Source organism: Streptomyces sp. AN091965 (genome assembly GCF_022698285.1).
In the GTDB taxonomy this organism is placed as follows: Bacteria; Actinomycetota; Actinomycetes; order Streptomycetales; family Streptomycetaceae; genus Streptomyces.
In genome coordinates this window covers 344,327-458,677 of sequence record NZ_JALDMY010000001.1, presented here as the reverse complement: position 1 = coordinate 458,677, position 114,351 = coordinate 344,327, and the positions used below count along the sequence as shown (strand labels likewise).

At 72.0% G+C, this 114,351-nt stretch carries 100 protein-coding genes and 5 pseudogenes (2 of these 105 only partly in view); 59 read left to right on the top strand and 46 right to left on the bottom strand.

What is annotated here, in order from left to right; translation table 11 throughout:
- Together MQV74_RS01815 and MQV74_RS01810 are read left to right on the top strand one after the other, a co-directional pair.
- Positions 1–613, top strand: partial view of a non-ribosomal peptide synthase/polyketide synthase gene (locus tag MQV74_RS01815; RefSeq protein ID WP_242714227.1) — the 3' portion only. It extends 18,908 nt beyond the left edge of the window; the window shows 613 of its 19,521 coding nt (coding positions 18,909–19,521); its start codon lies beyond the left edge, outside the window; it ends in the stop codon at positions 611–613.
- Positions 614–905: 292 nt separating this feature from the next.
- A pseudogene (locus tag MQV74_RS01810) lies at positions 906–1,670 on the top strand (hypothetical protein); the annotation flags it as partial.
- A gap of 265 nt (positions 1,671–1,935) precedes the next feature.
- On the opposite strand, the gene MQV74_RS01805 reads toward MQV74_RS01810, so the two are convergent.
- Together MQV74_RS01805 and MQV74_RS01800 are read right to left on the bottom strand one after the other, a co-directional pair.
- Positions 1,936–2,808, bottom strand: a complete 873-nt coding sequence (locus tag MQV74_RS01805; RefSeq protein WP_242714226.1) for an alpha/beta fold hydrolase — start codon at positions 2,806–2,808, stop codon at positions 1,936–1,938.
- A 198-nt stretch (positions 2,809–3,006) separates the two neighbouring features.
- On the bottom strand, positions 3,007–3,657 hold the full coding sequence (locus MQV74_RS01800; protein ID WP_242714225.1) for a type III effector protein: 651 nt from the start codon (positions 3,655–3,657) through the stop codon (positions 3,007–3,009).
- 127 nt (positions 3,658–3,784) lie between these two features.
- Between MQV74_RS01800 and MQV74_RS01795 the strand changes: the two genes are divergently transcribed.
- The 6 genes and pseudogenes from MQV74_RS01795 to MQV74_RS01775 all read left to right on the top strand — a co-directional run bounded on the left by MQV74_RS01795 (position 3,785) and on the right by MQV74_RS01775 (position 7,676).
- Positions 3,785–4,216 carry an Hsp20/alpha crystallin family protein gene (locus MQV74_RS01795; RefSeq protein WP_030687774.1) on the top strand — a complete coding sequence of 144 codons (432 nt, stop codon included), beginning with the start codon at positions 3,785–3,787 and terminating at the stop codon, positions 4,214–4,216.
- A gap of 282 nt (positions 4,217–4,498) precedes the next feature.
- A complete protein-coding gene (locus tag MQV74_RS01790; protein ID WP_242714224.1) occupies positions 4,499–4,942 on the top strand; it encodes a DUF2267 domain-containing protein in 444 nt (147 codons plus the stop codon).
- 252 nt (positions 4,943–5,194) lie between these two features.
- A complete protein-coding gene (locus MQV74_RS01785; protein WP_242714223.1) occupies positions 5,195–5,902 on the top strand; it encodes a class I SAM-dependent DNA methyltransferase in 708 nt (235 codons plus the stop codon).
- A 265-nt stretch (positions 5,903–6,167) separates the two neighbouring features.
- Complete coding sequence (locus MQV74_RS01780) at positions 6,168–6,404, top strand: DUF5988 family protein (protein ID WP_242714222.1); 237 nt, start codon at positions 6,168–6,170, stop codon at positions 6,402–6,404.
- A pseudogene (locus MQV74_RS41310) lies at positions 6,355–7,121 on the top strand (polyketide synthase); the annotation flags it as partial. The gene MQV74_RS01780 and the pseudogene MQV74_RS41310, both read left to right, overlap by 50 nt.
- A 30-nt stretch (positions 7,122–7,151) precedes the next feature.
- Entirely contained in the window at positions 7,152–7,676 is a 525-nt protein-coding gene (locus tag MQV74_RS01775; RefSeq protein ID WP_374120767.1) for a hypothetical protein, read from the top strand.
- A gap of 29 nt (positions 7,677–7,705) precedes the next feature.
- On the opposite strand, the gene MQV74_RS01770 is transcribed toward MQV74_RS01775, so the two are convergent.
- Positions 7,706–8,803 carry a MerR family transcriptional regulator gene (locus tag MQV74_RS01770; protein WP_242728476.1) on the bottom strand — a complete coding sequence of 366 codons (1,098 nt, stop codon included), beginning with the start codon at positions 8,801–8,803 and terminating at the stop codon, positions 7,706–7,708.
- Between the two features lie 185 nt (positions 8,804–8,988).
- Between MQV74_RS01770 and MQV74_RS01765 the strand changes: the two genes are divergently transcribed.
- Both MQV74_RS01765 and MQV74_RS01760 read left to right on the top strand, forming a co-directional pair.
- Positions 8,989–9,474 (top strand): hypothetical protein, encoded by a 486-nt coding sequence (locus tag MQV74_RS01765; RefSeq protein ID WP_242714220.1) that lies wholly within the window; start codon positions 8,989–8,991, stop codon positions 9,472–9,474.
- Between the two features lie 155 nt (positions 9,475–9,629).
- Positions 9,630–9,938 carry a hypothetical protein gene (locus tag MQV74_RS01760; RefSeq protein ID WP_242714219.1) on the top strand — a complete coding sequence of 103 codons (309 nt, stop codon included), beginning with the start codon at positions 9,630–9,632 and terminating at the stop codon, positions 9,936–9,938.
- A 14-nt stretch (positions 9,939–9,952) separates the two neighbouring features.
- Here the strand turns inward: MQV74_RS01760 and MQV74_RS01755 are convergent, their stop codons facing one another.
- From MQV74_RS01755 to MQV74_RS01725, 7 genes are all read right to left on the bottom strand, one after another.
- Positions 9,953–10,570: an HdeD family acid-resistance protein gene (locus tag MQV74_RS01755; protein ID WP_242714218.1), complete on the bottom strand. Its 618-nt coding sequence runs from the start codon at positions 10,568–10,570 to the stop codon at positions 9,953–9,955.
- A gap of 280 nt (positions 10,571–10,850) precedes the next feature.
- Positions 10,851–11,651: a GNAT family N-acetyltransferase gene (locus tag MQV74_RS01750; RefSeq protein WP_242714217.1), complete on the bottom strand. Its 801-nt coding sequence runs from the start codon at positions 11,649–11,651 to the stop codon at positions 10,851–10,853.
- 110 nt (positions 11,652–11,761) lie between these two features.
- Complete coding sequence (locus tag MQV74_RS01745) at positions 11,762–13,288, bottom strand: amino acid permease (protein ID WP_242714216.1); 1,527 nt, start codon at positions 13,286–13,288, stop codon at positions 11,762–11,764.
- A gap of 108 nt (positions 13,289–13,396) precedes the next feature.
- A complete protein-coding gene (locus MQV74_RS01740; RefSeq protein ID WP_242714215.1) occupies positions 13,397–14,413 on the bottom strand; it encodes a hypothetical protein in 1,017 nt (338 codons plus the stop codon).
- A 1,052-nt stretch (positions 14,414–15,465) separates the two neighbouring features.
- Entirely contained in the window at positions 15,466–15,840 is a 375-nt protein-coding gene (locus MQV74_RS01735; protein ID WP_242714214.1) for a fic family toxin-antitoxin system, toxin component, read from the bottom strand.
- Positions 15,840–16,079, bottom strand: coding sequence for a hypothetical protein (locus MQV74_RS01730; protein WP_242714213.1), 240 nt, complete (start codon positions 16,077–16,079; stop codon positions 15,840–15,842). The genes MQV74_RS01735 and MQV74_RS01730 overlap by 1 nt, the downstream gene beginning before the upstream one ends.
- 85 nt (positions 16,080–16,164) lie before the next feature.
- Positions 16,165–16,734: a TetR/AcrR family transcriptional regulator gene (locus MQV74_RS01725; RefSeq protein ID WP_242714212.1), complete on the bottom strand. Its 570-nt coding sequence runs from the start codon at positions 16,732–16,734 to the stop codon at positions 16,165–16,167.
- 71 nt (positions 16,735–16,805) lie between these two features.
- On the opposite strand from MQV74_RS01725, the gene MQV74_RS01720 reads away from it, so the two are divergent.
- The 3 genes from MQV74_RS01720 (at position 16,806) to MQV74_RS01710 (ending at position 19,976) form a co-directional block, all read left to right on the top strand.
- Complete coding sequence (locus MQV74_RS01720; protein WP_242714211.1) at positions 16,806–17,699, top strand: NADP-dependent oxidoreductase; 894 nt, start codon at positions 16,806–16,808, stop codon at positions 17,697–17,699.
- A 154-nt stretch (positions 17,700–17,853) separates the two neighbouring features.
- Entirely contained in the window at positions 17,854–18,978 is a 1,125-nt protein-coding gene (locus tag MQV74_RS01715; RefSeq protein ID WP_242714210.1) for an FAD-dependent oxidoreductase, read from the top strand.
- Between the two features lie 71 nt (positions 18,979–19,049).
- On the top strand, positions 19,050–19,976 hold the full coding sequence (locus MQV74_RS01710) for an NADP-dependent oxidoreductase (protein WP_242714209.1): 927 nt from the start codon (positions 19,050–19,052) through the stop codon (positions 19,974–19,976).
- A gap of 5 nt (positions 19,977–19,981) precedes the next feature.
- Here MQV74_RS01710 and MQV74_RS41075 read toward each other — a convergent pair whose 3' ends face one another.
- On the bottom strand, positions 19,982–21,451 hold the full coding sequence (locus tag MQV74_RS41075) for an FG-GAP repeat protein (protein WP_242714208.1): 1,470 nt from the start codon (positions 21,449–21,451) through the stop codon (positions 19,982–19,984).
- 507 nt (positions 21,452–21,958) lie between these two features.
- Here MQV74_RS41075 and MQV74_RS01700 point away from each other — a divergent pair.
- Complete coding sequence (locus MQV74_RS01700) at positions 21,959–22,513, top strand: hypothetical protein (RefSeq protein WP_242714207.1); 555 nt, start codon at positions 21,959–21,961, stop codon at positions 22,511–22,513.
- Between the two features lie 208 nt (positions 22,514–22,721).
- The gene (locus MQV74_RS01695) at positions 22,722–23,846 is read left to right on the top strand and encodes a hypothetical protein (RefSeq protein WP_242728475.1); all 1,125 of its coding nucleotides are present in this window, start codon (positions 22,722–22,724) and stop codon (positions 23,844–23,846) included.
- A 187-nt stretch (positions 23,847–24,033) separates the two neighbouring features.
- Here the strand turns inward: MQV74_RS01695 and MQV74_RS01690 are convergent, their stop codons facing one another.
- From MQV74_RS01690 to MQV74_RS01680, 3 genes are all read right to left on the bottom strand, one after another.
- Complete coding sequence (locus tag MQV74_RS01690) at positions 24,034–25,053, bottom strand: helix-turn-helix transcriptional regulator (RefSeq protein ID WP_242714206.1); 1,020 nt, start codon at positions 25,051–25,053, stop codon at positions 24,034–24,036.
- A 64-nt stretch (positions 25,054–25,117) separates the two neighbouring features.
- Positions 25,118–26,245, bottom strand: a complete 1,128-nt coding sequence (locus tag MQV74_RS01685; protein ID WP_242714205.1) for an FAD-dependent monooxygenase — start codon at positions 26,243–26,245, stop codon at positions 25,118–25,120.
- Positions 26,246–26,525: 280 nt separating this feature from the next.
- A complete protein-coding gene (locus tag MQV74_RS01680) occupies positions 26,526–27,032 on the bottom strand; it encodes a carboxymuconolactone decarboxylase family protein (protein WP_242714204.1) in 507 nt (168 codons plus the stop codon).
- Positions 27,033–27,543: 511 nt separating this feature from the next.
- Here MQV74_RS01680 and MQV74_RS41070 point away from each other — a divergent pair.
- Positions 27,544–27,765 (top strand): annotated as a pseudogene (locus MQV74_RS41070) (helix-turn-helix domain-containing protein); the annotation flags it as partial.
- 18 nt (positions 27,766–27,783) lie between these two features.
- Here the strand turns inward: MQV74_RS41070 and MQV74_RS41065 are convergent.
- Both MQV74_RS41065 and MQV74_RS01670 read right to left on the bottom strand, forming a co-directional pair.
- Positions 27,784–28,377 (bottom strand): hypothetical protein, encoded by a 594-nt coding sequence (locus tag MQV74_RS41065; RefSeq protein ID WP_308402220.1) that lies wholly within the window; start codon positions 28,375–28,377, stop codon positions 27,784–27,786.
- Between the two features lie 105 nt (positions 28,378–28,482).
- Positions 28,483–31,113, bottom strand: coding sequence for a DUF6185 family protein (locus MQV74_RS01670; protein ID WP_242714203.1), 2,631 nt, complete (start codon positions 31,111–31,113; stop codon positions 28,483–28,485).
- A gap of 414 nt (positions 31,114–31,527) precedes the next feature.
- On the opposite strand from MQV74_RS01670, the gene MQV74_RS01665 reads away from it, so the two are divergent.
- Positions 31,528–32,667 carry a serine hydrolase domain-containing protein gene (locus MQV74_RS01665; RefSeq protein WP_242714202.1) on the top strand — a complete coding sequence of 380 codons (1,140 nt, stop codon included), beginning with the start codon at positions 31,528–31,530 and terminating at the stop codon, positions 32,665–32,667.
- A 105-nt stretch (positions 32,668–32,772) separates the two neighbouring features.
- Here the strand turns inward: MQV74_RS01665 and MQV74_RS01660 are convergent, their stop codons facing one another.
- The 3 genes from MQV74_RS01660 to MQV74_RS01650 all read right to left on the bottom strand — a co-directional run bounded on the left by MQV74_RS01660 (position 32,773) and on the right by MQV74_RS01650 (position 41,230).
- Entirely contained in the window at positions 32,773–33,345 is a 573-nt protein-coding gene (locus tag MQV74_RS01660) for a hypothetical protein (protein WP_242714201.1), read from the bottom strand.
- Between the two features lie 334 nt (positions 33,346–33,679).
- Entirely contained in the window at positions 33,680–39,745 is a 6,066-nt protein-coding gene (locus MQV74_RS01655; protein WP_278194063.1) for a non-ribosomal peptide synthetase, read from the bottom strand.
- A 306-nt stretch (positions 39,746–40,051) separates the two neighbouring features.
- On the bottom strand, positions 40,052–41,230 hold the full coding sequence (locus MQV74_RS01650) for a serine hydrolase domain-containing protein (protein WP_242714199.1): 1,179 nt from the start codon (positions 41,228–41,230) through the stop codon (positions 40,052–40,054).
- A gap of 396 nt (positions 41,231–41,626) precedes the next feature.
- On the opposite strand from MQV74_RS01650, the gene MQV74_RS01645 reads away from it, so the two are divergent.
- Positions 41,627–42,190 carry a nucleotidyltransferase domain-containing protein gene (locus tag MQV74_RS01645; RefSeq protein WP_242714198.1) on the top strand — a complete coding sequence of 188 codons (564 nt, stop codon included), beginning with the start codon at positions 41,627–41,629 and terminating at the stop codon, positions 42,188–42,190.
- Here the strand turns inward: MQV74_RS01645 and MQV74_RS01640 are convergent.
- Complete coding sequence (locus MQV74_RS01640; RefSeq protein ID WP_242714197.1) at positions 42,187–42,861, bottom strand: TetR/AcrR family transcriptional regulator; 675 nt, start codon at positions 42,859–42,861, stop codon at positions 42,187–42,189. The genes MQV74_RS01645 and MQV74_RS01640 overlap by 4 nt on opposite strands.
- Positions 42,862–42,965: 104 nt before the next feature.
- Between MQV74_RS01640 and MQV74_RS01635 the strand changes: the two genes are divergently transcribed.
- The gene (locus MQV74_RS01635; RefSeq protein WP_242714196.1) at positions 42,966–43,679 is read left to right on the top strand and encodes an NAD(P)-dependent oxidoreductase; all 714 of its coding nucleotides are present in this window, start codon (positions 42,966–42,968) and stop codon (positions 43,677–43,679) included.
- Between the two features lie 14 nt (positions 43,680–43,693).
- Positions 43,694–44,325 (top strand): annotated as a pseudogene (locus MQV74_RS41500) (IS630 family transposase); the annotation flags it as partial.
- A 10-nt stretch (positions 44,326–44,335) separates the two neighbouring features.
- Here MQV74_RS41500 and MQV74_RS01625 read toward each other — a convergent pair.
- Positions 44,336–45,019: a TetR/AcrR family transcriptional regulator gene (locus MQV74_RS01625; RefSeq protein WP_242714194.1), complete on the bottom strand. Its 684-nt coding sequence runs from the start codon at positions 45,017–45,019 to the stop codon at positions 44,336–44,338.
- Positions 45,020–45,152: 133 nt separating this feature from the next.
- Between MQV74_RS01625 and MQV74_RS01620 the strand changes: the two genes are divergently transcribed.
- A complete protein-coding gene (locus MQV74_RS01620; protein ID WP_242714193.1) occupies positions 45,153–45,911 on the top strand; it encodes a glucose 1-dehydrogenase in 759 nt (252 codons plus the stop codon).
- 208 nt (positions 45,912–46,119) lie between these two features.
- On the opposite strand, the gene MQV74_RS01615 is transcribed toward MQV74_RS01620, so the two are convergent.
- Positions 46,120–47,100 carry an NAD(P)-dependent alcohol dehydrogenase gene (locus tag MQV74_RS01615; protein ID WP_242714192.1) on the bottom strand — a complete coding sequence of 327 codons (981 nt, stop codon included), beginning with the start codon at positions 47,098–47,100 and terminating at the stop codon, positions 46,120–46,122.
- Between the two features lie 265 nt (positions 47,101–47,365).
- Between MQV74_RS01615 and MQV74_RS01610 the strand changes: the two genes are divergently transcribed.
- Both MQV74_RS01610 and MQV74_RS01605 read left to right on the top strand, forming a co-directional pair.
- On the top strand, positions 47,366–50,326 hold the full coding sequence (locus tag MQV74_RS01610) for a M14 family metallopeptidase (protein ID WP_242714191.1): 2,961 nt from the start codon (positions 47,366–47,368) through the stop codon (positions 50,324–50,326).
- 286 nt (positions 50,327–50,612) lie between these two features.
- A complete protein-coding gene (locus MQV74_RS01605) occupies positions 50,613–51,512 on the top strand; it encodes a LysR family transcriptional regulator (RefSeq protein WP_172384202.1) in 900 nt (299 codons plus the stop codon).
- A gap of 19 nt (positions 51,513–51,531) precedes the next feature.
- Here MQV74_RS01605 and MQV74_RS01600 read toward each other — a convergent pair whose 3' ends face one another.
- Positions 51,532–52,152 (bottom strand): TetR/AcrR family transcriptional regulator, encoded by a 621-nt coding sequence (locus tag MQV74_RS01600; protein WP_242714190.1) that lies wholly within the window; start codon positions 52,150–52,152, stop codon positions 51,532–51,534.
- Between the two features lie 105 nt (positions 52,153–52,257).
- Between MQV74_RS01600 and MQV74_RS01595 the strand changes: the two genes are divergently transcribed.
- The 3 genes from MQV74_RS01595 to MQV74_RS01585 all read left to right on the top strand — a co-directional run bounded on the left by MQV74_RS01595 (position 52,258) and on the right by MQV74_RS01585 (position 54,961).
- The gene (locus tag MQV74_RS01595; protein ID WP_242714189.1) at positions 52,258–52,932 is read left to right on the top strand and encodes a DUF998 domain-containing protein; all 675 of its coding nucleotides are present in this window, start codon (positions 52,258–52,260) and stop codon (positions 52,930–52,932) included.
- 39 nt (positions 52,933–52,971) lie between these two features.
- A complete protein-coding gene (locus tag MQV74_RS01590; RefSeq protein ID WP_242714188.1) occupies positions 52,972–53,184 on the top strand; it encodes a DUF4287 domain-containing protein in 213 nt (70 codons plus the stop codon).
- A 199-nt stretch (positions 53,185–53,383) separates the two neighbouring features.
- A complete protein-coding gene (locus MQV74_RS01585; protein WP_242714187.1) occupies positions 53,384–54,961 on the top strand; it encodes an alpha/beta hydrolase in 1,578 nt (525 codons plus the stop codon).
- An 85-nt stretch (positions 54,962–55,046) separates the two neighbouring features.
- Here the strand turns inward: MQV74_RS01585 and MQV74_RS01580 are convergent, their stop codons facing one another.
- The gene (locus tag MQV74_RS01580) at positions 55,047–55,625 is read right to left on the bottom strand and encodes a putative immunity protein (protein WP_242714186.1); all 579 of its coding nucleotides are present in this window, start codon (positions 55,623–55,625) and stop codon (positions 55,047–55,049) included.
- 149 nt (positions 55,626–55,774) lie between these two features.
- Between MQV74_RS01580 and MQV74_RS01575 the strand changes: the two genes are divergently transcribed.
- Both MQV74_RS01575 and MQV74_RS01570 read left to right on the top strand, forming a co-directional pair.
- Positions 55,775–56,440, top strand: coding sequence for a DNA-binding protein (locus tag MQV74_RS01575; RefSeq protein ID WP_242714185.1), 666 nt, complete (start codon positions 55,775–55,777; stop codon positions 56,438–56,440).
- Positions 56,437–58,104, top strand: a complete 1,668-nt coding sequence (locus tag MQV74_RS01570; protein WP_242714184.1) for a helix-turn-helix domain-containing protein — start codon at positions 56,437–56,439, stop codon at positions 58,102–58,104. The genes MQV74_RS01575 and MQV74_RS01570 overlap by 4 nt, the downstream gene beginning before the upstream one ends.
- 120 nt (positions 58,105–58,224) lie before the next feature.
- Here MQV74_RS01570 and MQV74_RS01565 read toward each other — a convergent pair whose 3' ends face one another.
- Positions 58,225–58,389, bottom strand: a complete 165-nt coding sequence (locus tag MQV74_RS01565; RefSeq protein ID WP_242714183.1) for a hypothetical protein — start codon at positions 58,387–58,389, stop codon at positions 58,225–58,227.
- A gap of 156 nt (positions 58,390–58,545) precedes the next feature.
- Positions 58,546–58,890 (bottom strand): hypothetical protein, encoded by a 345-nt coding sequence (locus MQV74_RS01560; protein ID WP_242714182.1) that lies wholly within the window; start codon positions 58,888–58,890, stop codon positions 58,546–58,548.
- 205 nt (positions 58,891–59,095) lie between these two features.
- On the opposite strand from MQV74_RS01560, the gene MQV74_RS01555 reads away from it, so the two are divergent.
- The 9 genes and pseudogenes from MQV74_RS01555 to MQV74_RS01515 all read left to right on the top strand — a co-directional run bounded on the left by MQV74_RS01555 (position 59,096) and on the right by MQV74_RS01515 (position 68,373).
- Positions 59,096–59,836 (top strand): class I SAM-dependent methyltransferase, encoded by a 741-nt coding sequence (locus MQV74_RS01555; RefSeq protein WP_242714181.1) that lies wholly within the window; start codon positions 59,096–59,098, stop codon positions 59,834–59,836.
- Between the two features lie 95 nt (positions 59,837–59,931).
- Entirely contained in the window at positions 59,932–60,876 is a 945-nt protein-coding gene (locus MQV74_RS01550) for an NADP-dependent oxidoreductase (protein ID WP_242714180.1), read from the top strand.
- A gap of 268 nt (positions 60,877–61,144) precedes the next feature.
- Positions 61,145–61,834 (top strand): methyltransferase, encoded by a 690-nt coding sequence (locus tag MQV74_RS01545; RefSeq protein WP_242728474.1) that lies wholly within the window; start codon positions 61,145–61,147, stop codon positions 61,832–61,834.
- Positions 61,719–61,988: pseudogene (locus MQV74_RS40660) on the top strand (CDGSH iron-sulfur domain-containing protein); the annotation flags it as partial. The gene MQV74_RS01545 and the pseudogene MQV74_RS40660, both read left to right, overlap by 116 nt.
- Before the next feature lie 84 nt (positions 61,989–62,072).
- The gene (locus MQV74_RS01535) at positions 62,073–63,173 is read left to right on the top strand and encodes an iron-containing redox enzyme family protein (protein WP_374120766.1); all 1,101 of its coding nucleotides are present in this window, start codon (positions 62,073–62,075) and stop codon (positions 63,171–63,173) included.
- An 871-nt stretch (positions 63,174–64,044) separates the two neighbouring features.
- A complete protein-coding gene (locus MQV74_RS01530) occupies positions 64,045–64,380 on the top strand; it encodes a histone-like nucleoid-structuring protein Lsr2 (protein ID WP_242714179.1) in 336 nt (111 codons plus the stop codon).
- Between the two features lie 309 nt (positions 64,381–64,689).
- On the top strand, positions 64,690–65,739 hold the full coding sequence (locus tag MQV74_RS01525) for an aldo/keto reductase (protein ID WP_242714178.1): 1,050 nt from the start codon (positions 64,690–64,692) through the stop codon (positions 65,737–65,739).
- Positions 65,740–65,879: 140 nt separating this feature from the next.
- Positions 65,880–67,583, top strand: a complete 1,704-nt coding sequence (locus MQV74_RS01520) for an amidohydrolase (protein ID WP_242714177.1) — start codon at positions 65,880–65,882, stop codon at positions 67,581–67,583.
- A gap of 31 nt (positions 67,584–67,614) precedes the next feature.
- The gene (locus MQV74_RS01515; protein WP_242714176.1) at positions 67,615–68,373 is read left to right on the top strand and encodes a helix-turn-helix transcriptional regulator; all 759 of its coding nucleotides are present in this window, start codon (positions 67,615–67,617) and stop codon (positions 68,371–68,373) included.
- Positions 68,374–68,426: 53 nt separating this feature from the next.
- Here the strand turns inward: MQV74_RS01515 and MQV74_RS01510 are convergent, their stop codons facing one another.
- Together MQV74_RS01510 and MQV74_RS01505 are read right to left on the bottom strand one after the other, a co-directional pair.
- Positions 68,427–68,873: a PPOX class F420-dependent oxidoreductase gene (locus MQV74_RS01510; protein WP_242714175.1), complete on the bottom strand. Its 447-nt coding sequence runs from the start codon at positions 68,871–68,873 to the stop codon at positions 68,427–68,429.
- Positions 68,874–68,882: 9 nt separating this feature from the next.
- Positions 68,883–69,455, bottom strand: coding sequence for a GNAT family N-acetyltransferase (locus tag MQV74_RS01505; RefSeq protein WP_242714174.1), 573 nt, complete (start codon positions 69,453–69,455; stop codon positions 68,883–68,885).
- A 164-nt stretch (positions 69,456–69,619) separates the two neighbouring features.
- Here MQV74_RS01505 and MQV74_RS01500 point away from each other — a divergent pair, with 164 nt between their 5' ends.
- The 5 genes from MQV74_RS01500 (at position 69,620) to MQV74_RS01480 (ending at position 77,847) form a co-directional block, all read left to right on the top strand.
- Positions 69,620–70,138 carry a lytic polysaccharide monooxygenase auxiliary activity family 9 protein gene (locus MQV74_RS01500; RefSeq protein ID WP_242714173.1) on the top strand — a complete coding sequence of 173 codons (519 nt, stop codon included), beginning with the start codon at positions 69,620–69,622 and terminating at the stop codon, positions 70,136–70,138.
- A gap of 313 nt (positions 70,139–70,451) precedes the next feature.
- Entirely contained in the window at positions 70,452–71,795 is a 1,344-nt protein-coding gene (locus MQV74_RS01495) for a hypothetical protein (RefSeq protein WP_242714172.1), read from the top strand.
- A 215-nt stretch (positions 71,796–72,010) separates the two neighbouring features.
- A complete protein-coding gene (locus MQV74_RS01490; protein WP_242714171.1) occupies positions 72,011–72,991 on the top strand; it encodes an ABC transporter permease in 981 nt (326 codons plus the stop codon).
- Positions 72,988–76,077 carry a dipeptide ABC transporter ATP-binding protein gene (locus MQV74_RS01485; protein WP_242714170.1) on the top strand — a complete coding sequence of 1,030 codons (3,090 nt, stop codon included), beginning with the start codon at positions 72,988–72,990 and terminating at the stop codon, positions 76,075–76,077. Before MQV74_RS01490 ends, MQV74_RS01485 begins: the two co-directional genes overlap by 4 nt.
- A 90-nt stretch (positions 76,078–76,167) precedes the next feature.
- On the top strand, positions 76,168–77,847 hold the full coding sequence (locus MQV74_RS01480) for an ABC transporter family substrate-binding protein (protein WP_242714169.1): 1,680 nt from the start codon (positions 76,168–76,170) through the stop codon (positions 77,845–77,847).
- A gap of 9 nt (positions 77,848–77,856) precedes the next feature.
- Here MQV74_RS01480 and MQV74_RS01475 read toward each other — a convergent pair whose 3' ends face one another.
- The 3 genes from MQV74_RS01475 to MQV74_RS01465 form a co-directional block, all read right to left on the bottom strand.
- The gene (locus MQV74_RS01475; protein ID WP_242714168.1) at positions 77,857–79,746 is read right to left on the bottom strand and encodes an AMP-dependent synthetase/ligase; all 1,890 of its coding nucleotides are present in this window, start codon (positions 79,744–79,746) and stop codon (positions 77,857–77,859) included.
- Positions 79,743–80,285, bottom strand: a complete 543-nt coding sequence (locus tag MQV74_RS01470; protein ID WP_242714167.1) for a winged helix-turn-helix domain-containing protein — start codon at positions 80,283–80,285, stop codon at positions 79,743–79,745. Before MQV74_RS01470 ends, MQV74_RS01475 begins: the two co-directional genes overlap by 4 nt.
- A 229-nt stretch (positions 80,286–80,514) precedes the next feature.
- The gene (locus tag MQV74_RS01465; RefSeq protein ID WP_242714166.1) at positions 80,515–81,123 is read right to left on the bottom strand and encodes an ATP-binding protein; all 609 of its coding nucleotides are present in this window, start codon (positions 81,121–81,123) and stop codon (positions 80,515–80,517) included.
- Between the two features lie 361 nt (positions 81,124–81,484).
- Between MQV74_RS01465 and MQV74_RS01460 the strand changes: the two genes are divergently transcribed.
- Positions 81,485–84,370, top strand: coding sequence for an ATP-binding protein (locus MQV74_RS01460; RefSeq protein ID WP_242714165.1), 2,886 nt, complete (start codon positions 81,485–81,487; stop codon positions 84,368–84,370).
- A gap of 96 nt (positions 84,371–84,466) precedes the next feature.
- Here the strand turns inward: MQV74_RS01460 and MQV74_RS01455 are convergent, their stop codons facing one another.
- From MQV74_RS01455 to MQV74_RS01400, 12 genes are all read right to left on the bottom strand, one after another.
- Positions 84,467–84,817, bottom strand: coding sequence for a hypothetical protein (locus MQV74_RS01455; RefSeq protein WP_242714164.1), 351 nt, complete (start codon positions 84,815–84,817; stop codon positions 84,467–84,469).
- Positions 84,818–85,041: 224 nt separating this feature from the next.
- Positions 85,042–85,377 carry a hypothetical protein gene (locus MQV74_RS01450; protein WP_242714163.1) on the bottom strand — a complete coding sequence of 112 codons (336 nt, stop codon included), beginning with the start codon at positions 85,375–85,377 and terminating at the stop codon, positions 85,042–85,044.
- A gap of 80 nt (positions 85,378–85,457) precedes the next feature.
- A complete protein-coding gene (locus MQV74_RS01445; protein WP_242714162.1) occupies positions 85,458–87,065 on the bottom strand; it encodes an MFS transporter in 1,608 nt (535 codons plus the stop codon).
- Between the two features lie 46 nt (positions 87,066–87,111).
- The gene (locus MQV74_RS01440; RefSeq protein WP_242714161.1) at positions 87,112–87,861 is read right to left on the bottom strand and encodes an SDR family NAD(P)-dependent oxidoreductase; all 750 of its coding nucleotides are present in this window, start codon (positions 87,859–87,861) and stop codon (positions 87,112–87,114) included.
- Positions 87,858–88,247, bottom strand: a complete 390-nt coding sequence (locus MQV74_RS01435) for a hypothetical protein (protein WP_242714160.1) — start codon at positions 88,245–88,247, stop codon at positions 87,858–87,860. The genes MQV74_RS01440 and MQV74_RS01435 overlap by 4 nt, the downstream gene beginning before the upstream one ends.
- Positions 88,247–90,712 carry a beta-ketoacyl-[acyl-carrier-protein] synthase family protein gene (locus MQV74_RS01430; protein ID WP_242714159.1) on the bottom strand — a complete coding sequence of 822 codons (2,466 nt, stop codon included), beginning with the start codon at positions 90,710–90,712 and terminating at the stop codon, positions 88,247–88,249. Before MQV74_RS01430 ends, MQV74_RS01435 begins: the two co-directional genes overlap by 1 nt.
- A gap of 60 nt (positions 90,713–90,772) precedes the next feature.
- A complete protein-coding gene (locus MQV74_RS01425) occupies positions 90,773–91,795 on the bottom strand; it encodes a glycine cleavage T C-terminal barrel domain-containing protein (RefSeq protein WP_242714158.1) in 1,023 nt (340 codons plus the stop codon).
- An 86-nt stretch (positions 91,796–91,881) separates the two neighbouring features.
- Positions 91,882–92,376, bottom strand: coding sequence for a 3-hydroxyacyl-ACP dehydratase FabZ (fabZ, locus tag MQV74_RS01420; RefSeq protein ID WP_242714157.1), 495 nt, complete (start codon positions 92,374–92,376; stop codon positions 91,882–91,884).
- Complete coding sequence (locus tag MQV74_RS01415) at positions 92,373–92,660, bottom strand: acyl carrier protein (RefSeq protein WP_242714156.1); 288 nt, start codon at positions 92,658–92,660, stop codon at positions 92,373–92,375. The genes fabZ and MQV74_RS01415 overlap by 4 nt, the downstream gene beginning before the upstream one ends.
- A gap of 81 nt (positions 92,661–92,741) precedes the next feature.
- A complete protein-coding gene (locus MQV74_RS01410) occupies positions 92,742–93,488 on the bottom strand; it encodes an SDR family NAD(P)-dependent oxidoreductase (protein ID WP_242714155.1) in 747 nt (248 codons plus the stop codon).
- A 1-nt stretch (position 93,489) separates the two neighbouring features.
- On the bottom strand, positions 93,490–94,488 hold the full coding sequence (locus MQV74_RS01405; protein WP_242714154.1) for an ACP S-malonyltransferase: 999 nt from the start codon (positions 94,486–94,488) through the stop codon (positions 93,490–93,492).
- Entirely contained in the window at positions 94,485–94,934 is a 450-nt protein-coding gene (locus MQV74_RS01400) for a 4'-phosphopantetheinyl transferase family protein (protein WP_242714153.1), read from the bottom strand. The genes MQV74_RS01405 and MQV74_RS01400 overlap by 4 nt, the downstream gene beginning before the upstream one ends.
- A gap of 333 nt (positions 94,935–95,267) precedes the next feature.
- Between MQV74_RS01400 and MQV74_RS01395 the strand changes: the two genes are divergently transcribed.
- From MQV74_RS01395 to MQV74_RS01340, 12 genes are all read left to right on the top strand, one after another.
- A complete protein-coding gene (locus tag MQV74_RS01395; protein WP_242714152.1) occupies positions 95,268–95,807 on the top strand; it encodes an acyl-CoA thioesterase in 540 nt (179 codons plus the stop codon).
- Complete coding sequence (locus tag MQV74_RS01390) at positions 95,804–97,204, top strand: FAD-binding oxidoreductase (RefSeq protein ID WP_242714151.1); 1,401 nt, start codon at positions 95,804–95,806, stop codon at positions 97,202–97,204. The genes MQV74_RS01395 and MQV74_RS01390 overlap by 4 nt, the downstream gene beginning before the upstream one ends.
- The gene (locus tag MQV74_RS01385) at positions 97,201–98,700 is read left to right on the top strand and encodes a flavin-containing monooxygenase (protein ID WP_242714150.1); all 1,500 of its coding nucleotides are present in this window, start codon (positions 97,201–97,203) and stop codon (positions 98,698–98,700) included. The genes MQV74_RS01390 and MQV74_RS01385 overlap by 4 nt, the downstream gene beginning before the upstream one ends.
- 40 nt (positions 98,701–98,740) lie before the next feature.
- Complete coding sequence (locus MQV74_RS01380) at positions 98,741–99,706, top strand: alpha/beta hydrolase (protein ID WP_242714149.1); 966 nt, start codon at positions 98,741–98,743, stop codon at positions 99,704–99,706.
- Between the two features lie 10 nt (positions 99,707–99,716).
- Positions 99,717–101,135 carry an aldehyde dehydrogenase family protein gene (locus tag MQV74_RS01375; protein WP_242714148.1) on the top strand — a complete coding sequence of 473 codons (1,419 nt, stop codon included), beginning with the start codon at positions 99,717–99,719 and terminating at the stop codon, positions 101,133–101,135.
- A gap of 66 nt (positions 101,136–101,201) precedes the next feature.
- A complete protein-coding gene (gene panD, locus MQV74_RS01370; RefSeq protein ID WP_242714147.1) occupies positions 101,202–101,624 on the top strand; it encodes an aspartate 1-decarboxylase in 423 nt (140 codons plus the stop codon).
- A 67-nt stretch (positions 101,625–101,691) separates the two neighbouring features.
- Positions 101,692–103,536, top strand: a complete 1,845-nt coding sequence (asnB, locus tag MQV74_RS01365; RefSeq protein ID WP_242714146.1) for an asparagine synthase (glutamine-hydrolyzing) — start codon at positions 101,692–101,694, stop codon at positions 103,534–103,536.
- 476 nt (positions 103,537–104,012) lie between these two features.
- Positions 104,013–105,872: an ATP-binding protein gene (locus tag MQV74_RS01360; protein WP_242714145.1), complete on the top strand. Its 1,860-nt coding sequence runs from the start codon at positions 104,013–104,015 to the stop codon at positions 105,870–105,872.
- Positions 105,873–105,997: 125 nt separating this feature from the next.
- On the top strand, positions 105,998–106,417 hold the full coding sequence (locus MQV74_RS01355; RefSeq protein WP_138957469.1) for a roadblock/LC7 domain-containing protein: 420 nt from the start codon (positions 105,998–106,000) through the stop codon (positions 106,415–106,417).
- On the top strand, positions 106,414–106,770 hold the full coding sequence (locus tag MQV74_RS01350; RefSeq protein WP_242714144.1) for a DUF742 domain-containing protein: 357 nt from the start codon (positions 106,414–106,416) through the stop codon (positions 106,768–106,770). Before MQV74_RS01355 ends, MQV74_RS01350 begins: the two co-directional genes overlap by 4 nt.
- Positions 106,751–107,371 carry a GTP-binding protein gene (locus MQV74_RS01345; protein WP_242714143.1) on the top strand — a complete coding sequence of 207 codons (621 nt, stop codon included), beginning with the start codon at positions 106,751–106,753 and terminating at the stop codon, positions 107,369–107,371. The genes MQV74_RS01350 and MQV74_RS01345 overlap by 20 nt, the downstream gene beginning before the upstream one ends.
- Positions 107,368–108,633, top strand: coding sequence for a cytochrome P450 (locus MQV74_RS01340; RefSeq protein WP_138957466.1), 1,266 nt, complete (start codon positions 107,368–107,370; stop codon positions 108,631–108,633). The genes MQV74_RS01345 and MQV74_RS01340 overlap by 4 nt, the downstream gene beginning before the upstream one ends.
- 46 nt (positions 108,634–108,679) lie before the next feature.
- Here the strand turns inward: MQV74_RS01340 and MQV74_RS01335 are convergent, their stop codons facing one another.
- Both MQV74_RS01335 and MQV74_RS01330 read right to left on the bottom strand, forming a co-directional pair.
- Positions 108,680–109,906 carry a cytochrome P450 gene (locus tag MQV74_RS01335; protein ID WP_242714142.1) on the bottom strand — a complete coding sequence of 409 codons (1,227 nt, stop codon included), beginning with the start codon at positions 109,904–109,906 and terminating at the stop codon, positions 108,680–108,682.
- Positions 109,907–110,018: 112 nt separating this feature from the next.
- Positions 110,019–110,474, bottom strand: coding sequence for a winged helix-turn-helix transcriptional regulator (locus MQV74_RS01330; RefSeq protein WP_242714141.1), 456 nt, complete (start codon positions 110,472–110,474; stop codon positions 110,019–110,021).
- 125 nt (positions 110,475–110,599) lie between these two features.
- On the opposite strand from MQV74_RS01330, the gene MQV74_RS01325 reads away from it, so the two are divergent.
- From MQV74_RS01325 to MQV74_RS01315, 3 genes are all read left to right on the top strand, one after another.
- Positions 110,600–111,892, top strand: a complete 1,293-nt coding sequence (locus MQV74_RS01325) for an MFS transporter (protein ID WP_242714140.1) — start codon at positions 110,600–110,602, stop codon at positions 111,890–111,892.
- Positions 111,893–111,925: 33 nt separating this feature from the next.
- Positions 111,926–112,378, top strand: coding sequence for an NUDIX hydrolase (locus MQV74_RS01320; protein WP_242714139.1), 453 nt, complete (start codon positions 111,926–111,928; stop codon positions 112,376–112,378).
- Between the two features lie 187 nt (positions 112,379–112,565).
- Positions 112,566–112,838, top strand: a complete 273-nt coding sequence (locus tag MQV74_RS01315; protein WP_242714138.1) for a hypothetical protein — start codon at positions 112,566–112,568, stop codon at positions 112,836–112,838.
- Between the two features lie 60 nt (positions 112,839–112,898).
- On the opposite strand, the gene MQV74_RS01310 is transcribed toward MQV74_RS01315, so the two are convergent.
- A complete protein-coding gene (locus tag MQV74_RS01310) occupies positions 112,899–113,219 on the bottom strand; it encodes a hypothetical protein (protein WP_242714137.1) in 321 nt (106 codons plus the stop codon).
- Positions 113,220–113,580: 361 nt separating this feature from the next.
- Here MQV74_RS01310 and MQV74_RS41060 point away from each other — a divergent pair, with 361 nt between their 5' ends.
- Positions 113,581–114,351, top strand: partial view of an ArsR/SmtB family transcription factor gene (locus tag MQV74_RS41060; RefSeq protein ID WP_242714136.1) — the 5' portion only. Its footprint extends 246 nt past the window's final position; only the first 771 of its 1,017 coding nucleotides appear in the window; the start codon lies at positions 113,581–113,583; its stop codon lies off the right edge, out of view.

Below are 114,351 nucleotides of genomic sequence, written 5' to 3'. Positions count from 1 at the left end.
CATGGCCATGCAACTGGGCGACCGCCCGGCCTATGGCATCCAAGCCCGCGGCTTCGACGGCTCTCCGCTCCCGGAGACCTTCGAGGCGATGGTCCTGGACTACGTGGAACAGATCCTCTCCGTCCAGCCGGACGGCCCCTTCCACGTGATCGGGCACTCCCTGGGCGGCCCCCTCGCGCACGCGATCGCGGCCGAGCTGCAGCGGCTCGGGCACGAGGTGCCGCTGGTCGTGATCCTCGACGCCGTCCCGAGCAGCTGGTTCGCCCAGCACAAGGAAGCGGGCCTCCTGGACGAGGAGCAGGCGCGCGACTTCCTGGAGAACTACCTGCCGGGCGACAAGGACAGCGAGGACCGCCGGGCCATCATCGACAACGGTTCCGCCCTGATGGTCCGACACGTGCGGATGGTAGGGGAGTTCACCCAGCCCACCTACCGGGGCACGGCGCTGTTCTTCCGCGCGACGCAGAGCCCCGGAGCGGAGGCCTCCTTCTGGTCCCCGCACGTCCAGGGTGAGGTGCACGCCTACGACCTCGACGCCACGCACTACGGACTGACCGCACCCGAGCCCGCGGCTGAGATCTGCGCCATCGTCAACCGCCACCTTCACGACTGACCCGGCGAGTACTTCACGAAGGCCGCCCGGCGGTGAACCGGGCGGCCTTCGGTCTTTCGGGCTCACGAGGCGCGGTTACTGCCGCGAGCAGGTGGCCGGCGCGTTTCGAAGGGCGGCCTCCATGGCCGGTGGCGTACGGGTTCACCAGCGACCCAACCGGCCCGGCCACGCTCTTGGCCAGGGACGGAACAAGCCCCGCCACGCGGTGGCCAGTTCCGGCCTCACGCCGCCACTCCTGTGGCCGCTACATTCGCCCCCGACCGGGCATGTACGCGACCAGGGGGAATGCACGAGCGTGGGCCTGAACGTCAAGGTCGACTACTCCTCCACCAGCAGCGAGTCGAATTCGGTCGCGTGGAACTTCAACCAGGCCGGCTACTACGGCGTTACAAGGGCACCAAGAAGGTCACCGGTACGTACGGAAGCCTCAACTGCAACCGTGTCCAAGGAGGCGACGGCAGTTGGGCGTTGAAGTGGATCGAGGGGTGCGGGTGCGGTGGTGCCGACGGAGAAGCAGAAGCGGGACCGCCTCGTGCAGCGCCGGGCCCACACCAGCGGCACGTCCGCCGCACAGCCCAAGGCCACCGGGCACGGCGCGCGGGCCGCTCTCGAATGCCAGGCGGAGGTCTACAAGATCGCCGTACCCGGCAAGCCCCTGTCCTGGGGCGCGCCGATCCTGGCGGCCGACGGTGTCCGTCTGCGGCCCTCGAGCATCTTCAGCGCGCACCTGGACAACTGGCGCCTGTGCAACGTGACGGAGAACAACGGGGTCATCGAGGCTTCCCTGTGGAACTGGGGCATCGGCGGGTGCGCGACCATCGCCGGGCAGCATCCGGCCGCCGAACGGGCGGCCGTGACGACGGCCTCCTGCACGGAGGACGACCTCCAGCGGTTCTACATCTACCGCGACGTACCCGGCAGCTCGAAGATCGGTGTGCAGAACAAGTACACCGGCTCCATGACGGGCTACGACCGTTACGCGGACGGGGAGTTCATTCGCCAGTACTCCAGCGGCAGGCAGGACGGTACGGGTACGTACGCCCTGACCCGAGTCTGACGGACCGCACCTCGTGAGGGGCCCCGCACGTGAACCCCCGGCCTTCCGGTTCCGTGCGGGGCCTCCCGTGTCCCTACTCCGAGCTCGGGCCCGGGTGTGTCGTGGGCGCGGAGCCGTTACCAACTGGATGCCAGGACCGGCGACGGGAGCCCCTCGATGTCACAACGGCCACCGCTGCCACCCGACTTCTTCGACGAGCTGTGCCCGTCCTCGCTGCTGCCTTTCCGCTCCGATGGCTGGGCCCGGCCGGTGCGGCGCTCGGTGTTCACTTGGCGAGGAACGCGAGGATCCGTCGGTTGACCTCCTGCGGGGCTTCGACCATCGGGAAGTGGCCCACGCCGGGGAGCAGGGCGCCGTCCGATCCCTCGGGCAGGGCGGCGACGATGTCGGCGAGGATCTCCTCGTCCACGACGGGGTCCTCGGCGCCGTGCAGGTAGAGGGTCGGCTGCGTGGGCAGCTCGGCCAGCAGGCGGCCCATGTCCCACGCCGGGGTGCCGAACTCCGCGGCGGGGAAGTTCTGGCGGTAAAGGCCCAGAGCCGCACGGAGGTTGGCGGGCTCGCGCAGGGCGTCCTTGCCCGCCTGCCGGTCCTGAGCGGAGTCGAATCCGGGTACGTTGCCGCTCCAGTGCTCCCACAGCCAGTCGAGGTAGGCGAAGTCGTTCACCGGCACCAGCTGGTCGGCGACGGACATCTGGAAGAAGTAGAAGTGGCTGTTCTTGTGGATCTGCTCGGGAACCGCGGCCCTGCGTTCGTAGAACCGCACCGGCGGGACGTCTGCCACGATCACCTTCGACCAGCGCTCCGGGGCGAGGGCCGCGGCGCCCCAGGTGGTGAAGCCGCCCCAGTCGTGCCCGACGATGACGGCGTCGCCGTCGCCGCCCAGCGCCTCGTGCAGCGCGTTGGCGTCCGCGATCAGATCCTTCATCAGCATGCTGCCGTCAGGCGGCACTTGACTGGGCGCGAAGCCTCTCATGTACGGGGCGACGACGCGGTACCCGGCGTTCACCAGCTCGGGCATCAAGTGCCGGAACATGTCCGGGGTCTCCGGGAATCCGTGCAGGAGCAGGGCCAGCGGGCCCTCGCCCTGTTCGACGTAGGCCAGGTCGAGACCGTTGACGGTGATGTGCTTGATGTCCATGGGGCATCCCAACGTGACAGGCGTTCCACGACGCGGAGCGGTATGGAACGGCGACTAAAACGAACGTTCTAACTAGAACGTAGCACCATTAGAACGATCGCTCTAGTGGGGATGGTGAGAGGCCTGGCCGAGGTCCTTGGCTGCTCCGGTTGGCGAGGGGGCTTGAGCGGGCCGGACCGCCCCCTCTTTGCCTGGGGGTCAGTCGTCGTCGGTGGCTGTCGTCGTGCGTCGGTCGTCGAGGGCGTCGAGGCGTTCGAGGAGGTGGGCGTGGCGGGCGTCGAGGTAGGGGCGCATGCCGTCCAGAGGGGTGATGAGCTCGGCGGCGTCGGTGGCGCCGAGGGCGGCGTGCAGGGCGGCCTGGGCCGCGCGCGCCTGGGGTGCGAGGTGGTCGAGCGCGGTGATCTGTCCGGCGAGGCGGCGCAGGTCGGCGGCGTTGGCGCGGGCCCAGGTGGCGGTGGCCCGGTCGGCGGCCCTGGCTCGACGGGTGGCTGTCACGCGCTGCTCGCCGGTGGTGCCGACGGCGCCGGGGCGGCCGCGCAGGTAGCGGCGTTCGGCGGCCTGGCGGCTGGCGACGCCCAGGGGGCCGGCGAGGTCGGCCCAGCTGGCGCCCGCGTCGCGGGCGGTTTCGATCAGGCCGGTCTCCCAGCCTGCGAGCTGTTCGCGCACCTGCCGCAGCAGCATCAGGGAGGCCAGCGCCTGGTCGGGCCCGGGGTCGGCTGCGTCGGATGGTTCGTGCTGGGCCTCGCGCAGGGCGTCGTCTATGGCGGCGAGGGCCGCCGCGGCGGCGAGAAAGGAGGCCGGGCTGTGGGCGTCGGTACTGGTCGTGGGCGGCTGGTCGGCTGCGGTCACGGGCGCCTCCCTCGGGCTGTCATCGGGTTGACGACATCGTGATTGTCATCCATTGGATGACATGTTACAACGGTGTCAGTGCAGCGCATTGGCAGCAACTGCCCGAACCTGCTGGAGGTGTTTCACGATGTTGATGCGCACTGACCCCTTCCGTGAGCTGGACCGGATGGCTCAGCAGCTGATGGGCCCGGGCACCTGGTCGAAGCCGTCGGTGATGCCGATGGACGCCTACCGCGAGGGCGACGAGTACGTGGTGGCCTTCGACATCCCGGGCGTGACCGCGGAGTCGATCGACATCGACGTCGAGCGGAACATGCTGACCGTCAAGGCCGAGCGGCGGCCGGTGGCGAAGGCCGACGGCGTGAAGGTGGAGCTGTCCGAGCGGCCGCTGGGCGTCTTCTCCCGCCAGATCGTGCTCGCCGACACCCTGGACACCGAGCGCATCCAGGCCGACTACGACGCCGGTGTACTTACCCTGCGCATCCCGATCGCCGAGCGCGCCAAGCCCCGCAAGATCTCCATCGGCGTCGGCTCCGGCCACAAGGAGATCTCCGGCTGACCCGGCCCGGATACGGTGCGGAGGGCGGACGCTTGCCCCCTCCCCGCCCTCCGCACCCCTGGCCGGTCCCACGTAAAAGGGGCGCGGCGACGGCCTGACCGTGCGGCGCGCAGGATTCCCGACCGCGTGCAGCAACACGGCCAAGTTCGAGGGCGTCACCGCGCAGGCCGCGACCTGGGGCATCGGCACCGTTCTGCCCACCGACGCCGACACGGCCCCACCTGACCACACCGGGGTGCCTCACCCGGCACCCCCACGGCTCCGTGAAAGGCATACACCGCAGTGATCTCCGACGTGCGCGTACCGCTTGAGCACCAGCAGCCGTACTCGACGACGTACGAGCAGATGCTGGAGAAGGTCCGCTACGAGGGTGCCTACCCCACCCGCGAACGGGCCGATGAAGCCGTCCGCCTGGTCCTTGCAGGGCTGGGACGTCAGCTGACCGGCGACGAACGCGCGGACCTCGCCGCATGCCTGCCCCCAGAGGCCGCGCGTGTGCTGACCGGGCAGATCCCCGACACCCAGCAGCTGACCGGTTGGGCCTTCGTCAAGGACCTCGCCGCCCGTACCGGCGCCTCGCCGGCCACCACCCGCTGGGACACCGGCTCCGTCTTCGCTGCCGTCACCGCCCACGCCGGCCCCGCCCTGACCACCCGCATCCTCCACCGGCTCCCCAGCGGCTACGCGCTGCTGTTCGGCCGAGCCGAACTCACCTCCGCCGCCTAGCCGACGAGACGCGTGCTCGGAGCGGACGCGACGCCCGGGGCCGAAGCGGCTGGTCAGCTGGGCGAGGGGCTGCTCGTGCCGGACGTGGTCCTCGCACATGGCCGCCGACCACGACGGCCACGTCCCGGCCCCGCCCGCCCGCGCCAGCCCCCGGGGCGGCGCGGCCTACCGCTGTGCCGACTCCACGCCCTCGGGCCGGGTAGGCCGATCACGCACCTACCGGTGCACGACGGACCGCGCTAGCGTCCTCCGGTGGCCGACTCATACGCGGAGCTAGCCCGGCACTACGACCTCATCATGACGTCGGGCTACTACGACTACGACGCCTACGCGCGCGAGTTGGTGGCGGGCATCGGTGATCGCCGGGACGTCCTGGAGCTGGGGGTGGGGACGGGGCTGGTCTGCGAGCGGCTGTTGGGCCTTGCTCGTGCGGGGGTGCGGCTCACCGGCATCGACCACACCCCGGGCATGCTGGCCCAGGCGCGAGCACGGCTCGGTGACCGGGTGCGGCTCATCGACCAGGACATCGTCAGCGCGGCGTGGGAGCCTGCATTCGACGTGGCCTACTCGGTCGGCGGGGTCTGGCTCTGGCTCGCCGACCAGGACGGCGCCCACCTGGGCAGCCACCTTCTGCGAGACGACGAGAACAGCGCGGGGCTGGAACGTCTCGCCGCCGCCCTGCGGCCGGGAGGGCTGTTGCTGCTGTCCGTCCAGGAGGCGCATCGCTCGGCGGAGCGCTCGCTGCCCGGTGGACTCCGCTACGTCCAGCACGTTCAGGACGGCGGCGACGGGCGGATCGTCAAGGACTACTTCGTCCTGCGGGACGACACCGTGCTGGCACATCAGCACTCCACCTACCGCGTGTTCCCCGAGGAGGAGGCCGGTCGGCTCCTGGAGCAGGCCGGGTTCCGGCCGCTGCCCGGACCGGGCGCGCTGTTCCGCCAGTACATCCGTACGTGACCGGCCTGCCGTCCCCGGACGACCGGCGCGGCGGCACGACGACGAGGCGCGGGCGCGTAGGCATGTGCCAGGCGCATGGCGCACGAGAGCGATGCCCGCATGCTATGCGCGCCGTTCGCGTGCGCCTTGTCGGCGCTGTGGTGCTCGCGTCAAGTAGAAGTGGAGGGCGTCGGTCCTTGAGTGCCGCGGCAGTGGAGGCGTCAGCCCTTCGAGCGCTGCCGCAACGGTGCGGCCTTCCGGAGCGAGCCTGAAAGTGGGGACGGCGATGCGAGATTCGGACGTGGTGACGGGTTCGGGGCAACTGGTGGTGCTGGCGGGCGGCCCGTCAGGGATGGCGCGGCTGCACCGCCTCCCGGCGGGCCAGACGCCTGAGCCGGAGCGGTTGACAGTGGCGTTCTACGGCCAGCACCAGCACTTCGAGCGGACCGGCGACAACGAGACCGTCGACGGCTGTGAGGTCCCGGTCTTCCGGTGGACCTACCGCACGAAGATCGCAGAGTAAGAGGGGCGTCACGTCCGCATCGACGGCGGTGCCGGTCGCGGTGGCCGGGGTGGGGTGCCGGTTCCCGGGCGGGGTGGAGTCGGCAGCCGGTCTGTGGGATCCGCTGGTGGAGGGCCGGGACACGGTGGGACCGGTCCCGTCCGGGCGGTGGGACGCGGCGGGCCTCGCGGCGTTCCAGCACCCTGACCTGGCCGACCGGCTGGGGCGCGGCTGCTTCCTGGGGCAGGACGTGTGGGCCTGGGATCCGGATGCCATGGTGGTGGCGCGGCTGGAGCAGCGCTGGGTGGACCCGCAGTTCAGGGTCCTCATGGAGGTGGCCTGGGAGGCGGTGGAGCACGCCGGACTGCCCGTCGACCGGGTACGGGGGTCGCGTACGGGGGTGTACGTCGGGGCGTACGCGCCGGACAACCCCTTCCGGGCAGCGCGCCCCGTGGAGGACGCGCTCGATCCGGTGCACATGTTCGGGAACTTCACCGGGACGCTGGTGGGACGGCTGGCGTTCGGAATGGATCAGCGCGGCCCGGTGATGGCGCTCCACACGATGTGCTCCAGCGGACTGGTGGCCGTGGACTCCGCGTGCGGGCCCTGGCGCTGGGGGACTGCGACGTGGCGCTGGCCGGGGCCGTCCTGCTCATGCTGTCCCCGGAGACGCACCTTCTGGAAGCGCCGCTGTTGCTGTCCCAGCGCGGGCGCTGCTTCGCCTTCGACGGGCGGGCGGACGGGTACGTGCGCGGCGAGGGCGCCGGAATGCTGCTGCTCAAGCGCCTGGCAGACGCGCGCCGGGACGGCGACCGCGTCCTGGCCGTGATCCGCGGCAGCGCGGTCAACAACGACGGCCAGGCCACCCGGCTGACCGCCCCGTCCCCACACGTGCAGCAGCAGTTGTGCCGGGCGGCGGTGGAGCGTGCCGGGATTGACCCGGGCGACGTGGGCCTCGTGGAGGCGCACGGGCCGGGCACGGCGGTGGGCGATCCGATCGAGTACGCCTCGGTCAACGCGGTCTACCTGGTCTTCGCCACCGGCATGGCCGTGCGCCGCAGCGCCGTCTTCCCTCCGTGGCTGGTCACGGCCACGCCCTGGACGGCGATCGTGGTCATGTCCGGCACGTTCTTCCTGCTCGACAAGAACGGCCGGCTGGCCCCCACCACCTTCTACAGCCTGGCCGCCCACCTCACCCTCTACCTCTGGGTCCTGGCCGTGGGCATCGCCATGCTCGGCGTCCCCGCCCCGGCCGCTGTCGCCCCCCAACTCGCGGAACACCGGCCGACGTAACCTCCGACACGACCGCGGCCGGTGGTCGTTCACGTCACGAGCAGACGGAGGCCGAGATCCGCCGCGTCGAGGTCGGCGAGGTCACCGTTCCGCTCGGCCCACCGGCCGGAACGGAGGTCGTCACCCAGGCTTCGTACCGCCCGCTGCTCGGCCTGTGGCCCGACCCTCGTCCACACCGACACCGCACGGCGCACGTCGTCCTCCAGATACGCCGCCGGTCGGCGCCAGTACGCCTCGAACAGGCCGTCAGCGCAGTCCCACGGGACGGGCACCGGCTCGGCGCGGGCGCCGATCGCGTCGGCCATCCCGGCCAGCGAGGGAAACTCCGCGAGGACGGCCGCGAACTCGGGCAGGTAGTCGCGGGTGAGCCAGAACCGGTCCGGCCAGCCGGGCTCGTCGGTGTCGAACGTCAGCACCACCACGCGGCGGGCCACACGGCGCATCTCCCGCAGCCCCGCTATCGGATCCCCCCAGTGGTGAACGGTGGAGACGGCCATCGCGACGTCGAAGGACCGGTCCTCGAACGGCAGGCTCTCCGCGGCGGCGGCCACGCACGGCGCCGAACCTGTGGGCCGCTGCTCCCGCATGACCGCCGACGGCTCCACCGCGGTCACCTCGCGATCGGCGGGCTCGTAGGAGCCGGTGCCGGCCCCGACGTTCAGCACTGTCCGCGCGTCGCCGAGCGCGTCCCAGATCCGCTCGGCGATCCGCGGCTCGGTACGCCGCGTCGCGGTGTACGCGCCGCCGATCGTGTCGTACAGCCGTGCGCCCAGCATCTCCAGTTGCTCCTCCGGGGTCACCTTCAGCCCCTTCGCCCGTGTCGTGATTTCCCTGTCGATGGCCGCCACCATGGCGTCGGCGCGATCACGCCGCTCCAGCAGCAGACCGCGCAGCCGGCGCAGGCGTGCGACCGCGTCGGTGGACGGGTCGCCGACCAGCTCCGCGACCTCCCGCAGCCCGAAGCCCAGCCGCCGATAGGCCAGCACTTCCCTGAGCCGCTCCACGTCGCCCGCCGCATAGGCCCGGTAACCGGCCGCGGTCCGCGCCGACGGCCGGACGAGCCCGATCTCGTCATAGTGATGCAGTGTGCGGACGCTCACGCCGGCCAGCTCGGCCACGCGCCCCACAGTCCAGTGATCCTTCACGGCACCGACTATGCGGCCTCACGCCACGTGAGGGTCAAGAGCCTCCTTCAGGCGGCGGGGGAGTGCCCTGGGCGGGCTTCCCGTCCGGGTGCCGGTCTTGTGCATCGGCTGCGAGGTGGTGACGGTGGGGTCATGCGGCCAGGGCGGGCCGCGTGGGGAGGGGCGTCGTGAAACACGATCTTGGTGAGCTGGGGCGTGTGGGCCGTCTGCTGAGTGAGGTGCTCGGCCTGTTGGAGGGCGAGCGGCGGCGTTTGGAGGAGCGGTACGGTCCGACCCCGGGCGGGGACCATTCCGCGGGTGGTCCGATGCAGACGATGCACGGGATCAGGGATCTGTGCGAGGGCGTACGCAGGGCACTGAAGGGCGTCGCCCTGGGCGTCGGGTACATCTCGCTGAGCCTGGACGCGGAGGCCGACCACACGGTACGGATGGTCCGCAAGGGCATGCTCGCGGTGCCGTCGGGCGTGGACCGCATGGCGCGCCCGCTGGGCGAGGACGTCGTCCGCGCTCTGGAGCGGCTCCGTGATCTGGACGGCTTCTTCGACGGGGACCTCGCGCTCGAGGTCGACGTGGCTCTCGCCGCGCCGCAGGCGACGTATCCGCCGGACGACTGGGCGGAGTACGACCGACAGCGGCGCACCCGGCCGGACTGACCGGTCACCGCATCGCACGGACGCGCCCCCTTACCCGAACAGAGCGGTGCGCACCCGGCTGAGCCGGGCACGCAAGGTGCTCGGCGCCCGCCTGAGCGAGGGCGAGGACACCGGCGCGGGCAGCCCCGCGCCCATCACCGAGGGGGTAGCGAGCCGTGGCTGATGTGAAGGTCGAGGAGCTCCTGGACGACGTGGTGGTACGGCTGCCGAGCGCGGCGCGGGTGCGTGCGCTGGGCGGGCGGCGGCGGGCTCGGCGCCGGGCGGGGACCGGGAAGCGAGAGGCGGCCAGGCAGGAACGCTGGGCCTACGAGCAGGAGTTGACGGACTGCGGGCTGACCTACCGGGGCGGCGAGCGGCCGCAGTGGTCGGGCACCGCCACCGGCGACGGCAGCCGCCTGCGCGTCACCGTCCAGCAGGACGGCAAGTGGCTCTCGGTGGTGGAGGTGAAGATCGAGTCACCGTGAGGGGCGGGGAGCCCTCACACGCCGGCGGCCGCATGCCTCCTGGAGCTACCGGACGAGCGCACCAGGCCCCGCAGGGTGAAGGCGTGGATCACTTCTGTCAGACCGACCGCGATCAGCCAGATGCCGGTGAACACCGCCAGGGTGACGATGGAGCCGATGGGCCAGGCGAGGACGATGACGCCGCCGGCGGTGGCCAGCAACCCCAGGAAGACGCCCCAGCCGCTGCGCATCTCGGCGGCGGTCACCATGGTGGCGATGCCGTACATCAGGAAACCGATGCCGATCCACAGGCTCAGCAGCAGCACCGAGTTGTGCAGCGAGTTGCGGAAGCAGAGCAGGCCCAGGGCCATCGACAGGGTGCCTACGACGATGAGCAGGACGCGCATCCCGGCGCTGACGAAGGTGCCGAAGGCGGCCACGATCTGCATGGCGCCGCTGATCAACAGGTAGATGCCGAACAGCACACCCAGCACGAGCAGGGTCCGCCCCGGCCACACCAACGCGACCACGCCGATCGCGATGGCGCTGAGGCCCAACAGCATCAGAGCCTGCCACGCGACCGTGCCCAGCCGCTCCAGGGGATTGCCCGGGCCACCCCGATGGGGATGACCCACCTCATCCATGTGTTCCATATGTCTAATTATGTACGAATTTTTGCTGGCTGCCGAGTCGTCGGCGGTCAGCAGGGGAACGGGGCCCGTCGGCAGCAGGAGACACAACGGAGGCGTGCCTGAGGGGTGGACCCGGGCGGCAGGCCAGTGGGCGGCAAGCTCGGTGCCTCCGGCCGCCGCCGGAAGCCTTCGCCACCCCTGGGGAGGAACTGCTCACGTTCCTCCCCAGGAGGCTGACCGACCGTGTGTCGACTGGGCCCGGGTCGGGAGAGCACACGGTACGGCTACACCCCGTGTCGACTCATTCCTTGAGTTGGTAGAAGTGGATCGGCGAGTTCGGCGTGAAGCCGATACGCGGATACACGGGGGCCCCGGCGACCGTCGCGTGCAACGTGGCGCGGGTCAGCCCGGTGGCGCGGCCGCCCTCGTGCAGCGCCTTGCGTGTGACCGCCTCGCCGTAGCCCCTGCGCTGCCACTGCGGGTCGGTGGCGACGAAGGCGACGAAGAGGCGCCCCTGCGCTTCGACCGTGGCGGCGCACGCCACCGGCTCGTCGCCGCGCATGGCCAGGTAGGCGTACATCTCGCTCTTCCAGCGTGCGGAACCGACCAGGCCTTCGCGGGTTTCCTCCAACGGGAGCCCGTAGGCGCGTGATTGGAGGTCCGCGTAGGCCCGCAGGTGTTCGTCGGTGCGCACGCGCACGAACGTCAGGTCGGGGTGGTCCGGGTCGGGGACGGGCAGCAGGTCTCCGGCCATACCCGTGCCGGGAAAGGCGTGCTGCAGGCCGGCCTGCTCGGCCGCCGTGGGCAGTGCGGCGCGCGCCTCCTCGTCGAGGAGGTCCTCGAAGAGCCACAAGAAGCCCGGGTGCTTCTTCGCGCGCATGATGTCCGCCGCCTCGCCCAGGCGTCGTGCGGCGAGATCGGCCCGTGCTCCGGGCTCGGTGAGGGTGACGCAGTTCCAGAACGCGAAAGGGGAGTCGGCCCAGCGGACGGCGATGCCGGGCAGGTCGCGCACGTCCGCGTCCGCGTCGCGGTCGAGCACCATGGCACGCCAGGCGACGGCGAGCTGCTGTGCCGATTCGATGGACTCCGTGAGGCCGGTCACCGTACTCCCAGGGATCGTTGAGGTCGTGGAGGCTTCGGGGCCGGGAGCGGACGGATCCGGCGCCGAGGGGCCGCTGGGAACCGCGCCCGCGGCCCGCGGTGTCGTGGCCATCAGATGATGCCTTCGAACTGCTTGTCCTCGGTGGGGGAACTGGAGCGGGGCACGTGGTAGGCGCTGCGTCCGAAGCGCCGCCACAGGGCGGCTATGAGGAAGGCCACCACTACGGCCACGGGCGTGTAGTTGAAGGTGGTGGCGGTGATCGGGCTGCTCTGCGGCAGCAGGAACAGGACCGTGACCGCTCCCGCCCACACCACCGCCACCCAGCCGATCGGCCGGCTCCAGCGGCCCAGGTGCCAGGGCCCGGGGGAGAAGCGGTCGCGGTGGAGCAGCCGCAGCAGCACCGGGATGGCGTAGGCCGAGGTGAAGCCCACGACCGAGATGGCGGTCACCGCCGAGAAGGCCGTCGAGGAGTACAGGGACGGCAGCGCGAGCACGAACGCCACGGCGACCGCGAGCCACACCGCGTTGGCGGGGATGGCGGTGCGGCGGCTGACCTTCTTCCAGCGCGCCGATCCGGGCAGGGCGCCGTCCCGGGCGAAGGCGTAGATCATCCGGCTGGCGCTGGCGGTCACGGTGTAGCCGCACAGGAACTGGGCCACGATGATCACGAGGAGCAGGGCCTTGGCCGCGGCCATGCCGAGGGCGTCCAGCAGGATCTGCGCCACGGGCACGTCGGTCGGGCTGTTCAGGGTCGCGGCGTAGTCCTGGATGGCGAACAGCAGCGTCGCGAGGAGGATGCCGCCCGCGATCCAGGACACCGTCACCGAGCGGAAGATCCCACGGGCCGCGGCGACGGAGGCGTGGTTGGTCTCCTCGCTCAGGTGGGCCGAGGTGTCGTAGCCGGCCAGGGCGAAGACCGGCAGGAGCATGCCCAGCAGGACCACGTACACCGGGGCGCTCCACCCGGTGTTGTTGGTGAACTCGGAGAAGACGAAGCCGGCCGACTGGTGGTCGGAGGGCACGAGCGCCAGGGAGCCGATGATGACGACGGCCCCCGCCAGGTGCCACCAGGCGCTCACGGACGTCAGGATGTTCATCAGCCGGGTGCCGAAGAGGTTCAGGACCGCGTGCAGCGCGAGGATGACCGCGTACAGGGCGAGCAGGGAACCCGGGGTCGGCGTGTAGTCGAACTGCAGGTTCATCCACGCGGCGGTGAACGTCGCGATGCCGTAGTCCTGGGCGGCGATTCCGCCGAGCAGGCCCAGGAGGTTGAGCCAGCCGGTGTACCAGCTCCACCGCTCGCCGCCGAGCTGGCGGGCCATGTAGTACAGGCCGCCGCTGGTGGGGTAGCGGGAGGTGATCTCCGCCAGGGCTGCGGCGAGGCACAGCACCAGCGGCCCGACAGCGAGCCATCCCCACATGATCACCGCGGGGCCGCCCGAGTTCAGGCCGTAGCCGAACAGGAGCAAGGTCCCCGACATGATCGAGATGACCGACAGGGAGGCGGAGAAGTTGCCGAACGCCCCCATCCGGCGGTGCAGTTGCTGGGTGTAGCCCAGCGATTGGAGGATGCGTGCGTCCTCCCCGTCGTCATCGACCGGGTTCGGCCGCTGGCGCCATGCTCTTACCGAAGTCATTGGTTCTCCGCACAGGAAAGCTGAAGGAGCTGAAAGAGGGCGTGTTGGCGGGGCCTGGCGGGCCGCCGACGGGACGTGGCGGCGCCCGCCGAGAGGCCGGGCCGACGGTCACGGGTGTCGTCCCGGGTGCCGAGGGTGGGCTCTCAGACAGGCGACGCGGTCCTCCTCGAACGCCTTCTGCCACTGGTCGTTGGGGTACCGGGCGTCGTACTGCCACGGGGCGGGCGTGGCGAAGTCACCGATGGCGTCGAACACTTCGGATGCCCACTGGGCGAAGCCGCCCCTCGCCAGCGCGTACGCGAGGTAGTTGAGATCCAGCTGGGAACTGGTGGCCGGATCGCACGTCCGGAACCAGCCCTCGAACGCCTTCGTGACGGCCCGGGTGGTGTCCTCCCTGGTCCACAGGAGGTTCAGCGTGACCTCGGCGCCCTTGTCCCGGCGCTCCCGGTGCTCCTGCACACGGGCGTAGAGGGGCAGCAGAAGCAGGGGCGAGTCGGGCGGCGCGAACGAGACCGCCCAGCGGGCGAAGTCCGTTGCGACCGCCTGGCGGCCCGCGGGGCCCGGGTAGGCCTGGAGCGCCTGGGACATGCGGTGCCACGCCTCGCGGTTGAACGGATCCCGGCGGTGCACTTCTCCCAGAAGCCCCCATGGCCCGCGGGGCAGCAGGTACTCATGCGGCGGCGGAGCCGTGTGATGCTCGGGGTACCGCCCGTTGGTGTCCGTTTCGGCCAGGGCCAGACGGCAGATCCAGGGCACCGCGTCGTCGGGGTTTCCCTCGCCCGCCCTGTGGCACGCCTGCCGGGCCCGGTCTGCCAGCGTCTCCAGGTCGCGCGCCTGCCGGGGGTCGTGCGACCGGTGCCCGCGGTGGGCTTGCAGCACCCGCTCGGTGGCGACCCTCGCGTACATCACCCGGGCGGCGAGGCTCCCCGGTTCCTCCTCCAGCCATAACTCCACGACGTTGTTCTGAGCCGCGACGACCCCCAGCACCTGCGTACGGGACGTCCACTGCGGCCAGGTGCCCGTCCGGGCCAGCACCTGCCGCATCTGCATCCAGTAACCCGCCTGAATGTCCTGCACCGCCGCGTACAGGTCCGTGTCACGGCCGGCGGGGTTCGAGCTCGCCATCAGCGCGCCTCCCGGCCGGAGCCGTGCGCCTTCGGCCGGCTCTCCTGGGTAAGGCGGCCTGGCGGTATGGGCTGCTTCACGCGGCAACCGGCCGGTTCGCGCGGCACTGCCGGTGCCTGGCGGCCCGCCCGACGGACAGCGGGCCGTCGGCGTCCCCGTACGCGGCCCTGTGGCGCGGCGCGCGGACCGGCCGCGCGGAGCGTGCTCTGCGGCGGGCCGCCGGGCAGCAGCCGACGTCAGCACTACGGCTCGCCGGTTGGTGTGAGCACGACACCGAATGGTGTGCGCTGGCGGCCATAGGCGGAGGACTCCTCGGACAGTTGGGGCGGGTGACACGGTCGTGCGAAGGACGGGGGCCGGGCGGACGAACGGGGCGGAGACGGCCGCTGGCTCGTCACCCGCCCGACGGCTGTCGCTCTTGGCTGGTAGCGATTGCCTGACAGGTACTTAAGTGCCTGGAGAGGCGCATGACCAGAGCATCCCAAAAATTGCCCGGCTGCTCAGCGACAGTTTTCAGCCATGCGGTAAGCGGGCGTCACCATCCGTGACCGGCCCCGCCGATCGCGGCACCCAGACGGCGCGCGGCCGCGGCCCGGACGCTCACGCCCCTGTACTCGCGGGCACGGGGAACGGGGACGCTGCCCTCCGTGGACGTGGGCAGACCCCGGTGACCTGGGTAAACTCCGCGCCGGAGCCGGGACGTGACGTCCCGCACGCGCGGCGGCGGCGCCGGTCTGCGCGGGTCGCGGACAGGCGGCTGAACAGGAGCGGGACCGGCCGTGCGGCCCGACGACGCGATGCGTACCCGCTCACGATGAGCGCGCGGAGGTTCGCCGTGGCCCCGCCAAGACTGGCTGGACAATGCTCATTTGCCGCCGATGGTGGGGGCGGGCGGTGAGGTCCGCGAGGGCACTGCCGCGTTGGCTGCGCACCGTGAGGCGTCAGCATCGTGAGCGCGACGCGCTGGGCGGAGACGGTGCTGCGCTGACGAACGGGATGCGCGGCGCAGGTGATCGGCTGCCGTCCGGCTCTCCGCCCGCAGGGCGCGCGGGCTAGGCGGTGGGCCAGCCCTGCAGGAGCGTGGCGATCCCCGCCGCGGTGCAAGTGGGGTCCAGGAGCAGGTCCTTGAGGGCGACGGCGTGCTCGCGGGTGGGTTTGACGGTGATGCCCGCGGCTTCGAGGTACATGACGCCGGTGGCGGCGGCGACCGCGAGGTTGGAGCGCTCCAGCCAGCGGCAGCGGCCCAGGGTGTGGACCAAGGCGGCGGCCTTGGCGTAGGGGCCGTCGTAGACGGGCTGTTCGAACAGTGCCGCCCGGTGGCGGGCGACCGCCGCGATGGGGACGCCGTAGTCGTCGGGGGCCGGATCGTTGGCTTCGGCGGCTTCGGTGACGTGCAGGATCCAGGAGACGTCGACGTGCAGCTCCATCAGGCCGCGTGCGCTCCCCGGGATGCCTGCTGGGCCTGCTCGGCCTCGTCGAAGACGGCCTGGTGCTCGGCCAGGAATCCGGCGGCCGCGTCCACCGCCCGCGCGCGCAGACCGCTGGCGTCCTCCTGGACCAGCCGGGCCAGGTAGTCGCCGATGCTCAAACCCAGGTCGGCGGCGCGCTTCTTGGCCAGGTTCGCGACGTCCTGGTCCACGCGTGCGCCCAGTTGTGTCTTCGCCATAGCACGCATGGTAACAGCTGTTACCCAGGTGTCGAGGGGCGTGCGGATCGGCGCGGCAGTCCGCCCTGACGCCTGCGCGTGGAGCTCACGCGACGTCCCACGCCGCCTCGATCATCCGGAAGATCTCCTCCACTGTGGCCTCGGGGTCGGCCGCCTCCCGGGCCAGTGCGTAGGCCTCGATCACGAACCTGGCGATCGTCCGGCAGGCGGTCGCGCTCTGGGGCAGGTCGGGGGCTGCGATGAGGGCCGTCGCCAGCGACTCCGCGTGACGCAGGCGCATCGACTCCTCGTACTCCCGCAGAGCGCGTGACTCGTCGATCATGCGGTAGATCGCGGCGGTGCCGTCCGCCGTGCAGTGCCGGATCATGGCCTGGATCTCACGGTGCAGGGCGGGGATGAGCGGCTCGTGCGGCGCGCGCCCGGATACCGCCTGCGTGAGGCGCTGCTGGAAGTCGTCGTCCTGCTCGAAGACCAGCGCCTCTTTCGAGGCGAAGTGGGAGAAGAGCGTGGTGACGGCCACGTCGGCCTCGGCGGCCACGTCGCGGATGCCCACCGCGTCGTACCCGCGATCCAGGAAGAGCCTCATGGCGGTGTCGGCGATCTTCTGGCGGGTCGCGGCCTTCTTGCGTTCACGGCGTCCGGTCGGCACGGTCATGGAGCTGACACTATCAAATCCAAAGGCGCATCCGTTTCTAAACGCTAACCGTTAGTGCTACGGTCGGTCGCATGAAGAGAGTGAGCTTCGCCGAGTTCGGCGGTCCCGATGTCCTCCGTCTCGAAGACGCCGAGGAGCCCCATGCAGGCCCCGGCCAGATACGCGTCGCCGTGCGGGCGGCGGGCGTGAACCCCGTCGACTGGCGGATCCGCGAAGGCCAGTTCCAGCAGGTCCGCCCGATCGAGCTGCCCGCCGGGGTCGGGCAGGACGCCGCCGGGGTGGTGGACGAGGTCGGCGAGGGGGTCGACGGCGTCGAGGTCGGCGACCACGTGTTCGGGCGCGGTTCGGGCACCTATGCCGAGCTCGCCCTGCTCACGGCCTGGGCCCCGCTACCCGAGGGCCTGACCTTCGAAGAGGCGGCCGGGTACCCCTCCGTGGTGGAGACCGCGCTGCGCATCATCGACCAGGCCGGGGTGCGGCCCGGGCAGACGCTGCTGGTCAGCGGGGCGTCCGGGGGAGTCGGCTCGGCGGTCCTGCAGATCGCCCGCGACCGGGGCATCACGGTGATCGGCACGGCCGGGGCCGCGAACCTGGACTACCTGCGAAGCCTGGGCGCCCTCGCCACGACGTACGGCGAGGGCTGGGTCGAGCGGGTACGGGAACTCGGCCGGGTCGACGCGGCGCTCGACCTCGCAGGATCGGGCGTCATCCGCGAGCTCGTCGAACTGACCGGGGACCCGGACAAGGTGGTCTCCATCGCCGACCGCGGCGCGCCGGACCTCGGCGTCCGGTTCTCCGGTGTGACCGGGGACGTGCCGCGCGCCCTCGGCGCGGTCGTCGACCTCGTCCGGCGCGGAAAGCTCCACATCCCGGTCGAGAAGTCGTACGCGCTCGCCGGGGCGGCGACGGCGCACATCGACAGCCAGGCGGGGCACACGCGCGGGCGCCGGGTCATCGTCGTCTGAGCCACACCCTCCCCGGCCGCACGGCCGGGGAGGCCTCCTGCCCTCCCGCGATCCTGCCCGGTCGCACGCCCCGGCAGGCCGCCTCGCGATCCTGCCGGGCCCACCCGAGCAGGATGCCCGCCGCCCGGCGGGCCCGCGACACCCAAGGAGCCCCATGCACACCCCTGTCACCATCATCGGCGCCGGACTCGGCGGCCTCTTACTGGCCCGCGTCCTGCACCTCCACGACATCCCGGTCACGGTCTGCGAAGCGGACCCCTCTCCGGCGGCGCGTACGCAGGGCGGGATGCTCGACATCCACGACCACACCGGCCAACTCGCCCTCAAGACAGCCGGCCTGACGGACGAGTTCCGCGGCCTCGTCCTGGAGGGCCGCCAGTCGCTCCGGCTCCTCGACCGCAGCGGAACCGTCCTGTTCGAGAAGGGCGACGACGGCACGGGCGATCGCCCCGAGGTGCTGCGCGGCGAGCTGCGCCAACTCCTGCTGGACTCACTCCCGTACGGCACCGTCCGTTGGGGCCACAAGGCCATCGGCGTCCGCGCCCTCGCCGCGGGCCGCCACGAGGTGACCTTCGCCGGAGGCGCCACCGTCGTCACGGACCTGCTGGTCGGCGCGGACGGCGCGTGGTCGAGAGTCCGCCCGCTGCTCTCCGACGCCACACCCGCGTACGTCGGCCGGTCCTTCGTCGAGACCCACCTGTACGACGCCGACACCCGCCACCCGGCCACCGCGAAAGCGGTCGGCGGCGGCACCCTCGTCGCGTTCGACCCGGCAGGGAACGGGACGTGGCTCGTGGCCCACCGGGAGAAGGACGGGACTCTCCACGCCTACATCACACTGACCAAGCCGCAGGGCTGGTTCGCCACCCTCGACCTCACCGACACCGCCGCGGCCGCCGCGCGGATCGCGGAGGAGTACGACGGCTGGGCGCCGGAGCTCACCGCGCTCATCACCGCCAGCGATGCCGCGCCAATCCTGCGCCCCCTCCACGCCCTGCCGGTCGGGCACCGCTGGGACCGGGTGCCGGGAGTGACCCTGCTCGGGGACGCCGCCCACCTCTCCACCCCCAACGGCGAAGGCGCCAACCTGGCCCTGCTCGACGGCGCCGCACTCGGCCGGGCCCTCGCCGCGCACCCCGACGACGTCGAGACCGCCCTCACCGAGTACGAGCGGGAGCTCTTCCCCCGGGGCGCGGTGGCCGCCGCCGCGGTCGCCCACGCCCCCACACCGCAGGACATGATCGATTTCTTCACCGGCGGAGAGCAGGCGGGGATCTGACGGAGCCCCGGAGAGGGAGCGTCAGCCGGCTCTCCTCCTGAACCACTCTCACCCATCTACGGAGGTTGTCCGTGTTCGCTGTGCAATACCACCGCTACGGCGGTTCCGAAGTCCTCTGCGTGGAGGAGGCCGAAGAGCCGCACGCCGGGCCGGGGCAGGTCCGCATCGTGGTGCGTGCCACCGGTGTCACCCCCGCTGACTGGTACCTGCGTACGGGGATGCTGCGAGGCATCGCCACCCTCGACTTCCCCCACATCCCCGGCATGGACGCCGCCGGAGTGGTCGACGAAGTGGGGGAGGGGGTGACCGGCACCGCCGTGGGAGACGAGGTCTTCGGACTCGTGCCGGCCGCCGACCAGGGAGGCGCCGCGGCCCAGTACGCCGTCCTCGCGGCATGGGCGCCCAAGCCCCGGTCGTGGTCCTCCGAGGAAGCGGGCGGTGCCGCGGGCAACATCGACACGGCCACGCGCGTCCTGGAGGCCCTGGGAGCCGCCGAGGGCATGACCTTGCTGATCGAGGGAGCCGCCGGAGGCGTCGGCACCATCACCGCGCAACTCGCCCGGGCCCGCGGCCTCACCGTGATCGGCACCGCGAGCCGGGGCAACCACGCGTTCCTCGACCGGCTCGGCGTCGTTCCGGTCACCTACGGGGCTGGCCTCGCCGACCGCCTCGCCCCCCTGGCTCCGCACGGAGTCGACGTGGTTCTGGACGCGGCCGGCAAGGGCTCCCTCGCCGAACTGGTGGCCCTCGTCGGCGACCCGGACCGCGTGGTGACCATCGCGGACTTCGACGCCGACCGCCACGGGGTGCGGTTCTCCCGCTCCCCGGCAGGAGAGTCGCCCGGCTGGGCAGGACTGCCGCTGGCGGCCGAACTCGCCGACCGCGGCGGCCTCACCGTCCCGCTGCACGCCGTGTTCCCGCTGAAGGAAACGGCCACAGCTCATGACGTGAGCGCCTCCGGCCACGCGCGCGGCAAGATCGTCATCACCGTGCCCTGACGGCCTCAGCGACTGCTCAGCGGCTTCCCGTACTTCTGTGCCGTGGAGAGGTACGGGAGGCCGAGGGTGCGGGGCGAGAAGGCCAGCGAGCCACCGGCCGCACCCCTGGGGAAGAGCCACGCGGCGCCCAAGGAGACGTTCTCGCCGGGGGATCCGACCGTGACGTCCGGTACGCGGTCGGCGTCGTAGTCGCCCGCGGCGACCGCCGCGCCGAAGGCGTCGCCCGCCTCGGCGACGCCCCGGACGCCGGACGTGTCCTGGTTCCAGGAGACGGACCTGGCGGTGCCGCCCGCGTCGAGCAGGCCCCGGGCGCCGCCGCGCAGCAGCCAGGCGGCGCCCGCCCCCGCCTTGTTTCCGATGGCCTCACCGGGAGCGCCCGCGATCAGGTCGTCGCGGCCGTCGCGGTTGACGTCAGCGACGGCCAGGGAGGCACCGAAGCGGTCGCCTTCCTCGGCGACGCCCGGGACCCCCGGCGTGTCCTGGTTGAGGGTCTGGGAGCGGCTGCCGAACGAGCCGCCCGCGCGGCTTCCGTAGTGGACGTGGACGCCGCCGCCCTTGGCGAGCCCCTCGGGCCCGCACGGGTCGTCGATGTTCTCGTCGGCGATCTCACGGCACTCGCCGAGCGCCAGGTCGTCATGGCCGTCGCCGTCGAAGTCACCGGCGGCCAGGGCGGTCACACCGGCGTTGTCCGTGTTCCAGAAGTTGGCCATCTCGGACCGGTCGGCGTCCCACTTCCACAGGCGTACGTGGGACTGCGTGCTGGGCCGGCCCGCGGTCCAGTACGCCACGCCCAGGTCCGCCGTGCCGTCGCTGTCGAAGTCACCGGTGGCCAGGACGGGGGCGCGGCCGCCCATGGGGGCGGCGACGACGGTGGTGACCATGCTGTCCTCACCCTGGATGACACGGGCGACGACCTTGTCCGTGCCGCCGACCACGATCGTCTTGTTGGCGCCGCCGGTGAGGTGGGCCGCCGCGACCGACTTGCCGTACGCGGCCGACGGCGACGGCCCGGTGAGGACCGTCGACCCCGGTCCGGGCCCGTTCCGCGAGCCGCCTACGACGATGACCGTACCCGCGTCCGTACCGCGGTCGGTGACGTCCTCACCCGGGGCACCGGCGAGCAGTTCCGCGATGCCGTCGCCGTTGAGGTCGGTCAGGGCCACGGACGCGCCGAAGCGGTCACCCGCCTCCGGGGTGCCGGGAACCTCGGAGGTGGCCTGGGTGACGCGGATGCTCCCGTGGGCGCCGATGCCCCTCGGGCCACCCCGGACGACGTTCACGTACCCGGCCTCGGCCCGGCCGCCGACGGTCCCGCCCGGGACGCCGACGGCGAGGTCCGCGTAGCCGTCGCCGTTGAAGTCACTGGTGGTGGCGCGGGGCGCGGCAGCGGCGGCACCGGACGGGAGCACGAGCCCCGTGGTGACCGCGGCGGCGACCGCGATGGCGTACGTGAGGATGCGGCGGCTGTGTGGCACGGAGGCTCCCACTCGGTCGACGGGACGAGGACTATCCGGTCTGACTGCCGAGGGGCGGGGCTGGTTGTACGGAGTTCACCGGGGGTTGGGGCCGGGTTCGGGGCGGCCCGGCCTATGCCGGATCGCCCGTGGTGACCGGCGTTTGCAGCACCTTCGCCCGGGATACCGAAAGCGTTTACCCGGGCAGGGAACGGGCTCTCCCTTGGGCCGAGCGGGCCCCGTGACGGGGTTTGCCTTGCTGTTCGGGCATGTCGGGCCGTGGGGCGATGAGGGGGCGGTCGGTCATGACCGGTCAGTTTCTTTGCAGTGGCGGGCGCACGTAGTCACCCTCACCCGGTGTAGAAAGGTCCGCGCAGCCCGAGTTGGTGAACCCATCGGTCGCGACAAGGCTGCGAGTTTGCCGATGTGGGCTGTGGACGATCCGTGAAACGCCTCCGGCCGTACGGCCGGAGTGAGCACGAGCATCGCAAGCGTCAAGCACGCTGTCCCTCACGATCGGAGTGATCCATGTTGTCACGCACGTCACGCATTGCTCTCGCCTGTTCGACCGCTCTGCTGTCGGCAGCTCTCGGCACCGCCACGGCGAACGCCGCCGCGCCCCAGCCCGCGGACAACTGCGTGGTCAACGTCGAGAACGGGAAGTCCCAGTGCTTCACCACGTTCCGGCAGGCCATCGCCGCGACCACGCACGGACGCATCACCGACGCCCCCTTATCGGCCAAGGACCTCGACCAGGCGCTGGTCGAAAGGCTCAGAGGATCCGTCAACACCCGCGGGGCGCAGGACGTACAGCTCGGCATCATCTATGAGCACTCGAACTACGGCGGCACGTCGGTCACCTACAGCGCCGGCAGCGGCTGCCAGAGCGGCAACGGCCGGGACTACACGACCGACATCTCGGGCGGCATGAACAACGCCACCAGCTCGCTGACCACGGTGTCCTGCTGGCTGGAGCTGTGGGACTCGCCCGGAACGGGCGGGACCCACCAGGAGTACCAGCAGTCGACCTCCTACGTCGGGGACGCGCTGAACGACCGGGCGTCGTCGATCGCCTTCCTGTAGAAATCCCCCTCCGGTGCCTGGCCCCGTCTGTTCGCGGGGCCGGGCACCGTCCTTGTGTGCCTCACCGGCCGGGCCTTCGAGGAGAACTACCGCCCGCCGAGAGCGTGTTCCACCGGTCCTCGGGGTTTGTGGCGGTGCGGTGAAGCGGTGTGATGGAGTAAGGGAACAGAGGTCCGAGAGGCAAGAGGGCGGGGAGGGCGCGGAGCGCATCGTGAGTGGGGACAGGAAGATATCGGACGAGGAGTGGGAGCGCTTCCTGCGGGACGCCGAGGCCGGGAGCGCGGGCGCACCGGAGGAGCCGTCGGCGCGGGCCAGGATGGTGGGGCGGCGACTTCAGGAGGAGCCCGGTCCACCGGCCGGGTGGCGGACGCACCAGCCCTCCTCGCGGCTAGCGGGCGGCAGAGCCTGGTACGTGGTCGGGCTGCTGGTGGCGGCCGTCCTGCTGGTGGTGGCGCTGGCTGCGGGGCAGGTGTCCGGATGGTTCGGGGGCGACGACGGGGGCGGAGGGGACAAGCCCCTTGCCGCCGAGTCGGAACGCCCGAAGCAGGCACCCGCGCGGGAGGCGGAGCAACTGCCCACGGTGGACCGTCCGTTCAGGGGCTCTCCGGCGGCGCGGTGGAGCGACGGGGCGGCGGGGATCCATGTGCCGCCGGCGCGGGCGACCGGTTGGATGAGCAAGGACCAGGTCGCGCAGGCGCTCGCGCGCAGCCGGGACTTCCTCGCCCACTCCAGCCTGGACGAGGACGTGCTGCGGGGGCAGCGGCCCAAGAAGGCGATCGCGCTGATCAACCCGCGCCAGCAGGACGTTCGGGACTACCTGGCCACCGCCTTCGACACCCCCAGCCGGAAGAACGACCCCCTGCTGCTCTTCAGCCGCTTCCCGAAGGCCGAGGTGCGACTCGCCGGTGACGTGGTGAAGACGCGCGGGCGGATCACCTTCCGGGAGGGAAAGCGCGGCGCGCTGGAGGTCGTCAGCGACGTCACGTACGTCTATCCACTGGTACGGGCCGCGCCGGGAAGCGACCGGGCCGTACGGGGGAGCGACGAGGTCGTGCGCACCATCGTCCGGCGGGAAGTGGTGATGAGCTGGGACAACCCGGCGAAGGTCATCACCGAGCCGGGCACGTTCTCCCTGGTGTCGTACAAGGCGGACTACACCAACGGAGGCTGCGACAACGCCACCGGCTACTTCACCCCCAAGTTCGGCTCCGAACGCACCGCCCCTGGCGCAGCGGACGGCCCCGAGGTCGACCCGTACGACCGGAGCACGTCCATGGACACCCGCATGCGGCAGGGCGGCGGGGACGGATGCGGTGTCGCCACCCGGTCGTGACGGCGGTGCCCGACGGCCGCCTGGCCGGGTCACGGCCTCGGCGCGGCCTTCACCGGGCCGTCAGCGGTCGTGACGTACTCCCCGCCGCCGGACGGCGGTGAGCGAGCCGAGGGCGGAGCCACAAGCTCTCCCGTCTCCGGCCCCACCGCTCGGCTCCGGGCGGCGCCGCTCCCGCATGCCCACGGCGCTACCTGCGGCTCGCGGTGGCGGAGGGCAGTTCGGCGAAGCGGGCGCGGTACTGACCGGCGAAGCGGCCGAGGTGCGAGACGCCCCACCGGTAGGCGATCGCGCCGACGGGATCGGTGGAGGTGAGGATGTCCTCGCGGATCCGGTCGAGCCGCAGACCGCGGACGTACGACATGGGGGAGAGGCCGAGCCGGCCGCGGAACGCGGAGCTGAGGGTGCGCGGGCTGCATTCTGCGGCGTTGGCGATGTCGCCAAGGCCGATGCGCTCGGTGAGGTTCGCTTCGATGAACGCGAGGGCCGCCCGCAGGGAGCGCGGGTGGCCGGGGCGCGGGCCGTCGTGCAGCTGACCGGTGTGCGAGTGCGGCTGGGCCAGGAGCAGGGCGGTGACGAGGCAGCGCAACTGGCTGCGCCGCAGCTCCGCGCGCTGGAACAGGGGGTCTTGCGAGTCCAGTTGCTCGAGTAGGGAGCGGACGAGGAGGCGCACCGCCCGGCCCTTGGGCTCGGCCAGGTCGAGGGCGAAGTCGAAGCGCACGGTGGACACCGGCGGGTGCCCGGTCAGCGCGGTGAACTCCTGGTCGACCAGGGCGGCGTCGATCCGCAGGCCCAGGAACCCCGTCCGTTGGCCGTGCAGGGGCCGCAGTTCCTGGGTGTCTCCGGGGTTGACGACTCCCGCCGTCGTCTCGTCGAGGGTCGCCCGCAGCGCGCCGCACGATGCCGAGACGGCCCCGGAGACCCCGATGTTGACGAAATAGGAGCCGCGGGCACGGCCCCCGGCCGTGGCGACCCGTACGTCGAGGGGCGAGGCGAAGTAGCCCACCGCGAAGTCGTGCGCGGCGACGCCGCGCAGTTCGTGCTCGCCACCGCACAGCTCGTCGAGGGGCGATGCGGCGATCGAGCCGCCGAACAGACGGGTGGCGGCGTTCAGCAGGTCCGCGGGGTTCTGTGACCTGGTGATGAGGTGGTGGCGCAGCGGCGTCGGCACGATGGTGGGGCCCTTCCCTAGGGGCCCATGGTCGACCATGGAGGTCGGTCGTCGGCTGCCCTTGAGCCGGGTGCGCGGAACTTCCGAGGGGCCCTCCGCCTGGTCACGCGGGCTCGGCCATGAGCCGGTGGCAGGAGTCGGCCAGCGGATACGCTTCGTGGTGGCGCCGCGCCTGCTCCAGACCGGCGATGGCCACCGAGGTCTCCACGAGCGTCCGGCACCGCTTCGCGCGTCGGCTGACGAATGCGTGGAGCCCCCGCTCGACGGACTCGTGCCGCGCGAGTTCCCGGGCCAGTACGAGCCCGTCCTCGACGGCGAGGGCGGCCCCGCTGGCCATCTGCGGTGCGGGTGCGTGCGCGGCGTCCCCGATGACCACGCCGTTGCCTCGGTTCCAGGCGCCTTCCAGGAGTGCCGTAAGGACCGGGCGACGCACCACCGATGCCGATTCAGCCACCAGAGAGCGGATCTCCTCCACCCGCCCCGGGAACCCCTCGAGGAGTTGCCGCAGGCGCGGGGCGAGTGCGGCGTCGGGCAGGACGCTCCGCTCCACCCTGTTCTCCGTCAGGAACACGTACGCCTGTCGGTCCGAGAGGGGTACGAGTCCGGCCGTGTCGGCCTTCCCGGCGAACTGATGGATCCCTGTGGCCCAGCGCGGGCGGGGCACCAGAGCTCGCCAGACCCTCTGCCCGTGAAAGTCGAGCGAGGCCTTGAGCCCCAGCAGGCTCCGCACCGCCGAGCGGATCCCGTCCGCGCCCACCAGCAGCGCGACTTGCCGTACCGTCCCGTCCGACAGCCGTACGCGGACGAGCTCCCTCTCGTGATCCACCGCTGTCACGGTCACCCCGTGGCGCACCACCGCACCGCACCGCCGGGCTTCCGCCAGCAGGATGCGGTGCACGACGGGACGCCCGATGCCCACCATCGCGGGCCGTCGCGCACCGATGAGGCGCGGCAACCGGGCCTCACCCGCGGGCTCACCGTCCACGTCCACGTGCGTGATCGTGCTCATGCCGTAGCCCTCGGCCAAGCACGCGTCCGCGAGCCCCACCTCGTCGAGCGCGCGCAGCGAAGGGCCGGTCAGACACAACCCCCAACCAGAAGGGGCCTTGGGCGGGCCGACCTCGGCGATCTCCACCTGCCATCCGGCACGGGCCAGAGCGGTGGCCGCCGTCAGACCAGCGATGCCCGCCCCTACGATCACGGCCGTCCGTACCCCGCGATACCTGTTCATGTACGCCTCCAGAGCGCCGATTTCCGCGAAACCGTAGAGCGCGTCGAGGCTCCGTCTTGTCCGCATCGGGCAGCGGTCATCCACTGGCGGCAAGCGGTCGTCCGAGGAGGAGGCCGGAGTCGGATCCGCACCCCTTCGTCGGCGGGCAGCCCCGGCCAGGCGCATGCGCGGCGGCGGCCCGGACCGCCGCCGCACACTTGAGGCCATCGTGGAGCCGAGGCCGCCCCGGGCTCGGCTCAGGCCCCGGAATCCGAGCGAGTGAGCCGAGCCCTGTGGTGGGTTACTTCCACGGATCGGTGAACGAGCGCCCGGGCACCGGCTTCGCGATGAGCGCCACCGGGATGAAGAAGTTGACCTGCCCGATCGCGAACATCAGCGTGGCGAGCGCCTTGGGCTCGTAGTGCGCGGCCGCCTCGGCGTACAGCTCGTCGGAGACCCGCTCACCGTCCGCGGACGGCTGGAGCACCGCCTCCGTGAGGGCCAGTGCCGCCCGCTCGGCGGCGGTGAAGTAGGGCGAGTCCTGCCAGGAGGCCACCGACGTGATCCGCTCCTCCGACTCCTCGGCCTTGCGCAGGAAGCCGGTGTGCAGAACGGTCAGATAGGTGCTGCCCACGATCTGGCCCGCACGCAGCTGCACCAGACCGATCGTGGAACGCGGCACCGAACCGTTGCCGGTGACCTTGAACAGCGCGGCCGACACCGCCGCCAGCTCCGGAACGAGCTCCGCGGGGTCCTCGGACAGACGCGGCTCCATCGGGATCTCCGCCGTGATCGAACGTGTTCCCATCGTTGTCTCCTTATGTCGTCTCAAGACCGTGCATCGTGCGGTCACTGCCATGACGGATGGCAGCGGGGAAATGTGACCGGGAGGAGCCCGTCTTTTCTGCTCGACTTCGGAATCTGCCCTTCACCCGGTGCGGAAGGTGGCTCGACTCGTCCGCTACGACGGCCCGTTACAGGGGCTTGATGACGCGTGAGCTTCTGCTGCGGAGCGCGGTCGCCCTGATCGGCAAGGCCTCGGTGGCCATGGCACCGCTGGCCCTGGCGTTCCTGACCAGACAGAGCGCGGGCGGTCACGCCCTTGCCGGCGCCGCCGGTGGTCTCAGCTACGGCCTGCGGACCTGGCCCGGCTGCGCAGGGGCCCAGAGGCGTGGGCTACAGCCTCGCCGCGGTGCTGTCCGCCGGCGGGCGCTGCTCGGCGTGCCACTGGGCATCACTCAGTGGACCATCGGGCACCACTCGGCCGACCACCGTGCACCGGTTGAGTCTCCCGTCGGGGGAGACCCCAAGCTAGGGGCATGCACAGCGACACCTCATCCTCCCTCTGCTCCATCGGAGAACTGGCGCGCCGGACCGGTTTGACGGTGAAGGCGATCCGGTTCTACTCCGACAAGGGACTCGTTCCGCCGACCGACCGCAGTCGGGTGGGCTACCGGCTGTACGGCCCCGACGCGCTCGCCCGTCTGGGCCTGGTCCGGACGCTGCGCGAGCTCGGGCTCGACCTGGCGACCGTACGCAAGGTGCTGGACCACGAGGTGTCACTCGCCGAAGTCGCCGAGGCGCACGCCGACGCCCTCGACGTACAGATCCAGTCCCTGCGGCTGCGCCGGGCGGTCCTGCGGGCCGTCGCACGGCACGGCCCCGCCCCCATGGAAGTGGACCTCATGCACCGACTCGCCACGCTCTCCCGCGCCGAACAGCACCAGCTGGTGGCCGACTTCATCGACGCCGCCTTCGCCGACGGGGACGCCAACCCGGAGTTCGCGAGCCTGATGCGGTCCGTCCTGCCGGAGCTTCCCGCCGATCCCACCCCGGACCAGGTCGGAGCCTGGGTGGAACTCGCAGAGCTGTGCCGGAGTACGGAGTTCCGGGCCGCGATACGACGCGTCGCCGAGACCCAGGCCCAAGAGCCCTCCCCGGGCGCGGTCGGCGCCCTGCACGACGACCTCAACCAGGCGATGCGCGAACGCGTCTTGGAGGCCGCGACCGTCGGCATCCTCCCGGTCTCCCTGTTGACCGCGCCGCTCACCGACTCGCTGAGCGACCTCTACGGGTACGCGTTCGAGCACGCGGGCGGCGGCGACCTGCGCCGCTGGCTGCTCGCCCGCCTCTGCCTGACCACCGACCCGCACGTCGAGCGGTACTGGCGCCTCCTGTCGACGGTCAACGGATGGCCCGCCTCACCGAGGCTGGCTCCTGTGTACACCTGGTTCACCACCGCCGTGGGGTCACGGGGCTCAGGGGCTGACGCCGGGCAGCACCCAGGGCGGGCCGGCGTTGTCGGCGAAGAACTGCACGATCGTCGCGATGGCCGCGGCCTGCGCGAGGACCCAGGCGAACTGGAGGGACAGGTAACGCGTTTGGTACACCGCCGGCAGCAGGCTCAGGACGCCGCGCCCGGGCAGGAGGTCTCCGCGGAACGTCTCCACGTCCATCCGGACGCCGGTCAGGGTCAGGATGAGCAGCATGGACACCGCAGCGAAGGCGAGCGCTGTCTGTTCCTCCCCCAGACCCCAGTTACCGAGGGCGAAGACGCCGATCGGCCCTGTGTAGGCGGCGGCGAGCGCCAGGGCTTTGGCCGGGCCGCGCCGTCCGGGAAGCTGCTGCCACAGCGCGCCCAGGAGGAATCCGGCCGCCGCGTACCCGACCTGCCACAGCACGAACTGGGTGGGTACGTCCGGCAGTCCGAGCCGGTCGTACAGGATGCTGGTCAGGGCCTCGCCGCGCAGTTGGTTGTCCCAGACCAGGATGGCGCTGAACGGCAGGGCGACCGGCTGGGTGAAGCGGGCCGCCCGGACCCCGTTCTCCCACCAGCTGTCGCAGGGGCCAAGCGCCAGGGCGGCATCCACCACGGAGACGTCACGGGGCAGCCGGTCGGGGCGCCCCGACGACGCGCGCCAGCGGTGCAGCCGACGCAGTCGGGTCTCCACGTCGCGGCGCGCCGCCGTGCCCTGGGCGGTCTGTTCCTGGGCCGCGCCGCGCAGCTCGGCGTGGAGTTCGCGGTGGCGGCGGGCCCGCTCCAGCAGCCGGTCGCGGTGGGCGGCGGACAGGGTCGTGGCGAGCGGCTCCCCTGACACGCTCAACGGCCGGGCGGGGACCGCCCGGCGGCGCGTCAGGCGCAGGATCCCGGCGAGGGCGAGGAAGTAGAGGAAGAACCACGACCACGCGACGGCGAGGCTGGCCGTGTACATGCCGATGTCCATCGCGGCCGCGACCGGGAACAGCAGCAGGAGCAGGAACCGGTCCACGGCCGAGGGGCCGCGCCGCGCCAGGGCGGTGGCCCGCGCGCCCCTCACGGCCCGGCTGCGCAGCACGGCCAGGATGGCCAGGCCGCTGAGCAGCCACAGCATCCCGTACCACCACCACTGGGCGTTGTCCGTGAACCACAGCAGGTTGCTGCGCAGCTCGGCCTCGTGCCAGGCACCGTAGCCCCATTCCCATGAGAGGGCTCCGGATTCGTCGGTGACCAGGCTCGTCGGATGGATGCGTGGGGAGAGCCAGCTGGCGCGGTTCCAGTCCCGCTCGGCAGCCGCCGCGTAGCAGACGCCCACGATCGCGACGACCGCGCCGACCCCGGCCGTCAGCGGCCAGGCACGTGCACGCTGCTGTCGCGGCCGCCACAGGCCGCTGTCCACGGCCAGACGGCGTGCCGCGAGCGCGGCACCGAGCAGCGGCAGGACGAACGAGCAGACGGTGGCGGCCCACACGACGGCCACGGTCGCGTCCCCGGGGGCGGGCGGCTGCACGAACTGTTCCGGGTCGAGCCCCACCGCCCCGGGCACCAGGGGCACCGCGGCACAGGCACCGAGCCCGGCACCGAGCAGGGCCACCGCGCGCGACGGCCGGGCGAAGCACAGCAGCAGCGCTCCGGCCACGGAGGAGGTCAGCCAGGCGGAGGGGGCGTACGCCGCCGGCTGTGCCCAGTCCAGTGTGTTCTCGAAGGCACCGACCGCGGCGAGGTACACGTCACGGCCCTGGACGGTGAGCGCGACGCCCAGCAGGGTCAGGCTCCAGTTCCGCAGGTTGGCGACGGCCCTGGCCTCGACGGGATCCGGCACACCGTGCCGGGGCAGCACGATCAGCGCGTACCAGACCGCCACGACGACAGCGATCTGCCAGAGCAGGCCGCCCACGGCGCTGTACACCGCGTACGGCGGTGAGTTGTCGAGGGCGGAGAAGGAGCGGGGCCAGGCGGGCTCGATCCCGACCACGACCGGTGGGGGGCCGTGGGCACGGGTGGGCCGCCACACCAGCGCCCCGTCGTCCTTCTTCGTGGTGGGGCGGGGCTCGGCCGAGCGGGCGCCGGGGCGGCCGGGTCGCACGGTGACTTCGCGCCACCGCGCCTCCCGCAAGGTGTCGGGTGAGGCGAGCCGGACGTCCCAGCGGGCCTTGCTCACCTCCACGGTCCAGAGTCCCACCCGGACGGTGCCGCGCTGGTTCACCCAGGCGTGGGTGGACAGGCGGACCTCCAGCCACCTCTGGCGGGACGACCCTTCACCGGAGGGGTCGTTGGCGGGTGCCACTGCGGGGTCGTTGTTCCGCCACTCCTCCCAGCGGGTTTCCACGCCGTCGTGGTCTCCCCTGGCCAGGCAGCGCATGGCCCGCCGGTATGTGTCGGATCCGGTGCTGAGCAGCAGGTGGGCGGCCGGCTTCCAGGACATGGGAACCGTGAGCTTCATGGTGGCGGAGGCCTTGGCGTAGGTGCGGTGGTCGTGGTCGATGCGCAGCCGTGCCTCGACGGTTGCCGGTTTGAGTCCGCGAGTGTCGCAGGAGCCGTCGGCTGTGGCCGACGCGACGACCGCGTACGCCTCCGCCACTCCTGAGCCGGTCAGGAGCCCGGCCAAGAGCACGGTGAACAGCCCTCTCAAGCACCACGACATGCCAACCCCCGACCCCGTCTCGCCCGACCTCCGCACAGCGTGGCGGGGCACGCCCCGCACAGCCATACGTCTGAAGGGCTCGAACATGGGCCGAACGGCGAGTGGACCATGCGGCTGCACGGCGTGCGCGGACGGCGTCCACCAGGCCTCGCCTGAAGCGGCCTCCCCGGGTACGCATACGCATCGCCGGGACTGTGCGGGGTGCGGCACCGAGCCCTCTCGTGCAGGACCGTGTCTACGGGGTGAGGTCCCGAGGGGGGAGGCCTCAGGGGCGAACCAGGAGCCCGCTCCCAGGGGGTATCAGGGTCCTGTCAGGGTGATCACTGATGGACAACGGCAGCTGCTCACAGCAGAGTTGATCACACCGCTGAGGCGCGTCACCGCTGCTCTGGAGGAACCTTGATGCGCAGACACCTCGCTCTCGTCGTCCTGGCCCTGGCCACCGCTGTCACCACGGGCCTGGCGGCGCCCGCGACCGCCGTCCAACGAGATCCTGTGCGACAGAGGTTGGACACGCTGCTGCACTCCGACCACGCCCCCGGCGCGCTGGCGAGCGCGATGGACCGTAGTGGGAACCTCCGCACCTACACCGCGGGTGTGGGGGACCAGGACACGCACGCGAAGGTGCCCCGGGACGGGCAGGTGCGGATCGGCAGCGTCACCAAGACGTTCACCGCCGTGGTCGTGCTGCAACTGGTCCACGAGGGCGAGATCGCTCTGGACGCCTCGGTCGAGACGTACCTGCCGGGCCTCGTGCGCGGAAAGGGGATCGACGGACAGAAGATCACGGTGCGTCAGCTCCTCCAGCACACCAGCGGACTTCCCGACTACGAGGCCGACGTCACGAACGACATCCTCAAGCGTCGCTACCTCTCTCCCCGCGACGCCCTGGACGTCGCCCTAGCGCACGAAGCCGTCTTCACACCCGGCACCGAGTGGGGCTACAGCAGCACGAACTACCTGGTCGCCGGTCTCATCGTGCAGAAGGTCACCGGACGGCCCCTCGCCGAAGAAGTCGACCGGCGCATCGTCCGGCGCATCGGGCTTCGCCACACCTACTTCCCCGCCCCCGGCGAGACGACCATCCGGGAGCGCCATCCCCAGGGCTACCGCCAGGGTCCCCCGGGCGCACCGCTGCGCAACGTCACCGAGATCGACCCCTCCGCGTCCTGGGCGGGAGGCGCGATGGTGTCCACCAACTCCGACCTCAACCGCTTCTTCTCCGCGCTGCTCGACGGCGGCGAGCGGCTCCTGAAGAAGGACCAGCTCAAGGAGATGCGCACCACCGTCCCCCTGGAAGGCCCCGGCGTCCCCGCGGAGAAGCGTCGCTACCACGCCGGACTGGGGATCGTCAGCGTGAAGCTGCCCTCCTGCGGCAAGGTGGCCTGGGGTCACAGCGGCGCGATACCGGGCTACGGAACCTGGGCCGCGGCCACCGACGACGGCCGTGCCGCCAGCGTCTCGATGACCCTCGAACCGAAGAGCGGCGAAGCCGTGAAGCACCTCGAAGAAGCCATGGAGGCGGCACTGTGCGCCCGCTGACCGCCAGGCGGCGAGACAGCGGGCCGCCTCCGGGGAGAGGAGACGACCCGCTGCGGATGCCAGGGGCTTACGGTCGCGTACGGGGTGCTGGTCGCGTACGGGGTGCTAGCAGGCCTTGATGTAGCCGACGGGGGCCCAGTTGCCGTTGGTTCCGTAGGGCGCGGGCCTGGTGTGGGAGAGGAAGCGCTTGTTGTGGTCGTACCAGCTTCCCTGCCGCCCCGGCGTCTGGTTGTTGTACCAGGAGCCGCCGCTGCGCCAGGCGCCCGGCTTCTTGTAGAGCACGTTGCACTGGTACCACTCGCGTTCCTGACCGGTGTAGTTCCTGCCGGAGTAGCCGCACAGGCGCTTGTACGTGCAGGTGTGGCGCGCACTGGCAGCGGTGCCCTCGGCCCGGCTGCCGTTCAGCTCCCGTACGTACTTCTCGCCGGGCAGCGGCACCAGCAGCCTGCCGTCCGCGTAACGGATCTCGTTGGCGGCGGTCTGCTTTCCACCCTCCTTGGCCAGAAGGGTGTCGATCGTGCTCTGTAGCCTGCTGGCCTCGGAGGCTGTCAGGCCGGAGTCCATGGCCTGGCTCCGGAAGGCGGGCTGATCGGCCTGGGCCGACGGGGCAGCCAGGGCCACGCCACCGCCCAGGGCGATCGAGACGGTCACGAGAGTCAGGCTCTTGCGAAGATTCATCTGCTGGCTTCCTGTGTGGACGCTGCGGTCTTGGAATGCCGCGCCCCAGGTACGCCCTGCCCTCCGCGTGAACGGCAGGGCGTACGGAAACGAGGGGGGAGACACGCGGATGCTCCGCGAAAGGGGCTGTCCACCCCCTCGCCGGGACACGGCGACTGAGGCCGTGCACCAGCGATTCCAGCGCCCACGCCATTGTCCGGCAGCCCGTTTCCGCACCACGGGACAAAAACGGGGTGCGGGTGGGGTGGTTGGTGGTGCGTGTGACGTTTTCGGCGTGCGCCGGGACGGGCTTAGCCGCCCCACGCATGGGGCGGCGGGGGCTGGCACGGCCGGTCTAGCGGGCGAGGCCGCGCCAGAAGGCCGTCATCATGTGTCGGTCCAGGGAAGGAATGTCCACGCCGAGGCGCGTCAGGGCGCGCAGAGTGCGGTGGTTGTCGCTGGTGTCGCCCGGAACGGCGCGGCCGGACCGTACGGCGGCGGCCTGGTCGGCGTACTGCTCGAAGACGCTCAGATAGGGCAGGAACGGCAGGTCGCGGCCGGTCCCGCTCGCCTCGCGCAGGCGGTGCAGGAACGCGTCGAGGGACACTGGTTGCGACCGTGTGCCGTACAGGTCGTCGTGCACCTCCATGAACGTCCCCGGATGCGTCAGCCGGGCGTGGTGCAGATGATGCGCGGTGCCCACGGAGTCGTCGAAGGCGAGCGCGACCAGGGCACGGGCCGTGACGTCCACGGGCAGCAGGTCCGCCTCGAGCACCGCGTCCTGCGGGTAACAGCCCAGCGCGGCACAGGTGACGAGGAGGCGGCAGAACAGGTCGTCCCGGTTCACGACACCCCGCTCGGCGTCCGCCCACACCCGGCCGAGGCGGTACACACGGGCCGCGGCCCCGCGGTCGACGGCGTGCTGGACCATCCGGTCGGCCACCCACTTGCTCGCCGTGTAGCCGTCGGCCGCCGCGTGACGCAGTCCCGCCGTGGGGGAGTCCTCGGTGATCCGCCGCGCGGCATCGGCACGCCCGAAGATCCCGATCGTCGACACATGGTGGAGACGCTTGGGCGCCCCCTCGGCCATGAGCTGCAGCAGACACGCGGTGCCCCCGACGTTCGCGGCCCTGAGCCGCTCGTACGGCGACAGGTGGTGGACGTACGCGCCCGCATGCACGATCGTGTCGACGTCGTCCCGCAGCCGCCGCCACACCGCCGCGTCCAGCCCGAGGCGGTCCTCAGCCAGGTCGCCCCGCACCACGTGGACGCGCCTCCCGCCGGAGCCGACGGTGATGCCGTACGACCGCAGCACGTCGTCAAGCCGGGTCCGCCCGGCCTCCCGCGACGCCGCGCGCACGAGGCAGTGGACGTCCGCGTCGGTCCGCTCCAGCAACTCCCGCAGCAGGAAGGCACCCACGAACCCCGTGGTGCCGGTGAGCAGGACATGGCGGGGCCGAGCCCCGAAGCGGACACCGGCCGGGAAACGGAGGGAAGGCGTCAGCCGCGCCTCGCTCTCGGGCACCGGGACGTCGGCCGGCGCCGCGTCGCCGGTCCCCAGCGTCGCCACGAGGGAGCCGAGCCCGCCGGGCGTGGGCGCGGCCAAGAAGTCCCGCACCGGCACGCGCACACCAGACTCGCCCTCCACCCGGGCCAGTAGCCGTACCGTGAGGAGCGAATGGCCACCGAGGTCGAAGAAGTTGTCGTCGAGCCCGACCCGAGCGGCTTGCAGGACCTCCGCGAACAGCGCGCACAGCTTCTCTTCGCGAGGCGTGCCCGGAGCCCGGTAGGGCGTCGCGGAGGTGAAGTCGACCGTGGGCAGTGCCGTGACGTCGAGCTTTCCGTTGGGCGACAGGGGCAGCCGCGGCAGCAGCACGAACGCCGCGGGCACCATGTACTCCGGCAGCCGCCGCGCCACGAACTCCCGTAGACCCGATGTGGTGAGGTCGCCCGAGCCCGGTGCGGGGACGACGTGGGCGACCAACTGCTCGCCGCCCGCCCCGGGGCGCGCGATCACCGCGGCCCGGGCCACGCCCGGGTGAGCGGTCACCGCCGTCTCCACCTCGCCCGGCTCGATGCGGAAGCCACGGATCTTGATCTGCGAGTCGGCGCGGCCGACGTACTCCAGGTCCCCGGTCTCGGCCCAACGGGCCAGATCGCCCGTGCGGTACATGCGTGCGCCTGGCGGACCGTAGGGGTCGGCCACGAACCGTTCCGCGGTCAGGGCGGGACGGCGGTGGTAGCCGCGTCCGACACCGGCGCCGCCGACGTACAGCTCACCCACCGCGCCCAGCGCCATGGGGGCGAGGCCCGGGCCGAGGACGTACGCCCGCAGGTTCCTCAGCGGACGGCCGATCGGCACACCCCCGGCGTAGTCACGCCCGGCGTCCAGGGAGTGAGCCGTCGCGTAGAAGGTCTCACTGGGGCCGTAGCAGTTGACGACGCGAGCCTCGGGCCAGTGCGCCCGGATTCGCTCCACCAGGGTCGACGTCAACACCTCACCGGCGAGCATCAACACCTTCGGCTCCATCCGGTCACCGAGACGGTCCACCAACTCCGTGAACGCGGAGGGAACCGAGCTGATCACGTCCACATCCCACGCGTCGCGCTCGGCCAGCGCCAGCACGTCCCGGACGATCTCCACCCTGCCGCCGGTGGTGAGGGTGGAGAACAGTTCGAACGCGGCGACGTCGAAGCCGATCGAGGTGCTGGTGACCATCCGCCAGCCGGGCGCCACGCCCACCTGCCGGACCAGGTCGTCCAGGGCGTTGACGAGGTTGGCGTGGGTGATGCCCACGCCCTTCGGCAAGCCCGTCGAGCCCGAGGTGTAGATCTGATGCACGAGGTGGCCGGGGTGGAGGGGGCGGGTGCGGTCCCTGTCACCCAGGTCGGTGCCGAGGTGTACGGAGACGTCGACGCGGTCGACGGGCAACAGCGGCGCCCCCTGCCCGGGCAGCACACCGGCCGTCACGGAGTCGGTCACGACAAGCCGTGGCCCGGCGGTGCCCAGGACGTGAGCCAGGCGCGCGCTCGGGTGGTCGGGGTCGACCGGCACGTAGGCGGCCCCGGCCTTGAGCACCGCGAGCAGCGCGATCACGAGCTCCGGCGTGCGCGGCAGCACCACGGCCACGGTGTCGTCAGGGCCGACGCCCCGGCCCACGAAGACGCGGGCGAGCCGGTTGGCGCGCTCGTTGAGCTGCGCGTAGGTGAGCCGCTCGCCGTCGCAGAGCACCGCGACGGCGTCCGGGGTACGCGCTGCCTGCTCCTCGAACAGACCGGTCACGGTCCGTCCGCGCACCTCGGCCGCGGTGTCGTTGAACCGGTTGAGGACCAGGTCGCGCTCGTCCTCGTCCAGGATCTCCAGCGCCGCCAGCGGAGTGCGCGGGTCGCTGGCGAACTGCTGGATGACACGTCCGAGCCGGGCCGCGATCCGCTCGATGTCCACCGCGGTGAACATGTTGTCCTGATACTGCAGGCCCAAGCGCAGGTGCGGGTCGGTGGTTCCGGCCAGCAGCAGGGGGTAATGCGTGCCGCTGAGCACGCGGATGTCGGTGACGGCGACTCCCGCCGAGGCATGGGCTCGGGTCAGCCCCTCCCGGTCGACGGGGAAGGACTCCAGCAGCACCATCGAGTCGTACAGGGTGCCCAGACCGACCGCCTCGTGGATCTCGCTCAGGCTGTGATGGTGGTGGTCCATCAACACGGTCTGGTGCTCCTGCAGCCGCGTCAGGACCTGCGCGAGCGTCTCGTCCGGGGAGTACCGCACCCGCACCGGAAGGCTGTTGATGAAGAGGCCGACCATGTCCTCCGAGCCGATGAGCTGAGGCGGCCGACCGACCACGGTGGTGCCGAAGACCACGTCCGTCCGCCCGGTGAGGTGGCCGAGCAGCACACCCCATACGCCCTGGAGCAGGGTGTTGAGCGTGATGCCCAGCCCGGCGATGTGACGGTGGAGAGCGCGCGAGGTCGCCGTGGCGACGGGAATCTCCCACTGGGCCAAGCCACCGACCTGTTCCGTCGTTCCGGCGGCGAGCCTGGTCGGCTCCGTGACCCCTGCCAGTTCACGGGCCCAGGCTGCGGCGGCCGCCGCGCGGTCCCGCTGCGCGAGCCACACCAGGAAGTCGCGGTAGGGGCGTACGCGTGGCAGCGCGGAGGCGTCTCCCTCGGCCTCGTACAGCAGGACCAGGTCGCGCATCAGATGGGAGAGCGACCAGCCGTCGTACAGGGCGTGGTTGACGGTCAGCACGAGTTCGCTGTGCTCGGCGCCCATCCGTATGAGCGTCATGCGCAGCATGGGCGGCCGGGCGGGTTCGAAGGGTGCGGCGTGGTCGGCCGCCAGCAGTGTCTCCAGCGCCTCGGCGCGCCGCTCCTCGCCGAGGCCGCGCAGGTCGACGACCTGCCAGGGCAGTTCGACATGGTCCAGGACGAGCTGGACCTGCTCACCGGCTGCGTCGGTGACGAACGCGGTCGTCAGATTCGGGTAGCGGCCGAGCAGGGCCTGGCCCGCGACGCGCAGGCGCTCGGGGACCACGGCGCCGGACAGGTGCAGGACGAACTGGACCCGGTAGGCGTCGAAGGAGGAAGCGGCCATGGCGCTGTGGAAGAGGATGCCGGACTGCGCCGGAGTCAGCGGCCATACGTCGACCAGGCCAGGGTACCTCTCCTCCCAGGCCTCCAGGTCGCGCTGCTCGACCGTCACCAGGGGAACGTCCGAGGGGGTCAGGCCGCCCGCGCCGGGCCGGGCGGCGTGGCGGGCCAGGCCCTCCAGGGCGGTGGTCCACAGGTCCGCCAGCTCCTGGGCGTCCTCGCGGGTGAGCAGCCCCGCCGGGTAGTCGATCTTGGCGACGAGCCGCGGGCCCTGCTCGCCGTCCAGGACGTAGGAGTTGATCTCGATCGGGGCCATTGCTGGCATGTCCGCGTCCAGATCCGGGGAAAGCCCCTCCGCGTCCGCCGCGATCGTCCAGCCTGTGTCCTTGGTGGTGCGCCGAGGCCGGTTGTCCGCGCCGGACCGGACGCGCGGGCCGGGTGCCGCGCTTCGTTCGGCGGCGGGTACGACGTCGATCCGCCCGAGCGGAACGTCCGGTGAGGAGACCAAGGCCCGCAGCGCGGCGATCAGGCGGTCGCACAGGCGCCGGAGGGTGTCCGGGGTGTGCACCGCGGCGTTGGCGTCGACGCGTACGTACAGGTCACTGGAGGGCCGTCCGTCGAAGTGCAGGGTGTACTGCGGGTCGTCGACGGCACCCACCGGCGAACCGGGCAGCATGTGCGCCCTGGCGCCCGCGAAGTCCAGTTCCTGGACAAAGGTGATGACGTTGAGGGTGGTGCCGAAGGGGCTGGAGCTGGGGCCGGCCGTACGGGCCAGGTACCGCGCATCCGCTACTTCTCGTACGCCTCCTGCGGCTGGTGCGTCCTGTGCGACGCGGTGGACATCCGTGAGCCGATGCGCGCAACCGTGCCGGAGCACGTTCTTCCTCTCCTTGGACACCGAGTGCGCGAGGTCGGTGAACGTGGAGGAGAGCGGTACGTCGAAGCGCAGCGGCACGATGCCCGCCTGGAAGCTCCGGAAGTCCCTCGTGGCGCCCGTGCTGCCGGAGACCGGCACGGAGACGGTGAACTTCCGGCGCCCGCCCAGGTGTCGGAGGCATACTCCCGCGGCCGCCGTCAGGAGCGTCGTGAGGGACACCCCGATCGTGTTCGCGGTCTTCCGCCAGGCGTTCACCTCCGCGTACGGCACGGATGCCATGTGGTGGACGGGGGCAGGCGGGGCCGGACTGCGCCTGCCCGGCAGCCGCAGCGGATCGGGCGCCCCGGCGAGGTAGTCGTGCCAGAAGGCCTCGTCCTCGGCGATCCGCGTCGACCCGTCGTGGCGCACGCCGTCACGAACGCTCAGTTCTGGTGCATCCACCGGCGAGTCCGGGAGCGGAGCTCCGTCCACCACCGCTCGATAGCACGCGGCGACGCGCTCGGGCAGCAGCCGCAGGAGGGTGTAGTCGTCGGCCACCGCATGATGGGCACTCAGGATCAGTACCCGCCGTACGTCCGATAGCTTGATCACGCCGACCCGGAACAGCTCGCCGCGCTCCACGTCGAAGGGCTGCCACTCGATCTCGGCGGCGAGGGCACCGGTCGCCGTCACCGGGTCGGCCGCGTCGCTCACATCGAGCACGACCGGCTGCCAGGGGGCCGTGCCCTCCTCCCGGACGGCCTTCCGCGACTCGCCGTCGACGGTATGGAAGGTGACCTGTGCGGCGGCATACGCGCGATACGTCTCACGCACCGCCGTGAGCAGCGCGTCATCGTCGATCATGCCGCTGAGGAGCCAGCGCGATCCGCGGTTGTCGGGTAAGTCCGAGGCTGACTTCCGAGCCCGCCAGAGGGCTTCCTGAGCAGCCGAAACACGTAACGAACGCAACGAGACCATCCCCCTGATGACCTGTGGTGGCCCGCGTGCGGTACGGGGCCGAGGAGGGGCCGCCCGGCCGCAGCCGTCCCCGAGCGCACCCGTGCAGCAGTTAACGGACTGGGGCCGATCGGTGTCCAGGCGAAACGGGGCAGCGGCAGCCGGGCGGGTGAGAAAGGGCGGGGGCGGGACGACGCGCCAGGCGGAGGGGGCGCGGGCGCGTCCCGGCCGGGCGGGCCTCAGGGTGTGTCCTGGCACCGAGACACGGGCCGGGGAGAGGCCGCCGGGCCGCCCCGGCGGTGCCATCTCTCTTGTGAGCAGGGGGAGTTACCTGTTCCTTGCAGTCGACCCGGGCTTGTCGAACAGGGCGCACAGCGTGGCGGACTGGAGTGACTTGGAGGACTTGATCAGCTCGGGGAAGGCCTCCGGGAACTCGGCGAACGCCTCCGTGGAGATGAGGACGCTCGCGGTGCGTCGGCCCGTGGGGTCCGTGAGGTGCGTGCTGAGGTAGCCGGGGATGCCGCCGTCGTGGGACCACACCGTGCCGCACTCGGTGGTGGTGGTCTCGATGCCGAGGCCGTAGCCGGGCCCGTCCGGCCGGTCGGGGAAGATCGGCACGGTGGTGCGCATCTGCGCCAGCTGCGCGGCGGGCAGCAGCTCGCCGGACATCAACGCCGTGTAGAAGCGGTCCCAGTCGCGCGCGGTGGACACCACCGCACCGGCCGCGCCGCCCCACGAAGGGCTGTTGGCGGAGACGTCCACGTGGCCCGCGCGGGGCGCCCCGGCGTAGTCGCGGAACTCGGTCGGCACGCCCGGCGGCATGTGCGCCGCGTCGGGTTCGTAGCCGCGGGCGTGCGGGCCGCGCCAGGTCGAGTCCTCGGCGTAGTACGTGTGCCGCAGGCCGAGCGGCCGGGCGATCCGGTCACGCACCAGCTCGGCCAGGCTCCGGCCGGTGACCTTCTCCAGGACCGCGCCGACCGCGGCGTAGTTCGTGTTGCTGTACTCCCACCGCGTGCCCGGAGGGAAGCGCGGATCGTGCCGTACGCCCACGGCGAGGAGCTGCTCCGAGGTCCACCGTCTCTGGTCCTTGCCCAGGATGGAGGGCACGAGCTCCGGGTCCTCGGTGTAGTCGTGCAGGCCGCTGGTGTGGTTGAGCAGCATGCGCAGCGTGATGGCGCGGCCGTCCGGCACCTGGCCCGGCAGCCACTTCTCCACGGGGTCGGTCAGCGCGAGCTTGCCCTCGGCGGCCAGTTGCAGGACGAGGGTGGCCATCATGGTCTTGGTGTTGGAGCCCATCCGGAACTCGTCGCCCGGCCGGAGTCGGTGCTCGGAGCGGGCCCACGGCGCCTGTTCGGCGACCTCGATCGGTCGACCGCGGTCGTCATCCACCCGCACCACCACACCGGGAGCCCCGGCAGCCACCACCTTCCGCGCCAACTGCTCCAGCTGGGCGCGCTGTTGGTCACGGGCGTCCTTCCCGGATGCGGCCGTGTCGTGCGCCGACACGGCACCGGTCGGCCGGGTCGCCGCCTGCCCCGGCTGCTCAAGTCCGATGCCTAAGCCAGCCGCTGTCAGGACGGACACCGCCGCCACCAGGTGGAGGCGGTGTCTACGAGTCCGGTGAGCCGGACGCGTTCGGAAGGGCTCGCGTACGGGGATGTGGTGCGACCTGGTCGTCATGCCGATCACCTTTGCGTACGGGCGCCGTGCGGGTCACTGGAGCACGCCGGATATTTGGAGGTGGGGCTTGCCCCCGGATGAGGCCCCACCTGCCCGGCTCTCGGCCGGAAGTCGCCCGCGTCGGCGGCCGGAACTCGTGCGCTACCGCAGCCTGGCCTCGCCGCGCCAGCAGTCAGAAAATGATCGGCTGCTGCCGGTGCTCCCCGCGTAACCTGCACGTTCGTGGATACCGAACGCAGCGCCCGGCAGCTTCAGCTGATCGGGGAGACGGTCGAACTCGCCCAGGCCCTCGGTGTGGAGGTGTGGCTCCGCGGCGGATGGGCCGTGGACTTCTTCCTCGGGGAGGTCACGCGCGACCACGAGGACATCGACTGGTTCGCCCGTGCGGAGGACGCCTCAGCTCTGACCGAGGCCCTGCTGCGCTCCGGCCACGAAGCCCTGTCCGGGCCACCCGCCGATCAGCAGCTCGACTTCTGCACACAGGGAGGAGAGAGCAGCTTCGCCCTCGTGAGCGAGGACCGGCTCGGACGCGTCGTGGTCGCCGGTGGCCCCTGGGCAGGGGAGCCGTGGCCGCGGGGCATGCTCGATGCGCATGTGGGCCACATCGGGCCACAGCGATGCCGGATCATCAGCCTCCGCGCCCAGATCGAGATCAAGCAGATGATGCCGGTCTGGGTCCCGGGCAGACCCCGCCGCAAGAAGGACGCCGAAGACATCACCCGCCTGAAAACGACCCTGCGCGAGCGGGGCGGCCAGCAGGGCGAAGGGCACCCGAGACCGCGCTAGGGCCCGTCCGGGCTGAGGGCGTTGAGGATGAGGGTGAGGCCGAAGGCGAACTCGTCGGCGTAGTCGTAGCCGGGCCTGAGGACGTGCTCGACGGCCAGCTCGGTGAGGTGGGGGTAGGTGTCGGCGGGCATGTCGCGCAGGATGGCGCCGGTGACCTCCTCCACGTCCGTGGGGCCGGAGAACGGCAGGCTCAGTTCCTGGAGGGCGAAGCCGTACAGGTAGCTGTCGATCAGTGAGACGGCGTGCGCGGCCATGGCCACGGAGAAACCGCCCGCGCGCAGCGCTCCGATGACGGCGTCGTGGTGGCGCAGCGTCGCCGGGCCCGGCCGGGAGCGGGAGTCCATGAGGCCGATGGCCCACGGGTGGCGCCGGAGGACGGCGCGGGCGGAGTCCGCGCGGTGACGCATGGCGCTCTTCCAGTCCGTGTCGCGCGGCGGCAGGTCGATCTCCCCGAACACGGCGTCCACCATGCCGTCGAGGATGTCATCGCGGCCCGCCACGTGGTGGTAGAGCGACATCGCCTCGACTCCCAGCGGGGCGGCGACGGCCCGCATGGTGAGCGCGGCCGTCCCCTTCTGGTCGGCCACCGCCATCGCCGTGCGGATCACGCGCTCACGACTGAGCGGGGTACGTGCCGACTTCCCGCTTCGGCCCTTGCCCGTCTCACGCATCTGCCCTCCAACTCGGCCTGTGCCGAAGGCCCTTGACCGGCTTACGGCATAAGGCTAGCTTGCCTTACATCATAAGGCAGGTATCCCGGCGAGGGGGCTGCACCATGAGCACGGAGCGCGTGAAGAAGGTCTGCGTCATCGGGGCCTCGGGGAAGCTCGGGCAATACCTGGTCCGCCACGCGCTGGACCGCGGCTACGAGGTGGTCGGCGTGTGCCGGGAGCGCAGCGTGCCGAAGCTGGCCGCCTTCGACGGCCGGATGACGGTGGTGCCCGGGCCCACGAACGATCCGGAGGTCATCCGGCGCGCGGTCGCCGGGTGCGACGGGGTGCTGACGGTCCTCGTGCCGTGGGGCGTGCGGCAGTACGCGTCGGGCACGGCACAGGCGGTGCTCGACCACGCGCGGCCGGACGCGCGCCTGGTCTTCTCCTGCGGCTGGCACATCACCCGCGACGGCAAGGACACGTACTCGCGGATGTTCACCCTGGGCGTCCGGATCGCCGCCGTGGTGGGAAAGCTGCTGCGCGCCGTCGAGATCGACGACCAAGTGGAGGCGTGCCGCCGGGTGTTCGCCAGCGATGCGCGGTGGACCGTGGTGCGCGGCAGCACGCTGGAGGAGGGTGAGAGCCAGGGTCTGCCCGTGTGGAGCCGGCGCGTGGGCGACCCGGTGCTGGCCAGCAACCTCACGCGCCGGGTGGACTTCGCGCTGTTCATGGTGGAGGCACTCACCGACGACACGCTCGTCCAGGAGGCCCCCGCGATCGTCGGCTGCCTCACGCCCAGCGCCCTCACCCATGCGGAAGGCCGCACGTCCACGTAACTACGCACTGTTTACGGCGCCTGCGGGTGAGCCGGAAGTCGGCCTATCTGTGGCGCCGGCTATGGCGTGACGGCGGTGCTCAGGCTCTGGCCTCACGCGGTGCGAGTGGCTCGCAGTGCCGTCTGTCCCCGCGTTGCCTGGAGAAGCTGGCCGCGTATCTGGAGCAGGGGCCGGCTGCACATGGCTGGGTAGAGGACCAGGTGTGGACCGCGCTGCGAGCGGAGGCGACCTGGGCGGAGGTAAAAGGGCCGGGGCGGCCTGCGGGGGATACATCTGCTTCGAGGACGAGGCAGGCTTCACCCGAAGGCCGCCCCGAGGACGTACCTGGGGCCGACGCGGCCGTGCCCCGGTCGTGACGGTCAGCGGCCGACCCTCGGGACGGCTGTCGGTGGCGGGGGTGATCTCGATGCGGCCTGGCTCCCGGCCCCGGCTGTGCCACCGCCTGCGCTACTCACCCGGCCTCAACCCCGTCGAATGGGTATGGGCCCACGTCAAACGCAGCCTGGCCAACCTCGCCGTGGTCGCCCTCGACGGACTCGAAGCCCTCGTACGCAACCGGCTCAAACGCCTTCAGTGCCGACCCGGCACTCTCGACGGCTTCATAGCAGGCACCGCGCTGACCCTCGACGATCCGCCGTCATCCTGAGCAGCCGAAGTCAGTGAACACCAGGCTCAGCCCTGGCGAGTGTGCCCGCGATGAGGGTGGTCAGCATCTCCTGCAGGGTGGTGGTGAAGTCCATGCGCAGGGCGGCGAGTGAGGGATCGGCTTCGTAGGCGGTGAGCATGGCGGCGGACGGCCGGGCATGGGTCCATACCGCGCCGCTGACCATGACGGCCTGGGCGCAGAGCTGGTCGGCGTGGCCGCCGAGTTCGGGGAGGTGCCGGCGGGCGAGTGCGGCCAGAGCGGAGACGTTGTCGAGGGCTGCTCGTTTGTAGCGGGCGGCCACGTCCGCGGAGACGTTGTGTTCCAGGACGCCTGCTTGGGCGCTGAGCAGGTCGCACAGCACCCGGTGCTGCGCGAGGGAGTGTGCCAGGACGGCGGCGAACTCCTGACCGCGCTGGATCGGCGGTGCGCCGCGGGTGACCGAGGCGGTGAGCTGTTCGGGAAGGGCGGCGGTCCACTGCCGCCAGTCGCGGTCCAGCAGTTCCAGCAGGACGGCTTCGCGTGATTCGAAGTAGCGCAGCACGTTGGACTTCGCCAGGCCCACGCGCCGGCTCAGTTCGTTGAGGCTCAGTGCGCCCACGGACATCTCGTCGAGCATCGCCGCCGCGGTGTCGAGGATCGCCCGCCGCCGGATCTCGCGCTGTTCCTCGCTGCGCGCTCGCTGGAAGGTCGTCATGCCCCCATCTTACAGACTGCCGGTCTTTTGACATCGCACCGCCGGTCTCTTAATCTGGAGCACAAGAGACCGGCGGTCTTCTAAATCAGGGCCGTCGGCTGTGCTCACTTGCCTGTGAAAGAGGTCCATCGTCATGAGCGTTTCCAGCGTCGCCCTGGTCACCGGAGCCACCACCGGCATCGGCAAGGAGACCAGCCTTGCTCTGGCCCGCGCGGGCCACGCCGTCGTCGTCTCCGGCCGACGCAGGGAAGCGGGCGAAGCCGTCGTCCGCGAGATCCGCGACAACGGCGGGGAAGGCGTTTTCGTCGCCGTCGACGTCGACTCCGAGGAGTCCGTCGCCGCCCTGGTCGCGGCCGCCGCCGAGCGCTTCGGCCGGCTCGATGTCGCGGTCAACAACGCCGGTATTTCCCTCGACGCCGGCCGCATGGCCGACGAGCCCACCAGCCGCTTCCAGCAGATGCTCACCACGAACGTGCTCGGCGTCTTCTGGAGCATGAAGTACCAGATCCAGCAGATGCTGGCCCAGGACACCCCCGGCGGCTCCATCGTCAACCTGGCCTCGATCGCGGGCCTGGGCGGCATCCGCTACGCGGCCAACTACTCCGCCACGAAGCATGCCGTGGTCGGCCTGACCAAGTCCGCCGCGCTGGAGTACGCCACCGACGGCATTCGCATCAACGCCGTCGCCCCCGCCGCGATCAAGACCGACATCCTCAGCACCGCCATCGAGGCCGGCACGTGGGACGAGGCCGGCATCGCCGCTCTCCAGCCGGTCAACCGGATGGGCCGCCCCACCGAGGTCGCCGAAGCCATCACCTGGCTCGCCTCCCCGGCCGCGTCCTTCGTGACCGGAACCATCCTCAACGTCGACGGCGGCTACAAGGCCCAGTAAAGCCCTCCGGCGACGCAGGCCCGAAAGCCGTCCTGATAAGCGCCTGTGCCATGCGGGTTCTGCCCGAGCGGTATGCGTATGCCCAGCGGTAAGAAGAGGAACTGCGGCAGATGCTTGGCGATGTCAGCATTCTGCGTGGCTGACCGTCTACACCGCGCTCGGGGCAGTGCGGCGCCTGAGGACTTCCCCCTGATGAACCAAGTGCCGGTCAGGCCCCGGGCCCCGCGATCAGGACGACCTTTCCCCGGGGATGCCCCCGCTCCTGGTGGCGGACAGCGGTCCGGGCCTCGGCCAGGGGATAGGTGCTGTCGACGGCCGGAGTGAGGGCGCCGCTCTCGATCAGGGACGTGAGGGCCAGCAGGTCCTCTCGGCGTACGACGGCCAGCAGTCCGAGCAGATCGTGCCGTACGAAGCGCGTCAGCAGGGCCATCCGCAGCCGGGTGCCGGTGTCGCCGAACCACCGGCTTCCGCCCTCGCCGCCGATGCGCACGAGGGTGGCGTTCGGAGTGAGGACGCGGCGCAGCCGGGGCAGGGGCCGGTTCCCGGCGGCATCGAGGACGACGTCGTACCGGTGAGGGCTGTCGGTGATCTCCTGGCGGGTGTGGTCGAGGACGGCCGTGGCGCCCAAGGAGCGCACGAACTCGGCCGCCGGGCCGCCGCAGACCCCGTCGACCTCCGCGCCGTGGGCGACGGCGAGCTGGACGGCGAAGCTGCCCACGCCGCCCGAGGCGCCGATGACCAGCACCTTCTGGCCTGCTCGCAGACCCGCTTTGGCGTGCAGGGCCTGGAGCGCGGTGACGCCGGAGACCGGCACGGCGGCGGCCTGCTCGAAGGTGACGTTCTCGGGTTTCGGGGCGATCCTCTCGGTCTTGGCGAGCGCGTACTCGGCGAAGGAACCGTCGAGGTGCCCATAGACCGGGTCGCCGGGCGCGAGGTCCCGCACCTTCGCGCCGACCGCTTCGACGCGTCCGGCGCCGTCCCAGCCCCGTACGGGGTTCCTGGGGCCGCGCAGTCCGAAGACCGGGCGGACCATCAGGGGCAGCCCGGTCATCACGTGCCGGACGTCCGGGCCGACCCCGGCGGCGTGCACGCGTACCAGGACCTCGCCCTCGGCGGGGGAGGGGCGAGGGATGTCCCGTACGTGAAGCGTGTCCGCGGAGCCGTAGACGTCCTGGACGATGGCCTTCACGGTGGATTCCCCCGGTCGAGGCGAGCGGGCATGGCTCCGGCAGGGCGCGGGCGGTGCGCACGCGTACGGGCGCGCCGGGGCACGGCCTCGCAGCGGCCTCCCCAGCATCGCGCGAACACGCGCTCCTGCCTAGGGAGTTGGGGCCAACGGTCCGCACGCGTACAGCCGGGAGCAGGAACCGGCCACGCACCCATTGACATGATCATGAAGCATGACGAGCCTGGCGTTCGCGCACAAACGTGCCGGACAACTGCAAGGGGGGCTCATGAGACGAAGAACCCGTGCGAGATCGATCCTGGCCGCCGGTGCCCTGCTCGTCGGCGGGGTGGCCGCCGCACCGCAGGCCCAGGCGAGCGGCCCGGCCGGGGCCTCGGCCGACGGCGACGCGGCCGCCGTGAAGGTCTACCAGGCCGAGGTCACCAAGAAGCAGATACCCATCGTGCTCAAGGCGGGCCAGGACGCCCATGAACTCGCCGGGCAGGTGCCCGAACGCGGCACCGGACGCGTCGAGCTCTATTTGACCGAGGCCCAGGCGAAGTCGGTCGAACGTCAGGGCGTCGACCTCGAAGAGCATAAGATCTCCCAGGCCACCGAGAAGCGGCTCGCGGCCGCGGGCGACGGCGTCTACCGGCCCTACAGCGGCAAGGGCGGGCTCCAGGAGGAGATCGTCAAGACCGCGCAGGCCCACCCCGGCCTCACCAAGGTCGTCTCCATCGGCAAGACCCTCCAGGGCAAGGACATCCTCGCGGTCAAGCTCTCCAAGGGCGCGGCGAAGTCCAAGGACGGCTCCAAGCCGGCCACGCTGTACATGTCCAACCAGCACGCGCGCGAGTGGATCACCCCCGAGATGACCCGCCGCCTGATGCACCACTACCTCGACAACTACGGCAAGGACAAGCGCGTCACCAAGCTCGTGAACTCCACCGAGCTGTGGTTCGTGCTCTCCGCCAACCCCGACGGCTATGACTTCACGCACGCCGCCGACGGCGACCGCCAGTGGCGCAAGAACCTCCGCGACATCGACGGCGACGGCACGATCGCCGCGGGCGACGGCGTCGACCTCAACCGGAACTTCGCCTACAAGTGGGGCTACGACAACGAGGGTTCGTCCCCGAAAGCGTCCTCGGAGACCTACCGCGGCACCGGCCCGATGTCCGAGCCCGAGACGAAGGCGATCGACCGCTTCCAGAAGCGCATCGGCTTCACGTACGGGATCAACTACCACTCGGCGGCCGAACTGATCCTCTACGGGGTGGGCTGGCAGGTCGCCACCCCCACGCCCGACGACGTGCTCTACAAGGCCCTGGCCGGCACCCCCGAGAAGCCCGCGGTCCCCGGCTACCACCCGCAGGTCTCCTCCGAGCTGTACACCACCAACGGCGAGGCCGACGGGCACGCGGGAAACATCAACGGCATCGCGATGTTCACTCCGGAGATGTCCACCTGCCAGACCGCCTCGAACATCGACCCCAATGACGCCTGGAAGCCCCAGGACTGCGCGTCCGTCTTCACCTTCCCCGACGACGAGAAGCTGATCCAGCAGGAGTTCGCGAAGAACGTGCCCTTCGCGCTCGCCGTCGCCGAGTCCGCGCTCCGCCCCGACCGCCCGGTCTCCGTCACCGGGGCCGACGCCCCCGACTTCACCCCCGACTCCTTCACCACCTCCTACGCGCGCGGCGGTGACCAGGAAGTCGCCGTCACCGCCCGCCGGTCGGTGCGCGACAAGGAGCTGCGCTACCGCGTCAACGGCGGCCGCACACAGACCGAGGACCTCGCGCGCTGGAAGGGCGGCGAGACCTACGGCGGCGAGGACAACCTGTACTTCGACCAGTACCGCGCCGAGGTCGAGGGCGCGCGCGTGGGCGACAAGGTCGAGGTCTGGTTCAGCGGCCGCGCCAAGAAGGGCCGCACCGACAGCGAGCACTTCACCTACACCGTCGCCGAACGCCCCAAGGCGAACACCCTCGTCGTCGCCGAGGAGGGCGCGAGCGCCACGCAGACCCAGAAGTACGTCGACGCCGTGAAGGCCGGCGGCCGTACGGCGGCGGTCTGGGACGTCGCCAAGCAGGGCACCCCGCACCCGCTGGGCGTCCTGTCGCACTTCCGCGCGGTGGTGCACTACACGGGCGACCCCGTGCCCGGCGCGGCCACTCAGCTGGCCCTGCGCGCCTACCTCAACGAGGGCGGCAAGCTCATCGAGGCCGGCGAGCGGACGGGCGGCAACGTCGACCTCGGCGACGCGCTCACCGACGACTTCGCGCAGTACTACCTGGGCGCCTACGAACGCCTGCCCGCGGCCGGAGCCCAGCGCTTCACCGGCAGCGGCGTCCTCGCCGGAGCCGACGGGCCGGTCGCGGCCGCCGAGGGGAACCCGCTGGACAAGGCGGGCCGCTTCACCGTCACCTCCGACAACCTGCCCGCGCGGCAGTTCCCGCAGTTCAAGAGCGCGGCAGCGGGTGACTACCCCGGCCTGAGCAACCCCTACGCCCCGTACGCGGGCCAGGGCATGGCCTCCGCGACGCACTCCGACCGGGACTACGAGCGCCTCACCCGCACCATCGACCTGACCGGTGTCACGGCCGCCGACCAGCCGCAGCTGCGCCTCGCGCTGAACTGGAACCTGGAGTCCGGCTTCGACCACGGTCTGCTGGAGGCACACACGCCGGGCGCCGACGACTGGACCACCCTGGCGGACCGCAACGGCGGCTCCTCCAGCGCCGTGCCCACCCAGTGCACGGCGGGCTTCTTCATCAACGCCCACCCGTTCCTGCGTCACTACCTCACCCGCGGCGCCACCAGCTGCACGGCCAGCGGCAGCAGCGGCAGCTGGAACAGCTTCACCGGCTCCTCCGGCGGCTGGAAGCAGACCGCCTTCGACCTGAGCGCCTACGCGGGCAAGAAGGTCGAGGTCTCCCTCAGCTCGGTCACCGACCCCTCCGACGGCGGCCGCGGCCTCTTCGCCGACAACGCCCAACTCGTCGTCGGCGGCACCGTGACCGAGACCGAGGGATTCGAGACCTCGCTCGGCACCTGGGCCGTCGCCCCGGCCCCGCCCGGAAGCGCCAACATCACCGGCGACTGGGCCCGCACCGGCGAGCTCTACCGGCCCTACGCCGCGGTCACCGCACGCGACAGCGTCCTGCTCGGCTTCGGATTCGAGCACGTCACCGAAGCCGCCGACAGGGCGGCCCTGATGCGCGCCGCCCTGAACCACCTGCGCGACTGACACCCGACGGCCGTACCTCGACTCCGGGCCCGTGGCCCTGGCGGAGAGGCACTTCGAGGAGACGCGCAACCCGCATGACGTCGGCCTCCGGGACCCGCAGTGGTCCCGGAGGCCGATCGCGTGCCCCGCCGCCGCACCGGCGGGACCGCCCGTCTCCTGGCGCAACCCGGCGTCCTCGGATCACCTCTGTACTCCGGGACGAAATAGCGGGGGAGCCCGGCCGCTTACACACAACGATGACCACGGGGCGGATCGCGCTCCACCGCAGGGGAGGGGACGGGAGCCGATGAGCCTTCGTCAGTTCGAGTACGCCCTGGCCGTCGCGGAGGAGGGATCGGTGACGGCGGCGGCCGAGCTGCTGCGCGTCGCCCAGCCGTCGGTGTCCCAGCAGATCCGCGGCCTGGAACGGGAACTGGGCGTGACCCTGTTCACCCGTACGCCGACCGGCCTGGTGCCCACCGTGGTCGGCCGGGCCTTCCTGCGGGAGGCGGAGGTCGCCGTGAGCGCGGTGCGGCGGGCGCGGGCGACCGCGCGGGCCGGTGCCGACGAACTGGTCGGCGAACTGGCGGTGGCGGCGCAGATGGGCCTGGGCACGCGGCAGTTGCCGGGTGCCCTGAGCGCGCTGCGCCTGCGCTTCCCGCGCCTTGAGGTCACCGTCTTCGAGGAGCCGAACCCCGCCGAGCTGGAGCGCCTCGCGCGCGGGGGCGTACTGGACCTCGCCCTGATGGCCGGGCCGTGCGGGGAAGGCCTGTACGAGGGCCACCACCTCGGGGACGAGGAGTTCGTCGTGGTCCTTCCCGCCGGGCATCCGCAGCTCGCCGCGGACCGGGTCGCGCTGCGCGAACTGGAGCGGGAGCCGTGGGTGAGGTTCGACCAGAGCAGCGCCCTCGACGGCGTGTTGCGGGACGTGCTGCGCGACAACGAGCTGACCCCGACCACGGTCGCCCGCGTGTCCCAGACGGCGACGGCCGTGCGCTGGGCCGCCCACGGCCTCGGGGTGACGCTCGTCCCGGCCTCCGCGGTGCCCCACGGCCACGAGCACCTCGTCCGGCCGGTGTGCCCGGTCGTGTCGCTGCCCGTCGTCGCCGCGGTCCGGCCCGGCGCGGGCCCGGCGGAGACGGCCCTGCTCGACCTCCTGCGGCTGGAGACCTGGCACAGGGCCGCCTTCTTCGCGCCGGTGTCCTGACGGCCGCGAAGGCACGGCCTCAGCGGTAGGCGCCGAGGAAGGCGGTGACGCCCGCGGTGGCGTAGCGGTCGAGTTCGTCCTGGGTGTGCCGCGGGCCGCCGTGGAACATGGCCTTGTTCACGGGGATCCACAGCAGCAGGCCGGAGAAGTGGTGGGCGGCGAGCAGCGGGTCGTCGATCCGGAGCAGCCCCGCGTCGGCCAGGCGCTGGAAGGTGCCCGCCAGCGTGGCGAGGACCCGCTCGAAGCCCTGCTCGTACCAGGCCGCGCCGAGCTCGGGGAAGGTGTCGGCGTTGGCGATGATCAGGCGGCGCAGTTGGAGGACCTGGGGCTGGGTCAGGGCGGTCAGGAACTGCCGGGCGAGCCGGGTGAGGTTCTCCTGGAGGCGGTCGGGGTCGGCCGGGATGTCGGCCACCAGGTCGATCATGGCGTCGGCCCGATGGGTGGTGGCCAGGACGATCTCGGCGAACAGCTTCTCCTTGTCGGCGAAGTGCTTGTAGACGGTCTGCTTGGAGACGGCCGCCAGCTTCGCGATGTCGTCCATGCTGGTGCCCGCGTACCCCTTGTCGACGAACACCTGCGTGGCGGCGTCCATGATCGCCCCGCGTTTACGGGCCGACCTGCTCTGCGCGGTCGCTTCCATCCCGGCTCCTTTCGGTACTGGACAGTCTAGTTCTGATACGGCTACTGTAGCGCTTGCACCGCGAGGAGTACTGAACCGTCTAGTTCCAGCAGGGGGAATCACGCCATGACGCATTCGATCCAAGCTCCCGTCGCCGCGGCTACCGTCACCACCGCGGCGAGTGCCCGCACCCTCCTGGCCGGAGCCGTCGTGGCCGGTCCGCTGTTCCTGGGCGCGGGCCTGATCCAGGGGCTCACGCGGGACGGCTTCGACTTCACCCGCAACGCGCTCAGCCAGCTGAGCCTCGGCGGACCGGGCTGGATCCAGGTGACCAGCTTCCTGCTGACGGGCGTGCTGCTGATCGCCGGTGCCGTCGGCATGCGCCGCGTGCTGCGCGACGGGCCCGGCGGGATGTGGGCGCCCCGGCTGACCGCAGTCTTCGGCGCGTCGTTCCTGCTCTCCGCGGTCTTCACCGCAGACCCCGGCGCCGGTTTCCCCGCGGGCGCCCCTGACGCCCGTGCCACGTCCATGAGCTGGCACGGCACCCTGCACATGCTCAGCGGCATGGTGGGCTACCTCGCCCTGTGCGCGGCCTTCCTCGTGCTGGCCCGCCACTTCGCCGCTCAAGGACACCGGGGCTGGGCCGTCGGCAGCCGCCTCGTCGCCGTCGCCGTCATCGTCGGCTTCGCGGGCTCCGCCGCCACCGTCCTGGCCTTCACCGCCGGGGCCGGTCTGGGCCTGCTGGGCCTTGCCGCGGCCACCGCCCGGCTGGCCGGGGCGTACGCCCCCGCCGGCCGCTGAACCCTCCACCCGCTCACCCACCAGAGACAGGACACCGCAATGGCCCAGGCAGGCAACGGCCCGGCGAGCTACTTCCCCTCCATCGAGAAGAAGCACGGGCGCCCGATCGCGGACTGGATGGACCTCATCCGCAGCTCGCCGCTGACCAAGCACATGGAGCTCGTCACCTGGCTCAAGACCGAACACGGGCTGGGCCACGGACACGCCAACGCCCTCGTCGCCCACACGCGCGCCGAAGACGGCGGCAAGTAGGCCGCCGCCCCCCGCCGAGGGGCCTCCGGGTTCCGCGGCGGGGGGTGATCGCGTTTCCGGCTCTTGCCCGAACGGCTGCCGCGGACACCTTGCCGGGGTGCGGCACGGTCGACGTGAGGCGGTGGGTAAAGTACAGCCGACTTTGCTCACCATTTACTCTCATTACTCTCACATGACCTGAATCGGCAGGAGTCGCAGAATGTCCCACCCCATACGCCCGGGTCGCACCGCGGTGCTGGCCGCCGCCTCGCTGTTCGCGATCCCCGCCCTCGCCGGCTGCGGCGGCGGGTCCGACGACGCGGGCAAGGGTGAGCGGACGTCCACCGTGGCCCCGTCCTCGGGGACCGGCGGGGGCACGTCCGCGCTGCCCGCGGCCCTCACCGGCCAGCGCCTGTCCTGGAGCTCCTGCCCCGCGCCGTCCGTCGCCCAGGGCACCGCGGAGGCGCCCGGCAAGGGATGGCAGTGCGCCACCATGAAGGCGCCCCTCGACTACGCCGAGCCCAAGGGCGAGACCGTCGGCGTGGCCCTCATCCGCAAGAAGGCCACCGACTCCGACCAGCGCGTCGGCTCCCTCGTCTACAACTTCGGCGGCCCCGGAGCCTCCGGCGTCGCCACGCTCCCGCAGGCGGCCGAGGACTACACCAAGCTCAACGCCGCCTACGACCTGGTCAGCTTCGATCCGCGCGGCGTCGGCAACACCACGACCGTTAAGTGCCTGGACGACAAGACCCTCGACACCGACCCGGGCAGCGGGGACGCGCTCAAGGACGCCAAGCGGATCACTCGGGCCTGCGAGAAGAACTCCGCCAAGGTGCTCCCGCACGTCGGCACCGCCACCACCGCGCGCGACATGGACCTGATGCGCCAGGTGCTCGGCGACAAGAAGCTGAACTACTTCGGCATCTCGTACGGCACCGAACTCGGCGGCGTCTACGCGCACCTGTTCCCCAAGAACGTCGGCCGCACCGTCTTCGACGCGGTCGTCGACCCGAGCCAGGACCCGGTGCAGACGGGCCTCGCCCAGGCCGCGGCCTTCCAGAAGTCGCTGGAGTCCGCCATGGCCTACTGCGCCAAGGAGTACACCGACAACTGCCCGACCGGTAAGGACGCCGCCGAGGGCAACCGGCGCATCAACGCCCTGCTGGCCAAGCTCGACAAGAAGCCCGCGCCCACCGAGAGCGGCCGCAAGCTCACCAAGGAACTCGCGCTGACCGGCATCGGCGCCACCCTGTACGCGGGCGAGGAGGGCTGGGAGGCCCTGACGCAGAGCCTGGGCGAGGCGATGCAGGACGGCACCGGCGACAACCTGCTGATGTTCGCCGACTCCTACAACGGCCGTGACGACAAGGGCCGTTACAACAACATGCACGCTGCCAACACCGCGATCACCTGCGCGGACACCCGCAGCCGCCACACCCGGGCCGACGTGGACGCCGAGCGCCCGGCCTTCGAGAAGGCCTCCCCGGTCTTCGGCCCGTCCATGGCGGAGGGCCTGCTGGGCTGCTCGCAGTGGCCGGTGCGCGGCGAGGCGGACAAGCCCGAGGTGGCCGCGCCCGGCGCCGACCCGATCGTGGTCGTCGGCAACACCGGCGACCCGGCCACACCGGTCGAGGGCGCCCGGCGCATGGCCCGGCAGCTGGGCAAGGGCGTCGGCGTCACCCTGACCGTCGACGGCGAGGGCCACGGCACCTACGGCGAGAACCGCTGCGCCACCAAGGCGATCGACACGTTCCTGATCGACGGCAAGGCGCCGGCCGACGGCACCGTCTGCAAGTAGCCCCTGACGGGTACGTCCCCCACCGCCGCCTGCCGCTACCGATCCGTGTGTACGGGCTTCACACGGGTCACCGGCAGGCGGCGTGCTACCTGGGTCCTGCGGCTTCCCGACTGGCCGAGCCCTTGCGGGAGGCGTCGCGCAGAGAAGCGTCCAGCACGCTCATCAGCTGTGCGACACGGCTCTTGCCGGTCGGGGCGATGGGGTACCGGTGGAGGACGTCGATCAGTACCGGTGTCGCGCGCTGTCGCGTCCGAGCGAGGAGGCCGAGGGCCGCGTCGGGATCGTCGGGCGCGGTCAACTCGGCGACGCGCGCCGCGCACGCGGCGGCACGCAGGATGTGCCCCACCTGGGTGGCCTTCGCGAGCGGATGGAGGTACGCGGCGGCCGCCGCGTCACCGGCCGCGCGGGCGGCCAGACAAGCGGCCTCGTCGGTCGCCTCCTTCGCCGCGCGGTGCGCTGCCAGAGAGGTGACGCGCTGGACCTTGGTCCTCCGGGCGCCGTTCGCGAACTCCCACGCGGCATCGACAGCCGCGCGGGGCCGCGGGTCGTCGGGGTGGGCTTCCTCGTACACGGACAGCACCTCCTGCGCGCTCTCCGCCGCGAAACGCGCCACGACGCGCAGCTCATCCATGGTCAACTCGAAGTCACCGGCCGCGCTCGTCACGACCCAGATCCTGCCACGGACGGCCGGTCCCGCGGGCGGTGTGCGCGACCCCGGCCGTACGCGACCCGGGCCGGGGGAGCTCTCGGACGAGCATGGTGAAGCAATACACTGCGTCTTGCTTCACCACACTCGATCCGGAGGCCGAAGGCGTGCTGCCGTCCGTCGCCCTGACGACACCCCGGGCCCTGGTCGGCGCAGTCCTCACCCGGCCCGAGGCCGCCGCCGTGCTCAGGCTGTCGCCGAACACCGTCGGCAAGCTCCTGGCCAGCGGGTTTCTGCCCGACCTCGCCGCCGCCCGGGTCCACGCCCTGGCTCGCGCCCCGCAGATCGGCGTCACCCGGGGGGAACTGCCGGTGCTGCGCACGGGGCCCGCCGGGCCGCCGCCGCACGCGGACGACGACCGTGAGTTCATCGGGGACGCCCCGCACCTGACGGACGAACAGTTCCTGGAGGCCTCCCGTCAGTGGTGGCGCTGCGAACCGGACAAGGTCACCGCCGCCGGAGTCCTGGCCGTGGCGGTCGCGGGCTGGGTCACCGGGGTCCTGGCCATCCGCGGCCGCGGCGGTACCCGGCACGGAGGGCGGGAGGTGCGGCACTCGTTCGACGCGAGCGTCGCCGGGCGGATCACCGCGCTCGACGACCCCGGCGGCTTCCGCGTCCTGACCGACGATCCCGCCCTGGCCGCCCTGACCCGTACGCTGCTGGGCGCACGGGTCCAGGAGGCGAGGTCGGGCGGCCCGATCGCCTACCTCAAGTCGCCCCCGCACTCCCGCGACGAGACGGCTTCCCCGCACCCCCACGGAGAGATGGCATGAGCGACTTCGACGCGATCGACGCGCTGCTGGCCTCGGCGGCCGAGCCCGCCCCGCTCCCGCCCGCCGAGCGACGCCGCGCGCTGCGCGAGGCGCTGGGCCTGTCCCGGGCGCAGGTGGCCCGCGCGCTCTCGGTGAGCCCGTCCACGGTCGGCGGCTGGGAGGCGGGCCGCGACCCGAGTGGCGAGGTCCGCGGCAGATACGCGTACTTCCTGGGGCAGGCCGAGGAGAAGGTCCAGGCCCGGCTGAGCGCCGCCGGGCCTGATGAGCAGCACGCCGAGCCGGTCGAACCGCCCGCCGAAAGCACGGAGTCGACCGCCGCGGCCACCCAGTCACCCGCCGAAGGCGCCGAGCCGAGCGCCGAGGCCGCCGAAGCCGCCGAGGCCACCCCTTCCCCGACGCCCGCGAGCCCCGCCGCCCCGGCCCCGCCGACGCAGGACGAGCTCCCCGAGCCCCAGCCCTGCGTCCTGTGCGGCCGACCCGCCCGCGAGCAGGTCGAGGGCTACCCGCAGCACTTGGACGCCGCCGAGTGCGCGGCCTCAGCTCCCAGCGCTGAGGCCGACACGGCCTCGGCGGAGCCGCCGCACACCGCACTCTCAGGGCCCTCAGCGGCCGACCCGGACAGCGCGCCCGCCACGGCCACCCGCACCGTCCGCAGCCCGGGCCGGGGCGTGAAGGTCGTTCCCGTCGGCCGCCGCGCCCAGACCGCCGGGGCCTCTTCCCCGGACCTGATCGGCACGGCCGTGGCGGAGACCCTCGCGCAGCACCACGGCGACGTCGAGGCGGCCACCGCGGCCCTGCTCAAGCGAGCCATCCCGGACGCGATGGCCCTCCTCGACCACACCCGTACCGGCGGCCGCTACGACATCGTCGCCCACCCCTGGATGCCCGACATCCTGCGCAGGCAGAGCGCGCGCGGCGCCGACCGGATCTGGGAGGCGCGCCCCAAGTGGACCCGCCCCGAACTCCCCGCCGGGCAGCACGAGGTGACCGCCCTCGACATCAACGGCGCGTACCTGTCCGCGCTCAAGACCCATCTGCCGATCGGCCAGCTGGAACACTCCACGGGCACCCCTCACGACCGGCGCCGGGCCGGAGTCCATCTGATCACCCCGCCCGCCTGGGACCACGACCACGTCCTCCCCAACCCGCTCGGCAGCCGCGACGAGCCGGGCCCCCTGTGGGTGACCGAGCCGACCCTGCGCCTGCTGCTGCGCCTGTCCGGACCGAAGTACGGCCTGTGCGACCCGCCCGAGATCCACGAGTCGTTCACCTCCGGTGCCACGGAAGGACTCCTGGAGAAGTTCCGCGTCGCTCTGAAGGACGCCCGGGACCGCGCGATCGCCGAGGACGACGAGGTGACGCTGGAGTACGTCAAGGCCATGTACTCCAAGTTCGTCTCGACGCTCGGGGAGTCGAACTACAACCGCGAGCTGTACCGCTCCGACTGGATGCACCTCATCCGCTCCCAGGCCTTCGCCAACCTCTGGATGAAGACCTACAAGGCCTACGACGAGGGCCTGATGGTGGTCCGCGCGATGGGCACCGACGAACTCCACGTGATCGGCGACTGGCGCGCCGTCTTCGAGGAGGGCCGCGGCGTGACCCAGGTGAAGGTCAAGGACGCCTACACCCTCGGTGAGGACGCGGCCGTGGCCGCGCCCTGACCGTCGTCCGGCGAGGCGACCCGCAGCCGCCGCGGGCGGACCCACCGCAGGCGGCGGGCTGCCGGGCCACCCGGGCCACCCGGGCCACCCGGGCCAGCCTGAGCACCCGGGCGTTCCGGACTACCCGGGTGTCCGGGAAGCGCCGGGGTCCTGTCCGGGCGCCTTGGCGTCGTCCGACTCGGACGCCCTGGCCGCCTCCTTCTCGGCCCGCTCCTTCTCGGCGAGGGCCTTCTTGGCTTCTTCGTCCTGCCGAGGCTTGTCCCGGCCGCGTTCGTGCTTGCCCATGACCAGTCCTTTCGTACGGGAATGCGTACGGGAAGACGACGGCGCACGGTCGCGCCGTCCCTGCCATGTGCCCACATCCGGCCCGACCAGGCCAGCGCAGAGGGCCGTCCGGTCGGTGGCCCGTGCCGAGCGGCATGCGCGAGGTGAGGCGCGGACTCAGCTCTCCGTGTCCGAAAACCCCTGTGCGAGGTCGCGATGCCTGTCCGCGGCGAGCCTCCCCTGGGCAGGAGTGATAGTGGATCCGAGCATGCGGCTCAGGCGTTCGACCTCCTCCGCGATGCGCAGGTGTTCGCGGCGCGCGTGCGTACGGCAGGCGAGGCAGGTGACACGGTCCGGACGGGCCGAGGTCATCGCGTACGGCACCCGTAGCCCGCAGCCCGTGGTGACGACGCTCGGCAGATCACTGGCCAGGCCGAACGTGGATGCCATCATGGTGCGGGCGGCGGCGTCGCCGCGGCCCACCCGCGCCTCGACGTGGACGTGCGGATCGCTGTCACTCATAAGCCCTCCCTGCCTCGGCGACGGCACAGCCCCAGAGTGCTCCCGTTGTACGGGAACCCGGGGCGGCGCACCGATCTTTGTGGCTTCTGCCAGTACGACGGCCCATCAGAATCCGTAGAGACTGCCCATCAGAAATCGCCACGGCGTGTCCCCGGAACGGGGGCCGTGGCCACGGGCATGTCGAAACGCAGGGGAGCGCAGTGCGATGAGCGTGCAGCAGTACGACGAGATCGGTGAGGCGTTCGAGGGCTTCAAGGCCCTGCCGCTGGCGCGGTACGGGGAGACGCCGAGCTTCCTGGGCATGGTCGGGGACGTGCGCGGCAAGTCGGTCCTCGACCTGGCCTCCGGCACCGGCTTCTACAGCAGGGAGCTCAAGCGGCGCGGCGCCACGGAGGTGTTCGGTGTCGACATCTCCAGCGAAATGGTCGCCGCGGCCCGGGCGTTCGAGGAGCGCGATCCGCTGGGCGTGCGCTACGAAGTGGGCGACGTGGCCGAACTGCGGCCGCTGGGGCGGCACTTCGACATAGCTCTCGGAGTGCAGCTGCTCAACTACGCCGAAGACATCGCCGCCATGGAGCGGATGTGCCGCAACGTGCACCGCGGCCTCAAGTCCGGCGGCGAGTTCTTCGTGTTCGCGCAGAACCCCGACTACCGCTTCGACGGACCGTCGTTGGCCAAGTACGGCTTCCTCTGCGAGGCGACCGGCGAGGAGATCGAAACCGGGCCGCGCGTCCGGATCACGGCGCTCCTCGACCCGCCGGTCTCGTTCGTCGGCGCCTGTCCGCGCCGCGAGGTCTACGAACACTGCCTGCGGGCGGCCGGATTCAGCGAGGTGACCTGGGTGCCGGTGACGGTGTCGGAGGCGGGCGTGCGCGAGTTCGGGGCCGACTTCTGGGCGGACTGCCTCGCCAACCCGCCCCTGGAGATGCTGCGCTGCCGCGCCTGACGAACACCTCGTCGCGGAAGGAAGCCCGGAACGAAACGAACGAAACGCGGAACGAAACGCGGAATGAAGGAAGGGGCCGGCCGGTTGCCGATGCAGTGAGAGCCATAGGAATCAACGCGTTCGGCGGCCCCGACGTCCTGCGGGTGCTGGACCTCCCCGCACCGCAGGCGGGCCCCGGTGAGGTCCGCATCCGCGTGCACGCGGCCGCCGTGAACCCGACGGACGTGCTGCTGCGCACCGGCGGCCACGCCGTCCGCATGGAGGGCGTGGAACCGCCGTTCGTGCCCGGCATGGACGCCGCGGGCGTGATCGACCAGCTCGGGCCCGGAACCGGTGACCGGCTCGCCGTCGGCCAACGCGTGATCGCGATGGTGCCGTTCACCGGTCCCCACGGAGGGGCCTACGCCGAGCAGGTCGTCGTGCCCGCCGTGGCGGTGGTCCCCGCGCCGCGCGGAGCGGACTTCGCCGCGGCGTCCACCCTGCTGATGAACGCGGCGACCGCCCGTCTCGCCCTGGACGTGCTGGCGGTGCGGAGCGGAGACACCCTCGCGGTCACCGGCGCGGCGGGCGCCGTCGGCGCGTACGCGATCGAGCTGGCCAAGGCCGACGGGCTGGCGGTCATCGCCGACGCCTCCCCGCGCGACACCGACCTGGTCCGCGGCTTCGGAGCGGACCAGGTCGTGGCGCGCGGGCGCGATTTCGCCGCCCGGGTTCGCGAGGTGAGCCCCGACGGCGTCGCCGCGTTGCTGGACGGCTCCGCACAGACCGCCGAGGTCGTACCCGCGATAGCCGACGGCGGTGCCCTGGCCGAACTGCGGGGCTGGCCAGGTCCCGCCGAGCGCGGCATCCGCGTGCACCCCGTGATGGTGTCGGACGTCATGTTCGACACCGGCCTGCTGGACGCGCTGCGCCGTCAGGCCGAGAGGGGCGTGCTCAGCATGCGCGTCGCCGAGGTCCTGCCCGCCGAGGAAGCGGCGCGGGCCCACCGCCTCCTTGAGGCGGGCGGCCTGCGTGGCCGGCTGGTCCTTGACCTCTCCTGAGCGAATGCCGGAGCTGTCGGCCCGTCGGTCGATCCGAGGCCGCTCGGGGTTCAGACGCATTCCAGTGGGCACTCAGTGACACGACCGAGACGGCAAACAAATCCGCATAGTTCTCACTTAGTCACCATCTGTGAACGCCCTGGTGGTGAGCGGCGGAGAACCAGCGGATGGTGGGATAAGGCGCCCTCTCGTGGACACCGACCGACGGGAGATGCCGATGAGCGCAGAGACCCACGCACAGCCGCTTGCTCCTACGCGCAGGCAGCCGATGCCCCCTACGCGTACGCCGTCGGGGGCCGCCCGACTGGCGCGCCTCTTCACGCTCCCGGGCGTCTACGCGCCGCAGTACGACACGGACCTCCTGACCCGTTCCCTGCGCCGTGAGGGCATCGACGAGGACACCGCGGTCCTGGACCTGGGCAGCGGCTCGGGGGCGCTCTCCGTCGCGGCGGCCGCGCTGGGCGCCCGGGTGACCGCCGTCGACATCTCGCGGCGGGCCGTCCTGGCCACCCGTCTGAACGCCTTGCGCAACGGGCTGCGCGTCACCGCGCACCGCGGCGACCTGGCCGAGGCGTTCCCCGACGCCTGTTGTGACCTCCTGGTCAGCAACCCGCCGTACGTCCCCGGCCCGACCCCCGGCCTTCCCCGGCGAGGGGCGGCACGCGCGTGGGAGGCGGGAACCGAAGGCAGGGCGGTGGTGAACCGCGTCTGCGACGCGGCGCCCCGCGTACTGCACCCCGGCGGTGCTCTGCTGATGGTGCACTCCGGGCTGTGCGGCGTCACGGCGTCCCTCGACCGGCTCGCCCGCCTCGGCATGGAGGCCGCGGTCATCGACCGGGAGTATGTTCCGTTCGGCCCCGTCCTGCGGTCCCGCCGCGCCTGGCTGCGCCGGACGGGACTGCTCGGCGACTCCGAGACCAGGGAGGAGCTGGTGGTCATCCGTGCCGAACTCCGCTGAACACCCCCGTCGCGTCACCGTCGACCGCGAGGGCCCCCTCCTGGTGGAAGGGCCGGTGGAAGTGGTCGGCGACGACGGCACCGTCCGCGTCTCGGACCGTATCCAGGTCGCAATCTGCACCTGCCGCCGCAGCCGTACGCCCCCCTGGTGCGACACCAGCCACCGCCGCCGGACCCGACCGGACGCGCAACGGGCCTCCGCCCCCGCGACCGATGACGCCGAAGCAGGAGCCGCCGTCATGCCCACCGCCCGCACCGAGCCGCCGCGCGACCGTGCGTCCGTGGCGCCCTCCCCCTCCCGAAGCGCCACGGAGGTCCTGGAGTCCCGTGGGCACAGCCCGGAGCTCCCGGCAGCCCGGGGCGCGGTGTCCGACGGCGTCCTCGTCGCCCTGCGCGAGGACGGTGCCCCCGCGCCCCACGAAGCGGCGCGGCACGCCGACCCCTACGGCGAGGATCTGCAACTCGCCCTCTACGTCCTGTACGAACTCCACTACCAGGGCTTCGCCGGAGTGGACGACGAGCGGGAGTGGGACCCGGACCTGTTGTCCCTGCGCCGCACGCTCGAACAGCGCTTCCTGCGGGCCCTGCGGGCCGACGCCACCCGGCCCGGCGAAGCGGCGCAGGTCCTCGACGCGCTGCTGACCGAGCCCGCCGGATACGACGGGACGAGCGTCAGTCACCACCTCCAGCGTGACGGAGACCTGTGGCAACTGAGGGAGTACGCCGCCCTGCGGTCCCTCTACCACCTCAAGGAAGCCGACCCGCACGCCTGGGTCATCCCCCGGCTGCACGGCCGCGCCAAGGCCGCGATGGTGGCCGTGGAGTTCGACGAGTTCGGCGCCGGCCGGCCCGAGGACATCCACGCGCGGCTCTTCGCCGACCTCATGGCCGACCTCGGCCTCGACACCTCCTACGGGCACTACCTCGACGCGGCGCCCGCCGAAGCCCTCGCCGTCGTCAACCTCATGTCCCTGTTCGGGCTCCACCGGGCCCTGCGCGGCGCACTGGTCGGGCACTTCGCCGCGGTGGAGGTCACCTCGTCGCCCGGCTCCCGGCGGCTGGCCGCCGCCCTGCGGCGCGTCGGCGCGGGCCCCGCGGCCGAGCGGTTCTACGACGAACACGTGGAGGCCGACGCCGTGCACGAGCAGGTGGTGCGCCGCGACGTCGTCGGGGGCCTGCTCGCCGCCGAGCCCGAGATCGACGCCGACATCGCCTTCGGCGTCCACGCCACCGGTTTCGTCGAGGCCCGCCTGGCGGCCCACCTCCTGTCCGCCTGGCACGAGGGGCGCAGCGCACTGCGCGTCCCCCTCCCGGCCCCGCCCCGCCCGGCGCACGGCTGACCCCCACGCTCACCGACTGGGTCGCGCGCCAGGGCATTCCTCCCGAGGACGCGGGCCGGTACGTCCGCAGCCTCTTCCGGGGAGTCGGGCGCGCGTGGGACGACGGCACCCGCTCACCGCACCGGCTCGCGGGCGACCACGAGACGCCGAACGCGAGCAACGAGCGCATGCGCACCACGTGGTTCGACACCACTGACGCCGATGTCCTGACCAAGGCGCTCGACGCACTTCTCGCGCCTCTCAGGTAGTCACGCCGAAGACGACTCTCAGGTAGCCACGCCGAAGACGACCTCGCTCGGCGACCTCGATCTCGATGCGGTGCGATCAAACAGGCACGTTCGGTGATCGAGATGAAGAGATCAAGGCGGAGAGATCGAGGGAAGCGGCCGAGGCGGTGACTTCGAGGCGCTGACTTCGCGGTGATGAGAGCGGCGTGATGAGAACGACCGAATGGGAGATCGCCGCATCGAGGCGGCCGGTCGTACTTCATTGACATGGGAGAGTCGTGTTCTGTTCAGGTCCCGGACGACCTTGGCCGATCCGCGTATCCTCCTCGCCGGAAGGCGGCGAATGTCGGCTACTGGACGCCTGAGCGATTCCGTCGGACCGGCTTGTCCTGAAGATTGAGAAGCGTCTCGGTGCCACATCATCAGGATTACCGCTAGCGGACTCCGCATTCCTCTGAGATGATCCCCAAATGGATTGGGGGGTAGAGAAGTTGTATGCGGACGAACAGGCCACACGGCAGCGTGCGAAACTCGGACAAGCGCGCTGACCGGTCGGCGTGAGCGTCAGCGGATAGCGGCCACGACAAGCCCGGTGGCCGGTAGGCCGCCCCTCATCGGCGAACCCCTTTACGAAAGGCACAACCATGGCACAGCGCGTTGAAATCAAGCTGATTGACGACCTGGACGGCAAGACGGCCGACGAGACCGTGACGTTCGGCCTGGACGGCAAGGCGTACGAGATCGACCTCAGCACCAAGAACGCCGACAAGCTGCGCGGCCTCCTCGAGCCGTACCTCAAAGGCGGCCGCAAGACCGGCGGCAGCCGCAGCGTGAAGCAGCCCGCGGCCAAGGGCAAGAGCGCCGCCGGGCAGGACACCGCCAAGATGCGCGCCTGGGCGAAGGAGAACGGCTTCGAGGTCAACGACCGCGGCCGCGTCCCGGCGAACATCCGCGAGGCCTACGAGAAGGCCGCCGCCTGATATCGGCCGCTCGGAGAGAAGGCGAACCGTGCGGCCGCCGCGCACGGGGGAGTCGCAGCCCGGCTCACCCCGATCGGCGGTCGCTGACGGCCAGGCCCACGGTGCAGGAAACGGCCAGGCCGCCCTGTGCGGAAAACGGCCAGGCCACCCCGCGCGGAGAAGCGGAGCTTGACGCCCCGCCAGGAGCCACGACAGCCGCCCCCTGCGTCCCCCCCACGGGAAGCCCGCCCAAGACCGCGCTTGCCCTGGAGCGCACTTGAACTCGTAAGGTCGCCGAGGTCCGAGAAGGCGATCTCCGAGGAGAGCGGCATGCGCTACCACGTTCTGGGCGGAACCGGCATAGAAGTCAGTTCGTACTGCCTGGGCACCATGATGTTCGGCTTCGTCGGAAACGCCGATCACGACGACTGCGCCCGGATCGTCCACGCCGCCCTCGACGAGGGAATCAACTTCGTCGACACGGCCGACATGTACTCGGCGGGCGAATCCGAGACGGTCGTCGGCAAGGCCCTCAAGGGCCGGCGCGACGACGTGGTCCTCGCGACCAAGGTCCACTTCCCGATGGGCGAGGGCCCGAACCGGGGCGGCAACTCCCGGCGCTGGATCGTCAAGGCGGTCGAGGACAGCCTGCGGCGCCTCGGAACGGACTGGATCGACCTCTACCAGGTGCACCGGCCCGACCACACGACCGACATCGAAGAGACGCTCTCCGCCCTCACCGACCTGGTGCGCCAGGGCAAGATCAGAGCCTTCGGCTGCTCCACGTTCCCCGCGGACCAGATCGTCGAGGCCCACCACGTCGCCGACCGCCGCGGGCTACAGCGGTTCCGCACCGAACAACCGCCCTACTCCCTCCTCGCCCGAGGCGTGGAGCGACACGTCCTGCCCGTGGCGCAGCGCCTAGGGATGGGCATCCTGACCTGGTCCCCGCTGGCCTCGGGATTCCTGACCGGGCGCTACCGCAAGGGCCGGGCCCTCGACCTGAGCAGCGGCCGCCCCACCCTGAACCCCGACCGCTTCGACCCGGCGGCGCCGCGCACCGCCGCCAAACTGGACGTCGTCGAGCAGCTCGTCGCCGTCGCCGACGACATCGGCTGCACGCTGCCCGAGCTGGCGATCGCCTTCCCCCTCGCGCACCCGGCGGTCACGTCGGTCATCATCGGCCCGCGCACACCGCAACAGCTGCGCGACACCCTCAAGGGAGCGTCGGTCGTCCTGGACGACGCCGCCTTGGACCGCATCGACGCGATCGTGCCGCCCGGCACGGACGTCTACCACCCGGACGGCGCGTGGACGCCGCCGTCACTCACCACCCCCGCCCTCCGGCGCCGCCCTGCCCACTCCAGGTCCGCCGACTGACACCGGCGCTGACCGGGCGGCCGCGCCGGGAGGGCGTATCGGTTGGATGACCGATGTGCGGGGGAGAGCGGCGCGGCCATAGTCCTCGGGAGATCGTTCGCGGGCGCTCGCAGCGCGCCCGCCACCCGAAAGGACCCTCTGTGGACACGTATGCGGACCTGGTGTTTCTCGACGGCCGGGTGGTCACGGTCGATGCGGAGTTCTCCATCGCCTCGGCCCTGGCCGTGACCGACGGGGTCATCAGCGCCGTCGGCGAGCGGGACGACGTCGCCCCGCTCATCGGACCCGACACCCGCGTCGTCGACCTGCGCGGGGCGACGCTGCTCCCCGGAATCAACGATTCCCATCTGCACGGATGCGCCTTCGGCATGTCGACGCCGCCGCTCTCCGTCGAACTCGGCCACCCCGCCGTGTCCTCACTCACGGACGTCGCCGACGCGGTACGGGAAGCCGTCGGACGCACCCCCGCCGGGCAGTGGATCACCGGGCACGGCTGGGACCCGGGCTACCTCGACGAGTGCGTCGCCGACCCGTCGCGGACGCCCTCGCGGCACGACCTGGACGCCGTGAGCCCCGACCACCCCGTCGTCCTGTACTCCTTCTCCGGCCACGCCACCTGGGTCAACTCCAAGGCCCTGGAACTCATCGGGATCGACCGGCACACCGTCGCCCCGCCCGGCGGAGCCATCGTCACCGACGCCGCGGGGGAGCCGACCGGACTGCTCCACGAAGGCGCCCAGGCCCTGATCCAGAACGCGCTGCCGCCGCTCAGCCGCCAGGAGCGGACCGAAGCGATCCGGTCCGCCCTCGCCGCCCTCGCCCGGCTCGGCATCACCAGCTACACCGAGCCCGGACTCGGCCCCGGCGGCGACGGCATCATGCGCGGCGCGCTCGGCGCCCAGACCCTGGAGGTCTACCGGCAGCTCCTGGCCGACGGCGAACTGACCGCCCGCGTCGGCGTCCTGCTCCTGCCCACCGGAATGGCGAGCACCGCCGAGGAGTTCGCCCGCACCCTCACCGCCATCGGCGCGCAGGGCGACGCCGACCCGCGCCGCCTCGCGATCCATGGCGTCAAGGTCTTCGCCGACGGCGTCGTCCCCAACAAGACGTCCTGGATGCACGAGCCGTACGTCGGCGGCGGCTGCGGCTCCCTGTGCGTCGGCGGAGCCAGCGACACCGAGCGGACCGCCGAGATCGACGCCATCATCCGCCACGCCCACGTCGCCGGGCACCAGCTGGGCATCCACGTCACCGGCGACCGGGCCTGCGACACCGTCGCGGACGCCTTCGCCGCGGCCATGGCCGAACACCCGAGGTCCGACGCCCGCCACTACATCATCCACGGCGACTTCCTCACCGCGCACAGCATGAAGGTGCTGGCCGCGCACGACTTCGGCGTCAACATGAACCCCACGATCAAGTGGACCGTCGCCGACATGGAGGAGGACTTCGTCGGCGCCGAGCGCGCCGCGTACGCATGGCCCTACCGCGACGCCATCGACGCGGGCGTGCGCGTCGCGAGCGGGTCCGACGCCCCCGTCACGCACCCGGACTGGCGCCAGGGCGTCGCCACCATGGTGCTGCGCGAGTCGAAGGCCGCAGGCCGGGTGAGCGGTCCCGAGCAGCGCATCGGCCTGGCCGAGGCCATTCGTACGTACACGATCAACGCGGCCTGGCAGGACTTCGCCGACGACTGGAAGGGTTCCCTGGAGCCGGGCAAGGCCGCCGACCTGTGCGTGCTCGACGGGGACCTGCTCGCCGCGGACCCCCATGACATCCCCGCGATGCCGGTCGTCCTCACCGTCGTGGACGGGCAGGTCGTGCACGACACCCTTCGCGTTTGACGTATTCCAGACACATGATCATCCTTGGGGGATGGCAGCGCAGCGGAGCACGGCGGACATCCTGGACGCGGCCGTCCACGTCCGCGAGGCCGCCCGGAGCGCCACGACCGGCGCGAGCGGTCTCGATCCGGTCCTGACCGCGCTGTCCGAGGTGGTGGAGTACGACCACGCCTCGCTGACCCGGTGGGATCCGCTCCACCGGCGCCACACCACCCTCGCCGGGAGCTACCCGGACGACGCCACGGCCTACATCGAGAACCGCCTCCACCGCGACCCGGTGTTTCCCGTGCTCCGCAGCCCGGAGCGGGGCGGCCTCTGGCTCAGGGACGTCCCCGGGCAGCTCCTGGCGGCATCCCCCGGGTTCCAGGACGTGCTGTCCCCCCTCGGCATCGAGGACGGCGTGGCCCAGTGCCTGTTCGCCGCCGACGGCCGGTACGTCGGCATGCTGAACGTCAGTACCCGCCGGCCGCGGCGCGCGCCCGACCCGGCGCGCGCCGTGGTCACGCTGCTCACCGAGTCCCTCGCCGCGGCGGTCGCCCCCCGGGCGGACCCGCCGCCCGCGCAGACCCCCGCGGGCCCCGGGCGGCCGGGCGGACTCTCGCCCCGCGAGCTCCAGGTCCTCGCCGAGCTGACCACGGGCCGCACCAACCGCGAGATCGCCGAGCGGCTGTACGTCACGCCGCGCACCGTGGGCACCCACATCGAGCACATCCTCGCCAAGCTGGACCTGCCCAACCGCGCGGCGGCCGCGGCGCGCGCGGTGGCCTGGGGCATCGAAGCCTCCGACTGACGCGAGGGCCCGGCCGCGGCTGTGGAGCGTCCGCCGAGCTCGCGCGCCGCCGGTCAGGGAGCCGGGACGGGACCGCCGGGCCGGAAGCGCTCGACCCCGACGATGTGCCGGACCTTGGTGGGGCGCACGATCACCGCGACCCGCTCCTCGCCGGGCATGAGCCACTCGAAGCGTTCGCTGCCCAGGTACTTGCGGGCCAGTCGGTCCATCATCGCGTGCGCCTCCTCGCCTTCGACGAAGCGGTCCACCACGCCGCTGATCTGTACCCGGTCGAAGGGGTCGGCGGCGTCCGCGTGGGAGAGGTAGACGCGCGGGTCGCGGCGCAGGTTCTCCTCCTTCACCCTGCCCACCGACGTGTTGAACATCAGCTCGTTGTCTCCCTCCAGGTCCACCCACATCGGGCTGACCTGCGGTGCTCCATCGGCGAACACCGTGCCGACGTACCAGATGTGAGCGGCTCGGAGCCGAGCGCGTACGGAGTCGTTGAACGTTGCAGTCATCAGGGGAGGCTACCAACCATGATCATCAGATCGCTGTGGCGGTACGGGCCGCTCCAGGCGCCAGACCACGTTGATCCCGCTGCCGGAGGGGGCCGTGGGCAACGGCGCCTGCTCGCGGCGGAGTTCGGTGAAGCCCAGTCGGCGCGGTATCGCGGCACTTGAGGTGTTGGCGGAGTCGTGCGTGATCTCCAGGTACGCCACGTCCGGCAGGGCGAACATCTCGGTGACGACGGCCGCCGTCGCCCGCGTGGCGAGGCCCCGGCCGGTGGCGGCCGGGTGCAGCCAGTACCCCATGAGCCGGCCCTGGGGCTCGGGGCCCCGGTAGGACTGGCACATGCCGACGAGCGTGCCGCCTTCGGCGATGGCGTAGTTGTACACGTCTCCGCTCGCCCACTTCGACTCCGCCCTCGCGAGGAAGTTCCGGGTGTGCTCCGCGCTGTGCTCTTCGACCCATGGCTCCCAGGGCCGCAGATGGTCCACGGACTCCTCGATCAACGTGAACGTCCGCTCGAAGTCGCGCTGCCCCCGCCAGCGTCGCAGGAGGAAGTCTCCGCACTCGATGAGCTGCCTCGGTCGCTCCATGGCGGCCATGATCGTTCGCGGAGCGGCGTCCGTGCAATGGCGGGTCGGGCAGCTCCCACGTGTCCGCCGCGTCTCGGAACGCGTTCATGGCCACTTCCGTCCCGTAGTTCTTGACCGCGCATCGCCGCGCGCTATGGTCCGGACCAATAGAGGAAGGAGTTGTCATGTTCGCGAAAAAGAGCCTGGCCGCCACCCTCGTCCTGGGCCTCGCGCCGCTGATCGCCGTGAGCTTCCCGGCCGCTCCGGCCCAGGCGCACGGCTGGGTGACCGCGCCCGCCAGCCGACAGGACCAGTGCTTCAACGGGAGCGTGGAGTGCGGCCCCATCAAATGGGAGCCCGATGCGGTCGAAGGGCCCAAAGGCCTCAAGAGCTGCAGCGGCGGCAATGCCCAGTTCGCCGACCTGGACGACGACAGAAAGGACTGGGCCGTCCACGGCGTCAGCAACTCGACCACGTTCACCTGGCAGTTGACCGCGCAACACTCCACCACCACGTGGCAGTACTTCGTGGGCACCCGGAAAGTCGCCGAGTTCGACCAGGGCGGCGCGCAGCCGCCCCAGTTTGTCCGCCATACCGTTAATTTCGGCGGCATCCGCGGCCCGCAGAAGGTCCTGGCGGTCTGGAACATCGCCGACACGGAGAATGCGTTCTACGCCTGCATCGACGTGAACATCCGCGGCTAGCCGGTTTCCCCCGGACCGGGCAGGCGTCGGCTGTCGAATCGACGCCAATGGTTGCCCATTCCACGGGAGTACGGCACAAAAGCCCGCTGTAACGCTTCTGCCCCCTGATGCAACCGGCGCATCCGCACCGTGGAGGGCACGCGGCACATTGACCTCCTGGGCTTCACCGTGTTCGCTCGCCTACGGTGCGCAGGGCCAGGGGCGAACTCCGCAGCGACGCATATCCGGGTTCCGGGGTATCCGGTGCGGCCTTCGTCAGCCGACGCGTGCCCGGACAGCGCACGGAGACCGCCGTCAACTCAGGAGGAACCGGATGCCCGTTCAACAGCGCGTGACGGCTGTCGGGGCCGCGCTCGCCGCCCTCTGCGCCATGGCCGTCCTTTCGCCGGGCGCCTCCGCCGCCCCCGACGCCGCGCCGCACACCGAGCGGCTGAGCGTCGGCCCGACGGGCGCCCAGGGCAACGCGGCGTCCAGCGGGCCCTCCATCAGCGCCGACGGCCGCTACGTCGCCTTCGTCTCGGCGTCCCGCAACCTGGTCGCGCACGACACCAACGGCACGCCCGACGCCTTCGTCCGCGACCTGCGCACCGGGACGACGGAACGCGTCAGCGTCCAGAGCAACGGAAAGGCGAGCCACGGCGTCGTACGGGAAGCCTCCCTCAGCCCCGACGGACGGTACGTGGTCTTCACCTCCACCGCCGACGACCTCGTCCAGGGCGACCCCAACGACCTCGACGACGTCTTCCTGCACGACCGTCGCACCGGCAGAACCGAGCGGATCAGCCCCACCGCCGCCTCCTACGACGGGCTGCGGAGCCCTCTGACGTACGACCCGGCGGTCAGCGGAGACGGCCGGTACGTCGCGTACGCGTCGGGCGCCGAGGACCTCGTCGCGGGGGACGCGAACAAACGGGACGACGTCTTCCTCCACGACCGCAAGAAGAAGACCACCGAACTGGCGCAGCTCGGCAACGACGGCAAGCACGGCGAGGGCGACGCGTTCGGGCCCGCGTTCGCGGGCGACCTGGGCGGCCGCTACGTCGCCTTCACCTCGAACGCCTCCGGCCTGACCGACGGGGAGGACCACCTCTCCGCGACGGACGTCTTCCTGCGCGACCGCGAGAAGCGCACCACGGAACTCATCTCCGTACCGCACGGCTACAACCGCAAGACCCCGTCCTGGGGTGCCGCCCTGAGCGGGGACGCCCGCTCTGTGGCGTTCACCTCGACCTCCAGCGTGCTCCGCCCCGAGGGACCGGCCCCGAAGAGCCGGCACAACGTCTTCCTCTACGACCGCGAGGCCCAGCGCATGCGCCTGGTCAGCGCCGCCGCGGACGGCACACCGGCCGACGGCGACAGCGACGACGTCTCCCTGAGCCGCACCGGCCGCTACGCGGTGTTCACCTCCGCCGCCGCCAACCTCGACCCCGCCCACGACGGAGACAGCAGCACGGACGTCTTCCTGAAGGACATGCGGACCGGCGAGGTGACCCTCGTCAGCGTCGAGACCGACATCGCCTCCGAGGACACCGAGCCGGGCCCGCGCACCGGAGTCACCGAGGACGGCAGCGCGGCAGTGTTCGACTCCCCGGCCGGAAACCTCGTTCCCGACGACACCAACAGCGCGCCCGACGTGTTCCTGCGCCGTCTGCGCTGAACGCACGCCCCCTGGCCGGAGCACGGGATTGTCGTACGTGTGGGTCCTGAGGGACGCCTGTTACCCGGGCATCCCCCTTATGGGTACGAATCCTCAGGCCAGGGCCGTATGTGACGGTCAGACAGCTACTCTTTTCGGTGCCCCGGCCCGCGAGCCGGTCCGAGGCAAGCGCCATTCGGTCGTCCCAGACGGCATCGAATCGGGGGGCCTCGTCCGTGTTCCGCTGCTGCGCCCGGCGACTGACCGCCACTCTCTTCCTGGTACTGGTAGCGGTCGCCTGCACCTACCTCCTCGCCGCGCTGAGTCTGGACCCGAGATCCACCTACGTCGACCGCAACCCGCCGCCGTCCCCGGCGGAGGTCGAAGCCGTCCTCGACGCCTACAACCTCAACCCCGACACCCCGGTCGTCGAACGGTTCGCGCGCTGGGTACAAGGGGCCGCCCGCGGAGACCTGGGCCGCACGGTGTCCGGCGCACCGGTCAGCCCGGAGTTCCTGCGCCGCGCGGCGACCAGCGCCCGGCTCGTGCTGGTCGCCACCGTCATCGGGTCGGCCGGAGGGATCCTGCTGGGGTCCTGGAGCGCCTCGCGGCGGGGGCGCCGGAGCGGCCGTGCCCTGACCGTGGCGGCCTTCACCGTCCTCGCCACTCCGGTCTTCGTCCTCGCCCTGGCCCTCCAGCTCTGGGCGCGGAACATCAACGACCTGGTGGGAAGCACCGTCTTCGAGTACACCGGCGAATACGCGCCCGGGACGACGGGGACCTGGGACAGACTGGTCAGCAGAGCCCAGCACGCGGTCCTCCCGGTCACCACGCTGATCGCCTTCCAAGTCGCCCTCTTCAGCCTGTACCAGCGCCAGACGATGCTCGACGTGGTGCACGAGGACTTCGTGCGCACCGCCCGGGCCAAAGGCCTCTCCCGGCGCACGGCGCTGCGCAGACACGCGCTGCCGGTGGCGGTACTTCCGCTGCTGCCGTTGCTGACCTACAACGCGGTGCTGACGTTCACCGGAGCCGTTTTCATCGAGAAGATCTTCGGCTGGCACGGCATGGGCGAATGGCTCGTCGACTCCGTGCTCGCCCAGGACGTCAACGTCGTAGCAGCGGTGGGGCTCTTCACCGCGGTCCTGGTGCTCCTCGCGGGCCTCGTCGCCGATGTCCTGCACCTCGCTCTCGACCCGAGGAGCAGGACACCATGAGTGTGTTCCCGGACCCCGGCGGCCTGCTGCCGGCCGCTCAGGGCGGCCTCGTCGGCGGCCGGAGCACGAGCCGCCGAGCGGTACAGGTGGTACGCGGGTTGGGTCATCACCCGGCGGCGCTCATCGGCTCGGTGCTGCTCGTCGGGCTCACCGCACTGGCCTCCTGCGGACCCTTGTTCCAGCCCTGGGACCACAGCGATCTCGACCCGCTGGCCCTGCGCCGGCCCCCGGGCGGCAGCCACCCGTTCGGCACCGACGGCGCGGGAGCGGACGTCTTCGCCCTGGTCCTGCGCGGCACCCAGAGATCCCTCGCCATCGGCCTGCTGACCGCGCTCCTCGCCACGACGATCGCGGTCACCATCGGGACCGTCGCGGGCTACGCCGGCGGCCGGACGGACCGCGCGGCACTCGGCTGCATCCATCTGTTCCTCGTCCTGCCCGGATTCCTGTTGGTCACGGCCCTGTCGCCAGTCGTCGAGGACACGACGTGGCTGCTGCTGGTGGTGTTCCTGGCGGCGTTCGGATGGATGATCACTGGAAGGGCGGTACGCACCGCCACGAGGTCCCTCAAGCAGCGGGACTTCGTGCGGGCGTCCCGCTACCTCGGGGTGCCCGGCCGGACAGTGGTCCGTCGGCACGTCGTTCCCTCCTTGGCGTCCTTCCTCATCATCGACGCGACGCTGCAGTTCGGCTCCGCCGTGATCGCTGAAGCGGGACTCGCCTACCTGGGCTTCGGGGTGCACCCGCCGGAGGTGTCGCTCGGAGCCCTCATCGCCACGGGTACGCCGAACGCGCTGGCGTACCCCTGGCTCTTCTACTTTCCCGCAGGCTGTCTGCTGCTGCTGTGCCTGTCGCTGTTCCTGATCGGTGACGGCCTGCGCGACGCACTCGACCCGGGATCGGTGGCGACACGAGGCCCGCGCGGCACCACGCGGCGTGTCACGTCCGTCGCCGATGCCCCGCCCGGGACCGAGCAGACGCACGCACGCGTGCCACCGGTGCTGGAGGTGCGGGACCTGCATGTCTCCCTGCCGGGCTCCGGCGGGACCGTGCACGCGGTGCGGGGCGTGTCCTTCGCGGTGCGCCCGGGCGAAGTGCTGGCCATCGTCGGCGAGTCCGGGGCCGGGAAGTCGGTCACGGCAGCAGCCGTCCTCGGCCTGCTCCCCGAGCACGCCGAAGTGCGCGGTTCCGTGAGACTGCACGGACGAGAACTCCTCGCCCTGGACCAGGCGGGCCTGTGCCGCGTCCGCGGCAAGGACCTGTCCGTCGTCTTCCAGGACTCGCTCTCCTCGCTGACTCCCGTGCACTCCGTCGGGAACCAGGTCGTGGAGGCCCTGCGCATACACCAGCGGCTGTCCCGGACAGCGGCGCGACGACGGGCGATCGAGCTCCTGGACACCGTGGGCGTGCCCGACCCGGAGCAGCGGATCGACGCCTACCCGCACGAACTCTCCGGCGGGGCGCGTCAGCGCGTCGCCCTCGCGATGGCCATCGCCAACGACCCGTCGGTGCTCGTGGCCGACGAACCCACGACCGCCCTGGACGTGACGACCCAGGCCCAGATCCTGGACCTGATCGGCAAGGCCCGTACGGCCACCGGAGCAGCCGTCGTGATCATCACGCACGACCTGGCGGTGGTGGCGGGCCTCGCCGACCGGATCCACGTCATGTACGCGGGCCGTTTCGTCGAGGAAGGCCCCGTGGACGACGTCTACGAACGGCCTCGGATGCCGTACACAGCCGGTCTGCTCGGCGCGGTGCCCCGTTTGGAGGCCCGTCGGCGCGCACTGACACCGATCGAGGGAAGTCCGCCGAGCGCCCTCCGCCTGCCCCAGGGGTGCCCCTTCGCGCCGCGCTGCCCCCTGGCCGACGACGTCTGCCGCGAGGAGGAGCCCGCCCTGAAGGTCCGCGACGGCGCCGACCACCCCACCGCGTGCCTGCGCGGCGAAGAGCTCGGGCACCGGCACGCGAGCGCACGGCACCAGGACCCGGCCCGCACGGCCATCGCCCCGGAAACCGTCACGTCGGGTCCGGGAACGCCCTGGGAGCGGACGCCCCGCGCGGAACGGCCCGTCGTGCTGCGGATGGACGGGGTGGTGCGCCACTACCCAGGCCGCCGGTCCGCGCTGGGGTGGTCCGGAACGGGCCTGGTACGGGCCGTGGACGGCGTCAGCCTGGACATCAGGGAGGGCGAGACGCTCGCCCTCGTCGGCGAATCGGGCAGCGGCAAGACCACGCTCCTGAGACAGGTCGTGGAGCCGCCACCGCAGCAGCGGCACGCGACCGGCACCGTCCTGGTGGCCGGTCGGAACAGCCGCGGTACGACGCCCGGCCTGCGGCGGCGGCTGAGCCGTGAGGTGCAGATGGTGTTCCAGGACCCCGTGGCATCGCTGGACCCGCGCATGACCGTCGAGGACATCGTCACCGAGCCGCTGCTCGCGCACGGCTGGACCCGTGAGGCGAGCACCCGCCGGGCCGTCGGCCTGCTCGACCTGGTGGGCCTCGGCGCGGAGCACCAGGACCGCCACCCCGCACAGCTCTCCGGGGGCCAGGCCCAACGCGTCGGCATCGCGAGGGCGTTGGCCCTGCGGCCGAAGCTGCTGCTGCTCGACGAACCCGTAGCGGCGCTGGACGTCTCCGCGCAGGCGACCGTGCTCAACCTGCTGCACCGGCTGCGGGCGGAGCTGGGCATCAGCTGCCTCCTGGTCACCCACGACCTCGCCGTGGCCGGTTACCTCGCCGACCGCGTCGCGGTCATGCACCGGGGACGCGTCGTCGAGGCCGGTGCCGCCCACGCGGTCCTCACCCGGCCCAGCCACCCCTACACCCAGGTCCTGCTGTCCGCGGTGCCCCGGCCCGAGCCGGGACGGGAGCGGGCCCGCGTCCCCCTCCCGTCGGTAAACGAGGCCCAGGGGCCGGACGAGGCCGACGCCGGGTGCCGCTTCCGCCGTCGCTGCCCCCGCTACGCCGACCTGCCGCCCGAGCGGCGAAGACGCTGCGAGGCCGAGGATCCGATGCCCTCGGCGCAGGGGGAGGACCACACCGCGGCCTGTCACTTCGCCGGGCCCCGCGAGGGCCGGGGCTGAGGCCCACCAGCAGCAGCCGCCCACGTCCGAAGAGCCCGACCGGCACGCGGGGGCGGAAGTCAGCAGTCACGTCCACAGGAAGGCGGCCCCATGCGCCCTTCTCGCACGGCAGTCACATCGCTGGTCGCAGCCGCTGTCTGCGCCTCGCTCGTCAACGCGTGTGCGACCCGCCACGACACGTCCCCGTCGGCGGGACCGGCCGCGAGCCAGGTCAACCGCGTCGACCGCGCCGACCTGAAGAAGGGAGGCGTACTCGACTGGCCGCTGGGCGTCATCCAGGAGAACCTCAACATCCGCCATCTCGACGGCGGGAACATCGACACACGCCGCATCATGGAGTCGATGATGCCCGTCCTCATGAAGAGCGACGACCGCGGCCGGGTGACGCCGGACCCCGACTACCTCGTCTCCGCCGTGTCCCGCACGAAGGCGGGACACCAGCGCGTCACCTACCGCATCAACGACGACGCGCGGTGGTCCGACGGGACCCCGATCACCTACCGGGACTTCCTGGCGAGCTGGCGCGCGCAGAACGGCAGGGATCCGGACTTCCACGCGGTGTCCCACACCGGCTACGACCTGATCGCGAAGGTGTCGAGGGGGCCCGGGGGAGACCGGGAGGTCACCGTCGACTTCGCCAGACCGTTCGGGGAGTGGCGCTCGCTGTTCACGCCCCTGTACCCGGCGTCCGTCATCCGTACGGCCCGCGGCTTCAACAACGGATTCAAGGGCAAGGCACGCGTCACGGCGGGACCGTTCAAGTTCGCCCAGCGGGACGAGACCGCCAAGACGCTGACCGTGGAGCGCGACGAGAAGTGGTGGGGCGACACCCCCATGCTCGACAGGATCGTGTTCCGCGCGCTCGACCCGGCCGCTCACGCAGGGGCCTTCGCCAACGGAGAGATCGACTTCTTCGACGTAGGGGCGAGGGCGGCCGCCTACCGAACCGCCCAGGACACACCGCACGCGCGGATCCTGAGGGCCGGATCGGCGAGCCACCACCAGCTGACGATGAACGGAGAGAGCCCCGTCCTGCGGGACGCCCGCGTGCGGAGAGCGCTGGCGCGGGCCATCGATCGCCGGCGGATCGCCGAGGTCGCGCTCCAGGGGGTGGACTGGAAGGCGCAACCGCTCGGCAACCACCTCCTCCTGCCCCAGCAGGTCGGTTACCAGGACAACGCGGGCCCGGTCGGCACCTACGACCCCGCGGCCGCCCGGGCGGCGCTCGCCTCGGCCGGGTGGCGGCTCGACGGCGCCGTCCGCGAGAAGGACGGCCGCAAGCTCGAACTGGACTACCTGGCCATGAGCGGAGACGCCGAAGCGCAGAACGAGGGACGGGTCATCCAGGCCATGCTCCGGAAAGCGGGCATCCGCCTGAAACTCACGCTCGTGCCGGGCAACGTGCTCTTCGAGCGCTACGTCATCCCCGGCAACTTCGATCTCACGACGGTGAGTTGGACCAAGAGGCCCTTCCCGGTGTCGGTCAATCGCAGCCTCTACGTGAAGCCCAAAGGGAAGGACATGCAGTTGAACTTCGCGCGGACCGGGACGTCGCGGATCGACGCGCTGCTCGACGAGGCGGCGACCGAGACGGACAAGCGGAAGGCCGTCGACGTCATCAACCGGGCCGATCGCCTGATCTGGCAGGAAGCGGCGGACATCCCTCTCTACCAGGACCCGGGAATCGTCGCGTCGAAGCGTTCGCTCGCGAACCTGGGAGCCCAAGGATTCGCCTCCATCGTCTACCAGGACATCGGCTTCACCAGGTGAGGGGGGAGATCACTGGTAGAGCGCTTCGAGGGAGGCACGGAACCGCGCGTGCACCACGTGCCGCGCGACCTTCATCGAGACGGTCAACTCCCCCTCGTCCAGCGACAGATCGCGCTCAAGAACCGTGATCTCCTGGGCTCGGTAGTACTCCTGCAAGGTGGCGTTGGCCTCCGCGAGCGTCCGCTCCAGTTCCTCCCGCAGGACCGGCTCCCGCGTCAGTCGCGGGATGTCGGTGGGCAGGCTGCGCTCGGCCGCCCACTTCTGGGCGTACCGCTCGTCGAGCGTCAGGAGGACCACGAGATGCGGCTTCCCTTCCCCATAGGCGACCGCCTGGGAGATCAGTGGATGCCTGCGCAACGCGCTCTCCAGGGGGTGCGGTGTCACGGCCACACCGTGGGAGAGCTGGATCAGCTCCTTCTTGCGTCCGGTGAGCGTCAGATATCCGTTCGCGTCGATGCTGCCGAGGTCGCCGGTGTGCAGCCAGCCGTCGCGCACACTGCCGAACGCGTCTTCGTGATAACCCCAGTAGCCGCTGAAGACGTTGGCGCCCCGGATCAGAACCTCCCCGTCGGGTGCCGTGGCGACCTCGACGCCGGGCAGGGGCCTGCCCACGGTCCCGAGGCGGTAGGCGTCGGGGGTGTTGGTGGTGGCCACCGCCGCCGTCTCCGTCATCCCGTAGCACTCCACGAGGGGAACTCCGCAGCCCAGGAAGAACGAGAGGATCTCCTGGGACACCGGCGCGCCCGATACCGTCGCCCGTCGCAGTGTGCCCCCGAAGTGCCCGCGGACCTCGGCGAACAGGGACTCCTCCATCGCGTCGAACCACTCCTGGAGGCGGGGCGGCAGGGCTTCCCCGCGCTGGACGCGCTCACGTGCGTCCAGGCCGGCCCGTGCCGCCTCCAGGGCCAGGGACGCGTCCGCCTCGGACCAGGTGGCGAGGACCGAGCTGTAGATCTGCTCCAGCGCCAGCGGGACCAGCGGCAGGATTTGAGGGCGTGCGGCTCGGATCTCGTCCACCAGGCTGTCGTCGGGTCCGCCCCGGCGGAAGGCGAGCGTGTACCGCGACCACCAGGCCAGGACCTGCATGAGCATCGCGATCGTGTGCGGCCCCGTGACGACGAAGATCGTCCCGTTGCTGTGGTCCCGTGCGGCCCCGGGGCGGTGCGGCGGCCGGGGGTGCGCTCGCAGGACGCTGACGTAGTTGCCGTGGGTGAGGGCGCAGCCCTTTTTGGGGCCCGTGGTGCCCGACGTGTAGATGATGGCCAGCAGGTCCTCGGCCCGGACCGCGTCCGAGAGCCGTCGCAGCTCCGCCGTACTGACGTCGGCCCGCCCCCGGGCCCGGAGTTCGCCGAGGCTCACCGTGCGCGCCGGGTGCTCCACGGGCCCGGTGTCCGAGGCCTCGGCCGGGGCGTCCATCAGCACGGCGTGGCGCAGGTGCGGCAGGTGGTGCCAGGCGGCCTCGACCTTCGCCAGCTGCGCCGCGTTCTCGCACACCACCACGCGGGCGCCACAGTCACCGAGTACGTGGACGATCTCCTCGGGGACGGTCGAGGGCAGCAGGGACACCACGACCAGGCCCGACGTCGCGGCGGCCATGAGCGTCGTCGTCCACTCGGGCCGCAGCCCGCTGAGCACCGCCACGCGATCGCCCGGTGCGAGGCCCAGGGACAGCAGACCGCGCGCCGTGCCCTCGCTGTCGCTCCAGGCCTCGGCGTAGGTCAGGTGACACCGGTCGCCGACGGGGTCGCGCCAGCGCAGCGCCGCCGCCTCGGGCCACAGTGCCGCGTTCCGGCGGGCCAGGTGCGCCAGCGTCTCGCCGGGGTCGGTCGGGCTGTCCCAGCCGTCGCCCCGGGCCACCGGGCCGTAGCCCGCGATCGGGGTGGTGTCTTCGGCGTTCATACCGCTCCTTCGTCCAGCTCGGCGTGGAGCAGATAGCCCCGCTGCCGCACCGTGCTGATGATCAAGCCGAGTGGGGCGACCCGGCGGCGCGTGCGCAGGATCCTGACGTCCAGCGCGTTGCGCCGGCCGTTGTCGTCGTCGGGCCACAGCCGGGCCGCCAGCTCTTCGCGGCTGACCACGGACCCGTAGGACTCGGCGAGCGGACGGGCGATCTCCGCCTCGCCCGCCGCCAGCGGCAGGTGCCGCCCGGCGAAGCGCAGCACGTCCTGCGCGTCGATCACCGGTTTGCGCAGCGAGGCCCTGGCCCGCAAGGTGTCGCAGCGCACCTGCAGTTCCCTCTCGTCGACCGGAAGGCGTGCCCAGTCCTCCATCGGGTCCACGGTCGTCGGCGGCTGTTCTCCGGGGAGCACCAGGAGGAGCCGGGGCACCTTGCGCAGGCGCAGTTCGTGGACCACGGCGGCCTGCTCCGGCCAGCGCAGCGTCGGAATGCCACCGGTCGCGCGGTGGATGCTCCGGCGGCCCGTCGCGGCGGGGGACACGGCCTGCGGCGTGTGCCCTGGCGACCCCGTCGGGCGGCCGGGGGGCGGGGGAAGCGGTGCGGGAAAGCGGATCATGTAGGGGTCTTCCTGTGGCGCTGGGGGACGTGTGCTCTTCGTGAGGCCTCATCGCCCGGCCGAGCGCCCCCGGGGAGGGGAGCCGGGCGGCACAGGGGCCTGGGCGTCGCCGCCCTCGGGTCCCGGGTTCCACTGAGCCCCGACCCGGCCGGGCTCAGTGGAGCCCGGAACCGGCCGGGTCCAGCAGGAACCACGTCCTGGTCCCCTTCCGGGTCCGGCTACAGCCCCACGCGGAAGCCATCGCCTCCACCAGCAGCAGCCCCCGTCCGCTCTCCGCGAGTTCGTCCACGCAGGAGTTGGCGACCGCGGGAGTGCCCTTGGACCCTGAGTCGTCGACCGTGACGATGAGCGAGGCGTCTCCTTGCCGGACGCTGACCTCGACCGTCTCCTCGGTCCGGGACCCCGTCGACGCGTGCTGGACGGCGTTGGACAGCAGCTCGCAGAACAGGAGTTCCACGGTGTCCACCTGGTCGCCCCAGCCCCACTCGATCACGGAGCGGCGCACCCGGTGACGGGCGCCTGGCACCGCGTCCGCGACAGCCGGAAGCCTGAGCCGCAGGGCGCGGAAGCCCCCCGGCCGCCGCTTTCGGCGATCTCGCCGGTCGATACGCCCGCCCGTGGTGTGCGGCGCCGGATCCGGAGGGGCGGCCGCCGGTGGCTCCGCGCCGTGCGGGTGCCGGGCCTGCCCGGTCTCGGTGCGGGCGTCGAGCACGGGCCTGGTCTCCAGTGCCACGTTGCTGCGGTTGTCGACGAACGGAGTCATCTCTGCCTCCTCGGTCCGCTGGGCGGAGCTGTGCGGGATCGCGCCTGTCGACACCCAGAGGACCGCGCGGATAGATGCGCATTCAATGCGGGGCACCACCTATTGCGTGGCGTGGAGCACGGATTACGTGGTGTGGGGCCTGGATGGGGGTGTGCCCGTGCGCTCGTGTGCCGATTCGCTGGGCGCTCGGGGCGCGGCGGCCCGCCCGTCCACGCTTCGCGCGCCCCCGGCGGCCGGAGGTACGAAGGGGGCCGTGCTGGCTAAACTGGGTGCCTGGTCTGGTGTTTCGGGTAGGCCGTTCACACCCTGCAGAGGACGAGAACCGGTGGCTCAGGCGGTGACTTCCGCGGACATCTCGGGGATGCGGAGAGACGGCTTCACTCTGGTCGGCCGTGAGCGCGAGCTCGAAGACCTCGTCACCTCCCTGCGCAGCCTGCCCTCGGTGGTCATGATCGAAGGCGAGGCCGGCTCCGGTAAGTCCCGCCTCGTCCGTGAGGCGGAGCTGCTGCTGACGGCCTCCGGTACGCAGGTCGCGACGGGGCTCTGCTACCCGCTGCGCGAGCCGTTCCCGTACGGCCCCGTCCTCCAAGCCGTCGGCAAGGCGGCGGAGCACCTGCCCCGGAACTGTCTGCTGCCTCCCGAAACCGGCACGCTGGCCGCCTATCTGCCGGACCTGGCCCCCCACCTCGACGACTCCCGGCAGGCGACCTCGGCGATGCCCGAGCGCCTCCGGCTCGTCCTGGGCATCCGCGCCGTGCTGCGCGCGGTCGAGCCGGTGGTGCTGGTCATCGAGGACATGCACTGGGCGGACGAGGCCACGCGTGAACTGCTGTTCCTCATGGCCCGGGAACCCCCCGGCGGCCTCGGCCTCGTCCTCACCTACCGCGCGGAGGACCTGCCGCCCACCGAGCCGGTCCTCGGCAACGCGTACCGGCGGCCGATCGGTGTCTCGGGCGGTGAGATCCGGCTCCAGCCGCTCAGTGCGCGCGAGGTCACGGCCCTCGCCTCGGACGTCGTGGGACGCGTGGCGGGCCACACCCTGGGCCGGGTGCTGCACCGGCGCAGCGCCGGGCTCCCCCTGGTCGTGGAGGAGGACCTGCTCACGCTCCTGGACCGGCGCAAGAGGAGCACCTCGCAGGACGCCGCCCAAGGGCTCGAACAGGAAGTGGAGTTCCTGGGCCGGTCACCGGCGCCGCGCTCCCTGCGGGAAGCCGTCCACGAGCGTCTTGCCGAGCTGCCGGAGACCGCCGCCCGCCTCGTGGAGGCCGCGGCCGTCCTCGCGGTTCCCGCGGCGCAGGACGTCCTGGCGGAGGTGGCGGGACTGGAGGCCGAGCAGGCCACCGCCGCCCTCACCCAAGCCCTGCACCGCTCTCTCCTGCACGAGTCGGAGCCCGCCAAGTACGCCTTCCGGCACGTGCTCGCACAGCAGGCCGTCTACGGAGATCTGCCCGGCCCGCAGCGGATCCACCTGCACCAGCGGGCCCACGGCGTACTGCGCGGACAGCGGCGGCCCGCCCTCGTCCAGATCGCCCACCACACCAAGGCGCTGGGGGACAAGCAGGCGTGGCTGTGCGAGGCGGAGGCCGCGGCCCGCGAAGCCGTCACCATGGGGGACGACGGCATCGCCTCCCAACTCCTGCACGGCATCCTCGGCGAGGACGGAGTGCGACCCGAGGTGCGCTCACGCGCCGCGCTCGCCCTCTGCGACATCGCGCACAAGTTCACGCGCTTCGCGCACCACCTGGCCATCATGCGGCGGCTCGTGGACGACGCCACCCTGCCCGTCCAGACCCGCGGCCGCGTCCGGCTCACGCTCGCCGCGGTACTCGTGAACCACGCGGGCGACAAGGCCGCGTACCGCGAGCTGATGACGGCGGTGGAGGAGCTCGGGCCGTGGCCCTCCCTCGCCGCGTCCGGCATGCTCAGCGCGATCTTCTACGAGCGTACGCAGACGGCTGCCGAGCTCGATCAATGGGTGGTCCGGGCCGAGAACGCGCTTCAGGGCTGCCAGGACGAGGCCCGCCTTGCCGAACTCGAAGGCGCGAAGCTGTTCCTGATGTCCCGCAAGGGCGACGCCCGCCTGTGGGAACTGGTCGACGCCCTGCCCCGGTCCTCCCCGCACCCCGAGGCGCGAAGACAGCGACTCATCGCCCTGTACAACGCCGGGTCGAACGCCTTGAACCGGGGAGAGGACGCGCGTGCGGCCCCGTTGCTGCACGAGGTCGCGCGGCTGACGGCCGACGGCGTCAACCCCTCCCTGGAGTGCTTCGCCCGGACCCAGCTGTTGCGCTGCGACTGGTTCGCCGGAGCCTGGTCCGGCCTTGAGGAGCGCCTCGACGAGCTGAACACGACCTGCCCCGACATGGCGATCGCACAGCGCGAACAGGCTCTCATCGGCGGGAGCCTGGCCATCTGCAAGGGGCAGTGGGGCACGGCGATGGAGCACTTGGAGTTCGCCCGCCGCGCGGGCGAACGCATCGGCGGGACCGTGTGCTCCCTGCACGCCGCGGCCGCCACCGCCGAGGTCCACCTCGCCCGCGACGAGCCGGACAAGGCGTGGGAGGCGCTCGGGCCCGCGCTGCGGCTGCTCAGGTCCGCCGGCATCTGGTACAAGCCGCTGGGCACGGTCCAGGCGGCGGTCCGCGCGGGCCTGGCGACCGGTCACCGCGTCGAGGCGCAGGACCTGGTGGCCGAAGCCCTGGCGGCGCGGGGCGGCTTCGTCGCGCCGGCCGCTGACGCCGAACTCTGCCTCGCCCGCGGCGTACTGGAACAGAGCGCCCACCCCGCGAGGGCGGCCCGGTGGTTCCAGGAGGCCCGCGACACGTGGCGGACCATCGGCAGGCCCTACCCCGCCGCCCGGGCCGCCGAACTGCTCGCGCTGTGCGTCAGCGCTCAGGGGGAGCAGGCGGAGCCCGCCTCGCTCGACGAACCGCTCGACACCTACGGCAGGCTGGGAGCCACCGCCGACCTCGCCCGGTGTCGGCACGCCTTGAGGCGGGCGGGGGCGAAGCGCCCCGCCACACCCGGGAGGCGCGGCTATGGGGAGGGCCTCTCGCCACGGGAGGTCGAGGTGGCCCGGCTCCTCGCCGAAGGCGCCAGTAACCGCGACATCGCCCAGGCGCTCTGCCTCTCGGTGCGCACGGTCGAGCACCACGTCGCCCGGACCCTGAAGAAGCTGCGGGTCGTCAATCGCGCCGAGGTGTCCCGGGCCCTCGACGCCCACCTCGGCGACGGTCCGCCCCGGTGAGTCGGCCGCTCGCCACGGCGGAGCGGGGAGGCGCGGGCACACGTGAGCCTCTGCCGGAGGCCGCTCCGGCAGAGGCCGCGTCCGAGCGGTTGTCCGCTATCCCCGGGCGTAGATCCGCTTGGCGTACCACTCGCCGTTCGCGTAGGAGGCTTCCACCAGCGCGTAGACGTTGACGCGCATGGGGCCGTAGTACTCGGCGCCGTTCCGGAGGCTGAAACGCATCTGCCCCTTCTGCGTGGCGAGTTCGAGGTAGTCGTCCTTGAAGGCGGTGATCCTGCCGAAGAACTGCGTGACCGCGGCCGGGTTGGCGGCCGCGGCGCTGACGGTCTTCAGGGGCGCCGGGTCGGCCGGAGCCGCCTGCGCTGTCGACGTGAACGCACCCGCGATGCCGACCAGTCCGACGACGACGGACGCCAGCTTGATCAGAAGGCTCTGGGATCTGTTCATACTGCACTCCTTGATTTCGGTGCCGGATACCCCTGGGAGAAATCAAGCGGGGTATCCGGTCGGTGATCCGACATCTCGAACAGTATTCTTTCTGTGTTTCGGTGAATGGTTTTCTTTCGCGCTTCTTGCGATGTTTTGGATTTCGATTTCCGAAGTGGAATCCGGGCAAGAAGAACCGCCCGGGGTCCGCTGGTGCGGGCCCCGGGCGGGGGGTGCGGCGGGGATCACCAGGTGACGATCACCTTGGCGGTGTGGACCCCCTTGTCGAGGGTCGCCGTGACGTCGGCCTGGGCGCCGACCTTCAGGTGGCCGATCCAGTAGGCCTCGCCGGTGAGCAGCACGGTCACGACCGACTCGCCCGTGGCGACCTTGACGTGGTCGTCCGCCACGGCCGTGAGCTTGCCCTGGAAGTGCACGTACTGCCCCTGGGTGACGGCACCGGTCTGCGGGGAGCGCGCCTGCGAGGCCGCCTGCGCGGGGCCCGCGACGGCCACGCCCGCCGCGCCCACGAGGGCGGCGGAGCAGAGGAACCGGGCGATCTTGATGGAGGTGTTCAGCATGGAATTCCTGCTTTCTCTAGGTGCTGCGGAATGTGCCGGAGATTTTTCGGTGGGGCCTTTCTGTTCTGCCCTCGGCCAGATTAGGAGCTCCTCGAAGTCTGCGGGCTTTTCTTTCCTTTTCCTTGCGGTGGTATTGAGGGAGGGGATTCAAGGGGAAGGAGCAGGCTGAGCGCGTAGCAGAGCAGCAGGACGCCGACGGGAAGCGTCATCGTGGTGCGCCAGGCGCTGATGAACGTCTGTTGGAAGACGGCGTCGGTGAAGTCGCCGAAGAGGCCTGCCTCGCGCGCGGACAGGCCGGCCGGAGCCGGGGGCCGCGTGAGGCTGTCGCCGGAGAGGGTGAGCAGGGAGTCGGTGAAGGGCGCGCGCAGCCGGGAAGGCAGGTCCTCCGCCGCGGCGCGGGTGTGCGTCGGCAGGTCGGCGGACAGCCGCAGGCGCAGAAGGGAGCCGACGGCGACCCCGCCCAGGACGCCACCGATCTGCCGCGCGGTGTTCAGTACCCCCGACGCGCCGGACGCCAAAGAAGGGGGCACGCTCTGAAAGGCGATGGCCGTCACCGGGGCGAGGGTGCAGCCGATGCCCGCGTCGGCGAGCAGCATCGGCGGGAGCAACTGCCACGCGTTCATGCCGGGTCGGGCGCACAGGACGGTGAGCGCGAGGCCCGCCGCGTAGACGAGCACGCCGACGCCGAGCAGCCGAGCCGTGCGCGCGCCCTGGCTCCACCTGCCCACCACGACGGCGACCACGCCGACGGCGAGGGCGGAGGGAGCGGTGATCGTCGCGGCGGCGAGCGGATCGTTGCCCAGGATGTTCTGGAGGTAGAGCAGCAGCGGCAGCGCGGTGCCGACCACGGCGAAGTGGACACCGGCACCGACGGCCGCCACCCTTACGAAGGCGCGGCGCTGATACAGGGCCCGCGGCACCAAGGGCTCGCCCCGCGTGCGCCGTTGCTGCACGACGAGGCAGACCAGCAGGACCGCGCCGACGCCCACCCAGGTCCCGGAGAGCACCGACGCCGTGCCGCCGGGGCGGCCGTACTCCAACAGCCCGTAGCAGAAAGCCGCAAGACCGGCCGTCACCAGGAGCGTGCCGGTGACGTCCCAGCCGTGCGGGACGCGGGGGCGGTGGTCCGGCACGGCCACTACTGCCAGGACGAAGGCGACGCAGCCGAGCGGCACATGAGCCAGGAAGATCCACTCCCAGCCCGCCCACGCGATCAGGCCCCCGCCCGCGAGGGGCCCCGCCACGGCCGAGAGTCCGATCACACCGCCCCAGACGCCGAACGCCGTGCCCCGGAGCCGGAGCGGGAAAAGGACGGTGATGAACGCGCTGGTCTGCGGCGTCAGGAGAGCCGCGCCCAGGCCCTGCACCACGCGCAGGGCGATCAACTCGCGGATGCTGTCGGCCGTCGCGCACCAGCCCGCCGCGGCCGTGAAGACCGCGAGGCCCGCCAGGTACAGCCGCTTGGGACCGAAGCGGTCGCCCAGCCGCCCGCCGGTGATCAGCAGCGCCGCATAGGTCAGGACGTAGGCGTTCACCACCCACAGCGCCTCACCGAGGCCCGCGTCGAACTCGCCGATCATGACGGGCACTGCGGCGTTGACCATCGTCGTATCCATGACGATCGCGAAGAAGCCGGTGCACAGCACCGCGAGGACCGACCACGGTCGGCGAGAAGACGCAGGGGGCATGAGCGCTACGGCCCTTCATGAGTGCGGTACTTGCCGGTCGGGAGGGCTAGCGGGCGGTGTAACCGCCGTCGACGACGAGTTCGGCGCCCGTGACGTAGGAGGCCGCGGGCGACGCCAGGAAGCCGACCGCGGCCGCGACCTCCTCCGGACGGGCGGCACGGCACAGCGGTGTCGCGTCCACGGCCCGCTGCACGAACCGCGCCGGGGCGGAGCTCGTCATGGAGGTGGCGACCATGCCGGGGTAGACGGCGTTCACCCGGATCCCGCCCGGAGCGAGCTCGACGGCCGCGGCGGTCGTCATGGACCGGACGGCACCCTTGGCCGCGTGATAGGCGAAGGAGGCGCCCGAGCCCACGAGGGCGTACATGGAGGCGACGTTGACGATCGCGCCGCCACCCGCGGAACGCAGGCACGGGGCCACGGCCTTCATGCCGAGGAACGTGCCGCGCTGGCAGACCCGGACCACCCGGGCCCACTCCTGCTCGCTCGTGCCCTCCAGCGGCTGGTGGCCCAGGGCTCCGGCGTTGTTGACCAGGACGGTGAGGCGGCCGAAGCGGCGCCGGGCCAGCCGGGTCGCCCGGTCCCACGCCTCGGGCTCGGTGACGTCGAGGCCGCAGCCCAGCGCGCGGCCGGGGCCACCCGCGCCGTTGAGGTCGAGTGCGGCGCGGCGGCAGGCCTCGCCGTCCAGGTCGGTCACCAGCACGCCCATGCCGCGCGCGAGGAAGTGCTCGGTGACGGCCCGGCCGATGCCGCCCAGCGCGCCCGTGACGAGGGCGACCTGGCTTCCCGCGGTCATCGCGCGGCCGCCTTCCGGATCGGCAGCCAGACGAGCGCCGCGGCGTGGCCCCTGGCGTGCGTCAAGGAGACGCGGGGGTGCGGCAGGCCCTCGCCGCGCAGCAGGCGTTCGGCGGCGCCGCCGAGCCGGAGGACGGGCCCGGCTCCGGGCGCCCGGAGCACTTCGAGCGCCCGGCAGAGGCGGGGATCGGGCGGCAGGCCCAGGAGCGACGCGACGGCGGCCTTCGCGGCCTTGCGTGCCGCCAGGTGTTCGTGCGCGCGGTGGAAGCCGTGGCTGAAGGAGATCTCTTCGGCGGTGAGCCAGTCGTGCCAGCGGGCGTCGTCCGGATCGGGGATCTGCGCCGGTGAGAGCAGGACGAGGGCGGGTCCGGGGGCGGGTGCCGCCATCACCCCACCGCCGTCCGGGCCGTCGCCGCCGGGCCGGTGTACGGCGCGAGGACGAGGGAGGCGTACGTACCGCCCCAGTTGGCGGCCGTGACCAGGCAGGCCCGGCCCGCCTCGGCGCCGGCCAGGAGGTACGGGGTCACGTTCCCGGGCGCGGACGGCGCGGGAACGTCGGGACTCCAGCCGGTGCGTACGGTCTCGGCGGCGCAGACCGCGGACATCAGCGAGGTGGTGCTGTGCACGTGCCCCACGTACGGGCTGAGGTTGCTCAGCCGTACCCGCCCGGGCTGCCACACCCGGCTCACGGCGGCGACCTCGGCGGCGTCGATGGCGGCGGTCCCGCGCGCGTCGCCGTACACGGTGCCGATGTCGTCCGGAGCCATGTCGGCGTGGTCGAGGGCGCGGGTGAAGCATTCGGCCCAGGCCGCGCCGGAGGGGTCGTTCCCGGCGACGCGGTAGGCGTCCGAGGTCACCGCGTGGCCCTTGACCTCGGCGAGGATCGTCGCCCCGCGCCGCAGGGCGTGCTCAAGGGACTCCACGACCAGGGCGGCGCCGCCCGCGCCCAGCACGGTGCCACCGGCCGTGGCGGCGTAGGGGCGAAGGGTGTCGTCGGAGAGCAGGCCCAGGCGGTCGAAGCCGCAATGGAGCAGGGGAGTCAGCTCGTCCGCGCCGACCGCGAGCATGACGTCGGCCTCGCCTCGCCGCACCAGGTCGGCTGCGTAGGCCAGGCCGCTGAGGCCGGAGACGCAGCCGGTGGCCAGGGTGGACAGCGGGCCGCGGATCTGCAGGGCGAGACAGGCGTGACCGGCCGCCGCGTTCATCACCGAGTTGGGGAAGAGCCGGGGGTTGACCCGGTGCGGGCCCACGGTGCCGATGGTCTCGCTGAGCTGGGCGACGGTCTGCATGGGCCCGCTGAAGGTGCCGAAGACCATGCCGATGCGCTCCGCGTCGGCCTTCGTGATCCGCAGACCGGCGTCACGTACGGCGAGACGGCTCGCGGCGAGGGTGAGCAGGCCGATCTGGTCGAGGCGGCGCGCGTAGGCCGGGTCCACATGGCGCCGGCACTCGGCGCTGTCGAGCTCCGCGGCCCGGCGTGTGCGGGACAGGGACACGTCGGTCAGGCGGGCGGCCCCGATGGCGCTGGTCCCCGCGCGCAGTGCTTCGAGGAAGGCCTGACGGCCGCTGCCCAGCGCGGTGACGGGACCGGTGCCGGTGATGACCACGCGGTGGTCGGGCACGTCGGCCGGGGATGCCGGGCGGCGGCCGAGGACGAGGGAGCAGTTGTTGCCGCCGAAGGCGAAGGAGTTGGAGACGACGACGTCCAGGGACTGCGGGCGGGCGTGGTTGGCGACGAGGTCGCGGGGCAGGTCGCCGGGTTCAGCGACGTTGACGGTGGGCGGCAGGACCCCGTCGCGCAGCGCCAGGACACAGGTGGCCGCCTCCATGGCTCCGGCGGCCCCGAGCATGTGACCCACCTGGGACTTGGTGCTGCTCATGGGCACCGGGGGCGCGGGCGCGAAGAGGTCGGCCACCGCTTTGGTCTCGGCCTTGTCGTTGGTCGGAGTGCCCGTGCCGTGGCCGTTGACGTAGTCGACGTCCTCGGGGGTCAGCGAGGCCTGGGCGAGGCTGCGGCGCATGGCGCGGTAGGCGCCGTTGCCGGCGGGATCGGGGGCCGTGGCGTGGTAGGCGTCGCTGGTGGTCGCGTAGCCGAGGACATGGCCGAGGACGGCGGCGCCGCGGTCCCGGGCGAAGGACTCCGCCTCCAGGACGAGGAAGGCGGCTCCCTCGCCGAGGCTGGTGCCCGTGCTGCGCGAATAGGGGGCGCAGGGCTCGGTGTCGAGGGCGTTGAGGCTGTCGAATCCGGCGAGGGAGAGGATGTCGAGCACGTCCACACCACCGGCGATCATGATGTCCGCGCGCCCTTCACGGATGGCGTCCACCGCGTAGCCGATCGCGTTGGACCCGGCCGCGCAGGCGTTGGAGAGCACCACCTTGGGGCCCCTGAGCCGGAAGGCCACGCTGATCGCGTCCGCCGAGGTGTACAGCGGATAGCTGGTGAGCCGGTGACGCCCGGCCGCACCGGGGCCGTCCTTGAGGATGTCCCAGTGGAACCGCTCGCCGTGTTCCAGGCCGCCGACGGACGTGCCGACCGCCACGCCCACCCGGTAGGAGTCGTGGTCGGCCAGGCTCAGGCGCGCGCCCTCGACGGCCTCCTGCACGGCGGCCAGGGCGAGCCGCGTCGCGCGGTCGGGACGCATGCCGACGCGCCGCACCCCGGCGGGCACCGACCGCACCTCGCCCGCGTAGCGGCAGCTGAGGGTGGAGACGTCGAGGCGCTCGGTCTTGCCGATGCCGTGGACGCCGCTCTGTACGGCCCGCCAGACCTGCTCCGCGCCGGTGCCGAGCGCGCAGCTGATGCCGATTCCGGTGACGGCGACGCTCTGCGCGCGCCGTGTGCTGGAGCTCATGGTTTCTCCTGTTCACTGCGGCCACTGCCGTGGCCGGGGTCAGCCGCGTACGGAAGGGGCTCAGTCGAGCGCGACGCCGAGGCTGGTGGCCGTCAGGAAGGGCGCGGAGACGGTGCGCACCACCGTGCCGGTCCCCGCCAGGCGGAACTCCTGGCCCGAGGCGGCCACCCCGGGGTCGACGGCGGCGGTGCCGATGAAGCGGCCGAGCCGCGGGGACCACACGCAGTGCGTCACGGCGCCCACCTCGGCGTCCTCGACCGCGACCGGGGTGCCCCGGCCGGGCGCCGCGTCCAGGTCGCCTTCCGCGGTCCAGCACACGGGGGAGCGGTGCTCGTGCGGGCGCCTCTCGTCGAGGGCCTCGCGTCCCACGTGGTCCTGGTCGGGGTCGAGCATCCACTGCAGGCCCACGTCGAAGGGGGTCACCGGGCCGCCGGTGTGCTCGTGCTCGTGGCTGGCGAAGCGGACCTCCATGCGGCAGACGTCGAGCGCCTGCCTGCCGCACTCCACCGCGCCCCGCGCGCCGAGCTCCGCCCGCAGCGCCGCCGCGTGCGGGGAGGGGACGAAGAACTTGTAGCCGTACTCCCCGGTGACACCGGTCCGCGAGAGCGTCACCGCGTTCCCCGCCCACTCGACGCCGACGCAACTGCGGTACGACAGCGAGGCGATGGGGAAGTCGAGGTAGGCCTGCGCGATCGTGAACGAGGCGGGTCCTTCGATGCCGAGGACCGTGCACCGCGTGCTGATGTCCTCGACGGTGACACCGGGGCGCTCCACGGCGGCCGCCAGCAGATGGGCGGTGGCGGCGGGGGCCTGGTCCGGCCAGATCTCCACGAGGTAGTCGGTGCCCCGGCAGTGGATGAGCGCCTCGGCGACGATGGTGCCGTCCTCGCGCAGGAGCAGCGAGGAGGTGCTCTGGCCCTCGAGGAGGAAGTCGACGCCGCGCGTCCCGACCCGTCCGAGGTAGGCCGTCGCGTCGGGCCCGGTGACGGTCAGCAGGCCTGCGCCTTCGTAGTCGACGAGACCGACACCCTCGCGCAGGGCCGTGTACTCCTCATCGGTGGTGGTGGGGTGGTGAGTTGTCATGGTGGCGTCTCCAAGAGGGCTCGACAGATGCTGTCGGTACGGAAGGAGGGAGAGGTGCGGCGTGGCGGGAGGGCGCCACGGCGGTGTCACGGGGCGAGTTCGGTGACGGCCAGACGCGCGGTCATCACCAGCTCCCGGCCCACCGCCGCCTGGCCGGTGACCGAGATCAGACCGCCGAGGCGGGGGCCGCTGTGCGCGCGTACGGTCACCTGGTCGCCGGGAAGAACGGGCTTGAGGAACTTGGCCTGACGGATTTCGGCGAGGTAGCCCACCCGGTCGGCCACGTCCGCCACGAGCTCTCCCGTCGCCGACCGGGCGGCGGCGCTGCCGTAGATGACCGCGGCGAGCTGTGCCACGCACTCGACGAGGAGGACTCCCGGGTAGAGCATGCGGCCGGGGAAGTGACCGGCCAGGACGGCGTCGGAGGCGGTGACGTTCTTGACGGCCTCCGCGCTCGTGCCGGGTTCTAGCGCCGTGACGCGGTCCAGCAGGAAGAAGGGGTAGCGGTGCGGCAGCAGCCGGGCGATGTCGTCGGCGCCGAGCACCGCGCCGCCGGGCGGCAGGGGCAGCGGGCCGGTCATGCGCGGGCGCCTTCGATGTGGTCGACCAGACGGTTGAGCGACAGCAGGCTGTGGGTGTCGTCGTCGGTGACGGTCACGCCGAAGGTGTCCTCCACGGCCATGGCCAGTTCGAGGGTGTCGATCGAGTCGAGTTCCAGGCCGCGGCCGAACAGCGGCTGGTCGTCGCCGATGGAGCGCGGGTCGACGTTCAGGGCGAGCCGTTCGACCAGCAGCGTCTTGACCTGTGCGCACAGGTCCTGCCGGGCGGCCGCTCGGCGGGTCGCCTCGGCGAGTGTCATCACCATGGTGTTCTCCCTTGGGGTGGTTGGGGTGAGGGGCGGTTCGGTCGCGGGGCACGGACGGCGGGGCGGGGGCCTCGCGCGGCGTCAGCAGATGAGGCCGCCGTCGACGACGACGGAGGACCCGGTGACGTACGCGGCCGCGTCACTGAGCAGGAACCGCACGGCGGACGCGACCTCCTGGGGCTGACCGATGCGGCCGAGCGGCACGTGCCGCAGGTTCTCCGCGAGCCGGTCCGAGGGGATCTGCCGCGTCATCGACGTGTCGATGAAGCCGGGCACCACGCAGTTCACCCGGACGCCGTAGGGGCCGAGTTCCTTGGCGAGCGCCTGCGTCAGGGCGACGCTCCCGGCCTTGGCCGCCGCGTAGTTGGCCTGGCCCACCGGAGGGCGTACCGCGCTCGTCGAACTCACGGTCACGATGGAACCGGTGCGGCGCTGCGCCATGAGGCGGGCGGCGGCGCGCGTACACAGGAACGCGCCCGTGAGGTTGGTGTCGATGACCTTGCGCCACTTGGCCTCGCCCATCATGAGCGCGTAGCCGTCCTGGGTGATGCCCGCGTTGTTGACGAAGGCGTCGAGGCGGCCGTGATCGTGCCTGATGGCACGGAACATGTCCTCGATGGCGGCGCCGTCGGCGATGTCGGCCTGGAGGAGCCGGGCCCGGGGTTGGATCGCCTGCACCTGGGCGAGGGCCTCGCGGGCCTGCTCGGGCTTTCCGCGGTGGTTCATGAGGACCGTGGCGCCGTCGCGGGCCAGTTCGACGGCCACGGCAAGTCCGATGCCCCGGGTGGCTCCGGTGACCAGGGCGACGCGCCCTTGGAGATCGCTCACGTCACTGTTCCTTGCTGGAGGGGGAGGCGGTGCGGCGGAGGACCACCGGTTCGGGCGGCGGGGGCGTCCGGCGCAGCGCGTCCCCGGTCGTCAGGTGCTGTGCCGTGCGGGCCATCTCGCGGGCGAGGCCGTGCAGGACGCGTCCCGGCCCCGCTTCGACGAAGGTGTCCGCGCCGCGTGCGGCCAAGGTGCGCATGACGTCCCGCCAGCGCACCGGGGAGACGATCTGCGCCAGGAGGTCCTGGCGGTAGGCCTCGACGTCGGTGACGCGCAGGCCGGTGGTGCTGGAGACGAACGGGATGGCGGGCGGGGCGAGCGGGACATCGGAGAGGTGCTCGGTGAGCCGCTGATGGGCGCTGTCCATCAGCGGCGAGTGGTACGCGCCGCCGACGGGCAGCAGCCGGGCCCGCAGGGCACCGGCGGCCCGCGCGGCGGCGACGACGTGCTCGATCGCGGTCCGGCTCCCGGCCACCACCAGCTGGCGCGGCGAGTTCCAGTTGGCCACGACCGCGACCTCGCCGTCGACCGAGGCGGCACGGCACAGCCCCTGCACCCGCTGCGGCGGGAGGCCGACGACCGCGGCCATGGCACCCCTGCGGGCGGCGGCTGCGGCCGCCATCGCCCTGCCGCGGCGGGCGACCAGGGACAGCGCGGTGTCCTCGTCGAGGGATCCGCACGCGACCAGCGCCGTGTACTCGCCCAGGCTGTGGCCGGCGACCACGGCGGGCCTCCAGCCGCGCTCGCGCAGCTGCTCCAGCGCGGCCAAGGACCAGGTCAGGACCAGGACTTGAGCCACTTCGGGGGCGGCGAGCGCCGAGGCGTCGGCGCGCTTCATCAGGGCACGCACCGGCAGCCCGGTGACGTCCTCCGCCCGGTCGGCCAGGGCGTCGGCCCGGCGCCCCCACCGCTCCATCTCGTAGCCCATGCCGGGGAACTGGCTTCCCTGGCCGGGGAAGACGAAGGCCACGGTCGGGCTCATGCGCGGGGCGGTCGGGCTCATGCGCGGGGCCCCGCGTCCTGAGTGGCCGCCCAGGCGAGGGCCATGCCGGACTCCAGGGGCGTCGACGCCCCGACCACGTCGAGCCGCTCGGCCCGGGCCCACTCGCCCAGGGGGCCGCACAGCCGCACGGTCCAGGGCTGCTTGTCGTTGCCGTCGGCGGGGATCTCGACGTGGATGTCCGCGAGGCGCGCGGTGGGCGGCAGGCCGCCCACCACCTTGACGACGCTCTCCTTCACACCGAAGAGGTGGCCGAGGATTTCTGCGAAGCCCCGTTCCGCGGTGGCGAGTTCCCGCGCGACGCACCGTTCCTGAGGTGCGAAGTACCGCCGTGCCAGCCCCTCCCCGCACCGTGCGAGGGCGAGCTCCCAGCGGCGCAGGTCCACCAGATCCACACCCGCTGAATGAAGGGCCGCCGGGATCCGCCCGGCCGCGTGAGGAATGTTCATGGCTTGGTCTCCGCCCGTTCGGAAGGGAGGCGATTTCGAAGAAGCAAGAGGGCCCCGTGCGGAAAGGACTCCGGATTCTTCGGGGCGGCTTCTCCGGACGCCCTGAAGCTAAGGTCGCCGCCGATCGCCTGTCAATGGAGGTGCAATATCCCCGTCAGCCTCCGGAGAGCCGTGTGCGGCCGCTGAAAGATTCGCGCAATTCAAGAAACGAAGGAGAAAGATTCGGTGCCCGCGGCGTCTTGCTGCGTTTGTCTGGCGGCGGACGGCGCAGCGCTGACCGCTGCGTCACGGCCCCGGGGCGCGGAAGTGCCTCAGGAGAGGAGCGAGGAGACCATGCCACGTCTCGTGCAGTCGGCCACCCACATCATGCGTGACGTCAGCGTGGCGGCCGCGGCGCGTGTCCGCTGGGGGGAGTGCGACCTTCAGGGGCACGCCTACTACGCCAGCTACATTCCCTGGTTCGACCTCGGGCGCGAGAAGTTCGCCCTGGACGTGGGCGCCGACTACCGCAAGTACCAGATCGCGACCACCGATCTGTACGTCCGCTACCACCAGCCCGCCAAGTACCTCGACGAGTTGGTGATCAGGACGTGGGCGGCCGCGCCCGGCACCCTCACCTATTACTACGAGATCTACCGGAAGAACGGTGGGCAGTTCATCGCTGAGGCGCGTACCGTCCATGCGTTCGTCGATGCGGAGCGCGGGGTCCTGACCAAAATTCCCGACGACATGCATCACGCTTTCGTGGAATTCCTGGAGAGCTACCGGAAGCGGCAGAAGAACCCGAATTCGGGTGAAGGGACGGACGCCCGCCCCTTCTTCGCGCAGGACATGTCCGCGGCTTCGCCTCGAAAGTCTGGAGAGACGTCATGAAGGACGGTGCGCTCGACCGCCTGCGCGGCAAGCTGCTGGGCGAGGTGGTGGGACCGTGGGACGCCGGGTACGACACGGCACGCCGGGTCTACAACGCCATGATCGACAAGCGCCCCGCCGTCATCGCCCGGTGTCTGGGGACCGCGGACGTCGTCACGGCGGTGCGCTTCGCCCGGGAAGAGGGCCTGCTGATCGCCGTGCGGGGCGGCGGACACAGCGTCGCGGGGCACGCGATGTGCGACGACGGGCTCGTCATCGACCTGTCCCTCATGCGCGGGGTGCACGTCGACCCCGAGCGCCGCACCGCGCGCGTACAGGGCGGAGCGCTGCTGGGCGACGTGGACCGGGAGACACAGCTGCACGGCCTGGCGATTCCGACGGGACAGATGTCGGAGACCGGCATCGCCGGGCTCACCCTCAACGGCGGTGTCGGCATGATGCTCCACAAATACGGCCTGACCTGCGACAACCTCCTGTCCGCCGATGTGGTCACCGTCGACGGCGAGCTGGTGACCGCCCGCGCCGACAGCCACGAGGAGCTCTTCTGGGCGCTGCGCGGCGGCGGCGGGAACTTCGGCGTGGTCACCTCCTTCGAGTTCCAGGCACACCCGGTCGGGCCGATGATGCTGGCCGGCTTCCTCGCCCACCCCGTCGAACGGGCCGAGGAAGTCCTCACGTTCCTGCGGGACTTCAGCGCGACCAGCCCCGCCCACCTGAGCGCGGACGCGCTGTTCATCCACGCCCCCGAGGCGGACTTCGTGCCCGAGGAGTTCCAGGGCATGCCGATGGTGGCCCTGTTCGTGCGCTACTTCGGCCCCATGGAGGACGCCTGGCGGACGGTGCAGCCCCTGCGGGACTTCGGCAGCCCGCTCTACGACAGCGTCGGACCGATGCCGTTGGTGGCCGTGCAGTCGATGCTCGACACCTTCACCCCGGCAGGCAATCTGCACTACTGGACCAGCGAGTTCCTGCCCGCTCTGGGGGCGGAGCAGATCGCGGCCGTCGCGGCCATCGGCAGCGATCTGCCCTCGTCGCTCACCACCCTCAACGTCCACCCCTTCGACACGGCCGCCACGGACGTCCCCGCGGACGCCACCGCGTTCGCGCACCGCGAGGACAGTTGGCTCATCCATGTGATCTGCCAGTGGCGGGACCCCGCCGAATCGGACCGCTGCCGCGCGTGGGTCAAGAAGGCGAGCTCCCTGCTCAAGACCTTCGGCCACGGCAACACCTACCTCAACACCACGTCGGAGGACGACGAGACGGACCGCGTCCGTGCCTTCTGGGACGAGCCCCGCCTCGCGCGCCTCGCCCGGGTCAAGGCGGCGTACGACCCGGACAACGTGCTGCGGTTCAACCACAACATCGCGCCCGCCCCGCGACGGGCCCCGCGGTGAACCGCCCTCGCCGTGCGCCGCGGCACGGCCGTCCGGTCCAGGTGGTCGTCATCGGAGCGGGCATCAGCGGCCTCGGCCTGGGCATGGCCCTCAAGCGGGCGGGCCACCACGACTTCACGATCCTGGAACGGGCCGACGACATCGGCGGGGTGTGGCGCGACAACACCTACCCCGGGGCCGCCTGCGACATACCGGCCCCGCTGTACTCCTACTCGTTCGCGCCGCACGCCTGGTCACAACGCTATGCCGGGCAGCAGGAGATCCTGCGGTACCTGCGCGGCTGCGCCGACGACCACGACCTCCACGACCATCTGCGCCTGGGCACCGAGGTCCGCGAGGCCCGCTTCGACGAGCACACGCGACGCTGGCACCTGCGCACGCACGCCGGCGACACCTACGAGGCGGACGTCCTGGTACCGGCCTGCGGCCAGCTGAGCAGCCCCTCCTCACCGCTACTGCCCGGCACGGAGCGCTTCACGGGACGGATCGTCCACTCGGCCCGCTGGGAGCACGGCCTGGACCTGACCGGCCGCAGGGTCGCGGTGATCGGGACCGGCGCCAGCGCCCTGCAGATCGTGCCCCAGGTGGCCAAGCAGGCAGCACACCTCACGGTGTTCCAGCGCTCCGCCCCCTACGTGGTGCCCCGCTGGCAACGCGCCTACCGCCCCGTCGGCGGGCCTCTCGGCCGGCTCGGTGCCAAGACGGCACGGCTGGGATGGTGGCTGTTCAACGAGCTGACCGTGCCCGGCCTGACCCGGCGGTGGCGGACCCGGGGACTCACCGCCTACGGCTGCGCGGCCCAACTGCGCAGGCAGGTCCACGACCCCGTGATCCGCGAGCGCCTCACCCCGCGTGACGAGGTGGGCTGCAAGCGGATCGGGATCTCCAGCGACTACTACCCCGTCTTCAACGAACCCCACGTCGAGCTCGTCACCGACCCTGTCGCGGACCTCACCGAGGACGCGATCCGCACCGAGACCGGCAGCGAGCATCCGGTCGACGTCATCGTCCAGGCCACCGGCTTCTCGGCCACGGACTTCCTCGCGTCGCTGCACGTCACCGGCCGCGAGGGGCGCGTACTGGCCGACCACTGGCGCGACGGCGCCAGGGCGTACCTGGGGATGACCGTGCCGGGCTTCCCCAACATGTTCGTCCTGTACGGACCGCACACCAACGTCGGCGCCGGGAGCGTCGTCCACATGGTCGAGAGCCAGATCCGCTACGTCCTCGACGCGCTGCGCGTCATCGGCCGGGGCACCCGGCCGCTGCTCGACGTGCGCGCCGACGCCGAGGACACCTTCACGGCGGAGATGCGCCGGCGCCTGCGGTCCACCGTCTGGTCGACCTGCCGCAACTGGTACCGGGGCAAGAACGCCTTCGTCACCACCAACTGGCCCGGCCAGACGGCCGAGTACCGCCGCCGCACCCGCCGCGTGAACCTGGCTCACTACCGGCCCGTCGGTCCCGCGGACCCCGCCCGCGCGCCGCGGACCTGAATCCGCCCGCACGCCCTCTCACGTCACCGTAGGAGTCCCCATGCCCTTGCACCCGCAAGCCGCGGCGTTCCTGGACCACCTCTCCCAGCTGCGCGTGCCCCCTCTGGAATCGGTCGGCGTGCCCGCGGTCCGCGAGCTGATGGGCGGCCTGCGTCAGGTCCAGGGCGCGGCCGAGCCGGTCGGGGCGATCACCGAAACCCGTGTGCCGGGTCCGGCCGGATCGCTGCCGGTGCGCGTCTACCACCCTTCCGCGCGCCCCGGCCCCCGTCCGTTGATGGTGTTCTTCCACGGCGGCGGCTGGATCGCCGGAGACGTGGAGCTGGTGGACAAGCCCCTGCGGAAGCTGGCCAACGCGTGCGGCGCGGTCGTGGCCAGCGTGGAGTACCGGCGCGCCCCGGAGACCCAGTTCCCCGGTCCCGCGGAGGACGCGTACGCGGCGATCGCCGCCCTGGCGGAGCGGGCTGAGGAGCTCGGTGCCGATCCCGCGCGCCTCGTGGTCGCGGGGGAGAGCGCGGGAGGCAACCTGGCAGCGGCGGCGTGCCTGATGTCCAGGGACCGCGGCGGACCCGCGATCGCCGCGCAGCTGCTGATCTGCCCGAGCCTCGCTCCGGCGGCGGACTCTCCCTTCGTCTCCTACCGCCGGTACGCCACGGGGTACCTCAACACCCGTGCCGCCATGGCCCACTTCTGGGACCTCTACCTCGCCTCCCCGCAGGACGCGGCCCATCCGTACGCCGCGCCGCTGCTCGCCGAGGAGCACACGGGGCTTCCTCCCGCTCTCATCCTGGCCGCGGAGTACGACCCGCTGCGGGACGAGGCGACGGCCTACGGCCACTACCTGCGCACCAGCGGCGTCCCGGGCACCGTCCGACGCTACGACGGCGCGCTGCACGTCTTCTTCCTGATGTGCGAGTCGTCCGCCGCGGCTCAGGCGCGGGCCGACATCACCGCGTGGCTGCACGACCGCTTCCCCGCCCCGGGCATGGCCCCGAGCCGTGCCAGCTGAGGAGATACACATGCCCGCCTACGACCGTCTGTACATCGACGGGGCCTGGGTTCCGTCCCACCACACCGGCTCGCTCACCGTCGTCGACCCCACGACGGAGGAGCCGCTCGCCACCGTGCCCGACGCCACCGCGGGGGACGTCGACGCCGCCGTGCGCGCGGCACGCGCCGCCGCCGACGGGTGGGCGGCCACGCCGGTGGAGGAGCGGGCCGGGTGGCTGCGCGCCGTCGCCGCGGAGCTCGGCCGCCGCGCGGAGGCCCTGGCCCAGCTGATCACCCGGGACGTCGGAGCCCCGCTGTCCTTCTCCCGGGCCGTACAGGTCACGTTGCCCGTCAACAGCTTCCACCACGCCGCCCGTACGGCCCTGGAGTACCCCTTCGAGCAGCAGCAGGGACCCTCACGGCTCCTCCGCGAGCCGTACGGAGTGGTCGCGGCCATCACCCCGTGGAACTACCCGGTCCACCAGGCGGCGGCGAAGGTCGCCTACGCACTGGCCGCGGGCAACACCGTGGTGCTCAAGCCCAGCGAGGTCGCGCCCCTGAGCGTGTGGGAGCTGACCGACGTCATCGCCTCCGCCGGGCTCCCTCCCGGGGTGTTCAACCTCGTCAGCGGCACCGGACCGCGGGCGGGCGAAGCACTGGCGGCCCACCCCGGAGTCGACGTGGTGTCCCTGACCGGTTCCACGCGCACCGGCCGCAGGGTCAGCGCCCTGGCCGCGCAGACCCTCAAGAAGGTCACGCTCGAACTCGGCGGCAAGAGCCCCGCGGTCATGCTCGCCGACGCCGACCCGGCCCGTGTCGTGCCCGCCGTCATGGCGTCGGCGTTCCTCAACAACGGCCAGACCTGCTCCGCCCTGACCCGCCTGATCGTGCCCCGTCCCGCCCTGGCCGAGGTGGAGGAACTGGCCCGCCACACGGCCTCCGGCTGGGCGCCGGGAGACCCCAAGGACGAGCGGACGCGACTGGGGCCGCTGGCGTCCGCCGCACAACTCCAGCGGGTACGACGCCACATCGCCGACGCCCGGACCGCCGGAGCCGTCCTCGTCACCGGCGGAGAGGATCCGCCCGCCGACATGCCCCGGGGGTTCTTCGTGCGCCCCACCGTCCTGTCGCGGGTCTCCCCGGACATGGCGGTGCACCACGACGAGGTGTTCGGTCCGGTCCTGGCCATCGAGGCGTACGACACCGAGGAAGAGGCCCTCCGGATCGCCGACGACACGGTGTACGGCCTGGCCGCAGCCGTGTGGTCGGCCGACGGGGACCGCGCCTTCGCCATGGCCCGCAGGCTGCGCGCCGGACAGGTGCAGGTCAACGGAGCGCCCTTCGACCCCAACGCCCCCTTCGGCGGCTACAAGCAGTCGGGAAACGGCCGCGAGGGCGGCACCGCGGGCCTTGAGGAGTTCCTGGAGACCAAGGCCGTACAGAGCTGATCCACGACACACCCCCGGGCGACCGACCTCCGCGCGCCGGAACACCGTACGAGAAAGGCAGACGCCATGTACTACCGCACCCTGTTCAAGTCCAAGGTCCATCGCGCGACCGTCACTCAGGCCGACCTGCACTACGTCGGCTCGCTGACCCTGGACCGCGATCTGATGGACGCGGCCGACCTCCTGCCCGGAGAGAAGGTCGACATCGTCGACATCAACAACGGCAGCCGCCTGTCCACCTACCTCATCGAAGGCCCGCGCGGCACCGGCGTCGTCGGCATCAACGGCGCGGCGGCCCGGCTGATCAGCCCCGGCGACCTCGTCATCGTCATCGCCTACGCCCACGTCCCCGACGAGGACGCGGCCCGCTTCGCGCCCAAGGTCGTCCACGTCGACCAGGACAACAGGATCCGCGCACTGGGGTCCGACCCGGCCGAGCCGCCTCCCGGCAGCGACACCACGCGGGGCGACCACGTCTTCGTCGACTGATGGCCGGGCCCCCACCACCCGGCGCGAGTCCCGGATCCAGCACCGAACGACGAAACGGGGAGACCTGATGTGCGGCATCGCAGGATGGATCGCGTTCGACGCCGACCTCACCCGCCAGGAAGAGACCGTCATCGGCATGACCCGGTCGCTGCGCACGAGGGGCCCCGACGCCTCGGCGACCTGGACCGGCCGGCACGCCACGCTCGGACACCGGCGCCTGGCGGTCATCGACCTCGACGGGGGCGCACAGCCGATGACCGCGGCGACGCCGGACGGACCCGTGGTGATGACCTACAGCGGAGAGGTCTACAACTTCGTCGCGCTACGACAGGAGCTGCGCGGCCGCGGTCACCCCTTCCGCACCTCCAGCGACACCGAGGTGGTCCTGCGGGCCTACCTGGAGTGGGGGGACGGCCTCGTCGAGCACCTGCGGGGCATGTACGCCTTCGGCATCTGGGACGGCCGCACCGACCGCCTCCTCCTGGTCCGTGACCGCCTGGGCATCAAGCCCCTCTATTACTACCGCACGCCCCACGGCCTCCTGTTCGGCTCCGAACCCAAGGCCCTCCTCGCGCATCCGTCGGTGGAGGCCGCCGTCGACCACGACGGGCTGCGCGAGATCTTCCTCGGCGTGAAGACTCCGGGTGCGGCGATCTGGCGCGGGATGCGGGAACTGCGCCCCGCCTCCCTCCTGACGCTCGACCGCCGCGGCATGCGCGAGCGCGCGTACTGGAGCCTGACCGCCAGGCCCCATGCCGAGGACCCGGACGCGACCACCGCGCACGTCGAAGAACTCCTCAGCGGCTCGGTGCGCGAGCAGCTCGTCGCCGACGTGCCGCGCTGCCTGCTCCTGTCCGGAGGGCTCGATTCGAGCGCGATCGCCGGGTTCGCGGCCGAGACCCTGAGCGGGCACGGAGAGCGGCTGCGCACCTTCTCCGTGGACTTCCGGGGACACACCGACCACTTCACGCCCGACCACCACAACGTCAGCCCCGACGCACCTCACGTCCGCGAGGTCGTCAAGCACCTCGACACCGACCACACCGACATCGTGCTGGACGCGAGTGACCTCGCGGGACCCGACGTACGCCGTGCCGCCGTCCGCGCCCGGGACCTTCCCATCGGGCGCGGCGACATGGACCACTCCCTGATCCAGCTCTTCACCGCGATACGCGAGCAGTCCACGGTCGCGCTGTCCGGGGAGGGCGCCGACGAGATGTTCGGCGGCTACTGGTGGTTCCACGACACCGGCCTCCGGGAAGCCGCGGGGTTCCCCTGGCTGACGGCCGCGCTCGGCCGGACGCGGCAGGAGCGCGCCTTCCTGCCCGAGGACTTGGCGCCGGCCCTCGACCTGCCCGGGTACGCGGATCACCGCTACCGCGAAGCCCTCTCCGCGACCCCGGCGCTCGACGGCGAGAACTCCGCTCAACGCCGGTCACGCGAACTGCTCCATCTGCACCTCACCCGCAGTCTCACCGGCATGCTGGAGCGCAAGGACCGGCTCAGCATGGCCGTGGGCCTGGAGGTGCGGGTGCCGTTCTGCGACCACCGCATCGCGGAGTACGCCTTCAACATCCCCTGGTCCCTGCACGCCGCGCACAACAGGGAGAAGAGCGTGCTGCGCGCCGCGGCCCGCCGCGTGGTGCCCGACGGTGTCCTCGTGCGGCGGAAGAGCCCCTACCCGATGACGCAGGACCGGCACTACGTCCCCGCGCTCCAGCGGCAGGTGCGCGACGTCCTGGCGGACCCGGACCACGAGGTCTTCGCCCTGTTCGACAGAGCGGCGGCCACCCGTGCCGCGCACGTCGGCCCCACCGGCCATCCGCGCCCCCAGGCGCTCCGAGCCGCACTGGAGAAGTTCCTCGACCTCCACACGTGGATCGACCTCTACGGCCCGCGGCTGCTGCTCTGACGGTGCGAGGCAGCGGGCGGGGTGCCGGGGGCGCGATCGCTGTATGCGTCACGTCCCCGCCATCCCCTCTCCCTCTCCACCGGCCTGGCATATCGCCGTATTCGCCCTCGTGTGGCTGAAAATGATCGCTTGCTGTCCGGACTTGAGCGGGGGTGTTCTTCTACGTGGCGCGGGGGAGGGGCATCTGACGGAGTGCAGAAACGTTCGGCTCGACGGGGCGGGGGCCGCCCGCATGCCGAAACCGGCCGCCGGGCCCTATAACACAGGCCCGGCGCCAGAGGCTCCTTTCGCGACGAACGCCGCTAGGCGGAGGCTCCAGTTCAGGGTGCTTGCCACAGCCACACGATCTTGCGATTAGCATGACCCTGCGCAGCCGTCGGAGGGCCGCGGCCCGAAGCGGGCCTTCTTCGCGACGGCACCGATGTGAGGGCGGGCCGACAGCCTGCATCCCCGTGCCGAGACCGAGGGGTCACGGAATGACTTTGTCCGCTGATGGGCGTCCGTCCGGCATAGCCGGCACTCCGCGAACGGCGTCCTCGCTACCGCTGCTCCTGCTCGGGGCGGCCGCCGTGGCGGGAGCCGTGGCGGCGGGGCTCGCGCCGTCGGCCGCCCGCGGCTGGGTGGCCGCCGTGGCCGTGGTCGGCTGGCTGCTCCTTGCCGTCGTCGTCTGGACGGGGCGCGCGGGCGCGGCCCGGCTGCGCGCCCACGCCGCACAGCTGGAGAGCCAGCTGACCGGCGCCCAGACGCAGTTGGGTGCCCGGGGCGCCGAAGTGATCCACATGGCGCAGGTGACCCTGCCGACCGTGGCGCGGTCCCTGCGCGACGGCTCGGGCGCGCAGGACGCCCTGCACCAGACCCGGCCCCCGGCCGAACCGGCGTACCGCGAGCTCCTGAACGTCTGCGTCACCGTCCTCGCCGACGCCGAGGGGCGCGCCGCGGGCGCGGCCGCCGCCCAGCACCACACGGCCGGTGACCTGACCCGGGTGACCGACGACGTCCGGCTGCTCGGCACCGAGACCCTCCCCGCGGTCGTCGGCGCGCTGCGCGGCGGTGCCTCGGTGGACCGCGTCCTCGCGAGCGTGACCTGGCCCGCCGACCCCGCGCTGCGCGACCTGACCGAGGCCGCCGTGCGGGAACTCGCCCTGAGCGAGCGGCGCGCGGCCGCGGCCCAGGCCGCGAGCGCGAAGGCGCTGAGCCGTGTGCAGGCCAAGTCCGTGAGCATGCTCGCCGACCTGCGCGAGATGCAGGACCGCCACGGCGAGGACGTCTTCGGCGACCTGCTCAGGCTCGACCACAGCACGTCCCAGCTCGGCCTGATGACCGACCGGCTCGCGCTCCTGATGGGCGGCCGCTCCAGCCGCGCCTGGAACAAGCCCATCGTCATGGAGAGCATCCTGCGCGGCGCCGTCGGACGCATCGCCGCCTATCAGCGCGTACGGCTGCACAGCTCCACCAAGGCCGCCGTGGTCGGCTTCGCCGCCGAAGGCGTCATGCACCTGCTGGCCGAACTGATGGACAACGCCGCGAACTTCTCGCCGCCCACCGACGAGGTCCACGTCTACGTCGAGGAGTCGCGCACCGGCGTCGTCGTCACCATCGAGGACAGCGGCCTGCGCATGTCCGAGGCGGCGCTGCGCCGCGCCAAGGAGTCCGTGTCCGGGCAGGCCGCCGACCTCGCGCTGCTCCAGGGCACCCGGCTCGGGCTCGCCGTCGTCGGCCGACTGGCCGTCAAGTACGGCGTCAGCGTGAACTTCCGCCCCTCCTCGCGCGGCGGCACCGGCGTCGTCATCCTGTTGCCCCCGCAGCTCCTGGCGCAGCAGTCCCAGCCGGACAGCGCCCGCACGGCGGTGGCCCCTTCGATCGAGGCCCCCGTCACCGAGGCTCCGGCCCTCCCGGCACCCGGGCAGGCCGCCGAGCCGGAGACCACTGCGGCGAGCCGCCCCGCGTCGCTGCCGTCGACGCCCTCCCCGTCGGCCCCGGTGTGGCCGACGCCTCCGGAGGATGACCCCGCGGACGGCCCCGAAGCACCCGGCACCGCGGAGGCCACCCCCGGCGGCCTGCCCGTGCGGCGTCCCGGCCGCACGATGGCCGCCGCGCACGCCGCCACCGAACGGCGCACCGCCGAACGGAACCCGGGCGATCGGCACTCCGGCGACCGGCACGAGGACCGGCGGACCGGTCCCGACGCCGAGCGGACCGGCGCGAGCGGCGCCTCGCAGGACGAACGGCACCGCTCCGGACAGAGCATCGGGGACCGGTTCGGCGCGTTCCACCGCGCCCGCCGGGCCGCCGCCGACGACACGGCTGAGAACCCCCAGCCGCCGCGGGCCGAGTAGCCGCCCGCCCCCGCGCGGACCGGCCCGCCCCATGGGACCGCAAGGACCGCTTCTCGACCCCCGCCCCGCACACCGAAAGGGAGGCACGGGCGTTCGCACCCCCCCGGTGACGGCCCCGACACACGATGACGACCACCGACAACAGCCTGAACTGGCTCCTGGAGAGCCTGCTCGACGGCACCCCCGGCACCCGGCACGCCCTCGTCCTCTCCCGGGACGGCCTGAAGCTGTGCTGGAGCCCCGGCCTGACGCTGGACCAGGCGGACCAGCTCTCCGCGATCTGCTCCGGCATGCAGGCGCTCGCCCAGGGCGCGTCGATGGAGTTCGGGGACGGCACGGGCGGCGTACGGCACTCCATGACGGAGTTCCACGGCGGCCTGCTGTTCGTCGTGGAGGCGGGCCAGGGCGCGCACCTCGCCGTGATAGCCGACGAGGACGCCGACCCCGGCGTGGTGGGCAACCAGATGTCCCAGCTCGTGGCGCAGATCGGCGACCACCTGAGCGCCGAGCCGCGCGGCCAGGGCCTCACGAACCCCGCGTCATGACCCGGCGGCCCGTCGACGTGGGCGACCCGGACCGGCTGTACACCATCACCGGTGGGCGCAGCCGGTCCGACGGCGGCGCGTTCGACCTGGTGACGCTGATCGTGGCCGAGTGCGAGCCGTCGCCCGGCCAGCAGTCGGAGCACGCGCGCATCCTGGACCTGTGCCGCCACCCGACGGCCGTCGTCGAGATCGCCGCCGAGCTGTCGCTGCCCGTCACGGTCGTCCGCATCCTCCTGGAGGACCTCCAGGACACCGGCCGCATCACGGCCCGACACCCGCGCGTGGCGGCGTCCGCCGCGCTGCCCGATTCCGCTCTTCTCACGGAGGTGCTCCATGGGCTCCGCAACCTCTGAGCTGCCGCCCGAGGCCCGGACACCGCTGCGCGACACGGCCGAGTCCGGTCTGAAGATCGTCGTGGTGGGCGGCTTCGGGGTCGGCAAGACGACCCTGGTCCGCTCGGTCAGCGAGATCCGCCCCCTCAACACCGAGGAGGTGATGACGCGGGCGGGCGAGGACGTCGACCAGGTGCCGACCGAGTCGGCCAAGACGACCACCACCGTGGCCTTCGACTTCGGCCGCATCAGCCTCAACGACCGCCTGGTGCTCTATCTGTTCGGCGCGCCCGGCCAGAAGCGCTTCTGGTTCCTGTGGGACCGCCTCTTCTCCGGCACGCTCGGAGCGGTGGTGCTCGTCGACACCCGCAGGATGGACGACTCCTGGTACGCCATCGACCGGCTCGAACACCACGGCACGCCCTTCGTCGTCGCCGTGAACCGCTTCGACGGCGAGCACGCCTACCACTCCCTGGACGAGATCCGCACCGCCCTCGCACTGCCCGCGCACGTCCCGCTCGTCGACTGCGACGCCCGGGTCCGCTCGTCCGGCAAGAACGTGCTCATCACCCTCGTCGACCACCTCCACCACCTGGCACGGGAACGGGAACTGACAGCATGACCGAAGCCACCGGACCGGCGGCGCCCGGCACCCCGCCGCCCGGCTGCCCCGCGCACAGTGACGCGGTGCCCCTCAGCGGCCTGGAGTACCAGCAGACGCCCTTCGAGCTCTACCGCGACCTGCGCGGGCGGTACGGCTCCGTGGCCCCCGTCCTCCTCGACGGCGACGTGCCCGCCTGGCTGGTCCTCGGCTACTCCGAGGTCAGCTACGTCACCGCGCACGACGAGCTGTTCGCCCGCGACTCGCGGCGCTGGAACCAGTGGGACCGGATCCCCGCCGACTGGCCGCTGCTGCCCTTCGTGGGCTACCAGCCGTCCGTCCTGTTCACCGAGGGCGCCGAGCACCGGCAGCGCGCCGGTGTCATCACCGAGGCCCTTGAGGGCGTCGACCAGTTCGAACTCGGCCGGGAGTGCGTCCACATCGCCGACCAGCTGATCGCCTCCTTCTCCGGGCGCGGGGCCGCCGAGCTGATGAGCGCCTACACCCATCCGCTCGCCATGCGCGCCGCCGTGCACATGGTCGGCATGCCGCCGGGCACCGCCGACACCGAGGGCCTCGTCGAGGACCTGCGCATGTCCCTCGACACCGCCGAGGGCGACGACCCGGTCGCCGCGTACGGACGGGTGGGCGAGCGCGTGCACCGTCTGGTCAAGGAGCGGCGCGAGCGGCCCGCGGCCGACGTCACCTCGCGGATGCTGGAGCACCCGGCCGGGCTCACCGACGAGGAGGTCGTCCAGGACCTGATCTCGGTGATCGCCGCCGCCCAGCAACCCACCGCCAACTGGATCTGCAACACGCTGCGGCTGCTCCTGACCGACGAGCGGTTCGCCCTGAACGTCTCGGGCGGGCGCCTCAGCGTCGGCCAGGCCCTGAACGAGGTGCTCTGGCTCGACACCCCCACGCAGAACTTCATCGGGCGCTGGGCGGTGCGCGACACCCAGCTGGGCGGCCGTCAGATCCGCGCGGGCGACTGCCTGGTCCTCGGCCTCGCCGCGGCCAACTCCGACCCCCAGCTGTGGCCCGGCGCCCACGTCGGCTCGGAGAACTCCGCGCACCTGTCCTTCAGCAACGGCGAGCACCGCTGCCCCTATCCGGCTCCGCTGCTCGCCGACGTCATCGCCCGTACGGCCGTCGAGACGCTCCTGGAGCGGCTGCCGGACCTGGTCCTCGGCGTCGACCCGGCGGCGCTGACCTGGCGGCCTTCGGTGTGGATGCGCGGACTGACGGCCCTGCCCGTCCAGTTCACGCCGGTGGCCCAGTAGCGTCGGCGTTCCGCCCGCCGGGGCGGAACGCCGGTACGCGTCCCGCTCAGCGCGCCGCCGGGGTGAAGACCACCGGCAGCGTCCGCGGCCCCCGGGTGAAGACGCCGTGCTCCTCGGGGGCGAAGCCGTCCGCGAAGCGCAGCTCGGGCAGGGCGTCGAGCAGGTCGTTGACGCCGGTCTCGACCTCCGCGCGGGCCAGCAGCGCGCCCACGCAGAAGTGCCGGCCGAGGGCGAAGGCGAGGTGGTCGGCCGCCGCGGAGAACGCGGTCGTGGTGGTGAGGTCGTCCCGGAAGAGGTCGAAGCGGTCCGGGTCGCCGTAGCGCTCCTCGTCGCGGTTGGCCGAGCCGATCAGGCAGGTGATCGTCGCCCCGGCGGGGACCGTGCCCCCGGCGAGCTCCACCTCCGCCGCGGTCTGCCGCATGATCATGTGGACCGGCGGGGTGTGGCGGAGCGTCTCGGCGAACGCCCGGTCGATCAGGGACCGGTCGGCGCGCACCGCGGCGAGCTGCTCGGGGTGCGCGAGGAGGTTGGCGAAGATGCTCGCGATCGCCTTGTCCGTGGTCTCGCCGCCCGCCGCGAGCAGCAGGCTGCAGAACGCCTTGATGTCCTCGTCGCTCATGCGGACGCCGTCGACCTCCGCGGCGCACAGCCGGGACAGCAGATCGTCCCCGGGCTCCTCGCGGCGCCGCTGGATGACGGGCAGCATGTAGGCGGCGAACTCCACGCGGGTGCGCTCGCCGGCGGCCGTCACCTCGGGGTCGCCCGCGAGGTTGCCGAGGAAGGCGATCACGTTCGTGTACCAGCCGTGGAACCGCGCGTGGTCCGCCTTGTCCAGGCCGAGCATGTCCGCGATCACGTTGACCGGGAAGCGGGTCGCGTACTCCGCCACGAGGTCCGCCGAGCCGCGGTCCCTGAAGGCGTCCACGAGGGCGCGGGAGTTGCGGCGGATGACCGGCAGGAAGGTGTCCTGGAGCTCGCTGCCCCGGAAGGCCGGGGCGACCAGGGCCCGGCGCACCGCGTGCTCCCGCCCGCTGAGCTGGAGGATCGTCCGGCCGTGCACGGGCTCCAGCTGCCAGTCGTAGTTGTCGGTGGTGAACACCGACTCCTTGTCCTTGAAGACGCGTGCCACGTCCTCGTAGCGCGAGACGACATAGCTCTTGGTGGGCTCGTGCCACAGGAGCGGGGCGTGCTTCCGCAGCGCGCGGTAGACGGGGTAGGGGTCGGCGGCGAACTCGGCCGAGAGGATGTCCGGTATGGACTGAGCAGGGGACACGGGGCTCCTTAGGGGAACAACTGCGTGGCGGGGCCACCCTATTGATCAAGAAAAGGAACCGACAGGGTGCGCGGGGCGGGATTTCCCGGGAGGCGCCCTCGTGAGCCGCACCTCACCGCGCGGGGGAGACCTTGTGAACCGTGGTGTCGTCGGGGTCAAGGCGCCGCCCGTCCGCGGCCAGCACTTCGAGCGTGCGCAGCCGGCGCCCCTGCCGGCGGTCGACGAGCTGTGAGTGCGGCTCGTCCGGGGCGAAGGAGTTCTGCTCGCCCCACTGCCGCAGTGCCACGATGACGGGGAAGAGGGCTTTGCCCTTCGGGGTCAGGGCGTACTCGCGGTAGGCGCTGCCGTCCGACGCGGGGACGGACGCGAGGACGCCGCCGTCGACCAGGGTGCGCAGCCGCGCGGTGAGGATGTTCTTCGCCACGCCGAGGCTGCGCTGGAACTCCCCGAAGCGCCTGCTCCCGTCGAAGGCGTCCCGCACGATCAGCAGGGACCACCAGTCGCCGATCGCGTCCACGGACCGGGCGACGGGACATTCGCTGTCGTCGAAACGCGTCCTGGTCACCATGGTGTCCCTCGCTCTCACACGGTCTCGCCCACTCCCACAGTGGTTGCAACATGCTACCAAGAGGGCTTACCGTCGCGTCATCGTTGGTTGGTAGCAAGATGAAACCAGATTGCGGAGGGGTAGCCATGCCCGGAAACGGTGAGGCCGGGACGCGAGCAACCGGGGCGGAGGCCACCGGGGCAGGGTGCGACGGGAATGCGGAGGAGGGGGCCGCGTTCGCCCTGACCCGGGGGATCGTCATCCTCTTCGCCGTCGCCTGCGGGGCCGCGGTGGCCAACGTCTACTTCTCCCAGCCGCTCCTGGTGACCATCGGCGAGGACCTCGCGATGAGCCCGGCCCTCGTCGGCGGCGTGGTCACCCTCACGCACGTCGGATACGGCCTCGGCCTCTTCTTCCTCGTACCGCTGGGCGACATGGTGAACCGCAGGAAGCTCATCGTGGCCCAGTTGCTGCTCCTCGTGGCGGCGCTGACCGTGGTGGCCGTGGCCCCCACGGCGGCGCTGCTGCTCGCGGGCATGGCCGCGACCGGGCTCCTCGCCGTCGTCACGCAGACGCTCGTGGCCTTCGCGGCCTCCCTGGCACCCGCCGCCGGGCGCGGCCGGGTCGTCGGCCTGGTCACCAGCGGCGTGGTCACCGGCATCCTGCTCGCCCGCACCGCGTCCGGCCTCATCGCCGACCTCGCGGGCTGGCGCGCCGTCTACCTCGCGTCGGCGACGCTCACCGCGCTGCTCGCCCTCGTCCTGTACCGCGTCCTGCCGCGCCACGCCGCCGTCGCGCCGACCACCCTGCGCTACGGGCAGCTCCTGCGCTCCACGATCACCCTGTTCGCACGCGAACCGCTGCTGCGCCTGCGCGCCCTGTTCTGCCTGCTGATCTTCGCCTCCTTCAGCACCCTGTGGAGCAGCGTCGCGCTCCCGCTCAGCGAGGCCCCGTACTCCCTGTCGCACAGCGAGATCGGGGCGTTCGGCCTCATCGGTGTCGTCGGCGCCCTGGCCGCGACCGTGGCGGGCCGGCTCAACGACCGCGGCCGCTCCCGGCAGACCACCGGCATCGCCCTGGCCCTGCTCGCCGCCTCCTGGCTGCCCCTGGCCTTCACCCGCAGCTCCCTGTGGGCCCTGGCCGCGGGAGTGGTCCTCCTCGACCTCGCCGTCCAGGCGGTCCACGTCACCAACCAGACCCTGATCTACGCCCTGCACCCGGACGCGGGCAGCCGCCTCATCGGGGGGTACATGGTCTTCTACTCGATAGGCAGCGCCACCGGCGCCATCGCCGCGACGTCCCTCTACGAGGCGGCGGGCTGGGGCGCCGTCTGCGTCCTGGGCGCCGCGTTCAGCGGCCTCGGTCTCGTGGCATGGGCCTTCACCCGGGACGCCGCGCCGGGACCGGCGACCGGGGCGACGTCTCATCGACCACGATAGGGGCCATCGGCCACACGATCGCGGGAGGACTCGGTGGGGCAGCCGCAGAACGACGTCATGCTCATCCTCAGGCGCGGGGACACCGTCCTCCTGGCCAGGCGGGACAACACCGGATACGCCGACGGGCTGCTGAACCTCCCTTCCGGCAAGGTCGATCCGGGGGAGGACCCCTGGGACGCGGTCGTGCGCGAGGCGCGGGAGGAGATCGGCGTCCAGCTCGACCGCGGGGCGGTGCGGCTCGCGCACGTGATGTTCTTCCGCAGCCCTGAAGGGCGTGACCGCGTGGGCTGGTTCTTCGCCGTCGAGCGGGACTTCACCGGCACGGTCGTCAACGCCGAACCCCACAAGTGCAGCGAACTCCTCTGGGCCCCCGTCGACCCGCTCCCCATGGACACCGTTCGGTACAACGCCCTCGGCATCCAGCACTACTTGAAGGGCGAGCCGCACTCCCTCCACACGGACGACTGGGAAGCGACGACCTGGTAGCGCTCAGCCTCGGCGTGCCCAGCGTCTCTCGGCGGACGGGATCGTCCACGGTGCCTCCTGAGGGCTCGGCCACCAGCGTCCCGGCACACCGCGCCGACGGCCCGCCGCCCTGCGGGGCCGACCCGTCGGCCTGGCCCGGGACCCGACCGGCTGTCACCGGGCGGGTTCCGTAGGGGAGAATCCCCGGGTGACCACGCCTTCCTCCCGCGACCGCGCGCTGGGGCGCGGTGTCTTCGCGCTCATTCCCCAGGCCGGCGACTCCGTGTCCGCGGCGGACCGGGCCGGTGCCGCGCTCGCCGCCCTGCGTACGGTCCCGGTGCACGTCGGCGTGCTCCAGGCCGCGGTGATCCTGCTCGAAGAGGCCGAGCACGCCGACCAGGACGCGGTCCGCGCGGCGACGACCGCCTCAACCGTGGCCCTGCTCAAGGCGGCGCTGGCCCGGGCCGCGGACGAGCACTGAGATCAGCGGGTGCATCTGATCGCGGCGTCGGCGCCGTAGTAGCCGGGGGCGCGGTGTGGTTCAGCGCTGGCAGTACAGGCTGGCGACAGCGGCGTACACACCACCGCCGACCGACCTGACGTCGGTGCCACGGACATGGCACTGGGCCGCCTGCCAACCGGCGGACTGGGCGACCGCGTACGCCATCCGGACGGCGCCGTCCACGGCCTGGGACGGCGAGGTGCCGGTGCCGTTGCCGGTGAACGTCCGCACCGCGGGCGCGGTGAGCCGCTGGCCGGGGTCCGGGGCCGCCTGGGCGGAGGTGATGCCTCCGATGAGACACGCCGAGGCGGCGAGGACCACGGCGGCGCAGCGCGGACGCCACCCGGACGAGCGGGCCACAGCGACTCCTCGGCGGCCGTTTCGACGGTGGGGTTTCATGGTGGGCCGCTCCCTGGTTCGTCGGTTCGTCGTGCCTGTCGGCAGGGGCCCGGCCGACACCGCGTGGCGGCGCCGACCGGGTCCTCCCCCCCTGTACGAGAGCCAGTCTCGCCACCGCCCCACCGGCTGCTCAAAGCCCTTCGAGGCACATCGAAATCGGACATTCCATAGACCTGGGGAGGGCACTTTGGCCAGATGAGGCGCGCGGCCGTCCCGGTCGCCGCCGCGCCGGTTAGCGTGATCGCGCGGCTCGGCCGACGACGGCCGGACCGACCGCCGCCGGGCGCGCGCCCCGACCCGCCGAGCGCCTGGAGACACGACGGTGCTACGCATCCACCTCACCGCCGACGACCTGTCCCGGGTACGCGTCGCGGACCGCCCCGACCCCCTCGCCGAGACCGTCCTGAGCCTGCCGCTGCTTCAGAGCGAGCGGCCGGACAGGGCGGCGACCGCCGCCCTGTCCGGCTGGCGCGAGCGCACCCGCCGCGGCTTGCGGCCCGAGATGGGGCTCCTGTTCGACCTGGCGCCCGCGGGCGTCGGCGAGTACGTCCCCGAGGTGTTCACGCACGCCGTCACCGGCAGCCTCACGGACAGCCTCGACCACACCTGGTCGCTGCCGGGCAGCCAGTGGGCCGCCGACTGGCGCGCCACGCGGGTGCTGCGGCCCCGCGTGCCGCGCTGGATCCACGAACTGCACCACGGGGACCGCACCTGGGCGGCGCTCGTCCGCCGTGAGCTGCGCTCCTACCACGCCCTGGCGGTGGCGCCCTACTGGTCACAACTCCTCGCGTGCGCCCACAGCGACCGTGCCCAGCGGGCCCTGACCGCCGTCGGCACGGGCGTCGAGGGGCTGCTCGGCACCCTGCACCCCGAGATCTCCTGGAGCCGGGGCGTCCTGACCGTGCCCTGCGACATGGACACCGACTTCGAACTGGGCGGCCGGGGGCTGCTGCTCGTCCCGACGTTCTTCTGCCCGAGGCCGCTCGTGCTCGTCGACAACGCCGAGCCCGAGCGCCCCTTCGTCCTGCGCTACCCGCTCGCGCGCTCCCTCCTCGACCGCGCCTCCGTGGTGACGTGTGAGACCGAGGCGGCC

Coding starts and splice junctions, on each gene's coding strand:
- MQV74_RS01805 (WP_242714226.1), bottom strand. CDS start 2,808: ATGGACATCAAGCACATCACCGTCAACGGTCTCGACCTGGCCTACGTC.
- MQV74_RS01795 (WP_030687774.1), top strand. CDS start 3,785: ATGTTGATGCGCACTGACCCCTTCCGTGAGCTGGACCGGATGGCTCAG.
- MQV74_RS01780 (WP_242714222.1), top strand. CDS start 6,168: ATGCGAGATTCGGACGTGGTGACGGGTTCGGGGCAACTGGTGGTGCTG.
- MQV74_RS01775 (WP_374120767.1), top strand. CDS start 7,152: ATGCTGCTGCTCAAGCGCCTGGCAGACGCGCGCCGGGACGGCGACCGC.
- MQV74_RS01755 (WP_242714218.1), bottom strand. CDS start 10,570: ATGGAACACATGGATGAGGTGGGTCATCCCCATCGGGGTGGCCCGGGC.
- MQV74_RS01745 (WP_242714216.1), bottom strand. CDS start 13,288: ATGACTTCGGTAAGAGCATGGCGCCAGCGGCCGAACCCGGTCGATGAC.
- MQV74_RS01740 (WP_242714215.1), bottom strand. CDS start 14,413: ATGGCGAGCTCGAACCCCGCCGGCCGTGACACGGACCTGTACGCGGCG.
- MQV74_RS01735 (WP_242714214.1), bottom strand. CDS start 15,840: ATGGAGCTGCACGTCGACGTCTCCTGGATCCTGCACGTCACCGAAGCC.
- MQV74_RS01730 (WP_242714213.1), bottom strand. CDS start 16,079: ATGGCGAAGACACAACTGGGCGCACGCGTGGACCAGGACGTCGCGAAC.
- MQV74_RS01725 (WP_242714212.1), bottom strand. CDS start 16,734: ATGACCGTGCCGACCGGACGCCGTGAACGCAAGAAGGCCGCGACCCGC.
- MQV74_RS01720 (WP_242714211.1), top strand. CDS start 16,806: ATGAAGAGAGTGAGCTTCGCCGAGTTCGGCGGTCCCGATGTCCTCCGT.
- MQV74_RS01715 (WP_242714210.1), top strand. CDS start 17,854: ATGCACACCCCTGTCACCATCATCGGCGCCGGACTCGGCGGCCTCTTA.
- MQV74_RS01700 (WP_242714207.1), top strand. CDS start 21,959: ATGTTGTCACGCACGTCACGCATTGCTCTCGCCTGTTCGACCGCTCTG.
- MQV74_RS01690 (WP_242714206.1), bottom strand. CDS start 25,053: ATGGTCGACCATGGGCCCCTAGGGAAGGGCCCCACCATCGTGCCGACG.
- MQV74_RS01685 (WP_242714205.1), bottom strand. CDS start 26,245: ATGAACAGGTATCGCGGGGTACGGACGGCCGTGATCGTAGGGGCGGGC.
- MQV74_RS01680 (WP_242714204.1), bottom strand. CDS start 27,032: ATGGGAACACGTTCGATCACGGCGGAGATCCCGATGGAGCCGCGTCTG.
- MQV74_RS01665 (WP_242714202.1), top strand. CDS start 31,528: ATGCGCAGACACCTCGCTCTCGTCGTCCTGGCCCTGGCCACCGCTGTC.
- MQV74_RS01660 (WP_242714201.1), bottom strand. CDS start 33,345: ATGAATCTTCGCAAGAGCCTGACTCTCGTGACCGTCTCGATCGCCCTG.
- MQV74_RS01655 (WP_278194063.1), bottom strand. CDS start 39,745: ATGGTCTCGTTGCGTTCGTTACGTGTTTCGGCTGCTCAGGAAGCCCTC.
- MQV74_RS01640 (WP_242714197.1), bottom strand. CDS start 42,861: ATGCGTGAGACGGGCAAGGGCCGAAGCGGGAAGTCGGCACGTACCCCG.
- MQV74_RS01635 (WP_242714196.1), top strand. CDS start 42,966: ATGAGCACGGAGCGCGTGAAGAAGGTCTGCGTCATCGGGGCCTCGGGG.
- MQV74_RS01625 (WP_242714194.1), bottom strand. CDS start 45,019: ATGACGACCTTCCAGCGAGCGCGCAGCGAGGAACAGCGCGAGATCCGG.
- MQV74_RS01620 (WP_242714193.1), top strand. CDS start 45,153: ATGAGCGTTTCCAGCGTCGCCCTGGTCACCGGAGCCACCACCGGCATC.
- MQV74_RS01610 (WP_242714191.1), top strand. CDS start 47,366: ATGAGACGAAGAACCCGTGCGAGATCGATCCTGGCCGCCGGTGCCCTG.
- MQV74_RS01605 (WP_172384202.1), top strand. CDS start 50,613: ATGAGCCTTCGTCAGTTCGAGTACGCCCTGGCCGTCGCGGAGGAGGGA.
- MQV74_RS01600 (WP_242714190.1), bottom strand. CDS start 52,152: ATGGAAGCGACCGCGCAGAGCAGGTCGGCCCGTAAACGCGGGGCGATC.
- MQV74_RS01595 (WP_242714189.1), top strand. CDS start 52,258: ATGACGCATTCGATCCAAGCTCCCGTCGCCGCGGCTACCGTCACCACC.
- MQV74_RS01590 (WP_242714188.1), top strand. CDS start 52,972: ATGGCCCAGGCAGGCAACGGCCCGGCGAGCTACTTCCCCTCCATCGAG.
- MQV74_RS01585 (WP_242714187.1), top strand. CDS start 53,384: ATGTCCCACCCCATACGCCCGGGTCGCACCGCGGTGCTGGCCGCCGCC.
- MQV74_RS01570 (WP_242714184.1), top strand. CDS start 56,437: ATGAGCGACTTCGACGCGATCGACGCGCTGCTGGCCTCGGCGGCCGAG.
- MQV74_RS01565 (WP_242714183.1), bottom strand. CDS start 58,389: ATGGGCAAGCACGAACGCGGCCGGGACAAGCCTCGGCAGGACGAAGAA.
- MQV74_RS01560 (WP_242714182.1), bottom strand. CDS start 58,890: ATGAGTGACAGCGATCCGCACGTCCACGTCGAGGCGCGGGTGGGCCGC.
- MQV74_RS01555 (WP_242714181.1), top strand. CDS start 59,096: ATGAGCGTGCAGCAGTACGACGAGATCGGTGAGGCGTTCGAGGGCTTC.
- MQV74_RS01545 (WP_242728474.1), top strand. CDS start 61,145: ATGCCCCCTACGCGTACGCCGTCGGGGGCCGCCCGACTGGCGCGCCTC.
- MQV74_RS01535 (WP_374120766.1), top strand. CDS start 62,073: ATGCCCACCGCCCGCACCGAGCCGCCGCGCGACCGTGCGTCCGTGGCG.
- MQV74_RS01530 (WP_242714179.1), top strand. CDS start 64,045: ATGGCACAGCGCGTTGAAATCAAGCTGATTGACGACCTGGACGGCAAG.
- MQV74_RS01525 (WP_242714178.1), top strand. CDS start 64,690: ATGCGCTACCACGTTCTGGGCGGAACCGGCATAGAAGTCAGTTCGTAC.
- MQV74_RS01515 (WP_242714176.1), top strand. CDS start 67,615: ATGGCAGCGCAGCGGAGCACGGCGGACATCCTGGACGCGGCCGTCCAC.
- MQV74_RS01510 (WP_242714175.1), bottom strand. CDS start 68,873: ATGACTGCAACGTTCAACGACTCCGTACGCGCTCGGCTCCGAGCCGCT.
- MQV74_RS01505 (WP_242714174.1), bottom strand. CDS start 69,455: ATGGAGCGACCGAGGCAGCTCATCGAGTGCGGAGACTTCCTCCTGCGA.
- MQV74_RS01500 (WP_242714173.1), top strand. CDS start 69,620: ATGTTCGCGAAAAAGAGCCTGGCCGCCACCCTCGTCCTGGGCCTCGCG.
- MQV74_RS01495 (WP_242714172.1), top strand. CDS start 70,452: ATGCCCGTTCAACAGCGCGTGACGGCTGTCGGGGCCGCGCTCGCCGCC.
- MQV74_RS01485 (WP_242714170.1), top strand. CDS start 72,988: ATGAGTGTGTTCCCGGACCCCGGCGGCCTGCTGCCGGCCGCTCAGGGC.
- MQV74_RS01480 (WP_242714169.1), top strand. CDS start 76,168: ATGCGCCCTTCTCGCACGGCAGTCACATCGCTGGTCGCAGCCGCTGTC.
- MQV74_RS01475 (WP_242714168.1), bottom strand. CDS start 79,746: ATGAACGCCGAAGACACCACCCCGATCGCGGGCTACGGCCCGGTGGCC.
- MQV74_RS01465 (WP_242714166.1), bottom strand. CDS start 81,123: ATGACTCCGTTCGTCGACAACCGCAGCAACGTGGCACTGGAGACCAGG.
- MQV74_RS01460 (WP_242714165.1), top strand. CDS start 81,485: ATGCGGAGAGACGGCTTCACTCTGGTCGGCCGTGAGCGCGAGCTCGAA.
- MQV74_RS01455 (WP_242714164.1), bottom strand. CDS start 84,817: ATGAACAGATCCCAGAGCCTTCTGATCAAGCTGGCGTCCGTCGTCGTC.
- MQV74_RS01450 (WP_242714163.1), bottom strand. CDS start 85,377: ATGCTGAACACCTCCATCAAGATCGCCCGGTTCCTCTGCTCCGCCGCC.
- MQV74_RS01445 (WP_242714162.1), bottom strand. CDS start 87,065: ATGCCCCCTGCGTCTTCTCGCCGACCGTGGTCGGTCCTCGCGGTGCTG.
- MQV74_RS01440 (WP_242714161.1), bottom strand. CDS start 87,861: ATGACCGCGGGAAGCCAGGTCGCCCTCGTCACGGGCGCGCTGGGCGGC.
- MQV74_RS01435 (WP_242714160.1), bottom strand. CDS start 88,247: ATGGCGGCACCCGCCCCCGGACCCGCCCTCGTCCTGCTCTCACCGGCG.
- MQV74_RS01430 (WP_242714159.1), bottom strand. CDS start 90,712: ATGAGCTCCAGCACACGGCGCGCGCAGAGCGTCGCCGTCACCGGAATC.
- MQV74_RS01425 (WP_242714158.1), bottom strand. CDS start 91,795: ATGACAACTCACCACCCCACCACCACCGATGAGGAGTACACGGCCCTG.
- fabZ (WP_242714157.1), bottom strand. CDS start 92,376: ATGACCGGCCCGCTGCCCCTGCCGCCCGGCGGCGCGGTGCTCGGCGCC.
- MQV74_RS01415 (WP_242714156.1), bottom strand. CDS start 92,660: ATGGTGATGACACTCGCCGAGGCGACCCGCCGAGCGGCCGCCCGGCAG.
- MQV74_RS01405 (WP_242714154.1), bottom strand. CDS start 94,488: ATGAGCCCGACCGCCCCGCGCATGAGCCCGACCGTGGCCTTCGTCTTC.
- MQV74_RS01400 (WP_242714153.1), bottom strand. CDS start 94,934: ATGAACATTCCTCACGCGGCCGGGCGGATCCCGGCGGCCCTTCATTCA.
- MQV74_RS01395 (WP_242714152.1), top strand. CDS start 95,268: ATGCCACGTCTCGTGCAGTCGGCCACCCACATCATGCGTGACGTCAGC.
- MQV74_RS01390 (WP_242714151.1), top strand. CDS start 95,804: ATGAAGGACGGTGCGCTCGACCGCCTGCGCGGCAAGCTGCTGGGCGAG.
- MQV74_RS01380 (WP_242714149.1), top strand. CDS start 98,741: ATGCCCTTGCACCCGCAAGCCGCGGCGTTCCTGGACCACCTCTCCCAG.
- MQV74_RS01375 (WP_242714148.1), top strand. CDS start 99,717: ATGCCCGCCTACGACCGTCTGTACATCGACGGGGCCTGGGTTCCGTCC.
- panD (WP_242714147.1), top strand. CDS start 101,202: ATGTACTACCGCACCCTGTTCAAGTCCAAGGTCCATCGCGCGACCGTC.
- asnB (WP_242714146.1), top strand. CDS start 101,692: ATGTGCGGCATCGCAGGATGGATCGCGTTCGACGCCGACCTCACCCGC.
- MQV74_RS01360 (WP_242714145.1), top strand. CDS start 104,013: ATGACTTTGTCCGCTGATGGGCGTCCGTCCGGCATAGCCGGCACTCCG.
- MQV74_RS01355 (WP_138957469.1), top strand. CDS start 105,998: ATGACGACCACCGACAACAGCCTGAACTGGCTCCTGGAGAGCCTGCTC.
- MQV74_RS01350 (WP_242714144.1), top strand. CDS start 106,414: ATGACCCGGCGGCCCGTCGACGTGGGCGACCCGGACCGGCTGTACACC.
- MQV74_RS01345 (WP_242714143.1), top strand. CDS start 106,751: ATGGGCTCCGCAACCTCTGAGCTGCCGCCCGAGGCCCGGACACCGCTG.
- MQV74_RS01340 (WP_138957466.1), top strand. CDS start 107,368: ATGACCGAAGCCACCGGACCGGCGGCGCCCGGCACCCCGCCGCCCGGC.
- MQV74_RS01330 (WP_242714141.1), bottom strand. CDS start 110,474: ATGGTGACCAGGACGCGTTTCGACGACAGCGAATGTCCCGTCGCCCGG.
- MQV74_RS01325 (WP_242714140.1), top strand. CDS start 110,600: ATGCCCGGAAACGGTGAGGCCGGGACGCGAGCAACCGGGGCGGAGGCC.